96 protein-coding genes, 3 tRNA genes and 2 pseudogenes (2 of these 101 only partly in view) are annotated in these 115343 nt (G+C 60.6%); 68 read left to right on the plus strand and 33 right to left on the minus strand.

The window, feature by feature from the left end; translation table 11 throughout:
- The 16 genes from rseP to ispD all read left to right on the plus strand — a co-directional run.
- Positions 1-1327: the 3' portion of an RIP metalloprotease RseP gene (gene rseP, locus LIX93_RS15525; protein ID WP_226504951.1), read on the plus strand. 26 nt of this gene lie to the left of the window's left edge; 1327 of the gene's 1353 nt are visible here — the last part of the coding sequence; its start codon lies off the left edge, out of view; it ends in the stop codon at positions 1325-1327.
- Between the two features lie 73 nt (positions 1328-1400).
- Positions 1401-3752: an outer membrane protein assembly factor BamA gene (gene bamA / locus LIX93_RS15530; RefSeq protein ID WP_226504952.1), complete on the plus strand. Its 2352-nt coding sequence runs from the start codon at positions 1401-1403 to the stop codon at positions 3750-3752.
- A gap of 45 nt (positions 3753-3797) precedes the next feature.
- Complete coding sequence (locus tag LIX93_RS15535) at positions 3798-4313, plus strand: OmpH family outer membrane protein (RefSeq protein ID WP_226504953.1); 516 nt, start codon at positions 3798-3800, stop codon at positions 4311-4313.
- The gene (lpxD, locus tag LIX93_RS15540; protein ID WP_226505318.1) at positions 4310-5371 is read left to right on the plus strand and encodes a UDP-3-O-(3-hydroxymyristoyl)glucosamine N-acyltransferase; all 1062 of its coding nucleotides are present in this window, start codon (positions 4310-4312) and stop codon (positions 5369-5371) included. Before LIX93_RS15535 ends, lpxD begins: the two co-directional genes overlap by 4 nt.
- Positions 5372-5483: 112 nt before the next feature.
- On the plus strand, positions 5484-5924 hold the full coding sequence (gene fabZ, locus LIX93_RS15545) for a 3-hydroxyacyl-ACP dehydratase FabZ (RefSeq protein ID WP_226504954.1): 441 nt from the start codon (positions 5484-5486) through the stop codon (positions 5922-5924).
- Positions 5921-6697 carry an acyl-ACP--UDP-N-acetylglucosamine O-acyltransferase gene (gene lpxA / locus LIX93_RS15550; RefSeq protein WP_226504955.1) on the plus strand — a complete coding sequence of 259 codons (777 nt, stop codon included), beginning with the start codon at positions 5921-5923 and terminating at the stop codon, positions 6695-6697. Before fabZ ends, lpxA begins: the two co-directional genes overlap by 4 nt.
- The gene (gene lpxB, locus LIX93_RS15555; RefSeq protein WP_226504956.1) at positions 6697-7860 is read left to right on the plus strand and encodes a lipid-A-disaccharide synthase; all 1164 of its coding nucleotides are present in this window, start codon (positions 6697-6699) and stop codon (positions 7858-7860) included. Before lpxA ends, lpxB begins: the two co-directional genes overlap by 1 nt.
- Positions 7861-7876: 16 nt before the next feature.
- Positions 7877-8500, plus strand: a complete 624-nt coding sequence (rnhB, locus tag LIX93_RS15560) for a ribonuclease HII (protein WP_226505319.1) — start codon at positions 7877-7879, stop codon at positions 8498-8500.
- 180 nt (positions 8501-8680) lie between these two features.
- The gene (gene dnaE / locus LIX93_RS15565; RefSeq protein ID WP_226504957.1) at positions 8681-12202 is read left to right on the plus strand and encodes a DNA polymerase III subunit alpha; all 3522 of its coding nucleotides are present in this window, start codon (positions 8681-8683) and stop codon (positions 12200-12202) included.
- Positions 12203-12359: 157 nt separating this feature from the next.
- On the plus strand, positions 12360-13307 hold the full coding sequence (locus tag LIX93_RS15570) for an acetyl-CoA carboxylase carboxyltransferase subunit alpha (protein WP_226504958.1): 948 nt from the start codon (positions 12360-12362) through the stop codon (positions 13305-13307).
- Positions 13308-13422: 115 nt separating this feature from the next.
- The gene (gene tilS, locus LIX93_RS15575; protein WP_226504959.1) at positions 13423-14730 is read left to right on the plus strand and encodes a tRNA lysidine(34) synthetase TilS; all 1308 of its coding nucleotides are present in this window, start codon (positions 13423-13425) and stop codon (positions 14728-14730) included.
- A 173-nt stretch (positions 14731-14903) separates the two neighbouring features.
- Positions 14904-16535, plus strand: coding sequence for a CTP synthase (locus LIX93_RS15580; RefSeq protein WP_226504960.1), 1632 nt, complete (start codon positions 14904-14906; stop codon positions 16533-16535).
- A gap of 3 nt (positions 16536-16538) precedes the next feature.
- On the plus strand, positions 16539-17384 hold the full coding sequence (gene kdsA / locus LIX93_RS15585; RefSeq protein WP_226504961.1) for a 3-deoxy-8-phosphooctulonate synthase: 846 nt from the start codon (positions 16539-16541) through the stop codon (positions 17382-17384).
- Between the two features lie 236 nt (positions 17385-17620).
- Positions 17621-18910 (plus strand): phosphopyruvate hydratase, encoded by a 1290-nt coding sequence (gene eno / locus LIX93_RS15590; protein ID WP_226504962.1) that lies wholly within the window; start codon positions 17621-17623, stop codon positions 18908-18910.
- A gap of 222 nt (positions 18911-19132) precedes the next feature.
- Entirely contained in the window at positions 19133-19411 is a 279-nt protein-coding gene (gene ftsB / locus LIX93_RS15595; RefSeq protein ID WP_226504963.1) for a cell division protein FtsB, read from the plus strand.
- Positions 19408-20118, plus strand: a complete 711-nt coding sequence (gene ispD, locus LIX93_RS15600) for a 2-C-methyl-D-erythritol 4-phosphate cytidylyltransferase (RefSeq protein ID WP_226504964.1) — start codon at positions 19408-19410, stop codon at positions 20116-20118. Before ftsB ends, ispD begins: the two co-directional genes overlap by 4 nt.
- Positions 20119-20220: 102 nt before the next feature.
- Here ispD and LIX93_RS15605 read toward each other — a convergent pair whose 3' ends face one another.
- On the minus strand, positions 20221-21117 hold the full coding sequence (locus LIX93_RS15605; protein WP_226504965.1) for a LysR substrate-binding domain-containing protein: 897 nt from the start codon (positions 21115-21117) through the stop codon (positions 20221-20223).
- A gap of 119 nt (positions 21118-21236) precedes the next feature.
- Here LIX93_RS15605 and LIX93_RS15610 point away from each other — a divergent pair, with 119 nt between their 5' ends.
- The 8 genes from LIX93_RS15610 (at position 21237) to rpoS (ending at position 28544) form a co-directional block, all read left to right on the plus strand.
- Positions 21237-22349, plus strand: coding sequence for an S-(hydroxymethyl)glutathione dehydrogenase/class III alcohol dehydrogenase (locus LIX93_RS15610; RefSeq protein ID WP_226504966.1), 1113 nt, complete (start codon positions 21237-21239; stop codon positions 22347-22349).
- A 12-nt stretch (positions 22350-22361) separates the two neighbouring features.
- On the plus strand, positions 22362-23204 hold the full coding sequence (gene fghA, locus LIX93_RS15615; RefSeq protein WP_226504967.1) for an S-formylglutathione hydrolase: 843 nt from the start codon (positions 22362-22364) through the stop codon (positions 23202-23204).
- A gap of 165 nt (positions 23205-23369) precedes the next feature.
- Positions 23370-23843 carry a 2-C-methyl-D-erythritol 2,4-cyclodiphosphate synthase gene (ispF, locus tag LIX93_RS15620; RefSeq protein WP_226504968.1) on the plus strand — a complete coding sequence of 158 codons (474 nt, stop codon included), beginning with the start codon at positions 23370-23372 and terminating at the stop codon, positions 23841-23843.
- Entirely contained in the window at positions 23840-24898 is a 1059-nt protein-coding gene (truD, locus tag LIX93_RS15625) for a tRNA pseudouridine(13) synthase TruD (RefSeq protein ID WP_226504969.1), read from the plus strand. The genes ispF and truD overlap by 4 nt, the downstream gene beginning before the upstream one ends.
- Entirely contained in the window at positions 24886-25635 is a 750-nt protein-coding gene (surE, locus tag LIX93_RS15630; protein ID WP_226504970.1) for a 5'/3'-nucleotidase SurE, read from the plus strand. Before truD ends, surE begins: the two co-directional genes overlap by 13 nt.
- A gap of 38 nt (positions 25636-25673) precedes the next feature.
- Positions 25674-26309: a protein-L-isoaspartate(D-aspartate) O-methyltransferase gene (locus LIX93_RS15635; RefSeq protein ID WP_226505320.1), complete on the plus strand. Its 636-nt coding sequence runs from the start codon at positions 25674-25676 to the stop codon at positions 26307-26309.
- Between the two features lie 205 nt (positions 26310-26514).
- Positions 26515-27429, plus strand: coding sequence for a peptidoglycan DD-metalloendopeptidase family protein (locus LIX93_RS15640; RefSeq protein WP_226504971.1), 915 nt, complete (start codon positions 26515-26517; stop codon positions 27427-27429).
- Between the two features lie 110 nt (positions 27430-27539).
- Positions 27540-28544, plus strand: a complete 1005-nt coding sequence (gene rpoS, locus LIX93_RS15645; protein WP_226504972.1) for an RNA polymerase sigma factor RpoS — start codon at positions 27540-27542, stop codon at positions 28542-28544.
- 1027 nt (positions 28545-29571) lie between these two features.
- On the opposite strand, the gene fdxA is transcribed toward rpoS, so the two are convergent.
- Both fdxA and mutS read right to left on the minus strand, forming a co-directional pair.
- Positions 29572-29895 (minus strand): ferredoxin FdxA, encoded by a 324-nt coding sequence (fdxA, locus tag LIX93_RS15650; protein WP_226504973.1) that lies wholly within the window; start codon positions 29893-29895, stop codon positions 29572-29574.
- Between the two features lie 143 nt (positions 29896-30038).
- Positions 30039-32606, minus strand: a complete 2568-nt coding sequence (gene mutS / locus LIX93_RS15655) for a DNA mismatch repair protein MutS (protein WP_226504974.1) — start codon at positions 32604-32606, stop codon at positions 30039-30041.
- 597 nt (positions 32607-33203) lie between these two features.
- On the opposite strand from mutS, the gene LIX93_RS15660 reads away from it, so the two are divergent.
- The 3 genes from LIX93_RS15660 (at position 33204) to recX (ending at position 35343) form a co-directional block, all read left to right on the plus strand.
- Positions 33204-33713, plus strand: a complete 510-nt coding sequence (locus LIX93_RS15660; protein WP_226505321.1) for a CinA family protein — start codon at positions 33204-33206, stop codon at positions 33711-33713.
- 86 nt (positions 33714-33799) lie between these two features.
- Positions 33800-34864: a recombinase RecA gene (gene recA, locus LIX93_RS15665; protein WP_226504975.1), complete on the plus strand. Its 1065-nt coding sequence runs from the start codon at positions 33800-33802 to the stop codon at positions 34862-34864.
- 8 nt (positions 34865-34872) lie between these two features.
- A complete protein-coding gene (gene recX / locus LIX93_RS15670) occupies positions 34873-35343 on the plus strand; it encodes a recombination regulator RecX (RefSeq protein ID WP_226504976.1) in 471 nt (156 codons plus the stop codon).
- 4 nt (positions 35344-35347) lie between these two features.
- On the opposite strand, the gene LIX93_RS15675 is transcribed toward recX, so the two are convergent.
- Positions 35348-36469 carry a TIGR00730 family Rossman fold protein gene (locus LIX93_RS15675; protein WP_226504977.1) on the minus strand — a complete coding sequence of 374 codons (1122 nt, stop codon included), beginning with the start codon at positions 36467-36469 and terminating at the stop codon, positions 35348-35350.
- Between the two features lie 255 nt (positions 36470-36724).
- Between LIX93_RS15675 and LIX93_RS15680 the strand changes: the two genes are divergently transcribed.
- Positions 36725-36934, plus strand: a complete 210-nt coding sequence (locus tag LIX93_RS15680; RefSeq protein ID WP_226504978.1) for a hypothetical protein — start codon at positions 36725-36727, stop codon at positions 36932-36934.
- 4 nt (positions 36935-36938) lie between these two features.
- On the opposite strand, the gene LIX93_RS15685 is transcribed toward LIX93_RS15680, so the two are convergent.
- Positions 36939-37376 carry a PA3611 family quorum-sensing-regulated virulence factor gene (locus LIX93_RS15685; RefSeq protein ID WP_226504979.1) on the minus strand — a complete coding sequence of 146 codons (438 nt, stop codon included), beginning with the start codon at positions 37374-37376 and terminating at the stop codon, positions 36939-36941.
- Between the two features lie 207 nt (positions 37377-37583).
- On the opposite strand from LIX93_RS15685, the gene LIX93_RS15690 reads away from it, so the two are divergent.
- From LIX93_RS15690 to LIX93_RS15700, 3 genes are all read left to right on the plus strand, one after another.
- Entirely contained in the window at positions 37584-38300 is a 717-nt protein-coding gene (locus LIX93_RS15690) for a tRNA-uridine aminocarboxypropyltransferase (RefSeq protein WP_226504980.1), read from the plus strand.
- A gap of 109 nt (positions 38301-38409) precedes the next feature.
- Positions 38410-39060, plus strand: coding sequence for a response regulator transcription factor ErdR (erdR, locus tag LIX93_RS15695; RefSeq protein ID WP_226504981.1), 651 nt, complete (start codon positions 38410-38412; stop codon positions 39058-39060).
- Positions 39061-39103: 43 nt separating this feature from the next.
- Entirely contained in the window at positions 39104-39466 is a 363-nt protein-coding gene (locus tag LIX93_RS15700; RefSeq protein WP_226504982.1) for a diacylglycerol kinase, read from the plus strand.
- Between the two features lie 4 nt (positions 39467-39470).
- Here the strand turns inward: LIX93_RS15700 and LIX93_RS15705 are convergent, their stop codons facing one another.
- On the minus strand, positions 39471-40397 hold the full coding sequence (locus LIX93_RS15705) for a LysR family transcriptional regulator (RefSeq protein ID WP_226504983.1): 927 nt from the start codon (positions 40395-40397) through the stop codon (positions 39471-39473).
- Positions 40398-40517: 120 nt separating this feature from the next.
- Between LIX93_RS15705 and fpr the strand changes: the two genes are divergently transcribed.
- Positions 40518-41297: a ferredoxin-NADP reductase gene (gene fpr / locus LIX93_RS15710; RefSeq protein WP_226504984.1), complete on the plus strand. Its 780-nt coding sequence runs from the start codon at positions 40518-40520 to the stop codon at positions 41295-41297.
- Between the two features lie 99 nt (positions 41298-41396).
- Here the strand turns inward: fpr and tsaA are convergent, their stop codons facing one another.
- From tsaA to rimO, 6 genes are all read right to left on the minus strand, one after another.
- Positions 41397-42083: a tRNA (N6-threonylcarbamoyladenosine(37)-N6)-methyltransferase TrmO gene (tsaA, locus tag LIX93_RS15715; protein ID WP_226504985.1), complete on the minus strand. Its 687-nt coding sequence runs from the start codon at positions 42081-42083 to the stop codon at positions 41397-41399.
- Positions 42084-42118: 35 nt separating this feature from the next.
- Positions 42119-42313: a hypothetical protein gene (locus tag LIX93_RS15720; protein ID WP_226504986.1), complete on the minus strand. Its 195-nt coding sequence runs from the start codon at positions 42311-42313 to the stop codon at positions 42119-42121.
- A 137-nt stretch (positions 42314-42450) separates the two neighbouring features.
- Positions 42451-42912 carry a DUF1456 family protein gene (locus LIX93_RS15725; RefSeq protein WP_226504987.1) on the minus strand — a complete coding sequence of 154 codons (462 nt, stop codon included), beginning with the start codon at positions 42910-42912 and terminating at the stop codon, positions 42451-42453.
- Positions 42913-42966: 54 nt separating this feature from the next.
- Positions 42967-43677, minus strand: coding sequence for an rRNA pseudouridine synthase (locus tag LIX93_RS15730; protein WP_226504988.1), 711 nt, complete (start codon positions 43675-43677; stop codon positions 42967-42969).
- 72 nt (positions 43678-43749) lie between these two features.
- A complete protein-coding gene (locus LIX93_RS15735) occupies positions 43750-44220 on the minus strand; it encodes a GNAT family N-acetyltransferase (protein ID WP_226504989.1) in 471 nt (156 codons plus the stop codon).
- A gap of 179 nt (positions 44221-44399) precedes the next feature.
- Positions 44400-45737 (minus strand): 30S ribosomal protein S12 methylthiotransferase RimO, encoded by a 1338-nt coding sequence (rimO, locus tag LIX93_RS15740; protein WP_226504990.1) that lies wholly within the window; start codon positions 45735-45737, stop codon positions 44400-44402.
- Positions 45738-46017: 280 nt separating this feature from the next.
- Here rimO and LIX93_RS15745 point away from each other — a divergent pair, with 280 nt between their 5' ends.
- On the plus strand, positions 46018-47916 hold the full coding sequence (locus LIX93_RS15745) for a potassium transporter Kup (RefSeq protein WP_226504991.1): 1899 nt from the start codon (positions 46018-46020) through the stop codon (positions 47914-47916).
- 673 nt (positions 47917-48589) lie between these two features.
- On the opposite strand, the gene LIX93_RS15750 is transcribed toward LIX93_RS15745, so the two are convergent.
- The 4 genes from LIX93_RS15750 to LIX93_RS15765 all read right to left on the minus strand — a co-directional run bounded on the left by LIX93_RS15750 (position 48590) and on the right by LIX93_RS15765 (position 53109).
- Positions 48590-49939, minus strand: a complete 1350-nt coding sequence (locus LIX93_RS15750; RefSeq protein WP_226504992.1) for an AcvB/VirJ family lysyl-phosphatidylglycerol hydrolase — start codon at positions 49937-49939, stop codon at positions 48590-48592.
- A complete protein-coding gene (mprF, locus tag LIX93_RS15755) occupies positions 49939-52581 on the minus strand; it encodes a bifunctional lysylphosphatidylglycerol flippase/synthetase MprF (protein WP_226504993.1) in 2643 nt (880 codons plus the stop codon). Before mprF ends, LIX93_RS15750 begins: the two co-directional genes overlap by 1 nt.
- Positions 52582-52832: 251 nt before the next feature.
- Positions 52833-52909: transfer RNA gene (locus tag LIX93_RS15760), tRNA-Met, on the minus strand.
- Positions 52910-53032: 123 nt separating this feature from the next.
- Positions 53033-53109 (minus strand) — tRNA-Met (locus tag LIX93_RS15765).
- 276 nt (positions 53110-53385) lie between these two features.
- Between LIX93_RS15765 and dinB the strand changes: the two genes are divergently transcribed.
- Entirely contained in the window at positions 53386-54447 is a 1062-nt protein-coding gene (gene dinB, locus LIX93_RS15770; RefSeq protein ID WP_226504994.1) for a DNA polymerase IV, read from the plus strand.
- Between the two features lie 3 nt (positions 54448-54450).
- On the opposite strand, the gene LIX93_RS15775 is transcribed toward dinB, so the two are convergent.
- From LIX93_RS15775 to LIX93_RS15790, 4 genes are all read right to left on the minus strand, one after another.
- Entirely contained in the window at positions 54451-55422 is a 972-nt protein-coding gene (locus LIX93_RS15775; protein WP_226504995.1) for a hypothetical protein, read from the minus strand.
- Between the two features lie 13 nt (positions 55423-55435).
- A complete protein-coding gene (locus tag LIX93_RS15780) occupies positions 55436-57151 on the minus strand; it encodes a proline--tRNA ligase (protein ID WP_226504996.1) in 1716 nt (571 codons plus the stop codon).
- A gap of 159 nt (positions 57152-57310) precedes the next feature.
- On the minus strand, positions 57311-58645 hold the full coding sequence (locus LIX93_RS15785; RefSeq protein WP_226504997.1) for an OprD family porin: 1335 nt from the start codon (positions 58643-58645) through the stop codon (positions 57311-57313).
- 213 nt (positions 58646-58858) lie between these two features.
- Positions 58859-60193: an OprD family porin gene (locus LIX93_RS15790; RefSeq protein WP_226504998.1), complete on the minus strand. Its 1335-nt coding sequence runs from the start codon at positions 60191-60193 to the stop codon at positions 58859-58861.
- Between the two features lie 909 nt (positions 60194-61102).
- Here LIX93_RS15790 and LIX93_RS15795 point away from each other — a divergent pair.
- Together LIX93_RS15795 and LIX93_RS15800 are read left to right on the plus strand one after the other, a co-directional pair.
- Complete coding sequence (locus LIX93_RS15795; protein WP_226504999.1) at positions 61103-61534, plus strand: HIT domain-containing protein; 432 nt, start codon at positions 61103-61105, stop codon at positions 61532-61534.
- Positions 61531-61737 carry a SlyX family protein gene (locus LIX93_RS15800; RefSeq protein WP_226505000.1) on the plus strand — a complete coding sequence of 69 codons (207 nt, stop codon included), beginning with the start codon at positions 61531-61533 and terminating at the stop codon, positions 61735-61737. Before LIX93_RS15795 ends, LIX93_RS15800 begins: the two co-directional genes overlap by 4 nt.
- A gap of 68 nt (positions 61738-61805) precedes the next feature.
- On the opposite strand, the gene LIX93_RS29665 is transcribed toward LIX93_RS15800, so the two are convergent.
- Positions 61806-62408, minus strand: a complete 603-nt coding sequence (locus tag LIX93_RS29665) for a cold-shock protein (RefSeq protein ID WP_275948752.1) — start codon at positions 62406-62408, stop codon at positions 61806-61808.
- Positions 62409-62805: 397 nt separating this feature from the next.
- On the opposite strand from LIX93_RS29665, the gene LIX93_RS15810 reads away from it, so the two are divergent.
- The 20 genes from LIX93_RS15810 to LIX93_RS15905 all read left to right on the plus strand — a co-directional run bounded on the left by LIX93_RS15810 (position 62806) and on the right by LIX93_RS15905 (position 78582).
- Positions 62806-63276 (plus strand): Dps family protein, encoded by a 471-nt coding sequence (locus tag LIX93_RS15810; protein ID WP_226505001.1) that lies wholly within the window; start codon positions 62806-62808, stop codon positions 63274-63276.
- Between the two features lie 272 nt (positions 63277-63548).
- The gene (locus tag LIX93_RS15815; RefSeq protein WP_226505002.1) at positions 63549-63905 is read left to right on the plus strand and encodes a ribbon-helix-helix domain-containing protein; all 357 of its coding nucleotides are present in this window, start codon (positions 63549-63551) and stop codon (positions 63903-63905) included.
- Positions 63906-64046: 141 nt separating this feature from the next.
- Positions 64047-64268 (plus strand): zinc ribbon domain-containing protein, encoded by a 222-nt coding sequence (locus LIX93_RS15820; protein ID WP_226505003.1) that lies wholly within the window; start codon positions 64047-64049, stop codon positions 64266-64268.
- Positions 64269-64413: 145 nt separating this feature from the next.
- Entirely contained in the window at positions 64414-66189 is a 1776-nt protein-coding gene (gene aspS / locus LIX93_RS15825; RefSeq protein WP_226505004.1) for an aspartate--tRNA ligase, read from the plus strand.
- A gap of 170 nt (positions 66190-66359) precedes the next feature.
- On the plus strand, positions 66360-67106 hold the full coding sequence (locus tag LIX93_RS15830; protein WP_226505005.1) for a YebC/PmpR family DNA-binding transcriptional regulator: 747 nt from the start codon (positions 66360-66362) through the stop codon (positions 67104-67106).
- Positions 67107-67243: 137 nt separating this feature from the next.
- Positions 67244-67768, plus strand: coding sequence for a crossover junction endodeoxyribonuclease RuvC (gene ruvC, locus LIX93_RS15835; protein WP_226505006.1), 525 nt, complete (start codon positions 67244-67246; stop codon positions 67766-67768).
- Positions 67769-67897: 129 nt separating this feature from the next.
- Positions 67898-68509: a Holliday junction branch migration protein RuvA gene (gene ruvA / locus LIX93_RS15840; RefSeq protein WP_226505007.1), complete on the plus strand. Its 612-nt coding sequence runs from the start codon at positions 67898-67900 to the stop codon at positions 68507-68509.
- A complete protein-coding gene (gene ruvB, locus LIX93_RS15845; protein ID WP_226505008.1) occupies positions 68510-69571 on the plus strand; it encodes a Holliday junction branch migration DNA helicase RuvB in 1062 nt (353 codons plus the stop codon).
- 138 nt (positions 69572-69709) lie between these two features.
- Positions 69710-70165 (plus strand): tol-pal system-associated acyl-CoA thioesterase, encoded by a 456-nt coding sequence (gene ybgC / locus LIX93_RS15850; protein ID WP_311971365.1) that lies wholly within the window; start codon positions 69710-69712, stop codon positions 70163-70165.
- A 2-nt stretch (positions 70166-70167) separates the two neighbouring features.
- Positions 70168-70863, plus strand: a complete 696-nt coding sequence (gene tolQ / locus LIX93_RS15855) for a protein TolQ (protein ID WP_226505009.1) — start codon at positions 70168-70170, stop codon at positions 70861-70863.
- A 14-nt stretch (positions 70864-70877) separates the two neighbouring features.
- Positions 70878-71333: a protein TolR gene (tolR, locus tag LIX93_RS15860; protein ID WP_226505010.1), complete on the plus strand. Its 456-nt coding sequence runs from the start codon at positions 70878-70880 to the stop codon at positions 71331-71333.
- Complete coding sequence (tolA, locus tag LIX93_RS15865; RefSeq protein WP_226505011.1) at positions 71333-72409, plus strand: cell envelope integrity protein TolA; 1077 nt, start codon at positions 71333-71335, stop codon at positions 72407-72409. The genes tolR and tolA overlap by 1 nt, the downstream gene beginning before the upstream one ends.
- Positions 72410-72456: 47 nt before the next feature.
- A complete protein-coding gene (tolB, locus tag LIX93_RS15870) occupies positions 72457-73707 on the plus strand; it encodes a Tol-Pal system beta propeller repeat protein TolB (protein ID WP_226505012.1) in 1251 nt (416 codons plus the stop codon).
- Between the two features lie 59 nt (positions 73708-73766).
- The gene (gene pal, locus LIX93_RS15875) at positions 73767-74267 is read left to right on the plus strand and encodes a peptidoglycan-associated lipoprotein Pal (RefSeq protein WP_226505013.1); all 501 of its coding nucleotides are present in this window, start codon (positions 73767-73769) and stop codon (positions 74265-74267) included.
- Positions 74268-74273: 6 nt separating this feature from the next.
- Complete coding sequence (ybgF, locus tag LIX93_RS15880) at positions 74274-75098, plus strand: tol-pal system protein YbgF (RefSeq protein WP_226505014.1); 825 nt, start codon at positions 74274-74276, stop codon at positions 75096-75098.
- Between the two features lie 174 nt (positions 75099-75272).
- Positions 75273-75920 (plus strand): 7-carboxy-7-deazaguanine synthase QueE, encoded by a 648-nt coding sequence (gene queE / locus LIX93_RS15885; RefSeq protein WP_226505015.1) that lies wholly within the window; start codon positions 75273-75275, stop codon positions 75918-75920.
- A gap of 1 nt (position 75921) precedes the next feature.
- The gene (gene queC, locus LIX93_RS15890; RefSeq protein ID WP_226505016.1) at positions 75922-76608 is read left to right on the plus strand and encodes a 7-cyano-7-deazaguanine synthase QueC; all 687 of its coding nucleotides are present in this window, start codon (positions 75922-75924) and stop codon (positions 76606-76608) included.
- Between the two features lie 60 nt (positions 76609-76668).
- Positions 76669-76744, plus strand: a tRNA-Lys gene (locus LIX93_RS15895).
- Positions 76745-76929: 185 nt separating this feature from the next.
- Positions 76930-77742: a lipopolysaccharide kinase InaA family protein gene (locus LIX93_RS15900; protein ID WP_226505017.1), complete on the plus strand. Its 813-nt coding sequence runs from the start codon at positions 76930-76932 to the stop codon at positions 77740-77742.
- Between the two features lie 186 nt (positions 77743-77928).
- Complete coding sequence (locus tag LIX93_RS15905; RefSeq protein WP_226505322.1) at positions 77929-78582, plus strand: phosphotransferase; 654 nt, start codon at positions 77929-77931, stop codon at positions 78580-78582.
- On the opposite strand, the gene araH is transcribed toward LIX93_RS15905, so the two are convergent.
- From araH to LIX93_RS15925, 4 genes are read right to left on the minus strand one after another with little or no spacing between them, the layout of a single operon-like run.
- Positions 78579-79550, minus strand: coding sequence for an L-arabinose ABC transporter permease AraH (gene araH, locus LIX93_RS15910; protein WP_226505018.1), 972 nt, complete (start codon positions 79548-79550; stop codon positions 78579-78581). The two genes, LIX93_RS15905 and araH, sit on opposite strands and share 4 nt — an antisense overlap.
- 18 nt (positions 79551-79568) lie before the next feature.
- Entirely contained in the window at positions 79569-81101 is a 1533-nt protein-coding gene (gene araG, locus LIX93_RS15915; RefSeq protein ID WP_275948753.1) for an L-arabinose ABC transporter ATP-binding protein AraG, read from the minus strand.
- A 15-nt stretch (positions 81102-81116) separates the two neighbouring features.
- Positions 81117-82121: a substrate-binding domain-containing protein gene (locus LIX93_RS15920; RefSeq protein WP_226505019.1), complete on the minus strand. Its 1005-nt coding sequence runs from the start codon at positions 82119-82121 to the stop codon at positions 81117-81119.
- 59 nt (positions 82122-82180) lie between these two features.
- Positions 82181-82999: an SDR family oxidoreductase gene (locus LIX93_RS15925; protein ID WP_226505020.1), complete on the minus strand. Its 819-nt coding sequence runs from the start codon at positions 82997-82999 to the stop codon at positions 82181-82183.
- A 414-nt stretch (positions 83000-83413) separates the two neighbouring features.
- On the opposite strand from LIX93_RS15925, the gene LIX93_RS15930 reads away from it, so the two are divergent.
- Positions 83414-84724, plus strand: coding sequence for an MFS transporter (locus LIX93_RS15930; protein WP_226505324.1), 1311 nt, complete (start codon positions 83414-83416; stop codon positions 84722-84724).
- Positions 84725-84909: 185 nt separating this feature from the next.
- Entirely contained in the window at positions 84910-85968 is a 1059-nt protein-coding gene (gene nadA / locus LIX93_RS15935; RefSeq protein ID WP_226505021.1) for a quinolinate synthase NadA, read from the plus strand.
- Position 85969: 1 nt separating this feature from the next.
- Here nadA and LIX93_RS15940 read toward each other — a convergent pair whose 3' ends face one another.
- From LIX93_RS15940 to LIX93_RS15950, 3 genes and pseudogenes are all read right to left on the minus strand, one after another.
- A complete protein-coding gene (locus tag LIX93_RS15940) occupies positions 85970-87115 on the minus strand; it encodes an OpgC domain-containing protein (protein WP_226505022.1) in 1146 nt (381 codons plus the stop codon).
- Between the two features lie 256 nt (positions 87116-87371).
- Positions 87372-88259, minus strand: a pseudogene (locus tag LIX93_RS15945) (FMN-binding glutamate synthase family protein); the annotation flags it as partial.
- Positions 88260-88358: 99 nt separating this feature from the next.
- Positions 88359-89578, minus strand: a protein-coding gene (locus LIX93_RS15950) for an IS3 family transposase (protein ID WP_226505023.1) whose coding sequence is annotated in 2 segments (ribosomal slippage) — positions 88359-89233 and positions 89233-89578 — 1221 coding nt in all. Because the reading frame shifts where the segments join, the coding sequence is not laid out codon by codon here.
- Between the two features lie 759 nt (positions 89579-90337).
- On the opposite strand from LIX93_RS15950, the gene LIX93_RS15955 reads away from it, so the two are divergent.
- The 6 genes from LIX93_RS15955 (at position 90338) to LIX93_RS15980 (ending at position 97281) form a co-directional block, all read left to right on the plus strand.
- Positions 90338-91834: a glutamine synthetase family protein gene (locus LIX93_RS15955; RefSeq protein ID WP_226505024.1), complete on the plus strand. Its 1497-nt coding sequence runs from the start codon at positions 90338-90340 to the stop codon at positions 91832-91834.
- Positions 91835-91870: 36 nt separating this feature from the next.
- Positions 91871-93175, plus strand: coding sequence for an aromatic ring-hydroxylating dioxygenase subunit alpha (locus LIX93_RS15960; RefSeq protein ID WP_226505025.1), 1305 nt, complete (start codon positions 91871-91873; stop codon positions 93173-93175).
- On the plus strand, positions 93172-93786 hold the full coding sequence (locus LIX93_RS15965) for an aromatic-ring-hydroxylating dioxygenase subunit beta (protein ID WP_226505026.1): 615 nt from the start codon (positions 93172-93174) through the stop codon (positions 93784-93786). The genes LIX93_RS15960 and LIX93_RS15965 overlap by 4 nt, the downstream gene beginning before the upstream one ends.
- A gap of 28 nt (positions 93787-93814) precedes the next feature.
- Positions 93815-94843: a PDR/VanB family oxidoreductase gene (locus LIX93_RS29730; RefSeq protein WP_226505027.1), complete on the plus strand. Its 1029-nt coding sequence runs from the start codon at positions 93815-93817 to the stop codon at positions 94841-94843.
- A gap of 104 nt (positions 94844-94947) precedes the next feature.
- Positions 94948-95889, plus strand: a complete 942-nt coding sequence (locus LIX93_RS15975) for an alpha/beta hydrolase (RefSeq protein ID WP_226505028.1) — start codon at positions 94948-94950, stop codon at positions 95887-95889.
- An 87-nt stretch (positions 95890-95976) separates the two neighbouring features.
- The gene (locus LIX93_RS15980; protein WP_226505029.1) at positions 95977-97281 is read left to right on the plus strand and encodes an OprD family outer membrane porin; all 1305 of its coding nucleotides are present in this window, start codon (positions 95977-95979) and stop codon (positions 97279-97281) included.
- A gap of 28 nt (positions 97282-97309) precedes the next feature.
- On the opposite strand, the gene LIX93_RS15985 is transcribed toward LIX93_RS15980, so the two are convergent.
- A complete protein-coding gene (locus LIX93_RS15985; RefSeq protein ID WP_226505030.1) occupies positions 97310-98245 on the minus strand; it encodes a MurR/RpiR family transcriptional regulator in 936 nt (311 codons plus the stop codon).
- Positions 98246-98937: 692 nt separating this feature from the next.
- On the opposite strand from LIX93_RS15985, the gene LIX93_RS15990 reads away from it, so the two are divergent.
- A complete protein-coding gene (locus LIX93_RS15990) occupies positions 98938-100215 on the plus strand; it encodes a DUF4427 domain-containing protein (RefSeq protein WP_226505031.1) in 1278 nt (425 codons plus the stop codon).
- 1025 nt (positions 100216-101240) lie between these two features.
- On the opposite strand, the pseudogene LIX93_RS15995 reads toward LIX93_RS15990, so the two are convergent.
- A pseudogene (locus LIX93_RS15995) lies at positions 101241-101972 on the minus strand (glutamate synthase-related protein); the annotation flags it as partial.
- A 350-nt stretch (positions 101973-102322) separates the two neighbouring features.
- Here LIX93_RS15995 and LIX93_RS16000 point away from each other — a divergent pair.
- Positions 102323-102580 carry a type B 50S ribosomal protein L31 gene (locus LIX93_RS16000; RefSeq protein ID WP_226505032.1) on the plus strand — a complete coding sequence of 86 codons (258 nt, stop codon included), beginning with the start codon at positions 102323-102325 and terminating at the stop codon, positions 102578-102580.
- A 22-nt stretch (positions 102581-102602) separates the two neighbouring features.
- Here the strand turns inward: LIX93_RS16000 and LIX93_RS16005 are convergent, their stop codons facing one another.
- Positions 102603-106895: a DEAD/DEAH box helicase gene (locus LIX93_RS16005; protein ID WP_226505033.1), complete on the minus strand. Its 4293-nt coding sequence runs from the start codon at positions 106893-106895 to the stop codon at positions 102603-102605.
- Between the two features lie 772 nt (positions 106896-107667).
- Here LIX93_RS16005 and LIX93_RS16010 point away from each other — a divergent pair.
- Positions 107668-108087, plus strand: a complete 420-nt coding sequence (locus LIX93_RS16010) for an NUDIX domain-containing protein (protein WP_226505034.1) — start codon at positions 107668-107670, stop codon at positions 108085-108087.
- An 8-nt stretch (positions 108088-108095) separates the two neighbouring features.
- Here the strand turns inward: LIX93_RS16010 and metR are convergent, their stop codons facing one another.
- Positions 108096-109013, minus strand: a complete 918-nt coding sequence (gene metR / locus LIX93_RS16015) for a transcriptional regulator MetR (protein WP_226505035.1) — start codon at positions 109011-109013, stop codon at positions 108096-108098.
- Between the two features lie 107 nt (positions 109014-109120).
- On the opposite strand from metR, the gene metE reads away from it, so the two are divergent.
- Complete coding sequence (gene metE, locus LIX93_RS16020; RefSeq protein WP_226505036.1) at positions 109121-111430, plus strand: 5-methyltetrahydropteroyltriglutamate--homocysteine S-methyltransferase; 2310 nt, start codon at positions 109121-109123, stop codon at positions 111428-111430.
- Positions 111431-111466: 36 nt separating this feature from the next.
- On the opposite strand, the gene LIX93_RS16025 is transcribed toward metE, so the two are convergent.
- Positions 111467-115343, minus strand: partial view of a DUF6543 domain-containing protein gene (locus tag LIX93_RS16025; protein ID WP_226505037.1) — the 3' portion only. It continues 1742 nt past the right edge of the window; only the last 3877 of its 5619 coding nucleotides appear in the window; its start codon lies off the right edge, out of view; it ends in the stop codon at positions 111467-111469.

The raw sequence follows: 115343 nt of genomic DNA on the forward strand, positions 1-115343 counted from the left end.
CACGCTGGTGGCGCTGGGCGTGCTGGTGACGTTTCACGAATTCGGCCATTTCTGGGTGGCCCGCCGCTGCGGCGTCAAGGTCCTGCGGTTTTCCGTAGGCTTCGGCATGCCGTTGCTGCGCTGGAGTGACAAGCAAGGCACTGAATACGTAGTGGCTGCCATTCCGCTGGGCGGCTACGTGAAGATGCTCGACGAGCGCGAGGGCGAGGTGCCCGCGCATCTGGTCGAGCAGTCGTTCAATCGCAAGAAGGTCGGTCAGCGCATCGCCATCGTTGCGGCTGGGCCGATCGCCAATTTCCTGTTGGCTCTGGTGTTCTTCTGGATTCTGGCGATGGTCGGCAGTCAGCAGGTGCGACCGGTCATCGGTAGCGTCGAGCCGGGCAGCATGGCGGCGCAGGCGGGCTTGAGCGCGGGCCAGGAAATTGTCGCAGTCGATGGCGAGGCGGTGCGCGGCTGGGCCGGGGTCAATCTCGAGCTGGTCAGGCGTCTGGGCGAGACCGGCTCGCTGCAGATCGGCGTACAGGACGAAGGCGCTTCGAATGCCGTCAGCCATACCGTCAAGCTCGACGGTTGGCTCAAAGGCTCCGATGAGCCCGATCCGATCAAGTCCCTGGGTATTCAGCCCTGGCGCCCGGTGGTCGAACCGGTGCTGGCGGAGATCGATCCAGAAGGGCCTGGCGCCGCCGCTGGTCTGAAGAGCGGGGATCGGTTGCTGACCCTTGATGGTGCAGCCATTACCGATTGGCAGTCGCTGGTGGATGCCGTTCGTCAGCGCCCGGATGCCAAGGTCGTGTTGCAGGTGCAGCGTGATGGCACCCAAATCGATGTGCCGGTGACCTTGGCGCATCGCGGTGAAGGCAAGGCCCTGGCGGGTTACCTCGGGGCGGGCGTCAAGGGCGGCGAATGGCCGCCAGGCATGCTGCGCGAGGTTCGTTACGGGCCGCTGGACGCGGTGGTCGAAGGCGCTCGACGGACCTGGACCATGAGTGTCCTGACCCTTGATTCACTGAAGAAAATGTTGTTCGGCGAGCTCTCGGTAAAAAACTTGAGTGGACCGATAACCATTGCTAAAGTGGCGGGCGCTTCAGCCCAGTCAGGCATGGGGGATTTCTTGAATTTCCTCGCCTACCTGAGCATTAGCCTGGGAGTTCTTAATTTGCTGCCCATCCCGGTACTGGATGGGGGGCATTTGCTGTTCTACCTGATCGAGTGGGTGCGTGGTCGCCCAGTCTCGGATCGGGTACAAGGTTGGGGGATCCAAATCGGTATCAGTTTGGTAGTCGGGGTGATGTTACTGGCCCTGATCAACGATTTGGGTCGACTGTAAAGCTTAGCTCAATTGCGAACCTGCCGCATAAGCGGCAGTTTGTTTATTGCCAGTTGGAATAAGAAAGGACTTCATGAAACGTCTGCTGCTAACTGCGGTTCTGTCCGTATTGATGATCGCCGAAGTTCACGCTGAGTCCTTCACCATCTCCGATATCCGTGTCAACGGCCTCCAGCGGGTATCCGCCGGTAGCGTGTTTGGCGCCTTGCCCCTGAACGTGGGCGAGACTGCGGATGATCGGCGTCTTGTGGAATCCACTCGTGCATTGTTCAAAACTGGATTCTTCCAGGACATCCAACTGGGGCGCGACGGTAACGTCCTGGTCATCAATGTCGTCGAGCGGCCATCGGTCGCGAGTATCGACATCGACGGCAACAAGGCCATCTCGACTGAAGACCTGATGAAAGGTCTCAAGCAGTCCGGCCTTGCCGAGGGTGAGATCTTCCAGCGCGCCACCCTTGAGGGTGTGCGTAACGAACTGCAGCGCCAATACGTCGCGCAGGGCCGCTATTCGGCTACGGTCGATACCGAGGTCGTGCCGGAGCCGCGTAACCGTGTGGGTCTGAAAATCAAGATCAACGAAGGTGCCGTAGCCGCCATTCAGCATATCAACGTGGTGGGCAACACGGTCTTCTCCGAAGAAGACCTGACCGACCTGTTCGAACTGAAGACTACCAACTGGCTGTCGTTCTTCAAGAACGACGACAAGTACGCTCGCGAAAAGCTGTCCGGTGACCTCGAGCGCCTGCGCTCGTACTACCTGGATCGCGGCTATATCAACATGGATATCGCCTCGACCCAGGTCTCGATCACGCCGGACAAGAAGCACGTCTACATCACGGTCAACGTCACCGAAGGCGAGAAGTACACCGTCGGCGACGTCAAGCTCAATGGCGACCTGAAAGTACCTGAAGACCAGGTCCAGGCACTGTTGCTGGTCAAGAAAGGCCAGGTGTTCTCGCGCAAGGTCATGACCAACACCTCCGAGTTGATCACGCGCCGCCTGGGTAACGATGGCTATACCTTCGCCAACGTCAACGGCGTGCCGGTGCCACATGCCGATACCAAGACCGTCGATATCACTTTTGCCGTGGATCCTGGCAAGCGTGCCTACGTCAACCGCATCAACTATCGTGGCAACACCAAGTCCGATGACCAGGTGCTGCGTCGCGAGATGCGGCAGATGGAAGGTGGCTGGGCTTCGACCTACCTGATCGACCAGTCGAAGACGCGCCTCGAGCGTTTGGGCTTCTTCAAGGAAGTGAAGGTCGAGACGCCGCCGGTGCCGGGCACCGACGACCAGGTCGACGTCAACTATGACGTGGAAGAACAAGCCTCCGGTTCGATCACCGCCAGCGTCGGTTTTGCCCAGAGCGCCGGTCTGATCCTGGGTGGTTCGATCAGCCAGAACAACTTCCTGGGTACGGGTAACAAAGTTTCCATCGGCCTGACTCGCAGTGAATACCAGAGCCGTTACAACTTCAGCTACGTCAATCCGTACTTCACTCCGGATGGCGTGAGCCTGGGTTACAACGTGTTCTACCGCACCACCAACTACAAAGACCTCGATGTCGATATCGCCAGCTACTCGGTCGACAGCCTGGGCGGCGGTGTGAGCTTCGGTTACCCGATCAGTGAAACCTCGCGGTTGAACTTCGGCCTGACGGCTCAGCAGGACAAGATCAAGACCGGTACCTATACCGTTGACCAGATCTTCGACTTCATCGACAAGGAAGGCGACAGCTTCCTGAACTACAAGGCTTCGGTTGGCTGGTCGTCCTCGACCCTGAACAAAGGCACCTTGCCGACTCGTGGTGCGTCGCAAAGCCTGACCGGTGAAGTGACCATTCCGGGTAGCGACCTGTCGTTCTACAAGATCGACTACCGTGGCCAGTTGTTCGCGCCGATCACCGATAACTACACCGCACGCTTCCACAGCGAACTGGGGTATGGCGGTGGTTATGGTTCGACCAGCGGTCTGCCGTTCTACGAGAACTACTATGCCGGTGGTTTCAACTCGGTTCGTGGTTTCAAGGACAGCACTCTTGGCCCTCGTAGTACGCCTAGTAATGGGACTCGCCCCGGCACTACGGCGGATCCGGACCAAGACCCGCTCGCCTTCGGGGGTAACGTCCAGATCACCGGCGGCGCCGAGATTCTGTTCCCGCTGCCATTCGTCAAGGACCAGCGCTCGCTGCGTACCTCGGTGTTCGTCGATGCCGGTAACGTGTTCAACACCAACTGCGATGCCAACTCCAAGGATTGCTCGGGTGTGGACTTCTCCAACATCGCCGTTTCGACCGGTGTGGGCGTGACCTGGGTCACCGCGCTGGGGCCGTTGAGCTTCGCGCTGGCGATGCCGGTCAAGAAACCGACCAATGCCGAAACCCAGATTTTCCAATTCTCCCTGGGCCAGACCTTCTAAGGTCTGCTCCACGGGGCAACAACCCGAATTCTGCAGGAGTTCATTGTGCGTAAGTTGACTCAACTAGTAGTACTGGCCGCCACTCTGGCTGCTTCTCTGGGGGCCACTCCGGCATTTGCCGACATGAAGATCGCCGTTCTGAACTATCAGATGGCGCTGCTGGAATCGGACGCTGCCAAGAAATACGCCGTGGATGCCGAGAAAAAATTCGGCCCGCAACTGACCAAGCTCAAGGCTCTGGAAAGCAGCGCCAAAGGCATCCAGGACAAACTGGTGAGCGGTGGCGACAAGATGGCCCAGGCTGATCGCGACAAGCTGGAGCTGGACTTCAAGCAAAAGGCCCGGGACTTCCAGTTCCAGTCCAAGGAGCTCAACGAAGCCAAGGCTGCCGCTGACCGCGACATGCTGCAACAACTCAAGCCCAAGCTGGATGGCGCCGTGGAAGCGGTCATCAAGCAAGGTGCCTTCGACCTGGTTCTCGAGCGTGGCGCTGTGATCGATGTCAAACCGCAATACGACATCACTCGCCAGGTGATCGAGCGCATGAATCAGTCGCGCTGATCATGACCGCCAACGTCACGCTCGGCGAGTTGGCCGAGATCCTGGGTGCCACGTTACGTGGTACCGCGGATAGAAAAATCACTGGGCTGGCCACTCTTCAGGAGGCCGGCCCAGCTCAGTTGAGCTTCCTGGCAAATCCCCAGTACCGCAAGTACCTGGCCGATACCCAGGCGGGCGCCGTACTGCTCAAGGCGGCGGATGCTGAAGCCTATGCCGGAGATGCCCTGCTGGTGCCGGATCCTTATCTGGCCTACGCGCGTATCTCGCATCTGTTCGATCCCAAGCCCAAGGCAGTGCCCGGTGTGCATCCGACGGCCGTAGTGTCCGACGATGCGATCGTCGACGCCACCGCCAGCGTTGGGCCTGGTGCCGTTATCGAAAGCGGCGCGATCATCGGCGCTGGCGTGACCATTGGTGCCCAATGCTTCATCGGTGCGCGCAGTGTGATTGGCGCTGGCGGTTGGCTGGCGCCGCGGGTGACCTTGTACCACGATGTACGCATCGGTCAACGCGTGGTGATCCAGTCGGGTGCAGTGCTCGGTGGCGAGGGCTTCGGCTTTGCCAACGAGAAAGGCGTGTGGCAGAAGATCGCCCAGATTGGTGGCGTTATCGTCGGCGATGATTGCGAGATCGGCGTCAATACCGCCATCGATCGCGGTGCGCTGGGGCCTACCGTGCTCGGCAATGGCGTCAAGCTCGACAACCAGATCATGATTGCCCACAACGTCCAGATCGGTGACCACACCGCGATGGCCGCCTGTGTCGGGATTTCCGGCAGCGCCAAGATCGGCAAGCACTGCATGCTGGCCGGTGGTGTGGGACTGGTAGGCCATATCGAAATCTGCGACAACGTTTTCGTGACTGGCATGACCATGGTGACTCGCTCGATCACCGAGCCTGGGTCCTATTCGTCAGGTACGGCCATGCAACCCGCCGCCGAATGGCGCAAGAGTGCTGCGCGTATTCGCCAGCTCGATGACATGTATCGCCGCCTGCAGCAGGTAGAAAAGCAGGTCCAGGCCGTGACCCAGGCCGACAAAGGATCATCAGAAGGCTGATACCATTTCCATATCAAGTGTGCACTGCCGTTAGAATGCCTCCTTGATTTGCAAGAGGAGTGCTGCGCACGCGCCGCGCGCTCCCTATCTTTTATACAGGCTTCCCCCCGAAATGATGGACATCAACGAGATTCGCGAATACCTGCCGCACCGCTATCCTTTCCTGTTGGTGGATCGCGTGGTAGAGCTTGATACCGAGGCGCAGCGTATTCGTGCCTACAAGAATGTCAGCATCAACGAGCCATTCTTCAACGGTCACTTCCCCGCGCACCCGATCATGCCAGGCGTGCTGATCATCGAGGCGATGGCGCAGGCGGCTGGCATCCTGGGTTTCAAGATGCTCGACGTCAAACCTGCGGACGGCACCTTGTATTACTTCGTCGGCTCCGACAAGCTGCGCTTTCGCCAACCGGTGCTGCCGGGTGACCAGTTGATCCTGGAAGCCAAGTTCCTCAGCTGCAAGCGTCAGATCTGGAAGTTCGAATGCTCGGCTTCCGTGGATGGCAAGCCGGTGTGCTCCGCTGAAATCATCTGCGCGGAACGTAAACTATGAGTTTGATTGACCCTCGTGCCATCATCGACCCATCTGCCAGATTGGCGGACGGTGTCGAGGTCGGTCCATGGTCGATCGTCGGTGCAGGTGTGGAAATCGGCGAGGGGACCATCATCGGCCCTCACGTGATACTCAAGGGGCCGACCCGCATCGGCAAGCATAACCGCATCTACCAGTTTTCCTCGGTAGGCGAAGACACCCCGGATCTCAAGTACAAGGGTGAAGAAACGCGCCTGGTCATCGGCGACCACAACGTGATTCGCGAAGGTGTGACCATCCACCGGGGCACCGTGCAGGATCGTCACGAAACCACGCTGGGCGACCATAACCTCGTCATGGCCTATGCCCATATCGGCCACGACAGCGTGATCGGCAACCACTGCATTCTGGTCAATAACACCGCGCTGGCCGGCCACGTGCACGTCGATGACTGGGCGATCCTCTCCGGATTCACTCTGGTGCATCAGTTCTGCCATATCGGCGCGCACAGTTTTTCCGGCATGGGCACCGCCATCGGCAAGGATGTTCCGGCATTCGTCACGGTGTTCGGCAACCCGGCCGAGGCGCGCAGCATGAATTTCGAAGGCATGCGCCGTCGCGGTTTCAGCAACGAAGCGATCCAGGCGCTGCGCCGCGCGTACAAGGTGGTCTATCGCCAGGGCCTGACCGTCGACAAGGCGATCGCCGAACTGGCCGAGCCTGCCGCCGAGCACCCTGAAGTCGCCTTGTTCCTGAAGTCCATCGAAGGCTCTTCGCGGGGCATTACCCGCTGATGTCACTCCCACAGGTATTGACCGTAGCGTTGGTGGCCGGAGAGGCCAGCGGCGATATTCTCGGTGCTGGTCTGATGCGCGCGCTCACGGCGCGCCATCCCGGCATTCGCTTCATTGGCGTGGGTGGTCCGCTGATGGAAGCCGAGGGTATGCAATCGTCTTTCCCCATGGAGCGCCTGTCGGTCATGGGCCTGGTCGAAGTCCTGGGGCGTTTGCGCGAACTGCTGCGCCGCCGCAAAGAGCTGATCGCTGCCCTGATCGAGCAGCGCCCGGATGTGTTCATCGGCATTGATGCGCCTGATTTTACCCTCAACATCGAACTCAAACTCCGTCAGGCCGGGATCAAGACCGTTCACTATGTGAGCCCGTCGGTCTGGGCCTGGCGGCAAAAACGCGTGCTCAAGATTCGTGAAGGTTGCGACTTGATGCTGACGTTGCTGCCCTTCGAGGCAAGATTCTACGAAGAGCAGGGCGTGCCAGTGAAGTTCGTCGGCCATCCGCTGGCCGACACCGTGCCGCTGGAAGTCGACCGCCAGGCTGCGCGTGCGCAACTGGGGTTGGCTGCGGATGTGCCGGTGGTGGCGTTGATGCCCGGCAGCCGTGGTGGTGAGGTGGGGCGTCTGGGCGAGTTGTTCCTCGATGCCGCCCAACGTCTGCTGAGCCAGCGGCCTGATCTGCGTTTTGTGATTCCGTGCGCGAGCCCGCCACGGCGCGCGCAGCTCGAGGCGATGCTGGACGGGCGACAGTTGCCGGTGACACTGCTCGATGGTCAGTCCCATACCGCTCTGGCCGCCTGCGACGCGGTACTGATCGCTTCCGGCACCGCGACCCTGGAGGCCTTGCTGTACAAGCGACCGATGGTGGTGGCCTACCGGCTGTCGACGGTGACGTTCTGGATCCTCAAACGCATGGTCAAGAGCCCTTACGTGTCGCTGCCCAACCTGCTGGCCCAGCGCCTGTTGGTGCCGGAGTTGTTGCAGGACGCCGCCACCGCCGAGGCGCTGGCCGATACCTTGCTGCCGTTGATCGATGGCGGCACCGAACAGACCCAAGGCTTCGATGCCATCCACCGCACCTTGCGCCTGGATGCCTCGAACCAGGCCGCCGAGGCGGTGCTGGCCTTGCTCGACCCGGCGCGAGCGTCGTTACCAAGGAGTGTCTGAAAGCATGAGCAGGCAATTGCAGATAGGCCTGGATTACGACCTGGTCGAAGAGCTGGTCGCCGGGGTCGATGAAGTCGGTCGCGGTCCCTTGTGTGGCGCGGTGGTCACGGCAGCGGTGATTCTCGATCCGCGCCGGCCGATCCTGGGCCTTAACGATTCCAAGAAACTCACTGAAGCGCGTCGCGAGCTGCTCTACGAAGAAATCTGCGAAAAGGCCGTGGCCTGGTGTATTGCGCGGGCCGAAGTCGACGAGATCGACCGTCTGAACATCCTCCATGCCACCATGCTGGCGATGCAGCGCGCCGTCGAGGGGCTGAGCGTGACGCCGCGGCTGGCGCTGATCGATGGCAATCGTTGCCCGCAGTTGAACGTGCCTTCGGCGCCGGTGATCAAGGGCGATTCCAAGGTGCCAGCGATTGCTGCGGCGTCGATCCTGGCGAAAGTCAGCCGTGATCGTGAAATGAGCGCTTTCGAGCTGATCTACCCCGGGTACGGCATCGGTGGGCACAAGGGCTATCCGACGCCCGTGCACCTTGAAGCGCTGGCGCGGCTGGGCCCGACGCCGATTCATCGGCGCTCCTTCGCCCCGGTGCGCGCGGCCTTGGAAGCACGCCCTTATCTGGATACAGATCTGGCGTAACATACGCTCTGCTGATGTTTGTGCCGGACCCCGGTACAATCTCCCCTCCAAACATCTCTACCCTGTGGGAGCGGGCTCTGCCCGCCAAGCTCTACGGCCGGCCTGGCAGCTCATGGCTGAGGTCATTCGCGGGCACGGCCGGTTCCCACAGGGGCTGATTCGGCTTCATATAGGATCAACATGTCGGTTTCCTTCGTACATCTACGCCTGCACACCGAATACTCGCTGGTCGATGGCCTGGTGCGGATCAAGCCGCTGGTCAAAGCCCTGGCCGGGATGAACATGCCCGCCGTGGCGGTCACCGACCAGAACAACATGTGCTCGCTGGTCAAGTTCTACAAAAACGCCATGGGCGCCGGCATCAAGCCGATCTGCGGTGCCGACCTGTGGATGGCCGGACGTGACGCCGATGCGGCCTTGAGCCGCATCAGCCTGTTGGCGATGAACGCCAAGGGCTACCGCAATATCACCGAACTGATTTCCCGCGGTTTCATCGACGGCCAGCGCAATGGTCAGGTGATCATCGAGCGCGAGTGGGTCGCCGAAGCCAGCGAAGGGGTGATCGCCCTGTCCGCGGCCCGCGAAGGTGAAATCGGCCTGGCCCTGCTAGGCGGTAACCCTGGCGATGCCGAGCACCTGCTGCGCGAGTGGATGGCGGTGTTCCCGGATCGCTTCTATGTCGAGGTCCAGCGCACCAACCGCACCAACGACGAAGAATACCTGCACGCCGCCGTCGCCCTGGCCGATCGCCTGGGCGCGCCGCTGGTAGCCACCAACGACGTGCGCTTCATCAAGCAGGAAGACTACGAAGCCCACGAAACGCGCGTTTGCATCGGCGAAGGCCGGGCGCTGGACGACCCGCGCCGCTCGAAGAATTACAGCGATCAGCAGTACCTCAAGAGCCCGGCAGAAATGGCCGAGTTGTTCAGCGACTTGCCCGAGGCGCTCGAGAATACCGTCGAGATCGCCAAACGCTGCAACATCGACGTCAAGCTGGGCAAGCACTTCCTGCCGGATTATCCAATCCCCGATGGCATGACCATCGACGAGTATTTCCGCAAGGTCTCGTTCGACGGCCTGGAAGAGCGCCTGGCGGTTCTGCTGCCCAAGGACACCACCGAGGATTACGACGCCAAGCGCCAGGTCTATGTCGATCGCTTGAATTTCGAACTGGACATCATCATTCAGATGGGCTTCCCCGGTTACTTCCTGATCGTCATGGACTTCATCCAGTGGGCCAAGAGCAACGGCGTGCCGGTCGGGCCTGGGCGTGGGTCGGGTGCTGGCTCGCTGGTCGCCTATGTGCAGAAGATCACCGACCTCGACCCGCTGGAATACGACCTGCTGTTCGAACGGTTCCTCAACCCGGAACGGGTCTCCATGCCCGACTTCGACGTCGACTTCTGCATGGACGGTCGTGACCGAGTCATCGAGTATGTGGCCGATAAATACGGGCGCAACGCGGTCAGTCAGATCATCACCTTCGGCTCCATGGCGGCCAAGGCGGTGGTGCGTGACGTGGCGCGGGTGCAGGGCAAGTCCTACGGCCTGGCCGATCGCCTGTCGAAGATGATCCCGTTCGAAGTGGGCATGACTCTGGAGAAGGCCTACGAGCAGGAAGAAATCCTGCGTGACTTCCTCAAGACCGACGAAGAGGCCGGCGAAATCTGGTCCATGGCCCTCAAGCTCGAGGGTATCGTGCGTAACGTCGGCAAACACGCCGGCGGCGTGGTCATCGCCCCCACCAAGCTCACCGACTTCTCGCCGATCTACTGCGACGAAGAAGGCAGCGGCCTGGTAACCCAGTTCGACAAAGACGACGTCGAGGCGGCCGGCCTGGTGAAGTTCGACTTCCTTGGCCTGCGCACGCTTACCATCATCGACTGGGCGCTCAAAACCATCAACCGCGAACGGGCCAAGGTCGACGAGCCGCCGCTGGACATCGCCTTCATTCCGCTTGATGACAAGCCGACCTACACGCTGCTCCAGAAGGCCGAAACCACTGCGGTGTTCCAGCTCGAGTCGCGGGGCATGAAGGAGCTGATCAAGAAGCTCAAGCCCGACTGCCTCGAAGACCTTATCGCACTGGTTGCGCTGTTCCGCCCGGGCCCGCTGCAATCGGGCATGGTGGACGACTTCATCAACCGCAAGCACGGCCGTGCCGAGCTGGCGTACCCGCACTCCGATTACCAGTACGAGGGTCTTAAGCCCGTGCTGGCGCCGACCTACGGCATCATCCTGTATCAGGAACAGGTGATGCAGATCGCCCAGGTCATGGCCGGTTACACCCTCGGTGGCGCTGACATGCTGCGCCGCGCCATGGGTAAAAAGAAACCCGAGGAAATGGCCAAGCAGCGCGGTGGCTTCATCGAGGGCTGTGCGAACAACAATATCGATCCGGATCTGGCAGGTAACATCTTCGACCTGGTAGAAAAATTCGCCGGTTACGGTTTCAACAAGTCTCACTCCGCAGCCTATGGCCTGGTCTCCTATCAGACCGCCTGGCTGAAAACCCACTACCCGGCGCCTTTCATGGCAGCGGTGTTGTCGGCGGACATGCACAACACCGACAAGGTCGTGACCTTGATCGAAGAAGTGCGCACCATGAAGCTGCGCCTCGACGCACCGGACGTGAACACCTCGGAGTTCAAGTTCACGGTGAACGACGACGGCCGCATCGTCTATGGTCTGGGCGCCATCAAGGGCGTGGGGGAGGGGCCGGTGGAGGCCATCGTCGAATCCCGTCAGAGCGGGCCGTTCAAGGACCTGTTCGACTTCTGTGAGCGGGTCGACCTCAAGCGCATCAACAAGCGTACCCTCGATGGCCTGATTCGCAGCGGTGCGCTGGATCGTCTGGGGCCGTTCTTTCATGACGAGCCCAAGGCCTACCAGGCCACTATCGATCAGAACCGCGCGGTGTTGCTGGCCTCGTTGGAAGAAGCCATCAAGGCGGCCGAACAGACGGCGCGCACGCTGGACAGTGGCCATATCGACCTGTTCGGTGGCTTGTTCGTCGAGGCGGATGCCGATGTCTATGCCCCCCATCGCAAGGCGCGCCCGCTAACGCTCAAGGAACGCCTGAAGGGGGAGAAGGACACCCTGGGGTTGTACCTCACCGGTCACCCGATCGACGAATACGAAGGCGAGATCCGCCGTTTCGCTCGCCAGCGCATCATCGACCTCAAGCCTTCTCGCGAAAGCCAGACGGTGGCGGGCATGGTCATCGCGCTGCGGGTGATGAAGAACAAGAAGGGCGACAAGATGGGCTTCATCACCCTCGACGATCGCTCGGCGCGGATCGAGGCGTCGCTGTTCGCCGATGCCTATATCACCGCGCAGAATCTGCTGCAGACCGACGCAGTGGTGGTGGTCGAAGGCGAGGTCAGCAACGATGACTTCTCCGGCGGCCTGCGCTTGCGGGTCAAGCGCGTGATGACCATGGAAGATGCCCGCACGCAGCTGGCCGAGAGTCTGCGGTTGAAGGTCAACGTCGAGGCACTCAAGGGCGATCGGATGAGCTGGCTGGGCGAGTTGCTCAGGCGCCATCGCGGCGCCTGCCCGGTGACCATGGACTACACCGGCCAGGATGCCAAGGCCATGCTGCAGTTCGGCGAAGCCTGGCGAATCGACCCGGCCGACAGCTTGATTCAAGCACTGCGTGACCAGTTCGGGCGTGAGAACGTCTTTTTGCAATACCGTTGATTCAGAGCCCGCCGGTGGCGTTTCGAAACGCGCGCCGCCAGCGAGGCATGGCTCGACCTGATTTTTAAACTCGACCTGAATGCGCCAATTCCGTAAGGTATGGCGCCAAACGGATCAACCGGCCGGCCGCCTGGCCGTCGACCCAAGACGGAAGACTATGAACCCGAATTTTCTTGATTTCGAACAGCCGATTGCCGACCTGCAGGCCAAGATCGAAGAATTGCGCCTGGTCGGTAACGATAACTCTCTGAATATCGGCGATGAGATCTCGCGTCTGCAGGACAAGAGCAGCACGTTGACCGAGAGCATTTTCGGCAATCTGACCAGCTGGCAGATTGCCCGCCTGGCGCGTCATCCACGCCGCCCGTACACCCTGGACTACATCCAGCACATCTTCACCGAGTTCGACGAACTGCACGGCGATCGGCACTTTTCCGATGACGCCGCTATCGTCGGTGGCATCGCCCGCCTGGACGAGCAGCCGGTGATGATCATTGGTCATCAAAAAGGCCGTGAAGTACGCGAGAAGGTGCGTCGCAACTTCGGCATGCCGCGCCCTGAAGGCTACCGCAAGGCCTGCCGTCTGATGGAAATGGCCGAGCGCTTCAAGATGCCGATCCTGACGTTCATCGACACCCCCGGCGCTTATCCGGGCATCGACGCCGAAGAACGCAACCAGAGCGAAGCGATCGCCTGGAACCTGCGCGTCATGGCACGATTGAAAACCCCGATCATCGCTACCGTTATCGGTGAAGGCGGTTCGGGCGGTGCGTTGGCCATTGGTGTCTGCGATCAGCTGAACATGCTGCAGTACTCCACCTACGCGGTGATTTCGCCGGAAGGCTGTGCCTCGATCCTGTGGAAGACCGCCGAAAAGGCGCCGGACGCTGCCGAGGCCATGGGCATCACGGCCGAGCGCTTGAAGGGCCTGGGCATCGTCGACAAGGTCATCAACGAGCCGTTGGGCGGCGCTCATCGCGATCCGGCCAAGGCAGCGGCCAACATCCGCGCCGAGCTGACTGCGCAGCTGGACATGCTCAAGGGCTTTGACAACGACACGCTGTTGGCGCGCCGTTATGAGCGTCTGATGAGCTACGGTCTGTAATAAGTCTACGCTGGCGATAGCGGTCTCAAGCCTTGCACCTGTGGGAGCAAGGCTTGCCCGCGAAGACGCCGGCAGCAACATCCCATACCTTCAATCCAGTCCGCAGGGCCCGATCATGCTCGATCAGCTGCTGCAGCAACTCACTCCCTACCGCAATGCCCCCGCCTGGCACATCGCCTTCTCCGGCGGTCTCGACTCTACCGTCCTGCTGCATCAACTCGCCGAACTCGCCCGCCTGCACGCGTTGCCACCACTCAGCGCTATCCATGTCCATCACGGCCTGCAAGCTGCTGCCGATGATTGGCCCGCACACTGCGAGGCAGTCTGCGCGCAGCTTGGCATACCCTTGCAGGTGATCCGCGTTGAAGTCCAGCCCGGCGCCAGCCTCGAGCAGGCCGCGCGGGACGCTCGCTATCAGGCATTTATCGAGTGTCTGCAGGCCGGAGAGGTGCTCCTGACCGCCCAGCATCGCGACGATCAGGCCGAAACCCTGTTGTTCCGGCTATTGCGCGGCGCCGGGGTGCGCGGATTGGCCGCGATGCCGCGCAAGCGGGTGCTGGGCGCCGGGCTGCTGGTACGACCCCTGATCGATGTTCCCCGGGCGCGCCTGCATGGCTGGGCAACCGAGCGGCAGGTCCCGTGGGTCGAAGACCCTAGCAATGCCGATGACCGTCCGTCGCGCAATTTTTTGCGGTTGAAGATATTCCCCGCGCTGGTGACTCGCTGGCCCCAGGCCTCGCAGAACATGGCCAGGGCTGCGGCCCATGTGAACGAGGCCCTGCAACTGCTGGAAGAATTGGGGCACGAAGACCTCGAAGATGCGCTGATGGGCAACAGTTACCCGTGGCTCGGCGTGCCTACTTTGTCGTTGCCGCCCCTGCGCCGGCTCTCCGCCGCCCGTCAGCGCAATGCGCTGCAGACCTGGCTGGCGCCGTTGACGCGCCTGCCAGACGCCACACATTGGGCGGGATGGCATGACCTGCGCGACGCCACCCCGGCCGCCACGCCGATCTGGCGACTGGCCGATGGCGAGCTGCACGCCAGCCAGAAGCGTATCTGGTGGCTGTCCGGCTACTGGTTGCAGCCGCCGCTGCCCGTCGGCCCCTGGCTCGACCCCAGCCAGCCTTTGCTCCTGCCCGGCAATGGCGAGCTGCGCTGGACGGGCGACATTGCGCCGGGCCATCTCGAGGTTCGTTATCGCCAAGGCGGCGAGACCATGAACCTGCAAGGCCGCGGCCATCGCGACCTCAAGCGTCTGCTCAACGAAATCGGCGTCCCCGCATTCGCCCGCGCGCGCCTGCCGTTGCTGTATCTCGATGGCGAGCTTTACGCGGTGGCCAATCAAGGGCGCCTCAATCGTGAAAGCGCCATGCTGAAATGGTCACCCCCGAACAACGACGCATCACTCGCGCGCAACGTTTGAGATGAAAGGCGCTTTCCGGTAGACTACGCTCCCTTCTTGATACAACTTCTGTGGATTCCAGTAATCGCAGGGGTTGCCGATGTCCAAATGATTTTTGGCCATCGGGGGCTTCGGCCTTCCTTCGCTTTCCCCGGCGGCTCTGACCGCTTTAACGCAGACTTCTAGGGTTTTTCATGACGCGCTACATCTTCGTCACGGGCGGTGTTGTTTCTTCATTGGGGAAAGGCATTGCTTCGGCATCATTGGCGGCCATCCTGGAGGCGCGGGGGCTTAAGGTCACCATGCTCAAGCTGGATCCGTACATCAACGTCGATCCAGGGACCATGAGCCCTTTCCAGCACGGTGAAGTGTTCGTCACCCACGACGGTGCCGAGACCGACCTCGACCTGGGCCACTACGAGCGGTTCATCCGTACGACCATGACCCAGAACAACAACTTCACCACGGGCCGTGTCTACGAGCACGTTCTGCGCAAGGAGCGCCGTGGTGATTATCTGGGCGCGACCATTCAGGTCATCCCGCACATCACTGACGAAATCAAGCGCCGAGTCATCAAGGGCGCGGGTGATGCCGACGTGGCGCTGGTCGAAATCGGCGGCACCGTGGGTGACATCGAGTCGCAACCGTTCCTCGAGGCGATCCGCCAGCTGCGTTTCGAAGTCGGCGCCAAGCGCGCGATGCTGATGCACCTGACGCTGGTTCCGTACATTGCCACCGCGGGCGAAACCAAGACCAAGCCGACCCAGCATTCGGTCAAGGAACTGCGCTCCATCGGCCTGCAACCCGACGTGCTGGTGTGCCGTTCCGATCACGCGATCGACGTGTCCTCGCGCCGCAAGATCGCACAGTTCACCAACGTCGAAGAGCGTGCGGTCATCGCGCTGGAAGACGCCGACACCATCTACAAGATCCCGGGCATCCTGCATTCCCAGGGCCTGGATGATTTCGTCGTCGAGCGTTTCGGCCTGCAATGCGGCAGCGCCGACCTGTCCGAGTGGGAAAAGGTCGTCGACGCCAAGCTCAATCCAGAGCACGAAGTCACCATCGCCATGGTCGGCAAGTACATGGAACTGCTGGACGCCTACAAATCGCTGATCGAAGCGATGAGTCACGCCGGCATCGCCAACCGTACCAAGGTCAACCTGCGCTATATCGACTCCGAAGACATCGAAAACCAGGGCACCGGCCTGCTCGAAGGCGCCGATGCGATCCTGGTGCCGGGCGGTTTCGGCCTGCGTGGCGTCGAAGGCAAGATCACTGCCGTGCAGTTCGCCCGTGAAAACAAGGTGCCTTACCTGGGTATTTGCCTGGGCATGCAAGTGGCGGTCATCGAGTTCGCGCGTAACGTGCTGGGCTGGAAAGACGCCAACTCCACCGAGTTCGATCGCGCCAGCGGCCACCCGGTCGTGGGCCTGATCACCGAGTGGGAAGACGCCACCGGTGCAGTCGAAACCCGTACCGAAACCTCCGATCTGGGCGGCACCATGCGCCTCGGCGCGCAGGACTGCCAACTGGTAGCCGGTTCCAAGGTGCACGACTGCTATGCCAAGGATGTGATCGTCGAACGTCATCGTCACCGCTATGAAGTGAACAACAACCTGCTGCCGCAATTGATCGAGGGCGGCTTGATCGTCTCCGGTCGTTCTGGCGACGGCGCGCTGGTGGAAGTGGTCGAAGGTCAGGATCACCCATGGTTCGTGGCATGCCAGTTCCACCCCGAATTCACCTCGACTCCCCGTGACGGCCACCCGCTGTTCAGTGGCTTCGTCAAGGCGGCACTCACTCAACACCAGAAGAAGGCTTGAGTCATGGCACAAAAGATCATCCGCGTCGGCGCCATCGAGGTCGCCAACGACAAGCCGATGGTGCTGTTCGGTGGCATGAACGTGCTGGAGTCCCGCGACCTGGCAATGCAGATCTGCGAAGAGTACGTGCGCGTTACTGAAAAGCTGGGCATCCCTTACGTGTTCAAGGCCAGCTTCGACAAGGCCAACCGGTCTTCGGTAGCGTCCTATCGTGGTCCGGGCCTGGAAGAAGGCATGCGCATCTTCGAAGAGATCAAGCGCACCTTCAACGTACCGGTGATCACCGACGTCCACGAGCCCGCGCAAGCGGCCGTGGTCGCTGAAGTCTGCGACATCATCCAGCTGCCGGCCTTTCTGTCGCGCCAGACCGATCTGGTCGTGGCGATGGCCAAGACCAACGCCGTGATCAACATCAAGAAGGCCCAGTTCCTCGCGCCCCAGGAGATGAAACACATCCTGGCCAAGTTCGAAGAAGCGGGCAACGACCAGTTGATCCTGTGTGAGCGTGGCACCAGCTTCGGCTACAACAACCTGGTGGTCGACCCGCTGGGCTTCGGCATCATGAAGCAGTTCGAGTATCCGCTGATCTTCGACGTGACCCACGCCTTGCAAATGCCGGGCGCACGCCTGGATTCGGCCGGTGGTCGTCGTGCTCAGGTGACCGATCTGGCCAAGGCAGGTCTGAGTCAGGGCCTGGCGGGCTTGTTCCTTGAAGCCCACCCTGACCCTGACAACGCCAAATGTGACGGCCCGTGCGCCTTGCGCCTGAACAAGCTGGAGCCGTTCCTGTCTCAGCTGCAGGCTCTGGATCACCTGATCAAGAGTTTCGACCCGATCGAAACCGCGTAACGGTAATTTCGGGTAGAGTATCGCTCGATTTGTTTACTGGTCGTGCGTCCATCCCGGCGCATGGCCGGGTGGTAACGGCAGCCTGAAGTACGCCTTCGCGGGCAAGCCTTGCTCCCACAGGCGCACATCTGTGGGAGCAAGGCTTGCCCGCGAAGGGGCCGTCCGCCTTGCCGACTATTCAGAACCAGCCGCACAATCTCCCCACTGTCCTAGTCAACTTCGGAGTGCTCATAACAATGGCAAAAATCGTCGACATCAAAGGTCGTGAAGTTCTCGATTCCCGTGGCAACCCTACCGTCGAGGCCGATGTGCTGCTCGACAACGGCATCATCGGCAGCGCCTGTGCGCCGTCGGGTGCGTCGACTGGTTCGCGTGAAGCTCTGGAACTGCGCGACGGCGACAAGAGCCGTTACATGGGCAAGGGCGTACGCAAAGCGATCGCCAACATCAATGGCCCGATCCGTGATGCGCTGCTGGGCAAGGACCCGGTTGATCAGAAAGCCCTCGACCACGTGATGATCGCGCTGGACGGCACCGAGAACAAAGCGTCGCTGGGCGCCAACGCCATCCTCGCCGTGTCGCTGGCCGCTGCCAAGGCCGCCGCCCAGGACCAGGACCTGCCGCTGTACGCGCACATCGCCAACCTCAACGGTACGCCGGGCGTGTACTCCATGCCGGTGCCGATGATGAACATCATCAATGGCGGCGAGCATGCCGACAACAACGTCGATATCCAGGAGTTCATGGTTCAGCCGGTCGGCGCCAAGAGCTTCTCCGAAGCACTGCGCATGGGCACCGAGATTTTCCATCACCTCAAAGCCGTGCTCAAAGGCCGTGGCCTGAACACTGCAGTGGGCGATGAAGGTGGTTTTGCACCGAACCTGGCCTCCAATGAAGACGCCCTGGGCGCCATCGCCGAAGCCGTCGAAAAGGCCGGCTACAAACTGGGCACCGACGTGACCCTGGCCCTGGACTGCGCCGCCAGCGAGTTCTATGACAACGGTACCTACGACCTGGCCGGTGAAGGTCACAAGTTCGACGCTGAAGGCTTCGCCACCTACCTGGCCGGCTTGACCGAGCGCTATCCAATCATCTCGATCGAAGACGGCCTGGATGAGTCTGACTGGGCCGGCTGGAAAATCCTCACCGACAAGATCGGCGACAAGGTGCAACTGGTGGGTGACGATCTGTTCGTGACCAACACCAAGATCCTCAAGGAAGGCATCGACAAGAAGATCGCCAACTCGATCCTGATCAAGTTCAACCAGATCGGCACCCTGACCGAAACGCTGGAAGCCATCCAGATGGCCAAGGCAGCCGGTTACACTGCGGTCATTTCGCACCGTTCGGGCGAAACCGAAGACTCCACCATCGCTGACCTGGCTGTAGGTACTGCGGCAGGCCAGATCAAGACGGGCTCGTTGTGCCGTTCCGACCGCGTCTCCAAGTACAACCAATTGCTGCGCATCGAAGAGCAGTTGGGCGACAAGGCGGTCTACCGCGGTCGCGCAGAATTTCGCGGCTGAATAGCGGGATCTGCCAGCGCGGTCGAGCAAGATGCATGACCGTTGCTCGGGCGGGGCATTTCACAGCCGGGCAATAGATGGTAAAAAGATGCCAGCCGTCGGCGCGGATCATTCTGCGCCGTCGTTGCTGGCAGATGCTTCAGAGTGCTGAGCCCGGTGCATGCCGGGCTTCGTGCCATCAGACGATCCATGATGTGATCGTCTTTACCACTGGATACCTTGATGCGCAGTCCTTACTGGTTGTTCCTCGTTTTGCTCGCCCTGTTGGGTGGGTTGCAATACCGCCTGTGGGTCGGTAATGGCAGCCTGGCCCAAGCCACCGAGCTGCGCCAGCAGATTGCCGACCAGGAGGCTGAAAACAAGCGCCTGGAAGAACGCAATCGCGTGCTCGACGCCGAGGTGTCCGAGTTGAAGAAAGGCATGGAAACCGTTGAGGAGCGTGCCCGCCAGGAACTGGGCATGGTCAAGAACGGCGAGACTCTCTATCAGTTGGCCCAATGAATTCAGCGTTACCTGCCTTCTGGGCAGTCATCCCCGCAGCGGGGGTAGGCGCGCGCATGGCCGCCGACCGCCCAAAGCAATACCTGACCCTGGGTCAGCACACACTGCTCGAACATAGCCTCGGCTGTTTTCTCGATCACCCGGGGCTCAAGGGCCTGGTGGTCAGCCTGGCAGTGGACGATCCCTATTGGCCGAATCTGGCCTGCGCCACCGACTCGCGTATCCAGCGCGTGGCCGGCGGTGTCGAGCGTGCCGATTCGGTGCTCAACGCCTTGCTCTATCTGCACGGGCAGGGCGCCGACGATGACGACTGGGTGTTGGTGCATGATGCCGCGCGGCCCAATCTGGCGCGCAGCGACCTCGATAATCTGTTGATGCAACTCGGCGACGATCTGGTCGGCGGCTTGCTGGCGGTACCGGCGCGGGACACCCTCAAGCGCGCGGACAGTAACGGCCGGGTACGCGAGACGGTAGATCGCAGCAGCATCTGGCAGGCCTATACACCGCAGATGTTCAGGCTCGGCGCCTTACACCGGGCGCTGGCCGACAGCCTGGTAGCGGACGTGGCAATCACCGACGAGGCCTCGGCCATGGAGTGGGCCGGGCAAGCGCCACGGCTGATCGAAGGCCGTGCCGATAACCTCAAAATCACCCGTCCGGAAGACCTTGAATGGTTACGCCAGCGGTGGGCGAACAAGCCAGGTTAGCCCCGTTATCTTGCGGCGTTTTTGCCGGCCTCATCGCGCCCTGACGCGCAGTGAACCTTGCACGTGTGGGCGCAAAGCTTGCTCGCGAACAGGCCCGCAAATTCAACCCAGGTACTCCGGCCGTTTGCTCAGCATCTCCCTTAGATAATCCACCAGCTTGCGCACTTTTGGCGACAAGTGCCGCTGCTGCGGATAAAGCGCCCACACTGCCGTATTCGGCGGCTGGTGCGCCTCCAGCAACGAGATCAACGCGCCGCTGCGCAAATGCTCCAGCACGTAATAATCCGGCAGCTGACACAAACCGATGCCTGCCAGCGCAGCGTCCAGCACCGCCTGTCCGCTGTTGCAGCGCCAATTGCCCTGCACCCGTTGCGATAATTCCCGGCCATCCTGTTGCAGCGCCCATTGGTCCGAACTGCCGACCAGGCAATTGTGCCGCGCCAGCTCCGACAGACTGTGGGGCCGGCCGTACCGAGCCAGATAGGACTTTGATGCGCACAGGTACATGCGCCGTGGCGCCAGACGCGTGGCCACCAGTTGCGAGTCCTGCAGGCGACCCAGGCGGACGGCCAGGTCGATCCCTTCGTGAACCAGGTCCAAAGGTCGGTTGCTCAGCTCGATATCGATCCGCAGTTGCGGATATTGGCCCATGAACTGCGTGACCAGTGGCACGATAAAGCGCTCGCCGTAAGCCACCGCGCAGGTCATGCGCAGCAGGCCCTTGGGTTCGCTGGCCAGATCACCCACGGCGCGCAGCGCCTCTTCGCGACCGTCCTGCAACCGCTGGCAATGTTGCAGGAAGGTCTGCCCGGCCTCGGTCAGCGTCACCCTGCGCGTGCTGCGGTAGAGCAAGCGCGTTTGCAAGCGATCTTCGAGGCGTGCGATCTGTCGGCTGACGTGCGAGGCCGAGACGTCGAGCCGCTCCGCTGCCGCGGTGAATTGACTGCACTCGGCCACCGCGACGAATTCGTCTATACCTTCCCAGCGGTTCTCGTTCATCGGACTGGCATCTTGATTGTCCCTGTACAGCAATAATATTTTGTTGCGAGATGGATTATTAATCAAATGATCATGAATTACACTTCAGCGCTTCTGTTATCTCTGTTGGAGCGCTGTTGATGATCAAGTCTCGTGCCGCCGTTGCCTTTGAGGCCAAGAAGCCGCTGGAAGTCGTCGAAGTGGATGTGGCCATGCCCAAGGCGGGTGAGGTGCTGGTCCGAATCGTCGCTTCTGGCGTTTGCCACACCGATGCCTACACGCTGTCGGGCGCCGACGCCGAAGGGATTTTCCCGTCGATCCTCGGTCACGAAGGCGGCGGCGTGGTTGAAGCCATCGGTGAGGGTGTGACTTCGGTCGCGGTGGGTGATCACGTGATTCCGCTGTACACCGCTGAATGTCGCAAGTGCAAATTCTGCCTGTCGGGCAAGACCAACCTGTGCCAGGCCGTGCGTGCCACTCAGGGCAAGGGCGTGATGCCCGACGGCACCTCGCGCTTTTCCTACCAAGGCAAGCCGATTTTCCACTACATGGGCACCTCGACCTTCTCCGAGTACACCGTGTTGCCAGAAGTGTCGGTGGCCAAGATCCAGAAGGAAGCGCCACTAGAAAAAGTCTGCCTGCTCGGTTGCGGCGTGACTACCGGCATCGGCGCGGTGATCAACACCGCCAAGGTCAAGCCCGGTGACACCGTGGCGATCTTCGGGCTGGGCGGCATTGGCTTGTCGGCGGTCATCGGCGCGGTCAAGGCCAAGGCCAGCCGTATCATCGCCATCGACATCAATCCGGCCAAGTTCGAGATCGCACGTCAGCTGGGCGCCACCGACTGCATCAACCCCAAGGAATATGACCGTCCGATCCAGGAAGTCATCGTCGATCTCACCGACGGTGGCGTGGACTTCTCCTTCGAGTGCATCGGCAACGTGCAATTGATGCGCGCTGCACTGGAGAGCTGCCACAAGGGCTGGGGCGAGTCGGTGATCATCGGTGTCGCCGGTGCTGGCCAAGAGATCGCTACCCGTCCGTTTCAGCTGGTGACCGGTCGCGTCTGGCGTGGTTCGGCGTTTGGTGGCGTGCGCGGCCGCACCGAGCTGCCGAGCTATGTCGACATGGCGCAGAAGGGCGAGATTCCGCTGGATACCTTCATCACCCACACGATGGGCCTGGAAGATATCAACAAGGCGTTCGACCTGATGCACGAAGGCAAAAGCATTCGCAGCGTCATCCACTTTTAAGGGAGACATGCCATGAGCCTGGAGAACGTTTCGTGCCAGAAGAGCTTCGGCGGCTGGCACAAGCGCTACAAGCATCGCAGCGAGGTGCTGGGTTGCGACATGACCTTCGCCGTGTACCTGCCACCGCAAGCGGAGGCGGGTGGCAACTTGCCGGTACTCTATTGGCTGTCGGGACTGACCTGCACCGACGAGAACTTCATGCAAAAGGCGGGCGCGCACAAGCTCGCCGCCGAACTGGGGTTGATCATCGTCGCGCCGGACACGAGCCCGCGCGGCCCGGACGTGGCGGATGATCCGGACGGCGCCTGGGACTTCGGGCTGGGTGCCGGCTTCTACCTCAACGCCACGCAGCAGCCGTGGGCGCGGCATTACCGCATGCACGATTATGTGGTGCAGGAGTTGCCCGCCTTGGTGGAGGCGCATTTCCCGGCCAGCGAGCGGCGCAGTATCAGCGGTCACTCCATGGGCGGTCATGGCGCGCTGGTGTGCGCTTTGCGCAATCCTGGGCGCTACCGTTCGGTGTCGGCGTTTTCGCCGATCAGCAATCCGATGGATTGCCCGTGGGGGCAGAAGGCGTTTTCGCGCTACCTGGGCGAGGAGCGTTCGAAGTGGCGTGAGTGGGATGCGTCGGTGCTGTTGACCGAGGCCCGCGAGCGTCTGCCGACCTTGGTCGATCAGGGCGATCGGGATGACTTTCTCGAGAATCAGCTCAAGCCCGAAGCTCTGGTGCAAGCGGCCAAAGCGGCGGATTACCCGCTGATGTTGCGGTTGCAGCCGGGCTATGACCATAGCTATTACTTCATCGCCAGCTTCATCGACGATCACCTGCGCCACCACGCGGCGGCGCTGGCCTGAAGCTTGTGGGAGCGGGCTCTGCCTGCAAATGGGTCGACGCGATTGCGCGTTGTACGCTTCGCAGGTAGCGCCCGTGCCCACATTGGATGGCGTGCTACTAGAGGGCGCCAAGGTCGGCCAAAGCAGGTAGAATCACGCCCTGACTCAATCGGGGCGTTTTCTTTTATGCGTATTGGCCACGGCTATGATGTGCACCGTTTCGCGGATGGCGATTTCATTACTCTCGGGGGCGTGCGCATCCCGCACCGCTTCGGGCTGCTCGCGCACTCCGACGGCGACGTGCTGCTGCATGCCTTGAGCGATGCGTTGCTCGGTGCTGCAGCTTTGGGCGATATTGGCAAGCATTTTCCGGACACCGACCCGCAATTCAAGGGCGCCGACAGTCGCGTGCTGTTGCGTCACGTGGTCGCGATCGTTCAGGCCAAGGGTTGGGTGGTTGGTAACGTCGATGCCACCATCGTTGCCCAGGCCCCGAAAATGGCCCCGCACATCGAGACCATGCGCGCCCAGATCGCCGCCGATCTGAGCATCGAGCTCGATCAAGTCAACGTCAAGGCCACGACCGAAGAAAAACTCGGCTTCACCGGCCGCGAAGAGGGCATTGCCGTTCACGCCGTTGCCCTGTTGCTGCGCCCATGACCGAACTCGAACTGCTCGGGCCGCGTGCATTCGCAGCGGCGCTGGGCAGCGCTGTGCTCAAGGCCAGCGCTGAAGATTTTCAGGTCGACGAAGTCCTCGATATCCCGCTCAGTGGCGATGGCGAGCACCTGTGGCTTTGGGTCGAGAAGCGCAATCTCAATACCGAAGAGGCCGCTCGGCGGCTGGCCAAAGCGGCGGGCGTGCCCTTGCGCACGGTCAGTTATGCCGGGCTCAAGGATCGCATGGCCCTGACTCGCCAGTGGTTCAGCCTGCAACTGCCCGGCAAGGCCGATCCGGACCTGAGCAAGGCCGAAGACGATACTCTGAAGATTCTCCAGGCCACCCGTCACAAGCGCAAGTTGCAGCGCGGTGCTCACGCCGCCAACGGGTTTACCTTGCGCCTGACCAGTATGAACGCTGACCACGCCGCCCTTGATGCGCGTCTCGAACAGCTCAAGGTCCAGGGTGTGCCCAATTATTTCGGCACTCAGCGCTTTGGCCACGACGGCGGCAATGTATTCGATGCGCAGCAATGGGCGGCTCGCAAGGCCTTGCCGGAGCAGCGCAATGTGCGGTCGCGGCTGCTGTCCACGGCGCGCAGTTTTCTGTTCAATCAGATCCTCGCCGCCCGAGTCGCTGACGGTAGCTGGAACCAGGCGTTACTGGGCGATCTGCTGGCGTTCACCGACAGCCGCAGCTTTTTCCCGGCCACCGCCGCCGAGCTCGATGACCCGCGCCTGGCGATTCTCGATCTGCACCCCACCGGTGCGCTGTGGGGCGAGGGCGAGCTTGGCACGGATGGTCGGGCGCGTGAAATCGAACAAAATGTATCGGCTGCCTACGCCGATCTGGCCGATTGGCTGATCAAAGCGGGTTTGAGCCAAGAACGTCGCATCCTGCGACTGCCCATTGGGCGGTTGTCGTGGCATTATCCCGAGCCTGACATTCTGCAACTGGAATTCGTCCTTCCGGCCGGATGCTTCGCCACCGTAGTGGTGCGCGAACTCTTCGATCTGGTACCGGCAGGGCAGACGGACAGCTCATGCGTATTCTGATTTCAAACGACGACGGGGTCACCGCACCCGGTCTCGCCGCGCTTTACGGTGCCTTGGCGGATTATGCCGAGTGCTCGGTAATCGCCCCCGACCAGGACAAGAGCGGGTCCAGCAGTTCGCTGACGATCGATCGGCCGCTGCACCCGCACGTCCTCGATAACGGCTTTATCAGCCTCAACGGCACACCCACCGACTGTGTCCATCTGGGCCTCAACGGGTTACTGCCGTTCGAGCCGGAAATGGTAGTCGCGGGCATCAACCTAGGAGCCAATCTCGGGGATGACGTGTTGTATTCCGGGACGGTCGCAGCGGCCTTGGAAGGACGCTTCCTGAACCGCACCTCGATGGCGTTCTCGCTGCTGTCCCGCCAGCCTGACAACCTGGCGACGGCTGCCTGGGTCGCGCGCAAGCTGGTCGAGGCGCATACCTCGCTGGCGCTGCCGCCGCGCACGGTGCTCAACGTCAATATTCCCAATCTGCCGCTGGAGAACATCCGCGGCCTGCGCCTGACTCGCCTGGGGCACCGCTCGCGGGCCAAGCCGCCGACGCGGGTGGTCGATCCCCGAGGCAAGCCGGGCTACTGGATTGCCGCCGCCGGCGATGCGGAGGATGGCGGTCCGGGCACGGATTTCCATGCCGTGATGCAAGGCTATGTATCGGTTACGCCGCTGCAGCTCGACCGGACCTTCAACGATGCTTTCAATCATCTTGAAGGCTGGCTGGAGGGGTTAAGCTGATGCGTGAGCAGGATGATCTGATGCGCCGCGGGATCGGCATGACCTCCCAGCGTACGCGCGAACGCTTGATCCAGCGTCTGTATGAAGAGGGCGTGGCCAACACCAAAGTGCTCGACGTGATTCGTCGCACGCCACGCCATCTGTTCGTCGACGAGGCGCTGTCGCACCGCGCCTACGAGGACACCGCACTGCCCATCGGCCACAACCAGACCATCTCCCAGCCCTACATGGTGGCGCGCATGAGCGAGTTGCTGCTGGAGGACGGGCCGCTCGACAAGGTCATGGAGATCGGCACCGGTTCGGGCTACCAGACCGCCGTGCTGTCGCAGTTGGTGGAGCGGGTGTTTTCCGTGGAGCGCATCAAGGTTCTGCAGGACCGTGCCAAGGAGCGTCTGGTCGAGCTCAATCTGCGCAACGTGGTGTTTCGCTGGGGCGATGGCTGGGAAGGCTGGCCGGCGTTGGCGCCGTACAATGGCATCATCGTCACTGCCGTGGCTACTGACGTGCCCCAGGCTCTGCTCGATCAACTGGCGCCCGGTGGGCGGCTGGTGATTCCGGTGGGTTCCGGCGAGGTTCAGCAGTTGCTGCTAATCGTTCGCGAGGAGCACGGTTTTTCTCGACGAGTACTGGGTTCGGTGCGTTTCGTGCCGCTGCTCAATGGCCCGCTGGCCTGATTGAATACACCCCAGGTGGCATGGAATTCCATGCGCGCGCATGGGTCATAGAGCCGTGGTCGCGCATCCTCGATGTACTGATACACGCACGCAGGTCTTGGCCTGCTGCCTGCCTTGCGAGGGTACGCAAGGTATACTGCAAACTACACTTTCGTTCATGTGTCCGCGTGATCATGAACTATTCAGCAAACTTAGGGAGCGGCGGGTGGGTCTCACAGTCATTCAGCAGCGTATGGGTCTATCGAGCTTCAAGCTTCTGATGATTGGTCTTGCCTTAGCAGCCACCTTGTCGGGTTGCGCCAGTTCGTCCAGCAGTGGCGGTGTAAAGGTCGTCGATCGCGCCAAGGCGCCCCAGAATCCTACGGTCACTACCGGTCAATACGTGGTCAAGCGTGGCGACACGCTGTTTTCCATTGCCTTTCGCTATGGTTGGGACTTCAAGGCCCTGGCGGCGCGTAACAACATTCCTCAGCCTTATACCATTCATCCTGGGCAGGCAATCCGCTTCGATGGGCGTTCGAGTGCCGATGGCTCTGCACCAGTGGTCGTAGCGGGGTCTACGCCGGTAGTGGCTGGTTCGCCCCCAGTGGTGACCGGTTCCAACAGTCCGTCTTCTTCCTATCGTCGAACGGTCATCACGCGTCCCGTTGGCGCGCCAACGCCGGGTACAGTCACCGCTCCAGCCAACAGCGCGACAGTCGCACCGGTCACTCCGACGCAAACGCCCGTACCTGCCGGGCAACGCTCGCCGACGGGTTGGGCATGGCCTGCTAACGGTGTATTGATCGGTAAATTCGCTTCAAACAGCAGTTTGAATAAAGGCATTGATATCGCCGGAGAATTGGGACAGCCTGTTTTTGCTGCGTCTGATGGATCGGTTGTTTACGCCGGGAGTGGATTGCGGGGCTACGGCGAGTTGATCATCATCAAGCACAGCGAAACCTACGTCAGTGCCTACGGTCATAACCGCAGGCTGTTGGTTCGGGAGGGGCAGCAGGTCAAAGCCGGGCAGCAAATTGCCGAGATGGGTTCAACGGGTACCGACCGGGTCAAGCTTCATTTTGAGATTCGCAGTCAGGGCAAACCTGTAGATCCGGTGCAATTCCTGCCGCGTCGTTGATATTGTTGCCAGCCTGTTCCTTCATGTCGTAAATGGGGACAGGCTCACGCGCTGCCAAGGATAAGGGCGTCGCTGGAGCTTGAGGTCGAACTCAACAAGGGACTAAAAATATGGCTCTCAGCAAAGAAGCGCCGGAGTTTGACATTGACGATGAGGTGCTCCTGATGGAGACCGGTATCGTTCTGGATGCATCGGCCGATGACGAACCCGTCGTACCCGCTGCTCGCACCAAGGCCAAAGGCTCCACCTCCCTCAAGCAGCACAAATACATCGATTACACACGGGCATTGGATGCCACGCAGTTGTATCTCAACGAGATCGGTTTCTCACCTCTGTTGTCTCCCGAAGAAGAAGTCCACTACGCACGGCTGTCGCAAAAAGGCGATCCGGCCGGGCGTAAACGCATGATCGAGAGCAACCTGCGACTGGTGGTGAAAATCGCCCGACGCTACGTCAACCGCGGGCTGTCACTGCTGGACCTGATCGAGGAGGGCAACCTCGGCTTGATCCGCGCGGTAGAAAAATTCGATCCGGAACGCGGCTTCCGTTTCTCGACCTACGCTACCTGGTGGATTCGCCAGACTATCGAACGGGCGATCATGAATCAGACCCGCACGATTCGGCTGCCGATTCATGTGGTCAAGGAACTCAACGTCTACCTGCGTGCCGCCCGCGAGCTCACGCAAAAGCTCGACCACGAACCTTCCCCCGAAGAGATCGCCAATCTGCTGGAAAAACCCGTCGGCGAGGTCAAACGCATGCTCGGCCTCAACGAGCGCGTGTCTTCGGTGGACGTTTCGCTTGGACCGGATTCGGACAAGACCCTGCTCGACACCCTGACGGATGATCGCCCTACCGATCCCTGCGAACTGCTGCAGGACGACGATCTTTCCCAGAGCATCGATCAGTGGCTGTCGGAGCTGACCGACAAGCAGCGTGAAGTCGTAGTGCGTCGTTTCGGCTTGCGTGGCCATGAGAGCAGCACGCTGGAAGACGTCGGCCTCGAGATCGGCTTGACCCGTGAGCGAGTTCGTCAGATTCAGGTCGAGGGCCTCAAGCGCTTGCGCGAAATTCTCGAGAAGAATGGCCTGTCCAGCGAATCGCTGTTTCAGTAAACCTGGCAGTGCAGCAACAATGCCTCGCGGATGCGGGGCATTTTTTCGTCCAGCTTTTGAGGTTTTTAAGAGGTTTGCGGCAGGGCGTGTAAGCCATTGCTGACGGATGCGTAAGCGATCGTAACGGGAGCGCGTAGAGTAATGGCTCAAATCAGCGGAGGTATTTACTAACGTGTTGAAAAATATAGATTATTCGCTTTGAAATATAAGCTTAATGACTTTTTTTGAAAGATTTGCTGGCTTGTCATGGCCAGGGAGATCGCTAATATCAGCACTGTGTCTACGGACAGACACAGGCCCTCACGGATCGAGAGCCAGGACATCGCAAGACGCGATTCATCAGGACGATGACAGGGAATACAGGGAAATATGGAAAAAATGTGGGCGGGTCAAACCGCCCCTTTTTTTGCCTGCGATTTGATGATTTCTTTGATTGGTCAGGGGATTGGGGTGGTTCTGCTTTCGAGCCGGCCTTGGCGTCGCCGCCCCCGCCATTGGCCCCTCGCTGACGCGAGGGGTTCCCGCGTTCCGGTACGCTTGCGCAGAGCACGCCCCGATGGGCCGTCCATGGCCCAGCGGGGCTTAGCCGGCATCCTTGCCGGCTAGCCCTGCGCAAGCGTACCGGAACGCGGCCTGCTGGAAGGGGGCGGCGACGCCAAGGCCGATTCGAAAGCAGAACAGTGATATTTGTGTCGTCTGTTCAGCTTTAAGGGCGCTCCCCATTTCCGAATGGTCCTTTGCTGCGGGCCTGTGCGGCCGCCCCTCCAGCAGGCCGCGTGCGGGTGACGCAAGAGAGGGAGATCCCGGCAGGATGCCGGGTCAGGCGCGTTGGACCATGGATGGTCCATTGCGCCGTGCCCGCTCTTGCGGCACCTGCGCGCGGGTACCCTGAGCCTAGGCGAAGGGCCAATGGGCAGGGCGAGCCGCACAGGCCCGGAGCAAAGGACCACTCTCCAATCCACCAAAAGCCAACCTGCAGACGAAAAAAAGCCCCGCAATCCGGGGCCTCCGAGCGTCGCGCTAAACCTCAGCGTTCGAGTTCGGCGATCTTGCCCTTTTTGCCATCCCACTCTGCAGCGTCCGGCATTGATTCTTTCTTCTCGGTGATATTCGGCCAGATGTCTGCCAGTTCTCCGTTCAGGGCGATGAACTCCTGCATCTCGGCAGGCACTTCATCCTCCGAGAAAATCGCCACGGCCGGGCACTCAGGTTCGCACAGAGCACAGTCGATGCACTCGTCCGGGTGAATGACCAGGAAGTTCGGCCCTTCGTAAAAGCAGTCCACCGGACACACTTCTACGCAGTCGGTGTACTTGCACTTGATGCAGTTGTCGGTGACGACGAAGGTCATTTCAGGTTCTCTCCTCAGGCGGCTACAGCCAAACCCCCTGTATTCGGGGCCGCTGGGTCTGGGATAGGCAGCCTGCGAACCAGGCTAATAGTTCGTGGCATTCCCAAACCGCGCGGGATTCTATCAGCTTGTGACTGTCAGCGTTAGATCCGGTTCTTCAGTGTATAAAGCAATTCCATCGCTTGCCGTGGTGTGAGGCTGTCGATATCGGTGCGGGCGAGGTCGTCCAGGACCGGGTGCGGCAGGCTGGCGAACAGGTCGCTCTGGTGCGGCGCTGCGGGTTTACCGGGCTTGGCGAGTACGGGTTCATGGGGCAGGCTGTTGGTTTCGAGCCGACCAAGATGCTCCTTGGCGCGACGAATGACCGCTTCCGGCACACCGGCCAGCTGCGCCACCGCCAGGCCGTAACTCTGGCTGGCGGGGCCGGGCAGCACGTGGTGCAAAAAGACGATGCGCTCGTTGTGCTCGGTGGCATTGAGATGCACGTTGGCCACCAGCGGCTCGCTCTCAGGCAACACCGTGAGCTCGAAATAGTGAGTGGCGAACAGCGTATAGGCCCGCAGCTGCGCCAGGCGTTCGGCGGCGGCCCAGGCCAGCGACAGGCCGTCGAAGGTACTGGTGCCGCGGCCGACTTCATCCATCAGCACCAGACTGCGATCGCTGGCGTTGTGCAGGATGTTGGCGGTCTCGCTCATTTCCACCATGAAGGTCGAACGTCCGCCGGCGAGGTCGTCGCTCGAGCCGATACGGGTGAAGATGCGGTCCACCAGCGACAGTTCACAGCTGGCGGCTGGCACGAAGCTGCCGATGTGGGCCAACAACACGATCAGCGCGGTCTGGCGCATGTATGTCGATTTACCGCCCATGTTCGGGCCGGTAATCACCAGCATGCGCGTATCGTCGTCGAGGCGCAGGTCGTTGGCCACGAACGGCGTGGTCAGTACTTGCTCGACCACTGGATGACGACCCTGGCTGATACGCATGCAAGGCTCGTCGACGAAGCTGGGGCAGTTGAGGTCCAGGTTCAGGGAGCGCTCGGCGAGGTTGCTGAGCACGTCGAGTTCAGCCAGCGCGGCGGCGGTGTCCTGCAGCGGCGCCAGGTGGCCGATGAGCCGTTCCAGCAGCTCCTCGTAAAGCATTTTTTCGCGAGCCAGGGCGCGGCTCTTGGCCGACAGTGCCTTGTCTTCGAAGGCCTTGAGCTCGGGCGTGATGAAGCGCTCGGCGCCTTTGAGGGTCTGGCGGCGAATGTAATCCGCTGGTGCCGATTCGGCCTGTTTGCTCGGCAGCTCGATAAAGTAGCCGTGCACGCGGTTGTAGCCGACTTTGAGGTGCGACAGGCCGGTGCGGGCTTTTTCCCGCGCTTCGAGATCGATCAGGAACTGACCGGCGTTTTCGCTCAGCGACAGCAGCTCGTCGAGCTCGCTGTCGTAGCCGGCCTTGAGCACGCCGCCGTCGCGGATGATGGCGGGCGGGTTGTCGATGATGGCCTTGGCCAGCAGCTCGGAGAGTTCCGGGTAGGTGCCGGCGATGGTCGCCAGACGCGCCAGGTGCGGGGTCTCGAGATCAGCCATGGCGACCTGCAGGTCCGGCAGCGCGGCCAGTGCATCGCGCAGGCGAGCCAGGTCGCGAGGACGGGCGTTACGCAGGCCGATGCGAGCGAGGATACGCTCGATATCGCCGATGTCCTTGAGGCGTGGTTGCAGGCCCTCGAAGCGATAGCCGTCGAGCAGGCAGCGGATCGATGCCTGACGCGCCTGGAGAATCTTCAGATCGCGCAGCGGGCGATTCAGCCAGCGGGTCAACAAGCGGCTGCCCATGGCAGTTTGGCAGCGATCGATCACCGATTGCAGGGTGTTTTCGCGGCCGCCAGCCAGGTTGACGTCCAGCTCCAGATTGCGCCGGGTGGCGGCGTCCAGCACCACGGTGTCGTCCAGGCGTTCGTGCTTGAGGCTGCGCAGGTGCGGCAGGGCGGTGCGCTGGGTTTCCTTGGCGTAACCCAGCAGGCAGCCGGCGGCGCCGATGGCCAGGGTCAGCTTCTCGCAGCCGAAGCCCTTGAGGTCCTGGGTCGCGAACTGCTGGCACAGGCTCTTGTGGGCGCTGTCGCGTTCGAAATCCCACGGTGCGCGGCGACGTGCGCCACGGCGTTTTTCAGCCGGCAAGCCTTGGGGCCAGTCATCGGGTATCAGCAGCTCGACCGGATTGATGCGCTCAAGCTCGGCCAGCAGGTTTTCCCAGCCCTTGAATTCCTGCACCGTGAAGTTGCCGCTGGTGATGTCCAGTACCGCCAGGCCGAACAGACGCTCGTCGCCCAGCACCGCGGCGATCAGGTTGTCGCGGCGCTCGTCCAGCAGTGCTTCGTCGCTCACCGTACCCGGGGTAATGATGCGCACCACCTGCCGATCCACCGGTCCCTTGCTGGTCGCCGGATCGCCCACCTGCTCGCAGATGACTACCGACTCGCCGAGCTTGACCAGCTTGCCCAGATAGCCCTCGGCGGCATGGTAAGGAATCCCGCACATCGGAATCGATTGCCCGGCCGACTGCCCGCGCGCGGTGAGGGTAATGTCGAGCAGCTTGGCGGCCTTCTTCGCGTCTTCGTAGAAAATCTCGTAGAAGTCGCCCATGCGATAGAACATCAGCTGGTCCGGGTGCTGGTTTTTCAGCTTCCAGTACTGCTGCATCATGGGTGTGTGTGCGGATAGGTCACTCATTGCGGGAATCGGGCTCTCGGCGTGGGTGGGTCAAGGGTTGGCGGGGAATGGTACAGGGATTGGGTGGAGATGCCGAGGGGGAGGGGAATCGAGGCAGCGGATGATCGGTAGTGGCACATAAGAAATATCTGATTTTTCTCATTGGGGATTATTTCCCTGGTAGATGCTGGGTGGCGCAATTTTGATAATGGCGACGTAGACGGTTTGTATTCGTATCAATCGGGTTAATTGAATGCTGCGTTCATGGCTGCGTATGCGCTGCTTTCGAAGGCTTTTTGTTTAAAAACAATTGTACTTTCGATCGTGAAGTTGACTGACATATCCATTGGAAGCACTGCGGCTGATCCCGGCGTTATAGACGCTAGCGGTGGAGGTGACGGGGGTGGAGTTGCAAATCCAGTCGAAAACGCAAGCGCCTCCGCGAGCGGTACCGCCATTGCAAATGGGGATGGCGGCGGTGGGCCTGGAGGTGACCTTGCGGGCGCGCCTGGCACGACCCCGGTTGGGGCCGGTACGGCTGGCGACAAGCGATTCTGATCTTTCTTTTCCCTTGTGATCGGGTTGGGGTACCGTAGCGATTCTCTCAATCGCTACGGTATCTGGCCCATGGACCCTATCACCCAGCTAGCCGCCACCCTCGGTGAATCCTTGCGCGTCCTTGCCGCCCAAACCACCACCGCTGAATCTTGCACCGGTGGCGGCATCGCCGAAGCCATCACGCGCATCCCCGGCTCCTCGGCCTGGTTCGAAGCCGGTTACGTCACCTATTCCAATACCCAGAAAACCGCACAACTCGGTGTCAGCGCCGAACTGTTCGGCCGCGTGGGCGCCGTCAGCCGCGAGGTGGTCGAGGCGATGGTACGAGGCGCCTGTGATCGCAGCGGTGCGCGTTTCGGCGTAGCGGTCAGTGGCGTCGCCGGGCCGGACGGCGGCTCGGCGGACAAGCCGGTAGGCACCGTCTGGCTCGCCTGGGCGGATGGCGAGCAGCTGTTTGCCGAGCGCCGACAATTCCCTGGTGACCGCGATGAGGTCCGCCGACAGACGGTAAAGGCCGCGCTGACTGGGCTGACACAGCTTGCATCAGGAGAAAGTCCCCTGGAGGGGTAGGCGCGCGATCAATCGTGTGGAATAATACTGGCTACTTATACAGTTATTCCGGCCCTTCAGGCCTAATTGATTACGAGAGGACTTCAATGGACGACAACAAGAAGAAAGCCTTGGCTGCGGCCTTGGGTCAAATCGAACGTCAGTTCGGTAAAGGTGCGGTCATGCGCATGGGCGATCACGAGCGCCAGGCCATTCCTGCCATCTCTACCGGTTCGCTGGGCCTGGACATCGCGCTGGGTATTGGCGGCCTGCCAAAGGGCCGTATTGTCGAAATCTACGGCCCGGAGTCTTCGGGTAAAACCACGCTGACCCTGTCGGTCATCGCCCAGGCGCAAAAGGCAGGTGCTACGTGCGCCTTCGTCGACGCCGAGCACGCGCTTGATCCTGAATACGCCGGCAAGCTGGGCGTCAACGTCGACGACCTGTTGGTCTCGCAGCCTGACACCGGTGAGCAGGCGCTGGAAATCACCGACATGCTGGTGCGCTCCAACGCCGTTGACGTCATCATCGTCGACTCCGTGGCGGCCCTGGTACCCAAGGCTGAAATCGAAGGTGAGATGGGCGACATGCACGTGGGCCTTCAGGCCCGTCTGATGTCCCAGGCTCTGCGCAAAATCACCGGTAACATCAAGAACGCCAACTGCCTGGTGATCTTCATCAACCAGATCCGGATGAAAATCGGCGTCATGTTCGGTAGCCCGGAAACCACCACTGGTGGTAACGCGCTCAAGTTCTACGCTTCGGTCCGTCTGGACATCCGCCGGACCGGCGCGGTGAAGGAAGGCGATGAAGTGGTCGGCAGCGAAACCCGCGTCAAGGTCGTCAAGAACAAGGTCGCACCGCCATTCCGTCAGGCTGAATTCCAGATCCTGTACGGCAAGGGTATCTACCTGAACGGCGAAATCGTCGATCTGGGTGTGCTGCATGGTTTCCTGGAAAAATCCGGTGCCTGGTACAGCTACCAAGGCAGCAAGATCGGTCAGGGCAAGGCCAACTCGGCCAAGTTCCTGCAGGAGAACCCGGACATCAAGGCCGTCCTCGAGAAGCAGATCCGTGAAAAACTGCTGACCGGTGGTGTCGATGCCAAGAAAGCCGAGGCAGCCGCGCCTGCTCCTGCTGACGAGATGGTCGACGCTGACGCGGACTTCTGATCCCGTCCATGTCCACTGTCGTTCTGGATACCCCCGTCGCCGTGCGACGGACCGCAATGGACCTGCTCGCACGTCGCGAGCACGGTCGTGTCGAGCTGACGCGCAAGTTGCGTCAGCGCGGCGCTCCCCCCGAATTGATCGACCAGGCACTCGACCGTCTGACGGAAGAGGGTTTGCTGTCAGAAGCCCGTTATCTCGAAAGCTTTATTCGCTACCGTGCCCACTCAGGCTACGGTCCGCTGCGTATTCGGGAAGAGTTGAGTCAGCGAGGTCTGCAGCGCGCGGACATCGAGCAGGCACTGCGTGAGGCTGAATTTGACTGGTCGGCGCAACTGGCCAATACCTGGCAGCGCAAGTTCTCCGGGCAGTTGCCCCAGGACATGAAAGAGCGCGCGCAGCAGACCCGTTTCCTGGTGTATCGCGGCTATCCGCTGGAGTTGGTCGGCCGCCTGCTCAGCGGCCGCAGTTTCGACGACTGATACCCTAGCTGTGCTCGTGCAGCTTCGGTGTAGCGATGCTGGGCGTCGATACAGGCGCCTCGGCCCAGTTTTCCTTCTGATTGATAAAATCGACCAGCTCGCGCAACCGCCCTTGGTCACGACCATTGAAGTTGAAACCCAGCCGGGACAGGTGGCTGAATTCCGGTTCGTTGTGCTGTTCGCCGTCGTAGGCCTGCTGCACGAACGTATCGCTGAGGCACAGCGGGGCAAAATCCTTGCGGATGATGTCCAGCGCGGCATCGCTCAACGCGTGGCGGAGACGAATCACGAACAGCTTCTGCAGCCAGCGGGTCGAATGGAAGTTGCTGTAGAACTGGTCGATCTCCTGCACCGCTGCTTCTGCGCTGTGGACCAGCCGCAGCAGTTTCAGGTCGCTGGGCAGAATGTAGCGGTTGGCTTGCAGCTGCTGCTGAATGAAGTCCAGCGCGCCTTGCCAGAAACCACCGTCCGGTGTGTCCAGCAGCACCACAGGCACCAATGGACTTTTGCCGGTCTGGATCAGCGTCAGCACTTCCATGGCTTCATCGAGGGTACCGAAACCGCCTGGGCACAAGACCAGGGCGTCGGCTTCCTTGAGGAAGAACAGCTTGCGAATAAAGAAGAAATGAAACGGCAGCAGCTGTTCCGTGCCATCGATGGTGGCGTTGGCATGCTGCTCGAAGGGCAGGGTGATATTGAACCCCAGGCTGTGCTCGCGGCCTGCGCCTTTGTGTGCCGCAGCCATGATGCCGCCACCTCCACCGGTGATGACCATCATCCCGGCATCAGCCAGTGCAGCGCCGAGTTCCGTTGCCTGAGCGTAGAGCGGATGTTCCTGTGGCGTGCGCGCCGAGCCGAATACCGTGACCTTGCGGCGGCCCTTGTACTGTTCGAGCACGCGGAAGGCGTGGGTGAGTTCGCGCAGGGCCTGGAGGGTGATCTTGGCGTTCCAGCGATTGCTGTCGTCCTCGGCCATGCGCAGTACAGTCAGCATCATGTCACGATACAGCGAAAGATTGGGGCTATCAGGGGCGATCTGACGCAGCTGAGCGTCGATGCGAGTGGTGAGGTCTCGGCCATTGCTGTTGAAATGGGCGGATAAAAAGTCGTCCGGTTGGTACGGCATTCAACATCTCCTTCTGCACTTTGGCCCCATCGCGCAGCAGGCGGACAAGGGTGACAACACGGCGTGCCATGGGGTGACGATGGATTGATGATGGGCCCAACGGGTGATGGCTGGCAACGCCTTTTGCTCGGCTAGTGGCCATGGGCTACCGTTGGTCAGTTGATCCCAAACCTCGCCGATGTCTGATTTACTCAAGAGACGGGTGGCGAAATGGAAGCCCCGCATATGAATACGCGAGCAGGCACGGAGGCAAGGATGCAGCGCACGCATCATTTGTATCTTGAGATCGATGTCGGCCTCTACCGGCTACTAGAGCAGGCTGCGCAGGCGAGTGATCTCAGTGTCGAAGAGGAATGCCGGCGTCGGCTCGAGGGAGGCGAGCGGCGCTCGCGCTATCTGCAAGCGGTGATCGCCGATTTGCGTGCTGACGAGGCGCAACGCCTCGCCAGCGAACGGCCGCGATAGCGGTTTACTTCTTCTTGGTGGCGGGTGCTTTATCGGTCTTGATGTCGCAGTCGGCAGCCGTATAACGCTGGGTGCCGATGAACTTGTTGGTCTTGTATTCGGTAAAGTCGTAACGCATCACCGCGCCACGGGTCAGCAGATCGCGGAAGCCCTGGTTCTGGCAGACGCTGACGCCCAGTTGGTAGCGCACGGTATTCTTGTCGGCGCGCATTTTTTCAGCTTGTTCGGGACGCACGCTCAAATGGTCGATCAGTTCCTTGCCTTCAACGGTGAAGCCTTGGTCGAGAATGTCTTCGTTGATGGCGCGGGGGGTGCCCTCGCTGCTCTGCTTGGCCACTTGTTGAAGCATCTGGGTGAGTTCCGTGTCTTTCAAGGAGGCGGCTTGTGCGGCGAAAGGTAGGGCCAGCAACAGGGTCAAGGACGGAACGATAAAGCGCAACATGAAACACTCCTGATCGGGGGGGCCAGATAAAGGGACTGGGGGTTTGGACCCATGTCCTTTCCTTGCGTTCACATGTGCTTCCTTTGCGTTCACATGAACCGGGGCGCGCAATTATAGGCTGGCGGCGCGGTCGCCACCATCGCAAATGCCGCTAAAGCGCCGGACGCTCTGATAAACTGAGGCTATTCTTCGCCGCTGTGATCCGCAATGACCCACGCCGTTTCCCGCCTGCGCGCCCAGCGTCTGGCTCGCTGCACCAAACCTTTCGTTGCCCGAGGCTCCCGAGCGCCCCGTTGCCCTGGGTGTCGGGTCATTGCCAGCTATTGCCTGTGCCCATGGCGCCCGCAGGTGGCCGCGCAATCGTCGGTGTGCCTGTTGATGCACGATGTCGAGCCGCTCAAACCGAGTAATACCGGCTGGCTGATCGCTGATGTATTGAGCGATACCCAGGCCTTCAGCTGGTCGCGGGTGGAGATCGATCCGGCGCTGCTGGCGCTGCTCGATGATCCACAGTGGCAGCCTTATATCGTCTTTCCTGGCGAGTTCGTCGAGCCACAGCGCGTGACTCAGCAGGTCGAACCGATGCCGGGCAAGCGGCCTTTGTTCGTTCTGCTGGACGCCACCTGGAACGAAGCCCGCAAGATGTTTCGTAAAAGCCCCTATCTCGACCGCTTTCCGGTGTTGAGCCTGACCTCGGACCAACTGTCGCGCTACAAATTGCGTCGCTCCAAGCGTGACGATCACTTCTGCACCGCGGAAGTGGCGGCGTTATGCTTGGAACTGGCCGGTGATCAGCGTGCAGCCAGCGCGCTGGACGCTTGGCTGGACGCGTTCAGTGCTCATTATCTAGGGGCCAAGTACCAGCTCCCGGTGGACGTCGACGATCAATTGCACCAGCGTTTGCAGGCCTTCAACCCGGCATGATGGCCTGGCTGAACGCACCGACTTGACCACCCCGGCCCGGCTCGGCATGCTTGGCGCCGATTCAGGTGCGAAGATGCCCAGCGCCCGACCCCACAGGATCCACTGACCCATGGCCCACTACGACATCCTGATTGCAGACGATCACCCGCTGTTTCGCAGTGCCTTGCATCAGGCGATAACTCTCGGCCTTGGGCCGGACGCACGGTTGGTGGAAGTGGCCAGTATCGCCGAGCTCGAAGCCCGGCTGACGGAAAAGTCCGATTGGGATCTGGTCCTGCTCGACCTTAATATGCCGGGCGCCTACGGTTTCTCGGGCCTGGTGCTGCTGCGCGGGCAGTATCCGCAGATTCCGGTGGTGATGGTCTCGGCTCAGGAAGAAGCGGCGGTGATGGTCAAGTCCCGCGAGTTCGGTGCCAGTGGCTTCATTCCCAAGTCCGGCAGCCTGGAGGCCATTCAGGAGGCGGTGCGTACGGTTTTGGACGGCGATGTCAGCTGGCCGCCACAAGCGTTCGAAGCCGTCAGCGTTTCGGCCGAGGCCAAGGCCGCCAGTGCCGGCCTGGCCGCCCTGACGCCGCAGCAATTTCGCGTGCTGACCATGGTCTGCGAAGGCCTGCTCAACAAACAGATCGCCTTCGAGCTGAGCGTATCCGAAGCGACGATCAAGGCGCATGTCACGGCTATTTTCCGCAAGCTGAACGTGCGCACCCGCACCCAGGCGGCCCTGCTGTTGCAACAACTCGAATCCATCGGCAGCCATTGAGTACTGATGGCCATTTTCTGACACTCCAGGCACTCCTTTATTCATGTCCCCCTTCAAAGGCCAAAAAGGCCTCAAGCGTATCTTCAATGCCGGTGGTTATTCACTCGCAGGCCTGCAAGCGGCGTTCACCGGCGAAGCGGCGTTTCGTCAGTTGGTACTCGCCAATGTGGTGCTGATTCCTGTCGCCTTTTTGCTCAACGTCAGCCGGGTTGAACGTGCGTTGTTGATCGCCGTCTGCCTGCTGGCATTGATCGTCGAGTTGATCAACTCGGCGATCGAGGCGGCCATCGACCGGATTTCCCTCGATCTGCATCCGTTGTCGAAAAACGCCAAGGACATGGGCAGCGCCGCGCAGTTGGTGGCCATGACCATGATCGGTGTCGTCTGGGCACTGATTCTGCTTTAAAGCTTCAGGCAATGTCCGGCAATACGATTTCGTCACTACGCCTCACGCCACGAGTGAACGAGCGGCACAGGTCGAGGAATTCGCGCATTGCCGAGGTTTGATACTTCTGCTTGTGCCAGATGAAGAAGAACTGCCGCGCCAGGTCCAGCTCCGGCGTCTGTACCGCCACCAGGCTGCCGCGCCGAAAGGCATCGCGCAGGGCCAGCCGCGAGATGCAGCCGATGCCCAGGCCCGATTCCACGGCGCGCTTGATCGCTTCGGTGTGTTCAAGCTCCAGGCGCACATTGAGGCTTGAGCGATGGTGGCGCATTGCCTGATCAAACGTCAGACGAGTGCCGGAACCCTGTTCGCGAAGTATCCAAGCTTCTCGCGTTAAGGCTTCCATGCTGGCTGGGCCGCTGCCGGCCAAGGGATGCTTGGGTGAGCAGAACACCACCAGTTCGTCTTCGACCCAGGGTTGCACCTCGATATCGGGATGGCTACAGTCGCCCTCGATCAGCCCCAGGTCGATTTCGTAGTGCGCGACCTGCTGGACGATGTTGGCAGTATTCTGCACGTGCAGCTTCACTTGGCTTTCAGGGTGTACCTGCATGAAATGCCCGATCAGCAAGGTTGCCAGGTAATTGCCGATGGTCAGGGTTGCACCCACCGCCAGCGAGCCGAAGCCGGATTTGCCATTGAGCAGGTCTTCGATCTCCTTGGCCTGATCGAGCAAGGCGACGGCCTGGGGCAGCAGTTGATGGCCGAGGGCGTTGAGGCTCAGACGCTTGCCGGCCCGGTCGAACAGTTGGCAGCTGGTTTGGCGCTCCAGCTCGGTGATCGAAGTGCTGGCGGCCGATTGCGACAGCGCCAATTGCACAGCCGCGCGCGAGACGCTTTCCTGCTGGGCGACGGCAACGAATACCTGGAGTTGTCTGAGAGTAAATCGCATATCGATATAACCGATAACCTATATCTTGATAATTCAGTTAACAGATATTGTTGCTGGCTTTAAACTATTGCGCAATCGCGCTCTATGGTCAGCGCACCGTTCTTTCAGGAGCCATCGTCAATGAGCAACATGAACCACGAACGCGTTCTCAGTGTGCACCACTGGAACGACACCCTGTTCAGCTTCAAGTGCACGCGTGATCCAGGCCTGCGCTTCGAGAACGGGCAGTTCGTGATGATCGGCCTGCAGCAGCCCAACGGCCGTCCGTTGATGCGTGCCTATTCCATCGCCAGCCCGAACTGGGAAGAGCATCTGGAGTTCTTCAGCATCAAGGTGCCCGATGGCCCGCTGACCTCGCAGCTGCAGCATCTCAAGGAAGGCGACGAGATCATCATCAGCAAGAAACCCACCGGTACTCTGGTGCTTGACGACCTCAAGCCTGGCAAGCACTTGTACCTGTTGAGCACCGGCACTGGCCTGGCGCCGTTCATGAGCGTCATCCAGGATCCGGAAACCTACGAGCGTTTCGAAAAGGTCATCCTCTGCCACGGCGTGCGTTACGTGAACGAAGTCGCTTACCGCGAGTTCATCACCGAGCATCTGCCGGCCAACGAGTTTTTCGGCGAAGCGCTGCGCGACAAGCTGATCTACTACCCCACCGTGACGCGCGAGCCGTTCGAGAACGAAGGCCGCCTTACCGACTTGATGCGCAGCGGCAAGCTGTTCAGCGATATCGGTCTGCCACCGATCAATCCTCAGGACGACCGCGCGATGCTGTGCGGCAGCCCGAGCATGCTCGACGAGACCAGCGAAGTGCTCAACAGCTTCGGCCTCACCGTTTCGCCGCGTATGCGCGAGCCAGGTGATTACCTGATCGAGCGCGCCTTCGTCGAGAAATAATCGGCGCCGATCAAAAAGCCGCTCCACCCACACGGGTCGAGCGGCTTTTTCATGCGCGCACGTTCAAGCTGTGAGACTGGCAGAACCCAGTCCCACAGATCACACCACTTCCAGGACCCGAATCAGCCCAGGCTCGGGATAGTGCCAGCGCACGTCCACATCCCACAGCCGCACGCCGTATTGGCGCTCCGGTGTCGGCACCTGATACGCCGGGCGTGGGTCCTGTGCCAGGCACTGCTCGATCAGCTCCATCAGTGGCTCGCCGAGGCGCTGACCGTGCTCACGGGCACTGTGTAGTGCCTCATCGTGCCATTGCACGGCGATCAGTTCGGGCGCTGCACTGGCCATGTGATTGTGTGCCCCATCGATAATATCGGCATAGGGCACGTACGGTTTGATATCCAGCACCGGCGTGCCATCCAGCAGATCAATGCCGGACACCCACAGCCTGCCTGCCTCGACCTTGTCCAGGCGCACCACCGACTGGCCTATCCCGTTAGGGCGGTGGGTGGCGCGTGTCGCAAAGACCCCCATCGAGGTATTTCCGCCCAGGCGCGGCGGCCGCACTTTGAGGCGGGGTGTGTCTTCCAGGGCCTGATGGAACAGGAACACCAGCCACACATGGCTGACCTGTTCCAGGCCTTGCACCGCGTCACCGTTATTGAACGGCGCCACCAGCTCCACCACGCCGCGGGCCGCCGGAGCGAGTTGGGGTTGCCGGGGGATGGCGAATTTTTCCTTGAAGCAGGAGCGGACGAAACCGACCGGGGAAACGCTATGGCTCATGGGGCACCAGGTAGCGGAAAATCATGGGAGCGCGATCAGAATGACTTGCAGCCGGCGACCTTGAAAGGGCCCGCGATGCGTATCCAGCCAACGCCTGGGTAGGTTTGCGAGCAGACGTAGACGCCTTCCTGGGTCTTGCTCTGCCATCGGTACCAGTACGCAGGTTTCGCTTCGCACAGGCCGGGAAGACTTGCGAGCAGCAGGGCGGCAACAACGACACGTGGCGTCACGGCAAACTCCTTGAGGCTCGAATCCTGAAGTGGCTGGGATAGCGCTTTCGCGGGCAAGCCCTGCTCACAGGTGTACGGCGATAGCGCTGTTTACACCCTGAGAGTAAAGCTTGCTCGCGAAGAGGACTAGCCCGGCTTCAGCCGCGAACGCGCAGGGTCAAGCCCTTGAGGAAATTGCGCAGCAGTTGGTCGCCGCACGGGCGATAGTTATTGTGGCCAGCCTTGCGGAACAGAGCGCTGAGCTCTGGCTTGGACACCGGAAACTCCACCGACTTGAGGATGGCGTGCATGTCGTCTTCCTTGAGCTCGAAGGCCACGCGCAGCTTTTTCAGCACGGTGTTGTTGGTCACCGGCAGTTCGATCGGCTGGGCTGGACGGCTGTCATCCTTGCCCCGCTTGAAGATCACCAGGCCATCGAGAAAATGCGCCAGCACCGTGTCGGGGCAATGGACGAAGCCTTCTTCCTCTTCCTTGGTCAGGTAGGCGGCGACTTCTTCCCTGGTCGCTTCGCCACCACCGAGTTTGATCAGCTCGACGACTTTGGCGTCGCCGATGTCGATCATGTAGCGCACGCTGCGCAGTACATCGTTTTGAATCATGAAATCGAATCCTGGATAAACGACGTCGCCAACTCGGCGACGCCTGAAAACGGCTTAGAACTTCTCGGTGGTCGCCATGTAGCGCCATTCGCCGACGGGCAGTTTGCCCATGGATACGCCGCCGATACGGATGCGACGGATCGACACCACGTTCAGCCCGACGCTGTTGCACAGTTGCACCAAGACACCCGGCAGCGGGTTTTTCAGTACGATGCGCAGGCGGGTTTCGTTCTGCCAGCTGACTTTCACCGGTGGCAGCGCTTTGCCCTTGTAGGTGACGCCATGCTGCAGGCGGTTGAGGCCGTGCTCGCTCATGTCGCCGCTGATTTCGACGACGAACTCCTGCTCCAGCTTGGCGATGTCATCGCTGAGCTTGCGAGCGATACGCCAGTCCTGAGTAAACACCTGCAGGCCGGCGCAGTACTCGGGTAACTCGGCAGCGCAGCTAAGGCGCACGAAGTGCCCGCGCAACGGCCGTTTACCGTAGCGATGGGCCTCGGACAAATTCTCCGGAGCGAGCAATCGCTGCAACTGTTCGCGGCTCTGTTCGGCGGGCTGGTGCGCCAGCAAGGTGATCGGGTCGGGGGCCACGGCCTTTGCTTGTGCATCGAGCTCGACGCGCTGAGCCTCGACCTTGAATTGCGGTTCGTCGACGATTTCGCCGTCCACCCGGACCCAGCCGCCCTCGATGAACAGCTCTGCCTCACGGCGCGAGCACCCGACCAGTTCGATCAGGCGTTTGGAAAGGCGAGTGGGTTCAGACATGACAGCGACCGTGGCAAGATAAGGCCGCCATTGTACCCGCGTGGCGCGCGATATTCGCCGTTTAATCTTCGCTCAGGCACTGCGTACGCTCTGCCGCGCGGCCAGGCGCAAGTGCAGCAACGGGTAGGGATGCCCCAGACCGTCCTGCTCGCAGCGGCCGATCACTTCGAAACCCTGTTTGAAATAGAAGCCCACGGCCTGGGCATTCTGCTCGTTGACGTCGATCAGATCAGCATTCAGGTGTTCGATGGCATAAGTGAGCAGTTGCTTGCCCACACCCTGGCCGCGATGGCGAGGGGCGACGAAGAGCATTTCCACCTTGCCGGCGGCCACGCCGGCGAACCCCATGATGCGCTGCTGCGGATCGCGTATGCAGATCAGCATGACGGCGTCCAGGTAGTGTTCAAGCACCAGGGTCCGCAGCTCGCGGATGTAGTCGTCGGGCAAAAACTTGTGCGTGGCCCGCACCGATGACTCCCACACTTTGGTCAGCTCGGGGTAGTCGCTTTGGTGGGGCGTGACGATGGTGGGTTCGTTAGGCATTGCGGCAGTCTCCATGACGGGGCAGTCCATGGGTAACTATAGTGGGCAGGAAGGATTTTTGTCATCGCCACTACCGTCTTCGCGAGCAAGCTTTGCGCTCACTGGGTGAACTCCGGTAGGGGGAACAACCCGGTGGGAGCAAAGCTTGCTCGCGAAGAGGCCAGTATGATTGGCGATGATTACAGTGGAGTAGCCCACAGATCATATTCATCGGCATCGGTCACCCGGCACCAGATCTTGTCGCCAGGCTTGATGCTGCCATCGCTTTCGATGAACACGTTGCCGTCGATTTCCGGGGCGTCGAAGAAGCAGCGGCCGACAGCGCCTTGCTCGTCGACTTCATCGATCAGCACTTCGATTTCCTTGCCGATCTTCATCTGCAGGCGTGCCGCGCTGATGGCTTGCTGGTGCGCCATGAAGCGGTCCCAGCGATCCTGCTTGACGTCGTCCGGCACCACGGCCGCGTCCAGCAGGTTGGCCGGCGCGCCTTCGACCGGCGAGTACTGGAAGCAGCCGACGCGGTCGAGCTGTGCTTCGGTGAGCCAGTCGAGCAGGTACTGGAAGTCTTCTTCGGTCTCGCCCGGGAAGCCGACGATGAAGGTCGAACGGATGACCAGATCCGGGCACTGCTCGCGCCAGTTCTTGATGCGCGCCAGGGTCTTGTCTTCGAAGGCCGGGCGTTTCATCAGCTTGAGCACTTTGGGGCTGGCGTGCTGAAACGGGATGTCCAGATACGGCAGGATCTTGCCGGCGGCCATCAGCGGAATCACGTCATCGACGTTGGGGTACGGATAGACGTAGTGCAGGCGCACCCACACGCCCAGGCTGCTGAGTGCCTGGCACAGCTCGAGCATGCGGGTCTTGACCGGCTGGCCATTCCAGAAGTCGGTCTTGTACTTGACGTCGACGCCGTAGGCGCTGGTGTCCTGGGAGATCACCAGCAGCTCCTTGACGCCTGCTTTGACCAGGCGCTCGGCCTCGCTCAGCACGTCGCCCACCGGGCGGCTCACCAGTTTGCCGCGCATCGACGGGATGATGCAGAAGCTGCAGCTGTGGTTGCAGCCTTCGGAAATCTTCAGGTAGGCGTAATGACGCGGGGTCAGCTTGATACCTTGCGGGGGCACCAAATCGATCAGCGGGTTGTGATCCTGGCGCGGCGGAACGACGTCGTGCACGGCATTGACGACCTGCTCGTACTGCTGAGGGCCGGTCACCGACAATACGCTGGGGTGCACATTGCGAATGGCGCTTTCTTCCACGCCCATGCAGCCGGTGACGATCACACGGCCGTTTTCGGCCAGGGCTTCGCCGATCACTTCCAACGATTCAGCCTTGGCGCTGTCAATGAAACCGCAAGTGTTGACCACTACCACATCGGCGTCCTGATAGGTCGCCACCACTTCGTAGCCTTCCATGCGCAGTTGAGTCAGGATGCGCTCGGAATCTACCAGGGCCTTGGGGCAACCCAGAGAAACGAAACCGACCTTGGGGGCGGCTGACGAAGGGACGGTGGACATGGCTAACCTCGGTATTGAATCTTGATATCTGAACGGCCACACGCAAGCGGCCAGGCGGGCGCTGTAGACGCCTCTTGATCAAAAAGTGCGCAATTCTATCCATGGCCAAGGCGCTTGACCAGCTTTATAGAGGGAAATGCGACGAGTGCTGCGCTATGCTTCGCGGCGTTGCGCTCGGTCACGCGGTGATGGGCAGCAAAGAATCGGGACCCGATGCGCACAAAAGTGCGCCGATCCTCAAAGTTTTCGCGGGCCCAGGTACAGGTTTCAGGAGTGGTTGATGGTTCAGGCAAACAGTCAGGCGGGCACCGGGCATTCTCGCCCCGGTGCGGTGGGTATGTTGGTGGCGGCCGTGGGCGTGGTCTATGGCGACATTGGTACCAGCCCGTTGTACACCCTGCGTGAGGTGTTTTCCGGAGGTTACGGGGTTCCCGTCAACCATGATGGCGTGTTGGGCATCCTGTCGCTGATCTTCTGGTCGCTCATCTGGGTGGTCTCGATCAAATACATGCTGTTCGTGTTGCGCGCCGACAACCAGGGCGAGGGCGGGATCATGGCGCTGACGGCGCTGGCCTCCCGTGCCGCCGCCAACCACCGGCGCCTGCGGGCATTGCTGGTGGTGTGCGGGCTGGTGGGCGCGGCGCTGTTCTATGGCGACAGCATGATTACCCCGGCCGTGTCGGTGCTCTCGGCGATCGAGGGCCTGGAACTGGCCTTCGATGGCATCGAGCATTGGGTCGTGCCCTTGTCGCTGGTGGTGCTGGTGGCGCTGTTCCTGATCCAGAGCCGTGGTACGGCGCGTATCGGCAAGCTGTTCGGCCCGGTCATGGTGCTGTGGTTTCTGGTGCTGGGCGCGCTGGGCCTGTATGGCATCGTGCAGAACCCCGAGGTGATCAAGGCGCTCAACCCGATGTGGGCGGTGCGCTTCTTCGTGGTCCACCCTGGCATGGGCGTGGCGATTCTTGGCGCCGTGGTACTGGCATTGACCGGTGCCGAGGCGCTGTACGCCGACATGGGCCACTTCGGCCGCCAGCCGATCGCCCGTGCCTGGTTTATCCTGGTGCTGCCGGCGCTGGTGCTTAACTACTTCGGCCAGGGCGGTTTGCTGCTGTCCGATCCGGAGACGGCACGCAACCCCTTCTACCTGCTGGCACCCAGCTGGGCATTGATTCCCTTGGTGGCGCTGTCGACCCTGGCCACAGTCATCGCCTCCCAGGCGGTGATTTCCGGTGCCTTCTCGCTTACGCGCCAGGCCATCCAGCTCGGCTATATCCCGCGCATGTACATTCAGCACACCTCGAGCGCAGAAGAGGGGCAGATCTACATTGGTGCGGTCAATTGGTCGCTGATGGTCGGTGTGATCCTGCTGGTGGTGGGCTTCGAGTCCTCCGGTGCGCTGGCCTCGGCGTACGGCGTTGCGGTCACCGGGACCATGCTGATGACCACGATTCTGGTCTCGGCGGTCATGTTGCTGCTGTGGAAATGGCCACCGTTGCTGGCGGTGCCGGTGTTGATCGGCTTTTTGCTGGTGGATGGCCTGTTTTTCGCCGCCAACGTGCCGAAGATCGTCCAAGGCGGCGCTTTCCCGGTACTGGCCGGCACCGTGCTGTTCATCCTCATGACCACTTGGAAGCGCGGCAAACAGCTGCTGGTCGAGCGCCTCGACGAGGGCGCGCTGCCGCTACCGATCTTTATCGGCAGTATCCGCGTGCAACCGCCGCACCGAGTGCAGGGCACCGCGGTGTTCCTGACTGCACGCTCCGACGCGGTGCCCCACGCGCTGCTGCATAATTTGCTGCATAACCAGGTGTTGCACGAGCAAGTGGTACTCCTGACGGTACTCAACGAAGACACGCCGCGGGTCAGTGCCGAGCGCCGGGTCGAGGTGGAAAGCTACGGCGAAGGCTTTTTCCGGGTGATCCTGCATTTCGGCTTCATGGACGAGACCGATGTGCCTGGCGCGCTGGCCCTGTGTCATCTGGATGAGCTGGATTTCAGCCCGATGCGCACTACCTACTTCCTGAGTCGCGAGACGGTGATCGCTTCGAAGATCGTTGGCATGGCTAGGTGGCGCGAGGCGTTGTTTGCGTTCATGTTGAAGAACGCCAATGGTAATTTGCGCTTCTTCAATCTGCCGCTTAATCGGGTGATCGAGTTGGGTACCCAAGTAGAGATGTGATGGTTGCTGGTGCGGGTTTGAGGGCATCTTGCAGGTCGGTTTTTGGTTGATCGGTCGTTGGCGGGGCACTTTGGATCGGGGTGGTTCTGCTTTCGAGCCGGCCTTGGGGTCGCGGCCCCCGCCATTGGCCCTTCGCTTTGGCTCAGGGTTCCCGCACTTCGACGCACTGGCGAGGGGCACGCCCCGATGGGCCTTCCGTGGCCCAACGGGGCTTAGCCGGCATCCATGCCGGCTATCCCCTCGCCAGCACGTCGAAGCGCGGCCTGCTGGAAGGGGGCCGCGACCCCAAGGCCGACTCGAAAGCAGAACAGTGATACTTGCGGCGTTATCGAGCTTTTAAAAGCGTTAGCGGTGGCGCCTCAACTTCCGACTGGCTCTGCTTGCGCTTCAGCCTGGGCGGTGCCCCTCCAGCAGGCCGCGTGGAGGCTTCTGAATCGGTGGCTTCCCGGCATGGATGCCGGGGAAGCCGCGTTGAGCCATGGAGAGCGATTCGCGGCGTGCCACCGATTCAGAAGCCGGAACGCGGGAACCCCGAGCGTCAGCGAGGGGCCAATGTGGGGCGCCGCCCAGGCTGGAGCGCAAGCAGAGCCGCACCCCAATCCCCAGCCCCCTCACCACCAACAAAAAAGCCCGAATCCATAAAGAACTCGGGCTATTCATCACCACCGAAAAATCACTTCTGAGCAGTGTCTTCCTTACCCTGGAACTTGTCGATCGCATCCGTCAGGCGCTTAGCCAGTGCCGGGTAGTTCTCGTCGAAGTGGTGACCGCCAGGCAGCTCCAGCTTGGTGCCCGGAGCGGTGGCCTCGGTGCAGCCGGTCTCGTCTGCCTCTTCCTTGCCGTACACACAGAGCACCTTGGCAGCGGGCAGCTTGGCCATTTCCGGTCCGGTGGGGGCCTCTTTGCCAGCTGCGCCGAGCCAGCCTTCGACTGCGATCTCGAAGCTGCCGGTACGGGCGAAGGCCAGCAGGATCACGCCATCGATGTGGCTCTGGTCTTCGGGCAGCAGGCGATTGTAGACCGCTGGCAACACGTCGGCGCCAAATGAGTAGCCGGCCAGGATGAAGCGTTTGGTGCCCCATTTCTGCCGATAGAAGTGCATCAGCTGAGCGAGGTCGTAGGCGGTTTCCTCCGGGCTCTTGTGCTGCCAGTAGTAGCGCAGCGTGTCGATACCCACCACCGGGTAGCCGAGCTTGGCCATTTCGCCTGCTACGTCGCGGTCCAGATCGCGCCAGCCACCGTCACCGGAGAGGAACAGCGTCACGGTGTCGGAGGATTGCCCCGCAGGCACCTCCACCACTGGAATCTTCAACTGACCAGCGGATTGCCCGACCAGGACGTCAGTCAGCGAATTCTTCATCACCTGTGGCAGGTTTACATCGTAGTCACTGATGCTGGTCTGAGCGTTGGGCTGGTCGCGCACGAAGGCAGCGGCGACGTCGTCCGGGTTGTCATTCCAGGCCACGGTCCATTTGCCGTGGGGTGCGGACTTGATCAGTGGCGTCTTGCATTTGGGCTCGAAGGGCGGCGGCGGCACGGCTGGCTTCGGCGCGTCCGGGTCCGGTTCCTCGGCATGCTCGATGGTGAAGTCCACCGAGATGGCCTGGGCCTTGTCGTTGTTCTGGCTGGCCAGCCATTGCCACGCCAGGGTCGCACCAGGGCCGATGCCGCTGACCACGTCAGGTGCGCCATCGAGCTTCTTCAGGCCGGCTTGCAATGCCTGGGCCTGCAGAGTGCAATCGTCTTTGGGCAGGACGATCTGGAGGATCTGCGCCGAGCCGGACTGGCTCAGGTCCAGCAACTGGTTGTCATTGAGCATCTGCTCGGCCGGAACCGCCAGTGCCACTCGCGACTTGATGCGCGTGCCCGGGGTCACCAATGCCGCCTTGCTGCCGTCGCTCAGGGCGATTTGCTCCACATGGGCCGCCGGGGCAGGGCGGTTCCAGAGCCAGTAACCGCCCGCCAGCGCGAGGATCAATACCACCAGCGTGACGAGAACTGCTCGCCCGTAACGTCGAATCATCAGCGTTTCACCAATCCAGTCAAGCCGCCCGCGATCAGGGCGGCAGTATCAGCCAATGCCACCATCGGATCGAGTCCTGCGGGCACGGCCATATAACGAGGTTCCCAGTCAGGCTGGAACTTGTCTTTGAAGCGACGCAGCCCCTGGAAGTTATACAGTTGCTCGCCGCGTTGAAACACCATCGAACCCAGACGCTGGGTCAGCGGGGCGCCACGCCGCGTCTGCAAGCCGGACAAAGGCACCATCCCCAGGCTGAAACGCGCATAGTCCTTGGCTTTGTAGTGCTGGATCAAGCCGACCATCATGAACTCCATGGTCAGCTTCGGCGCCTCAGGATGCGCGCGCATCAGGTCCAGGCTGGCCAGGTCGTGGCGATCGGTTTCGAGCAGGTTGGCGAAGGCCACCGGCTTGCCTTCGAAATGGACGATGACAATACGGAAATGCTTGAGGTAGTCGGCGCTGAACCGGCCTAGGGAGAAGCCTTTTTCGCGCACATTCTTACCTGATAACCAGGCGTCTGAGATGATTTTTAGTTCATCCAGCGGAGCGGTGCCAGGTTCGTAGACTTCCAGCGACAGGCCGTCGCGGGTGCCGCGATTCCAGGTGTAGCGCAGGTCCTTCATCTCCTTGCCCTTGGCTTCGAGGTCGAAGGTGTGCAAGTTGACGCGGGCTTCTTCGCCGAGCTTGATGGCAGTCAGGCCGATATCCATATAGAAGGGCAGGTTCTCGGCGCGCACCTGGTAGAACACCGGGCGGGCGTGGTGCAGGTCGCACAGGTCACGGAACTGCCAGATCATCTCTGCCCGTGGCTGAGTCGGGCCGATCGGATCATAGAGCGCCACCAGGCTGCGACCGCGCCGGGCGTACATGATGAACGCCTTGTCGTTAGGGTGGAACAGCAGTGCCTTGTCGCCGGTCAGGGCCAGGCCACCGTCCGGCTGACTGGAATGCGCGAGGATACGGGCGGCGCGCTCGAGTTCTTCCGGGGTCGGCAAATGGATGGTCGGCCGCGCCGTGCGCAACAGCCAGGTCAGGGCGACGATGATCAACAGCACCGCGCTGCCCAGAGCCGAGCGCAAACCACGGGGCGCATCGGCATCCAGGGTGAACTGCCACCACAACTGGTTGTTGTAGGGCACGTCCTGATAAGCGAAGAACAGCAGCCAGATCGAAGACGCCACCACGCAGGCACTCGACACCAGCCACACGCCCGAGAACGGCACCTCCAGCAAGCGGCTAGGGCGATAGAAGGAGCGGCGGAACACGGCCAGCAAGGCGGCGGTGAGGGTCAGCATGGTCGCTTCCTCCCAATCGAAACCCTTGAGCAGCGACAACAGCGCGCCGACCAGCAGCAGAATGGTGGTCAGCATCCACGCGGCGGACAGGCGCCGACGCAGGCCCTGAGCCAGCAGCAGGCAGAGCACGCCGATCAGGCTGGCGCCGAAGTGCGAGGCGTCGATAAGCCGATGGGGGAGGAGAAAGCCCATATGCTCCAGACGGGTGTCGATTTCAGGGGTTGCGCCAGAAAACAGCAGCACTACGCCAGACAGGAACACCAGCAGTGCGAGCACTGGCGCCGCCAGCCCGGAGGCCACGCGAATGGCTTGTTGGGCAAAGAAGAAGCGCCGACCTTCGTTGATCAGCAGCATCACGCAGGCGACCAGCAACGGCAGTACCACATAGATGATGCGGTACAGCAACAGGGCCGCTGCCAGGGGCGCCGCGCCTATCTGATCGGCGAACGCGGCCAGCAAGATGGCTTCGAACACCCCGACGCCGCCGGGCACGTGGCTCAGCACCCCAGCTGCCAGGGCCAGCAGGTACACCAGCAGGAAGGCGCCGAACGGCGGTGTTTCGGGCAACAGCAAATACAGCACGGTCGCGGCGGCTGCCACGTCGAGGGCAGTGATCACCAATTGCAGCAGGGTCAGGCGCAGGGTCGGCAAGCGCAAGGTACGGCGCCCGACGCGGACCAGCAGATTGTTGGCGATGGGTTGTTCCGGCAGGCGCCGACGGTAGATGCCGATAGCCAAGGCGGCGAACAACAGCAGGACGGCGCAGGCGACGCTCCCAAGCAGGCCTTCCGAAAGCCCGAGGGCAGTTGCCGCAGCGGGCAAATCGCTCAGCGTCGCAAGAGCCGCCAGTGGCGGCAGCGCACAACCCAGGGAAAGGCTGGCGAACAGAGTCATGCGCGCGACTTCGGTAGCGCCCATGCCTTTGCGTGAATAAAGGCGGTAGCGCACTGAGCCACCGGACAGCAGCGACAAGCCGATGGCGTTACCGATGGCGAAGGCGGTGAAGCCGCCCAATGCCAGCGTCGCCGGTTTGAGATCGGCGCCGGCGTATCGGCTCGCGGACCATTCGTAGCCCAGCAACACGATAAAGCCGACCACCGTCGCGGCCAACGCGCCTGCCAGCGAAGAGCGCGGCGTGCTCAACACCGAGTCGTGCAGGGCGTATATATCCATCTCGAACAACAAATGCCAACACGCTATCAACGCAATACCGAACAACAACAGCGTCACCGTCAACCCGATCGGCTGCCGATAGCGGCTCAGCAGTTCCAGCCAGCGCAGGCGTCGAGGATCTACGGGGTGGACGGGAGCACTGCTGGTGTCAACTTCCTGTGAGTCGGGGCGCATCAAAAACCTCGTGGACGCTGGACGACGGGATTCAGCCAATCCAGTCTTTTTTACCTGTCCATCTGAAAAAAAAGTGTAATTCCAATGTTAACCCGTACGACCATTTAGCGGCGAACCCGTGCGAAGCTTTAGAGGAAGTTTCACGATTGGGCCAGCGCTGGTGACATTGACGATAGTCTAAGGGATTGAAATGTCAGTTTTTTTAGCGCGCACAAAAAAGGCCACTCTCTCAAGTGGCCTTCTTCGACGTTTGGTTGCGGGAGCCGGATTTGAACCGACGACCTTCGGGTTATGAGCCCGACGAGCTACCAGACTGCTCCATCCCGCGTCTGTGGATGCGCATTCTATAGATTCTCGACTGCGTGTCAAGGATCTATTTGATAAAACTGAAAAAAGACAAAAGAGGCAGATACAAAAAAGGCCACTTTTTCAAGTGGCCTTCTTTGATGTTTGGTTGCGGGAGCCGGATTTGAACCGACGACCTTCGGGTTATGAGCCCGACGAGCTACCAGACTGCTCCATCCCGCGTCTGTGGAGTTGATTCTACAGGGACGCGCTGCCTTGTCAAACGATGATTTTCAGAAAATTCTTTTCGTTCAATCGCTTAGCGAGCTAAGAAGGGCCTCCAGAGCAGCAGGGGCGGGGGTTTGAGACCTATCGAAGGACTATTTTCGATTGATAAAATAAATTGGGTGGCCGCTCACCAAGGAATTTTCCCACAACAGATGCGGCATTCAGCTGTCGATGCGATACTGTACAAAATACCAGTTCACACGGTTTTCCAGGGCAGAGCTCCACTCGACCATGACCCAACGCAAAATCATCCACGTCGATTGCGACTGTTTTTATGCCGCCATCGAAATGCGCGATGACCCGCAATTGGCGGGCAAGCCGTTGGCTGTCGGCGGCTCGGCCGAGCGCCGAGGGGTAATCGCTACGTGCAATTACGAGGCGCGTGCCTACGGTGTGCGCTCAGCGATGTCATCGCGACATGCCCTCAAGCTCTGCCCGGACCTGCTGATCGTCAAGCCGCGCATGGATGCCTATAAAGAAGCCTCCCGCGAGATTCACACCATATTTCGCGAATACACCGACCTCATCGAACCCTTGTCGCTGGATGAAGCCTATCTGGACGTGTCCGATTGCGCCCATTTTGCCGGCAGCGCCACGCGTATCGCCCAGGATATTCGCCGCAAGGTTTCCAAGCGTCTGCATATCACCGTGTCGGCCGGGGTGGCGCCGAACAAGTTTCTCGCCAAGATTGCCAGCGATTGGCGCAAGCCCGATGGACTGTTCGTGATTACCCCGGGGGAGGTCGAGGATTTTGTCGCCGACCTGTCGGTCAGCAAGTTGCACGGGGTCGGTAAGGTCACCGCTGACAAGCTGCAACGCCAAGGCATCGAGCGCTGCCTGGATCTGCGGCAGTGGAGCAAGCTCAAACTGGTGCGCGAGTTCGGCAGTTTCGGCGAACGCCTTTATAGTCTGGCGTGGGGCATCGATGAGCGCCCGGTGCAGAACGACAGCCGGCGTCAGTCAGTGAGTGTGGAAAACACCTACGACAAGGACTTGCCAGATTTGGCCAGTTGCCTGGACAAGCTGCCGGAGCTGATGGCGACGCTCGAAGGGCGGATGGCGCGGATCGACAGCAGCTATCGCCCCGGCAAGCCTTTCGTCAAGGTCAAGTTCCACGATTTCACCCAGACCACCCTGGAGCAGGCGGGCGCAGGCCGCGACCTCGACAGCTATCAGCAGTTGCTGACTCAGGCATTCGCGCGCGGCGGCAAGCCGGTGCGTCTGCTGGGCATCGGTGTGCGCCTGCTCGACCTGCGCGGCGCCCATGAACAGCTGGAGCTGTTCAGTTCCTGAGCGTCAGTGATTCGGTACCGTCACATGGCGGCCAGCGCGGGCCAAGGCCCGAAGAAAATCGTGCTGCAGTTCCGGGTCGTTGCGCGTCAGCTCGATCAGGCTCTGCTCCAGATCAGCCGCCTCGGCCTCGAAACCCAGCTCCGACAGGCGCTTGACGCGATGCACCCACTGGCCAACTTCGTCGTCCTCCAGATCATCGAAAATCAGCCCACGCGCTTCCACCAGTTTGCTTCGCAAATCATTGCTCAGGTCCAGGGACGCCTCGCCATGGGTATGGTCGTCGTCGTCCTTGGCGCTGAATTGCAGGCGTGCGACGTTGCGCAGGCTGTTGTCGGCGAACGGGCTGTCGAGCAGATTGACCCGCACCACTCCCTCGCGGTCGGTAGTGAGCGAGTACAGGTGGCTACCTGCAGTCACGTCTACCGGGCGGTTGCTCCACGGCAGGCTGATGACCTCCCGGTGTTTGTCCTTCTGTACTTCCTTGACGCTGGCCAGGTTCTGTTCGGCGCGACCGCTGGAGGGCATGTTCATCGCCGGATTGAGGCCGGCCAGACCATCGGTGATCCAGTCGTGGGTCACGCTGTCGGGCAGGCGGCCCAAAGCGAAGATATTGACCACGTTGGCGCCCACACCACCCACCACGGCGACGGCCCCCAGCGGGATCTCGTAGACCTTGCGCCAAGGTTGATAGGGGGTATAGCGGTCATAGTTGCGGGTGACTTCGAACTCGGTGACTTCGAAAGTCCGGTGTTCGTTGACGCGCACACGGCGCTGCGGCTCGTCGAGAGTCGTTGGTTCGCCGACGTCGATCTGCACGCTGTGCTCGAGCAATTTGCGCTCTACACGTTCCTCGTGTTCGTTGCGCGGCGACATGTGGTTGGCGCAGCCAGCGAGGAACAAAGCGCCGCACAAGGCGGCGCCTTTAAGCGCTAGCGGCAGTACAGGGCTGGCCGCCAGGGGCTTTGGTTTGTCCATGATCGGTCTGCCGTCAGCGGCCCACGCGAGCCTGGATGAACTCGAGCACGTCGGCAACGGCCAGCGCCTGAGGCTCGCTGTCGGTACGGCCCTTGTATTCCAGATTGCCTTCGGCCAGGCCGCGGTCGCTGACCACGATGCGGTGCGGGATACCGATCAACTCCATGTCGGCGAACTTGATGCCGGGGCTGGTCTTCTTGTCGCGGTCATCCAGCAGCACGTCGAAACCGGCGGCGGTCAGCTCGGCATAAAGCTTGTCGGTGGCCTCGCGGACCTGTTCGGTTTCGTAGCGCAGCGGTACCAGGGCGATCTGGAACGGTGCCAGGGCGTCGCTCCAGATGATGCCGCCGGCGTCGTTGTTCTGCTCGATGGCGGCTGCCACCACGCGCGAAACGCCGATACCGTAGCACCCCATGGCCAGTGTCACAGGCTTGCCGTTTTCGCCCAGCACCTGGCACTTGAGCGCTTCGCTGTACTTGGTGCCGAGCTGGAAGATATGCCCGACTTCGATACCGCGCTTGATGCTCAGGGTGCCTTTGCCGTCCGGGCTCGGGTCGCCGTCGACGACATTGCGCAGGTCGGCCACTTCCGGCAGCGGCAGGTCACGCTCCCAGTTGACGCCGAAGTAGTGCTTGTCGTCGATGTTGGCGCCGATACCGAAGTCGCTCATGAACTGCACCGAGCGATCGATGATGCACGGCAGGGGCAGGTTCAGCGGGCCCAGGGAGCCCGCGCCTGCGCCGATGGCATTACGCAGCTCGGCGTCGGTGGCCATGACCAGCGGGCTGGCGACCAGCGGATGGTTGCCTGCCTTGATTTCGTTGAGCTCGTGGTCGCCACGGATCACCAGGGCGATCAGCTTGCCTTCTTCGGCGGCACGCACGATCAGCGTCTTGACGGTTTTCTCGATGGCCAGGTTGTAGCCTTCGACCAAGGCGGCGATGGTTTTCGCATCGGGGGTGTCGACCAGGCGCAGTTCTTCGCTCGGGGCAGGGCGTACGGTTTCCCGTGGCACGGCCTCGGCTTTTTCGATGTTGGCGGCGTAGTCGGAGCCATCGCTGAAGGCAATGTCATCTTCGCCGGACTCGGCCAGCACGTGAAACTCATGGGAGCCAGCGCCACCGATCGAGCCGTTGTCGGCTTCTACCGGGCGGAATTTCAAGCCCAAGCGGGTGAACACGTTGCAATAGGCCTGGTGCATGCGGTCATAGGTGACCTGCAGCGACGGCTGATCGGCGTGGAAGGAGTAGGCGTCCTTCATGATGAACTCGCGGGCGCGCATCACACCGAAGCGTGGGCGAATCTCGTCGCGGAATTTGGTCTGGATCTGGTACAGGTTGATCGGCAACTGTTTATAGCTGCTCAATTCATTGCGGGCGATGTCGGTGATCACCTCTTCGTGGGTCGGGCCGGCGCAGAATTCGCGACCGTGGCGATCCTTGAGGCGCAGCAGCTCGGGGCCGTATTGCTCCCAGCGGCCCGATTCCTGCCACAGCTCGGCGGGCTGGATGCCAGGCATCAACACTTCGAGGGCGCCAGCGGCGTCCATTTCCTCGCGCACGATGCGCTCGACCTTGCGCATCACGCGCAGCCCCATCGGCAGCCAGGTGTAGAGGCCCGACGCGAGTTTGCGAATCATCCCGGCGCGCAGCATCAGCTGGTGGCTGATAACCACTGCATCGGAAGGGTTTTCTTTGAGGGTGGCGAGCAAATATTGACTGGTGCGCATGGTAGGCCGTTGTCTGTTGCTGAATTTTATGTAAGGCGGGCATTGTACGGTGCTGGTCTGGAGACGTACAGGGCAGGGCGTTTGTCGCGCCGGCTGAATGGAGAAAGCCCGGCGCGGGCCGGGCTTTCTCGGGTGTTACAAGCGTTTCGGACACCTCGGTTACAGGATCGAGATAGGGTAGTCCACCATCAGGCGGAATTCGTCGACGCTGCCGTCGGCCTGGCCGCCACTCGAACGGTGCCATGCCTGACGCATGCGAAACGACATGTTCTTGACCGGCCCGGTCTGTACGACGTACTTGGCCTCCAGATCCCATTCGTGGTGGCTAGCGTCATCAGAGGTACTGGAAAAACCATAGCTGGTATAGGCGCTGTCGGAGGCCACTGCATTGATATGATCGCCGTACACGTAACGGGTCATGAAGCTGAGGCCGGGAACCCCATAGGTCGCCAGGTCCAGGCCGTATTGGGCTTTCCACGAGCGCTCGCCCGGGCCGTTGAAGTCAGAGTATTGGACGGAGTTGGCGAGGAAGATCGAGTCGCCGAAGGCCATGCCATCGCCGTTGTCCTTGCGACCGCCAACACCGATGTAGTCGAACGGCGTGTCACCGTTGACCTTCTGGAAGCCGAGGGTCACGGTGTGTGCGGTCAGGAAGGTGTAGGCGGCGCCCAGGGAGAAGGTGTTGTTGTCGATATCGCCCAGTTTGGCCGAGCCGTCATCCTTGGTCTTGTAGTAGTTGAAATCGAACGTCACCGATTGGTCGGAGGGCAACGTCAACACGTAGTTGGCGTTGGCGTAGTACTGTTTCCAGAGATCGTCGAGTTTCGATGCATAGAGGCCAAACGTGAAGGCGTCGGTGGCGGCGTAGTGGCCGCCGATATAGTCGATCGAGTCGGCCGAGATGCTGGTGTAGGCCGACCCCAGGTTGCCGCCACGGGCAGTGCTGGTGCCGCTGGTGGTGGAGGTGAAATGACCGCCTTCCAGGTCCAGGCCTTTGATTTCGCTGCTTTGAATCTGGATGCCGGTTGCGGTTTGCGGAACGATGCGGCTACCGCCGACGGCGAATACCGGGCTGGTGGTGGGCTGCATGTCGCCAATGGTCAACTGAGTCTTGGAGACGCGCACTTTGGCGTCAACCCCGGCTTTACCATATTGGCCGTCGCCAGCCGGCAGGTTGCCCGAACCGGTGTGACCGTCGCCGCCGTCCAGCTTGTAGGTGGCGTAGCCGAATGCATCGACGCCAAAACCTACGGTGCCTTGGGTGAAGCCCGAGCTGAACACGCCTTGGAAGCTCTGCGTCCAGTCGCGGGGGTCATTGCCGCCGCCAAGGGTGTTGCGGTTGAAGTAGTAGTTGCGCAGCAGCAGGTTCAAGGTGCTGTCTTCAACGAAGCCCTTGGCGTCTGCCTGATCGCTTACAAAAGCAGCGGCCGAGGCCAATTGGCTGGTCGCTGCTGTGACGGCGAACGCGATTGCGCTCCACTTTGGTACTTTCATCGGTGATTGCTCCTTTGAGTGAGTCTGGATCTGCCGTCCTTCTGTAGGTAGCGGCTAGTATTGCGTTGCCGGATAGCGACTCGGCATTCCGACTTGGTTCGAGAGGTGGTGCGAGGCGGGAGATGCAAGGGGCGGGCCGTTTGTCGCGGCGCGTGCATGAAAAAGCCCGGCGCGATGGCCGGGCTTCTAGAGACTACTGGGTCAGCGCATTCTTTACAGAATGGTGATTGGGTAGTCGACGATCAGACGGAAGTTGTTGCCGTCGCCGTCGACCTGACCGCCGCTGGCGTTATGCCAAGCCAGGCGAGTACGGAACGACAGGTTTTTAGCAGGGCCTTCCTGGACCACGTACTTGGCTTCTACGTTAGTCTCGTTGTGGGTAGCACCACTGCTGTTGAAGCCGCTGGTGCCGTCGGAGTTGTAGACACTGCCGAGGGTGGCTGCATGGATATTATCGCCGTAGACATAACGGGCCATGAAGGACAGGCCAGGAACGCCGTAGGTGGCCATTGCCAGGTCATATTGCAGTTTGAACGAGCGTTCGCCAGGGCTGTTAAAGTCGGAAACCTGAATGGAGTTGGCCAGGAAGATTGAGTCGCCGCCGCCGCCGCCTTTGTTATCACCTACGCCGATATAGTCAAAAGGCGTGCTGCCGTTGACCTTTTGGAAGCCCAGGGTGACGGTATGGGCGGTCAAGAACGAATACGCTGCCGCCAGGGAGAACGTATTGTTGTTGATGTCGCCGGCCTTGGCCTGGCCCGAATCCTGAGTGTTGTAGTAGTTGAAGTCGAAGGTCATCGACTGGTCGCCAGTGATTGGCAGAACGTAGTTCACGTTGCCGTAGTACTGGTTCCAGATGTCATGGAACTGCGACATGTAGGCGCCAACGGTCAGTTGATCGTTGACGGCGTAACGACCACCGCCGAAGTTGACTGCGTCGGTTTGTACGCCAGCGTAGGTGGCATAGAGGCCGCCGTCACGGTTGGTCGAAGCCGAAGAGGTCGACGAGGTATAGTGACCCAGTTCAACGTCCAGACCTTTGAGTTCACTGCTCTGCAAGCTCACACCGCTCGCGGTTTGCGGCATGATGCGCGAGCCACCGACAGCGAATACCGGGCTGGTGCTTGGCGACATGTCGCCGATTTTCAGTTCGGTTTTGGAGATGCGGAACTTCACTGCGCCGCCGGCTTTGCCGCCAGTGTCGTGATCGCCGTCAGCATCGGCAGAAATGTTGCCCGTGCCGCCGCCTTTGGAATTGATCGCGTAAGCGCCATAGGCGAAGGCGTCAAAGCCGACACCGATGGTGCCAGTGGTGTAGCCCGAGCTGAAGTTACCCAGTGCCGCAGTGGTCCAATCTTTGTTGTCGCGGTTGTGGTAACCCTTGTTGTCCTGGTTCCAATAGATGCTGCGCAGCAGAACGGTCGCGGTGCTATCTTCGATAAAGCCCTTCGCAGTGGCCTGGTCGGACACGAACGGTGCGGCGAAGACCAGTTGGGTGCTTGCGGCGGTAACTGCGAGAGCGATTGCGCTCCACTTCATGACTTTCATCGATGATTGCTCCTTTGGTTTTAGTCAGGGAACTGCCGTCTTTATATAGGTAACGACTAGTTCTTTTTTTCGTGTCGGAAGGCGACTCGCCATTCCGGCCCAATTCAATAATCTTTATGAAGCAGGATGTGTTGGACTTTTTATCTTAATGTCGCAATTACAATCCTCAATGTCGCAAAAGACGCTTTTCGTGTCGCCCATTACAATAAAAGCGGCGCCTTCAGCCTGTCCGTTTGCCTGGAACCTTCAAACGGTCCTTAAACCCTTTGATGTTCTCGTCTAATAAGTCTTAGCAACAAGCGTGCACAAACGTACCAGCCGCCAACAAAATTTTCACTTTTTTTAATTTTCCGCTCGGAACCCCCGTAAAATGGGGCTGTCAACGGCTTTCGAATTTTCCACAACCGTGCATTTCATCTCAGCATACCTTTAGCAAGCTTACGGTTTTGTTACCGGGCGGCCGCTGAAAATAGTCGCGGATTGTCAACATGGCGCACTGCCATCGCTCAGGTTGTTCTTTAATGGTGCGAAAAGTAGCACTGGGCGGGCTGATGTTACTCGAGGTCTGGCTTTTCGCAACTAGTATGGTTATTCCATTTTATGCTTGAGCTAGAGCGGTGCGTGCCTCTTGAAAATTCACTTCTAATGCTATCGCTGGCCGTTATAAGCGTTTTCGGGTCAGCAGTTTTCCAATCGTGTTCGGTAACGGTGCGAAAATTGGTAACTGCGGGCGATAACGGGGCATTGCCGGGCGGCGAGACAGAAGTGGTTCATGTGCGGGTGCACGTGGGGCCAAAATGGAGCATCGGCAAGAACGGTGATCCCCGAGCCAATCGAGCGTATCCTGCGCGCAGCGGCTCGATTTCGATCATCGGGCCAGGCAATTCCTGCTGCCTTGGAGATCCTGCAGTGTTTTCTCTCGATGCCCGTCTGCAACAAGACACCCTCTTGCTGGGTGATTTTCCGCTGTGCCGTTTGTTGCTCAGCAACGATGCCAACTACCCGTGGTTCATTCTCGTGCCGCGCCAGGCTGATATCAGCGAAGTGTTCGAGTTGAGTGCCGAACAGCAACAACAGCTGTGGCAGGAGACCTCCACGCTGGCGGCGGCGCTGCACCAGAGTTACTCCGCCGACAAGATGAATATTGGCGCGTTGGGCAATGTCGTCGCGCAATTGCACATGCATGTGATTGTGCGCTTCAAGACCGATACCGCCTGGCCGAGTCCAGTATGGGGCAAAGTAGCGGCCGTGCCTTACAGTGCGGCTCAGGTAGAGGAGATCAGGTCCCGAGTGCAGGCTTTGCAACTGGCCGGCTTGACCCTGGCAGGTGATGCCTCATGAGCCTGGAAAGCCGGGTAAACGATCTGGAAAGCCGCCTGGCGTTTCAGGATGACACCATCCAGTCACTCAGCGATGAGCTGATCAAGCAGCAGCGTGACATTGAGCGGCTACAGGCGCGGATGGCGGCCTTGATCAAGCGTCAGGAAGAATCGGCCGGGCAGTTCGAGCCAGGCCAGCAGGAAGCGCCTCCGCCGCACTACTGATTCGCTGACGACAGGCGAAAAAAAACCGCGAACCCGTACAGGCTCCGCGGTTTTTTTACAGCTGCGGATCAGCGGCGAGGCGAGGCCGCGATCACGTCTTCGGCTTGCAGGCCCTTGTCGCGGTTCATCACCGAGAACTCCACGCGCTGGCCTTCGACCAGTACGCGGTGACCTTCACCGCGGATAGCGCGAAAGTGCACGAAGATGTCATCACCCGAGTCCCGGGAGATGAACCCGAAGCCCTTGGAGGTGTTGAACCACTTCACCGTGCCGGTATCGCGGTTGGTCATGTCGTAGTTGACTGCCGGGGCAGGCGTGCGAGCACGGTAGAAGCTTGCGCCCAGATGCAGGGCAACAGCTGCCACGGCGCACAACAAGCTGAGCAGGATAGCCGGCTGACCCGCCAGCATCGGCAACGGTGCAAGCAGGGTGATGGTCTGCAGGACCACGGCGAGGATCAGCAGCGCGCTGGCAACGATTTGCAGTTGCTGGCGGGTGCCTCTGTGCCATTGCGGCACAACGGGGGCGATCAGAAGATTGAGCAGGCCGAAAAAGGCCAGGTAGATAGCATCAGGTTGGGAAAGGTAGGGAAGCGCTTCGGCGCGCAGGCTGGGAATGAAGGACAGCAGCAAAGCGGCGGCCCCGGTCAGTAGGTGAACGATTTTCAACATGTCGATTGACTCACTCAGGCGGATCACGAGGAAGAGCTGATGTCGCACCCAACGCCCATGAATAGAAGAAGCGACAGCAAGGGGAGAGATCAGCCAAGGCACCCGAGCGCTGAAAACAAGAGCCCTGAAAACGAGGGCCCGGAAGCGACTCAGGTGCACCGACCTATTTAACAGCAAAGGTGAGGTCTTCTCAAATCAAGCGGTTACGTAATCCGGCTATTTGTCGGATAGGTGGTTTCAATATATGTGCGAGGCATCCTCGGACCCTGGCTTGAAGGGGCGAGGACGGGACAAAAGGATGCGCAAATCAGCCCCGGGGATGCGCGCCAGCGCGGCTGTTGCTAGAGTGGCGCGCACACCAGATCAGGTGAAAGCCATTCATTGAAAGGGGATTTTCATGGCCATTGATATCGGTATCAGCGAACAAGACCGCAAATCCATCGTTGACGGTTTGTCGCGGCTGTTGTCTGACACCTACGTGCTGTACCTCAAGACCCACAATTTTCACTGGAACGTGACCGGGCCGATGTTCCGCACCCTGCACCTGATGTTCGAGGAGCAGTACACAGAGCTGGCGCTGGCGGTCGACTCCATCGCCGAGCGCATCCGCGCCTTGGGTTTCCCTGCCCCTGGCACTTATTCGACTTACGCGCGGCTGTCGTCGATCAAGGAAGACGAAGGCGTGCCGAGCGCCGAGGAAATGATCCGCAAACTGGTCGAAGGCCAGGAAGCGGTGACGCGAACCGCTCGCAGCCTGTTCCCGTTGCTCGACAAGGTCAGCGATGAGCCGACCGCCGACCTGCTGACCCAGCGCATGCAAGTGCACGAAAAGGCCGGCTGGATGCTGCGTTCGCTGCTCGAAGGCTGATCTCGAAGCCTGCGCTTCCCGCTGTGCCAGCGCGCTCTGCCCGCGAAAGCGAACTGTCGGTCGCTGATGTAGAGACTGATACATGGGTTCGCTGGCAGAGCTCGCTCCCACAGGGGTGGGGCTGCAAATTCCTACGTCCATAGCGACTCTTCCTACATCCTTAGATGCCTTCGCCGATAGCGAGCGCTGTGCCTGATCGGGCTTGATGAAGCCCGGGAGCAGGCGCTGCGCATCGCGGCGCCTGTCGGGAGAAAGCTCAAGGAAGTGCTTTTATGGACAAGGAATCAACTTCAGCGAGAAAGCGTGGTATCGCCTGCGGGCGACCGGCAGTCGATCCTTTCGTCGACAGTTTCAATATGACCCTGGCGCAACCGCAATCCAAATCCGTGCGGCTCAACGGCTTTGCGACCTGCCTGCGCCTCGAGTCGGTGTACTGGAACGTGCTGGCCACCATTGCGCGGGCCAATGCGTGCTCCATCAATGCGTTGCTCTCTTATATCGACCGCGAAGTGCATCTGCGCTACGGCGGGGTGAAGAACTTCAGCGGCCTGGTGCGAGTGGTCTGCGTGGTGCATCTGCAGAACGGCTTTCGGGAAGGTTCGCTGGAGGCGGCGATCGCCCGGGCATGATGGAATCGATGGCGGTTGCGGTGCATGGCTGCACCCGCCATCATTATCCGGATATAATCCCGCGCTTTGCCGCGCGGCGCCCGCACTGCGCTCCGCGCCGTGCCCTATGCGCGCCGCGGTTTTTGCTTGAGAGACGTCCCAATGCCCATGTATGACTATCAATGCGCTTCCTGTGGTCACCAGATGGAAGTCATTCAGAAAATCAGCGCCGCGCCGCTGACCGATTGCCCGGCCTGCGCCGCGCCCGAGCTCAAGAAGATGCTGTCCATGCCCGGTTTCCGCCTCAGCGGTTCCGGCTGGTACGAGACAGACTTCAAGACCGGCGCGAAAAAGAACCTGGCCGGCGGCGACAAGGCCGAATAGCCCGCTCCCGGGCCCGGATCACCTGCAGCCGTCGGGCTGCACGGGTTGCCTGGGCCCGCCGGGTCTTGCACTATTGCGTCTACATCTGCCTGCGCCTTGCTAAGCTCTGGCTGAAATTCGAATTACTGGAAGTGAAACCACCATCATGATGCGCAGCCATTATTGCGGCCAACTGAACGAGAGCCTGGAAGGTCAGGAAATTACCCTATGCGGCTGGGTCCACCGTCGTCGCGACCATGGCGGGGTCATCTTCCTCGATATTCGTGACCGTGAAGGCCTGGCTCAGGTGGTCTTCGACCCCGATCGTGCCGACACTTTCGCCGTCGCCGACCGTGTGCGCAGCGAATACGTGGTCAAGGTGACCGGCAAGGTGCGCCTGCGTCCGCAAGGCGCGGTCAACCCGAACATGGCTTCGGGCGCCATCGAAGTGCTGGGTTACTCCCTCGAAGTGCTGAACGAGTCGGAAACCCCGCCGTTCCCGCTCAATGAATATTCCGACGTCGGCGAAGAAACTCGCCTGCGTTATCGCTTCCTGGACCTGCGTCGCCCGGAAATGGCCGAAAAGCTGCGTCTGCGCTCGCGCATGACCACCAGCATCCGCCGCTTCCTCGATGAAAATGGCTTCCTCGACGTCGAGACGCCGATCCTCACCCGCGCCACGCCTGAGGGCGCCCGTGACTATCTGGTCCCGAGCCGCACCCACCCCGGCAGCTTCTTTGCCCTGCCGCAATCGCCTCAGCTGTTCAAGCAACTGCTGATGGTCGCTGGCTTCGACCGCTACTACCAGATCGCCAAGTGCTTCCGCGACGAAGACCTGCGCGCCGACCGTCAGCCGGAATTCACCCAGATCGACATCGAGACCAGCTTCCTCGATGAAAAAGAGATCATGGGCCTGACCGAAAAAATGATCCGCAACCTGTTCAAGGAAGTGCTGGATCTGGAATTCGGCGAATTCCCGCACATGACTTTCGAAGAAGCCATGCGTCGCTACGGTTCGGACAAGCCCGACCTGCGCAACCCGCTGGAACTGGTCGACGTCAACGACCAGCTCACCGAGGTGGAATTCAAGGTCTTCAGCGGCCCGGCCAACGACCCGAAATGCCGTGTGGCCGCCTTGCGCGTCCCGGGCGGGGCGAGCATGCCGCGCAAGCAGATCGACGACTACACCAAGTTCGTCGGCATCTACGGCGCCCGTGGCCTGGCGTACATCAAGGTCAACGAGCGCGCCAAGGGCGTCGATGGCTTGCAGTCGCCGATCGTCAAGAACATCCCTGAAGCCAACCTCAACGTGATCCTCGATCGCGTCGGTGCGGTCGATGGCGACATCGTCTTCTTCGGCGCCGACAAGGCCAAGATCGTCAGCGAGGCCCTCGGCGCGCTGCGGATCAAGCTGGGTCACGACCTCAAGCTGCTGACCTGCGAGTGGGCACCGATGTGGGTCGTCGACTTCCCGATGTTCGAAGAGAACGAAGACGGCAGCTTCAGCGCCTTGCACCACCCGTTCACCGCACCCAAGTGCAGCCCGGCCGAGCTCGAAGCCAACCCGGCAGGCGCGCTGTCCCGTGCCTACGACATGGTGCTCAACGGCACCGAGCTCGGCGGTGGTTCGATCCGTATTCACCGCAAGGAAATGCAACAGGCGGTGTTCCGTCTGCTCGGTATCTCGCCGGAAGAACAGGAAGAGAAGTTCGGCTTCCTGCTCGACGCGCTCAAGTACGGTGCGCCGCCCCATGGTGGCCTGGCCTTCGGCCTTGACCGTCTGGTGATGCTGATGACCGGTGCGCAGTCGATTCGCGAAGTCATCGCCTTCCCGAAAACCCAGAGCGCTGCCGACGTCATGACCCAGGCCCCTGGTCTGGTGGACGCCAAGCAACTGCGCGAGCTGCATATCCGTCTGCGCGAGCAGACCAAGGCAGAATAAGGACGGCGATCGTCCCACCCGGTAGCGAGGGGGCTTGCCCCCGATAGCAGTACATCAGCCACCCCAAGGCGACTGATATGCCGCCATCGGGGCCAAGCCCCCTCGCTACATCTACCGTCGTGTGGTGCCCGGCACCGCGAATGTCACAAGCAGAATTCGGAGTTTGCGTTATGGCAGGTCATTCCAAGTGGGCGAACATCAAGCACCGCAAAGAGCGTCAGGATGCCAAGAGAGGCAAGATCTTCACCAAGTGGATCCGTGAGCTGACGGTTGCCGCGCGTGCTGGCGGTGGCGATCCGGGCTCCAACCCGCGCTTGCGGCTGGCACTCGACAAGGCTCTGGGCGCCAACATGAGTCGCGACATCATCGACCGTGCGGTTGCTCGGGGCACGGGTGCGGCGGGCAGCGATGACGTCGAAGAGCTCAGTTACGAAGGCTACGGCCCAGGCGGCGTAGCGGTGATGGTCGAGTGCATGACCGACAACCGCAACCGCACTGCGGCGGCCGTGCGTCATGCCTTCAGCAAATGCGGCGGCAACCTGGGCACCGACGGTTCGGTGGCCTACCTGTTCGATCGCAAGGGGCAGCTGTCCTTCGCCGCCGGTGTCGATGAAGATGCGCTGATGGAAGCGGCCATGGAGGCCGATGCCGATGACGTGGTCAGCAACCCCGACGGGTCCGTCGATGTGTTCACCTCGTTCGCCAGCTTCTATGCCGTGGGCCACGCGCTGGAAGCCGCAGGTTTCAAAGCGAGCGACGCGGAAATCGTCATGCTGCCGACCACCAGCGCCGAGCTGGATGTCGAGGGCGCGGAAAAGATCATCAAGCTGATCGATATGCTTGAAGACCTGGATGACGTGCAGAACGTCTATTCCAATGCCGATATCAGCGAAGCGGTCATGGAACAGCTGGGCTGAGGCCTTTGGGCAGGTATTGAAAGCCGCCAGCGAGTATCATGCGAGCCGTCAAGGTTCGGCGCCGATCAAGCGCCGCACCGCGGCGGCTTTTGTCTTCTCAAGGGTCTAACCGACCGTTCCATCATGCTGCGAGCTTTATGACATTAATTCTTGGCATCGACCCCGGTTCGCGCATCACCGGCTATGGGGTCGTGCGCGACATCGGCCGTGGCTGCGAATACATCGCCTCGGGCTGTATCCGTACCGGCAGTGGCGAGCTGCATCAACGCTTGCAGATCGTCTACCGCAGCGTGCGCGAGGTGATCCAGCTGCATGGCCCGGTGACCATGGGCATCGAAAAGGTCTTCATGGCGCGCAATGCCGATTCCGCGCTCAAGCTCGGTCAGGCCCGCGGTGCGGCGATTGTCGCGGCGGCCGAAGAAGGGCTGGAGATCGCCGAGTATTCGGCCACCCAGGTCAAGCAGGCGATCACCGGCAGTGGCGGGGCGAACAAAGAAGCCGTGCAGATGATGGTCATGCACTTGCTCAAACTCACGCAAAAACCGCAGATCGATGCCTCCGACGCCCTGGCGATCGCCTTGTGCCACGCGCATACCCGCTCCAGCCTGATCCCTCACGGCTTGAGCGGCGCACGCAGCCGCGGCGGACGTCTACGGCTCTGATAGCATCATCGATTAACAAATTTTCAATTGCAGGCGCTCGTATCCCTGCAATGATGATCGCCTTGTGGCAGCCGGCTCTAGCCGTTGCGCTTGGTATTTGAAAGCATCCTCCAACAGGATTGAACAAACGTGATTGGACGCTTGCGCGGCACCCTCGCTGAAAAACAGCCGCCGCACCTGATTATCGATGTCAACGGTCTCGGCTATGAGCTCGAAGTGCCCATGACTACGCTTTACCGTCTGCCGCCCGTCGGCCAGCCGGTGACCCTGCATACCCATCTGGTGGTGCGCGAGGATGCTCAGTTACTCTACGGTTTTTTCGAGCGCCGCGAACGCGAACTGTTTCGCGAGTTGATCCGCCTGAACGGCGTCGGGCCCAAGCTGGCATTGGCCTTGATGTCCGGCCTGGATGTCGATGAGCTGGTACGCTGCGTCCAGGCGCAGGATACCTCGGCGCTGGTGAAAATCCCCGGCGTCGGCAAAAAGACCGCCGAGCGCTTGCTGGTGGAACTCAAGGACCGCTTCAAGGCCTGGGAAACCGTGCCGAGCATGTTCCAGCTGGTGTCCGATGGGCCCCAAGGCAGCAGTGTGCCGGTGGCTACGGCTGAGCACGACGCGGTCAGCGCGCTGATCTCGCTGGGTTACAAGCCGCAGGAAGCGAGCAAGGCCGTGTCGGCCATCAAAGAGAAGGGCCTGAGCAGTGAAGATCTGATCAGGCGTGCGCTGAAGGGAATGATCTAAGTGATTGAAGCCGACCGACTGATCACCGCCGCTCCCAGCGGCCGTGATCGCGAAGAGCAGCAGGACCGCGCGATTCGTCCGCTGAGCCTGGCCGACTATATCGGCCAGCCGACCGTGCGCGAGCAGATGGAGCTGTTCATCCAGGCAGCCCGCGGGCGCAACGAATCCCTCGACCATACCCTGATCTTCGGTCCGCCCGGATTGGGCAAGACTACCCTGGCCAACATCATCGCCCAGGAAATGGGCGTCTCGATCAAGAGCACCTCAGGGCCCGTGCTGGAACGTCCAGGCGACCTGGCGGCGATGTTGACCAATCTCGAGCCCCACGATGTGCTGTTCATCGATGAAATCCATCGTCTGTCGCCGATTGTCGAAGAAGTACTGTACCCGGCCATGGAGGACTTCCAGCTCGACATCATGATTGGCGAAGGCCCCGCAGCGCGCTCCATCAAGCTCGATCTGCCACCTTTCACCCTGGTCGGTGCCACCACTCGCGCCGGCATGCTCACCAATCCGCTGCGCGATCGATTCGGGATCGTTCAGCGCCTGGAGTTCTACAGCACGGCCGATCTGGCGACCATCGTCATTCGCTCGGCGAAGATTCTGGGCTTGCCCATCGAGGACGAAGGCGCCTTCGAGATCGCCCGGCGTGCGCGCGGCACGCCGCGGATCGCCAACCGCCTGCTGCGGCGCGTGCGCGATTTCGCCGAGGTGCGTGCGCAGGGCCATATCACCAAGCCGATCGCCGATCTGGCGCTGAACCTGCTGGACGTCGACGAGCGCGGTTTCGATCACCAGGACCGGCGCCTGCTGTTGACCATGATCGAGAAATTCGACGGTGGTCCGGTGGGTGTCGACAGCTTGGCGGCAGCGATCAGCGAGGAGCGCCACACCATCGAAGACGTGCTGGAGCCATATCTCATTCAGCAGGGCTATATCATGCGCACACCGCGAGGTCGGGTGGTGACTCGCCATGCCTATCTGCACTTTGGCCTGAATATTCCTGGCCGCTTGGGCGACCTGAATGCGAGCGCCGTCGGCGATCCACTCGATGAGGCATGAAACCTTGAATCCGACAGATTTATTCGGCTTTTCGGTGGTCCGAAGGGCAGGCGCTTGAAATGTCCCTGCATCAATCGCTAATTCTATGAAAAACAGTTGCCTGGCCGGATTGGCAACCTGAGGAGTAAGCACTAGAGTATGCGCGCGCAAAACGGGGTTCCGTCGTTCGCACACCGCTGTCGCGTTTATTACGAGGACACGGATGCGGGCGGCATCGTTTACTACGTCAATTACCTCAAGTTCATGGAGCGGGCTCGCACCGAACGGCTGCGGGAACTGGGCTTTTCCCAGCACTCGATGGCTGGCGACAACCTGTTGTTCGTGGTGCATTCCTGCGAGGCGCGCTATCACTCGCCAGCGCGCCTGGACGACGAACTGACCATCAGCGCCGAAGTAATCGAATTGAACCGTGTCAGCCTGCGATTCCATCAGCAGGTCAGGCGGGCAACGGATGCGACACTGCTCTGTGAAGGGCAGGTAATGGTGGCCTGCGTGCGCGCCGACAATTTCAGACCCCGGGCCATTCCAGAAGCCTTGCGGGCGGCCTTGGCCGACGCAGGCGGCCCGGGTAATCACATTACAGCAGGAGATTAAGCGTGGAAGCTACCGCCGTCGACCATACCTCCATGTGGAGTTTGGTCAGCAATGCCAGCATCGTGGTGCAGTTGGTCATGTTGATTCTCGTGGGGGCCTCGGTCACTTCATGGATCATGATCTTTCAGCGCAGCAACATGCTGCGCGCGGGCAAGCGTGCCCTGGATCTGTTCGAGGAGCGTTTTTGGTCGGGTATCGATCTGTCCAAGCTGTACCGCCAGGCGGGCAGCAATCCGGATCCTGATTCGGGCGTCGAGCAGGTGTTTCGCGCCGGCTTCAAGGAGTTCTCGCGCCTGCGTCAGCAAGCTGGTGTCGATCCTGATGCGGTCATGGAAGGCGTTGGCCGGGCCATGCGCGTGGCCATCTCGCGCGAAGAAGAAAAGCTCGAAACGAGCCTGCCTTTCCTCGCCACCGTCGGTTCGGTCAGCCCGTATATCGGTCTGTTCGGTACCGTATGGGGCATCATGAACTCTTTCCGGGGCCTGGCTGCCGTACAGCAAGCCACTCTGGCCACCGTTGCCCCGGGGATTTCCGAAGCGCTGGTGGCCACCGCCATCGGTCTGTTCGCCGCCATCCCGGCGGTGATCGCCTACAACCGCTTCGCCGCGCGCAGCGAAACCCTCATCAATCGCTACTACACCTTCGCCGAAGAATTCCAGGCCATCCTGCACCGTAAAGTGCACACCAGCGAAGAGTGAGCAGGTAAATCCCAATGATTCGAGGTCGCCGCCCCAAACGCAAGCCGGTCGCCGAGATGAACGTGGTGCCTTACATCGACGTGATGTTGGTACTGCTGGTCATCTTCATGGTCACCGCACCGATGCTCAACCAGGGCGTGAAAGTCGACCTGCCCAAGGTTTCCAGCGAAGCCTTGCCGCAGGACAACAACACTCAGGTCCTGACCATTTCCATCAAGGCTGACAAGACCTACTACTGGAACCTTGGCAGTGAAGTCGACACCGACAAAGTGCAGGACAAGGCCATGACCTTGCCGCAGATGACCCAGGCGGTCACTGCGATCATCGCGCAAGGCAATCAGAACGGTAAGCGCACCCAGGTGTTCATCCGTGGTGACAAGTCCGTCGACTATGGCTCCGTCATGGGCGCCATGGGCGGGTTGCAGAAGGCCGGTGTCGGTAACGTTGGCCTGATTACCGAGGCGCCGTAATGGAGCAGCGAGAGCCCACTGCCTCGGAAAACTATTTCTGGCCCAGTGTCTGGGCCATAGGTCTTCACGTCCTGATTTTCGGGATGCTGTTCGTCAGCTTCGCCATGACCCCTGACCTGCCACCGTCGAAACCGATCGTGCAGGCGACCCTCTATCAACTCAAGTCCAAAAGCCAGGCTGTCACCCAGACCAATCAGAAGATTGCCGGGGAGGCGAAGAAGTCGGCCGCGCGCCAGACTGAAACCGAGCAGATGGAACAGAAAAAGGTCGAGCAGGAAGAGATAAAGGCAGCGGAACAAAAGAAAGCCGACGCTGCTCAAAAAGCCGAAGCCGCCAAGGAAGCTGACGAAGCCAAAAAAGCTGACGCTGCTGCCAAGGCCGATGAAGCGAAAAAAGCCGACGACGCGAAGAAGGCAGCCGACGCCAAGGCCGCCGACGCCAAGAAAGCCGAGCAGGCCGACATCGCCAAGAAAAAGGCCGAAGAAGAGGCCAAGAAAGAGGCGGCGGAAGAGGCCAAGAAAGAGGCTGCCGAGGACGCGAAGAAGCAGGCTGCCGACGCCGCCAAGAAGAAAGCGGCGGACGACGCCAAGGCTGCTGCTGACGACGCGAAGAAAAAGGCTGCCGATGCCGCCAAGGCGAAAGCTGCCGCCGACGCTCAGAAGAAGAAGGCTCAGGATGCGGCGCGCAAGGCTGCGGAGGACAAGAAGGCGCAAGCGCTGGCCGACCTGCTTTCCGATACCCCGCAGCGCCAGCAGGCTTTGGCCGACGAGAAAGGCGATCAGACCGCCGGTGACTTCGACGACCTGATCCGCTCGCGAGCGGCAGAAGGTTGGGCGCGGCCGCCATCGGCGCGCAAGGGTATGAGTGTGGTACTGCAGATCAAAATGCTGCCGGACGGCACGATTACCAGTGTCAGCGTGCTGAAAAGCAGCGGTGACGGTCCGTTTGATGCTTCAACAGTGGCTGCGGTGAAAAACATCGGTCGCTTAACTGAAATGCAGGGCATGTCTGCCGCTGATTTCAATGCTTATCGTTCATTCAAGATGACATTCACACCTGAGGATCTAGCCTTGTGATTAACCTTCTTCGAGGACTGCTTGTCGTTCTCTGTTGTGCGGCCGGTATGGCGTCAGCCGATGAAAAGAACATCCTGGTCACCAGCGGCAGTGACCGTGCAACGCCGATCGCGGTCGTACCCTTCGGTTGGCAGGGCGGCTCCGTGCTGCCAGAGGACATGGCCGAGATCATCGGCAATGACCTGCGCAACTCGGGTTACTACTCGCCGATTCCAAAGCAGAACATGATCAGCCAGCCGACCCAGGCCAGCGAAGTCGTGTTTCGTGACTGGAAAGCGCTGAGCGCCCAATACGTGATGGTCGGCAGCATCGTGCCAGCGGGCGGTCGCCTGCAGGTGTCCTACGCCTTGTTCAACGTCGCCACCGAGCAGCCTGTGCTGACCGGCAGCGTGTCGGGCAGCACCGATCAATTGCGCGACATGTCGCACTACATCGCCGACCAATCGTTTGAAAAACTCACCGGCATCAAAGGTGCGTTCTCCACGCGCATCCTTTATGTGACGGCCGAGCGTTTCTCCGAGAACAACACCCGCTATACCCTGCAGCGCTCCGACTATGACGGTGCTCGTGCAGTCACCCTGCTGCAATCGCGCGAGCCGATCCTGTCGCCGCGTTATGCACCGGACAGCAAGCGTATTGCCTATGTGTCGTTCGAGCAGCGTCGCCCACGCATCTTCCTCCAGCATATCGATACCGGTCGCCGCGAACAGTTGACCAACTTCGATGGCCTCAACGGTGCCCCGGCGTTCTCGCCCGATGGCAACCGCCTGGCGCTGGTGCTGTCCAAGGACGGCAATCCGGAGATCTACGTGATGGACCTCAACACCCGTGCGCTGACTCGTGTCACCAACAGCCCGGGCATCGACACCGAACCGTTCTGGGGTAAAGATGGCAACACCATCTATTTCACCTCCGACCGTGGCGGCAAGCCGCAGATCTACAAACAGTCGGTCGGTGGTGGTAATGCCGAGCGAGTGACTTTCATCGGTAACTACAACGCCAACCCTAAACTTTCGGCGGATGAAAAGACTCTGGTCATGATCCACCGTCAGGATGGCTTCACCAATTTCAAGGTGGCAGCACAAGATATGGCTCGTGGGAGCGTAAAAGTGCTCACAGATTCAAGTCTTGATGAGTCGCCTACTGTTGCGCCCAACGGCACCATGGTAATCTACGCCACCCGCCAGCAGGGCCGGGGAGTCTTGATGCTCGTGTCCCTTAACGGACGCGTAAGGCTCCCGCTTCCTACCGCTCAAGGCGAAGTCAGAGAACCGTCCTGGTCCCCTTACCTGAACTGACGCGGCGATGTAACAAAAAAGCTGTACTTAACACACTGGGGTTCATTAGGAGTTTCACGATGGAAATGCTGAAGTTTGGTAAGTTCGCTGCGCTGGCCCTGGCCATGGCAGTAGCTGTAGGTTGCTCGTCCAAAGGTGGTGACAACGCTGGCCAAAGCGCCGCTGTTGATCCTAACGCTGGTTACGGTGCAAACACCGGCGCCGTTGACGGCAGCCTGAGCGAAGAAGCTGCTCTGCGCGCGATCACCACTTTCTACTTCGAATACGACAGCTCGGATCTGAAACCAGAAGCCCTGCGCGCTCTGGACGTTCACGCTAAAGACCTGAAAGCTAGCGGCGCCAAAGTCGTTCTGGAAGGTAACACCGACGAACGTGGTACTCGCGAGTACAACCTGGCACTGGGCGAGCGTCGCGCCAAAGCTGTTCAGCGTTACCTGGTACTGCAAGGCGTTTCGCCAGCTCAGCTGGAAGTCGTTTCGTACGGCGAAGAGCGTCCAGTTGCTACCGGCAACGACGAGCAGTCCTGGGCTCAAAACCGTCGCGTCGAACTGCGTAAGTAATTCGATATGCGAACGTGCCGCCGTGCTGTAACGATCCTGGCGCTGTCCTTGCCTCTTATGGCGGGTGCAGCAGTTCCTGTAGTCGATGGGAATGGCGCCTCCAATGGGGGCAGCAATTACCCGCCGACGGGTTATGGTACGAGCGGCGCCTCCGCCGGGGGAGGGGCTAGCGCCCCTGTCTCGGCGCAGGGTGAGCTGTTCATGCAATTGCAGCAAATGCAGGAAGACATTGCCCGCTTGCGCGGTCAGGTCGAAGTCCAGCAAAACGATATTCAGCAGCTGAAACAAGAAGGGCTGCAGCGTTATCAGGACCTCGACAGTCGTATACAGGCTGGCGCCAACAATGCTCAACAGCAGGCTCCCGCACAGAATTCTCCAGCCGGTGGCGATATCAACGCCGCAGGCACTCCGGCCGCTCCCGCCGATCAAGGCGCGGCGAGCAGTGAGCCAGGCGATCCGGCGAAGGAAAAGCTCTATTACGATGCTGCCTTCGATCTGATCAAGGCCAAGGACTTCGACAAGGCCAGCCAGGCCTTCTCCGCGTTCTTGCGCAAATACCCTAACAGCCAGTATGCCGGTAACGCTCAGTACTGGTTGGGTGAGGTCAACCTCGCCAAGGGCGATCTGCAGGGTGCTGGCCAGGCCTTTGCCAAGGTCAGTCAGCTCTATCCCAAGCATGCCAAGGTGCCGGATTCGCTGTACAAGCTCGCTGACGTAGAGCGTCGGCTGGGCCACACCGATCGGGTCAAGCCGATTCTGCAGCAGGTAGTGACCCAATATCCGGGCACTTCTGCCGCGCAACTGGCGCAGCGCGACCTGCAACATATGTAAGCGCTGTCGGGCTGCGGCCTGACCCATTGAATAAACCCGCGCTAGCCGCGGGTTTTTTCGTTAGAATTTGCACCCTTTTATTAGTACACGCCTTTTGGGATCACGCGCTCGCGGGTTCTTCAAGGTGCCTAACGGAGGCGGACAGCCTGTTCAGCTGTTACGCCCGTGGCGGATATGCAAGACACACTACGAATTACCGAAGTCTTTTACTCGTTGCAGGGTGAAACACGAACCGCTGGCCTGCCCACCGTTTTCGTGCGTCTGACCGGCTGCCCATTGCGCTGCCAGTATTGCGACAGCTCCTACGCCTTCAGCGGCGGCACGGTACGCAGCCTTGAGTCCATCCTCGAGCAGGTTGCCAGTTACCGCCCGCGCTACGTGTGCGTCACCGGTGGCGAGCCGCTGGCCCAGCCCAGCGCTATCCCTTTGCTCAAGCAACTGTGTGATGCGGGTTACGAGGTGTCATTGGAAACCAGCGGGGCCCTGGATATCTCCAAGGTCGATCCGCGGGTCAGCCGCGTGCTGGACCTCAAGACGCCGGGCTCGAAAGAGTCTCATCGCAATTTGTATGACAATATCGGTTTACTGACTCGCAACGATCAGGTCAAGTTCGTCCTCTGCTCGCGTGAAGATTACGACTGGTCGGTCTCCAAGATGATCCAGTACGGGTTGGCTGATCGGGCGGGTGAAGTGCTGTTGTCGCCCAGCCACCACGAGCTGCGACCTACCGATCTGGCCGACTGGATCGTGGCCGACAACCTGCCCGTCAGGTTGCAGATGCAATTGCACAAATATCTTTGGAATGACGAGCCGGGGCGCTGATATGACCACTCCACCTGCTGTAAAAAAAGCCGTGATCCTGCTGTCCGGTGGCCTTGACTCCGCTACGGTGGTCGCCATGGCCCAGGCCGAAGGTTATGAGTGCTACACCATGAGCTTCGACTACGGTCAGCGCCATCGTGCCGAACTGTACGCGGCAGCCCGGGTGGCCAGGGAACGGGGTGTGGCCGCGCACAAGGTCATCGGCCTGGACCTCGATGGCATGGGCGGCTCGGCACTCACCGACAGCAGCATCGATGTTCCTGAAACCCTTGGCGAAGGCATCCCGGTGACCTATGTGCCGGCGCGCAACACCGTGTTTCTGTCGCTGGCGCTGGGCTGGGCCGAAGTGCTCGGGGCTCGGGATATTTTCATCGGCGTCAATGCCGTTGACTATTCCGGCTATCCGGATTGTCGCCCGGAGTTCGTCGAGGCGTTCGAGCGCCTGGCCAACCTGGCGACCAAGGCCGGTGTAGAGGGGCAGGGCTTCACTATCCAGGCGCCATTGCAGAACATGAGCAAGGCTGACATCGTCAAGGCTGGCATCGCCCTTGGCGTCGATTACAGCCAGACCGTTTCCTGCTATCAGGCCAACGATCAAGGCCAGGCCTGCGGAAAGTGCGACAGTTGCCGCCTGCGTGCCGAAGGTTTCGCCAACGCCGGTGTCGTCGATCCGACCCCTTATTTTTGATTTATTTTCGGTAAGGGGTTGAATTAGCTGTAAAAAGAAGTATTATGCGCCCCACGAAACGGGTCGTTAGCTCAGTTGGTAGAGCAGTTGGCTTTTAACCAATTGGTCGTAGGTTCGAATCCCACACGACCCACCATTTCGAATCAAGAGAAAAGCCGGAAAGCACTCAGTGTTCTCCGGCTTTTTTTTGCGCGCGATTTTCCTTTCGTCAGCGCCAGCTTGCCATGGTGGTTATAACCCTTTTAAGAATTGTCTGAAAAAACCATGGTTGGTTTACAATTGCGTGGGAAAATTTTGACAATTTGTAAATCGGAGCTTCGCGTGAAGTTTATTATTCCACCGCAATGGCAGGCGTTCCTGCAGTTCAACGGCTTGAACGACTACGAAAAAATCTGGGATTTGAGCGGTGATTGGGTCGAACCGCCGAATTACCGCCGTGGCGGTTGGAGTGGTGTGTGCCGCATGAATTTCGCGACGCCGGAAGGCACGTCGACCAACGTCTATCTCAAACGACAGGAAAATCACGGCCACCGGACGCTGATGCACCCGATCCGGGGCGAAGGCACCTTCGTGCGCGAGTTCAGGAACATCCGCCATTTGCGCAAGCACCAGGTGCCCACGCTCAATCCGGTATGCTTCGCTCAGTGCTTTCGTGACGGCAACCTGCAGGCGCTGCTCATGACCGAGTCGCTGGAAGGCTATCGCTCGATGGAAGATATCCTGTACGAAGGCGAGGCGCTGGCGATGCCCGTTCCACAGCGTCGACGCCTCTTGGCGGCAGTTGCCCGCAGTGTTCGCAAGATGCACGCTGCCGGCATTCAGCACCGTTGCTTGTACCCCAAGCATCTGATGGTCAAGACGCAGGGCGCCGATTTCGAGGTAGCGCTCATTGACCTGGAGAAGTCTCGTCGGGTGTTCGTACCCTTCCTGCCGGGCCTGCGTGATCTGGGTACGCTCAATCGCCACAGTGGGGCCCTGAGTCGTAGCGACCGGATGTTCTTCCTGCGCGAGTACTTGCAGGGCTCGCCGATGCGACCTTACCTGCGCTGGTTGGCGGGCAAGATCGATCGCCATTCCCTGCGCAAGGAAGTCACCGGCCAGAAGGTCAAAGGCGGCAAGCTGGCGACGCCATAACGGCCGCCGCTCGTCAGAGCGGTTTGGCGCGAGCACTGCGCGCTTGGATAACCGGCCAGCAAATGCTGGCCGTTGACGAATTTCTGTGATGCTTGTGACAATCTTTTCACAATCTATCTGAAAGTTAAAAATTGTAATAAAATGTGCATCGTCAAGCCACGAAAGGCGCCTACGATGGACCACCGGATGCAGACCCTCGATCTACCCCGCTATAAGACGCTACGCGAAGGTGCCGAGGTTCTTGAAGCCGATCGTTCGGGTGACAAAGTGTTGCGTCTGGGCGATGGCACGGTGTTAAAGCTGTTTCGCCGCAAACGTCTGCTGACCTCCGCTGCGCTGTATCCCTATGCCGTGCGCTTTGCCGACAACTGCGCGTTGCTGGCTGAACGCGACATCCCTTGCCCGCACGTGTTGTCGGTCTACCGGATCAAGCAGCTCGCCAGCCATGCGGCGCACTACGACCCGCTGCCGGGTATCACCCTGCGCGAAGCGCTGACCAAGTCCGAGAATCGCGAGGCGTTGCGTGCACAACTGGGGCACTTCCTGGCGACCCTGCACGACAAGGGCATTTACTTCCGTTCCGCGCACCTGGGCAACATCATCCTCACCCCTGACAACCAGCTCGGCCTGATCGACTGCGCCGATCTGCGCGCCTACAAGCGGCCATTGCGGCGTAACCTGCGGGTGCGCAACTTCAAGCACGTCTTGCGCCTGGAGAAGGATCGCGAGTTGTTGCTTGAAGGCGGCGGCCGGGGCTTTCTGGATGCTTATCTGCAGGATCAGCAGGCAAGCACCGCCGTGAAACTCGCCTCGGCCATCGCCATCCCGGCCTGCATCTAGCGACCTTGCTTCAACCGGTCGATGACCACCGCCAGCAACAAGATCGAACCGCGGATTACATACTGATAGAAAGTATCGATGTTCTTCAGGTTCATGGCGTTCTCGATGATCGCCAGAATCAGCACCCCGGCAATCACGTGGCGGATCATGCCGATACCGCCGCTCAGCGAGACGCCCCCCAGCACGCACGCGGAGATGACCGTCAGCTCGAAGCCCTGGCCGATCATCGGCTGGCCTGAGGTCATCCGCGACGCGAGGATCACCCCGGCCAGCGCGCCAATCAGCCCGTGCACCGCGAAGATGATGATCTTGGTGCGATCGACATTGACCCCGGCCAGCAGCGCTGCTTCCTGATTGCCGCCGATGGCCATGGTATTGCGGCCGTAGGTGGTGCAGTTCAGCAGCCAACCAAAAAACATGAAGCACACCAGGGTGATGACGATCGGCACCGGCACGCCGAACAACTGACCGTTGCCGAACACGAAGAATTTATCGACCGAGATGCCCACCGCCTTGCCGTCGGCAAAGATATACGCCAGGCCGCGGACGATCTGCATGGTCGCCAGCGTGGTGATCAGCGCGTTGACCCGCAGTTTGGCGATCACGATGCCATTGATCAGGCCGACGATCAGACCCATCAGCAGCGCTGCGCCAACCCCGAGGAAGACGCTGTTGGTGCTGCGCATGACCACCGCCGCGACCACCCCGGCGCAGGCGATCACCGAGCCCACCGAAAGGTCGAAATGCCCGGACGCCAGGCAGTAGAGCATGGTGCAGGCGGCGATGCCGGTGGTCGAGATGGCCAGCCCCAGCCCGCGCATGTTCAGCGGCGAGAGGAAGTTGTCGATCAGCAGTGTGCAAAGCACGAAGATGCCGATGGCCGCGAGCAGCATCACCCAATCATCGAGGAAGCGCCGCAGGTTGAGGCTCTTGTGGGGTTTGGGCAGCGCAGAGTGTTGCGTAGTCATAGACACCTCTCAGGGGGTTCAGTGGCGCTGGCGGGGCAAGGCCATGTGCAGGAGACTGGTTTCGTTGGCATCCGCGCGAGCCACCTCGCCGCGTACCTCGCCTTCGCAGAGCACCAGCACGCGGTCGGAGATGCCCATGACTTCCATCAGGTCGCTGGACACCACGATCACGGCAATACCGCTGGCCGCCAGGTTGTGGATGATCTGGTAGATCTCGGCCTTGGCGCCGATGTCGATGCCACGGGTGGGCTCGTCCAGCAGCAGGACTTTCATCGGCATCGATAACCAGCGACCGAGGATGGCTTTTTGCTGATTGCCACCGGACAGGAACATCATCTTTTGCCCGGCCGAAGGCGTCTTCACCTTCAATGCACGAATGTGTTTGTCCGCATTCGAACGCTCCCACTCACCGCGCAGCAGCCAACCCAAGGAGGCATGGGCGGGGCGGGCACTGATATTGATGTTTTCGGCGACGCTGGCCAGCGGCAGGATGCCTTCCTTCTTGCGGTCCTCGGGGCAGAGCAGAATGCCCGCGCCGATCGCATCCCGAGGTGAGCGCAACGTCAGCGCCTTGCCTGCCAACTCGACGCTGCCGGCGGTCTTGCGCGTCAGGCCACTGAGCAGGCGCAGCAGCTCGGTACGGCCGGCGCCCACCAGGCCGAACAGGCCGAGTACCTCGCCCTGGTGCACCTGCAGATCCACCGGCGCCGACAGGCCCGGGCCCAGCAGCCCGGCGACCTTGAGCATCACCTCGCCCGTGACCCGGGGCCGGTAATCATAGATGTCCTGGATATCGCGGCCGACCATGCAGGTGACCAGTTGATCGTGGCTGAGCTCGCTCATCTGCTCGAAGGTGCGCACATAACGGCCATCCTTGAACACCGTGACGGCGTTGCAGATACGGAACACCTCTTCCATGCGGTGCGACACGTAGAGCACCACTTTGCCCTCGTCACGCAAGCGGGTGATGATTGCCATCAAGCGGTCGATTTCCCGCGCCGACAGGCTGCTGGTCGGTTCGTCGAAAGCAATCACATGCGCGCCGCGGGACAGCGCCTTGGCGATTTCGATCAGCTGCCGTTGCCCCAGCGACAGACGCCCGACCTTGTCCTGCGGGTCGATCTCGTCGGCCAGGCCCTTGAGCAAGGCCAGCGCCCGATGGCGTAGCTCGGTGCCATTGACCAGGCCGAAACGCGCGGGCAGATGGCCGAGAAAGAGGTTCTCGGCCACGGTCATTTCTGGCACCAGATGCAGCTCCTGGTGAATCACCGCCACGCCATTGGCAATGCTCTCGGCGGTGGACTTGAAGTTCACCTGCCGGTCGCCGATCTGCAAGTGGCCACTGCTGGGCGCATAGGCACCGCCGAGGATTTTCAGCAGGGTCGATTTGCCCGCACCGTTCTCGCCCATCAGCGCGTGCACGGTGCCGGGGTGGGCGGTAAAGCTGATATCGGCCAGGGCCTGCACACCCGGGAAGGCCTTGCCAATGCCCTTGAAGCTCAGGCTGGCCATCGGCTCAGGCTGGGAGGGCGTACTGAGTTGTGCTTGCATGGACACCTCTGCGCATCAATTCCACAGGCCGATTTTTTCCAGCTCCTGCTGGAAGTTCTTGCGGGTGATCAGCGTGACCTCATCCATGGCGGTGTACTTGGGCGGTTCCTTGCCGGTGCTGATCCAGTCGAACATCATGCTTGCGGTGTTATAGCCCTCGATGTGCGGGCTGGGCAGCATCGAGCCGAAGAAGCCACTGTCGGGTTTTTTCAGCTCGCCGATGGCGTCGGTGCCGTTGATGCCGATGCCGATAACGTTGGCCGCCGCGAAGCCGGCGCTTTCAGTGGCTCGCACGCCGCCGAGCACGGTGTTGTCGTTCATGCCGCCGATGATCAGGTTCTTCGCCGCGCTGGGCAGCTTGACCAGCGCGGAGCTGGTGGCGTCCATGCTGCCGGGCACATCAAGGGTCTTGAGCGCCGCATAGATGATGTGATCCTTGGGCAAGCCGGCATCTTGCAGCGATTTGACCGAGCCGTCGGTGCGCTTCTTGCCGGTGTCGAGCTCGTTGTAGGTGTTGACCACCGCGTAGGTGTCTTTCCAGTCCCAGCCGCGCTGTTTGGCTTCGGTGACCATGGCGCTGCCTTGCTTCTGGCCAACCTCGAAGGCAGCCATGCCCAGGTATGGGACGTCCTCCATGAACTTACCGTTGGCGTCGACGAAGCGGTCATCGACGGCGATCACCTTGAGATCGTTCATCTTGGCCTTGGCCACGATGGCCGGGCCCAGGGAGACATCCGGCGGGCAGATGACGAAGCCCTTGGCGCCGTTGGCGGCGAGGCTATCGATGGCCGAGAGGGTTTTTTCGCCGTCTGGCACGGCGATCTTGATCAGGGTGAAGCCTTTGTCCTTGGCGGCTTTTTCGGCGAAGGCCCATTCGGTCTGGAACCAGGGCTCTTCAGCCTGTTTGACCAGAAAACCGATCTTGATCGGGTCGGCGGCACTGGCCAGCGAGAACAGACTGCCACCCAGGCTGAGGGCGGTGACAGCGAGGGCGGTACGGCAAAAGCTACGACGATTCATGGGCAACTCCTTATTTTTATTGGGGCACAGCCGTATCGGATTTGGTGTGGGTGCAGGGCTCAGTCGTGGTAAAGCACCGAGCGGCCACCGTCGATGGTGATGCACGAAGCGTTGATGAAGGGGGCTTCGTCGCTGGCCAGGAACACCGCGGTCATGGCCACTTCGAGCGGTTGGCCGATGCGCCGCGGTGGATGCAGGTCCAGCGCGCGCTGGCGTTCGGCGTGCGGGTCGGGGAAGCCGTTCCAATAGTCGACGTTGAGCTGGGTTTCGATGTACCCCGGCGCGATGGCGTTGACGCGCACGCCCTTTGGTGCGTACTCGATGCCCAAGGCGCGGGTCAGGCCCAGCAAGCCGTGCTTGGCCACCGGATAGGGAAAACAGCCAGGGATGATGTGGCTGGAATGGGTCGAGGCAATGTTGATGATGCTGCCGACGCCTTGCTCGATCATCTGCGGCAGCACCGCTTTGCAGCCATACCAGGCGCCGTCGAGGTCGATGGCGAAGCAGCGGCGCCAGTCTTCTTCGGTCATCAGCAGCGGGTCGCGGAACACATTGACGCCGGCGCAGTTGATCAGCACGTCGATACGCCCATGCAGCTCCAGCGCACGGCGGGCCATGGCCTGCAGATCCTGGGCCTGGGAGACATCGGCGCGCAACGCCTGGACGTCGGCACCGCGTTCGCGGAAACGCGCAGCGACGGCTTCGACTTTTTCTGCCTGGATATCGCTGATCACCAGTTTGGCCTGCTGGGCGGCGAAGCAGGCGACGATCGCTTCGCCGATGCCCTGAGCGGCGCCAGTCAACAGCACCACCTTGTTTTTCAGGCGCTCACCACGGGGTGGCTCTGGGACGGCGGGCAGGGAAAGAGGTTCAGCCATGGATCCGGACTCCTGTTAGACAAAGACACGACGAACGCCGGCCGCTTGTAGAGGGCCGGTGCGAGCGAGGGAGGGGGTTCATGCAGGCGCAGTCGCGCTGATCGTGACGACCAGAGAGTAGGACCGCGCGGAGAAAGACGTGGGAATAGAATTGCATTGCATCACCGATATTATTTTTTTTGTGTGCGTTGAGCTGCTGGCAATCAATATAGCCCAGTTGCGAAAAATCCCAAACTATGATTTTACATCCCTAAATATGGGATTTACTCACCGGTGTAGTTTTTAATCTGCAAATTCATCGCAATAGTCCATCATGCGGTCACCGCAGGAATCGATCACCCCTATAGAGGACTTATGGCGGACTCCCTTGCAAGCTCTTCCTCGACCAAGCTGACCACCCAGGAATTTCGCGGGATGCTGGCGATCCTGATGTCCATTGCGCTGGCGACCTTGGACACTGCCATCGCCAACACTGCGTTGCCGGCGATCGCCGCCGACCTGAATGCGTCGCCAGCGGCGTCGGTGTGGATCATCAATGCCTATCAACTGGCGGCCGTGGCAACCATCCTGCCGTTTGCCGCGCTGGGCTCGATCATCGGTCAGCGCAAGGTCTATCTGGCCGGGTTGATGCTGTTCGTCGTGTCATCGTTGATGTGCACCTTCGCCTGGTCGCTGCCGACCCTCACCGGCGCCCGGGTGCTGCAGGGCCTGGGTGCCAGTGCGATCATGAGCGTCAATGCCGGGCTGATCGGTTCGATCTTCCCTCGTGAGCGTCTGGGCCGTGGGCTGGGCTTGAACGCGCTGGTGGTCGGCACGTCATTCGCCGCCGGGCCGACCATCGCCTCGCTGATCCTGTCGGTGGCCAACTGGCCTTGGTTGTTCGCGATCAACCTGCCGATTGGCGTGTTCGCTTTGGTGTTTGCCTGGAATGCCCTGCCGCTCGGCCAGACCAAGGCGCAGAAATTCGACTATTTGACGGCAAGCCTCAATGTGATCGCCTTCGGGGCCTTGATATTCTCTTTGGGCCAGGCCGCGCAGATGGGCTCGCGTTTCAGCGTGTTGCTGGCCTTCGCAATATTCCTGGCCGCCGGGACCCTGATGATCTATCGCGAGAGGGCGCATCCGGCGCCGATGTTTCCCCTGGATCTGCTCAAGCGGCCGATGTTCGCGTTGTCGACGCTCACGGCATTCTGCTCATTCGCTACCCAGGGGCTGGCGTTCGTGTCGCTGCCGTTTTTCTTCGAGACGACTCTGGGCCGCAATCCAGTCGAGACGGGCTTTCTGATGACGCCCTGGTCAGTGGTGGTTGCGCTTTTCGCACCGATCGCCGGCCGTTTGTCCGATCGTTATCCGCCCGGTCTGCTCGGCGGCATCGGGCTGGCGATCCTCAGCGCGGGCATGGTATCGCTGGCGCTGTTGCCGACGGATCCGAGTGCTGGCGATATCATTGCGCGGATGATCATTTGCGGAGCGGGATTCGGCTTTTTCCAGGCGCCCAATCAGAAGGCGCTGATGACCAGCGCACCCCGCGAGCGGGCCAGCGGCGCCAGTGGTACCGTGGCCACTGCCCGCTTGATCGGCCAGGCGACGGGCGCGGCGCTGGTGGCCCTGAGCTTCGGCATCGCCGGTAGCGGTGGGCCATTGCTGGCCTTGAGCATCGGTGCCGGATTCGCCGCCGTGGGCGCGATCTCCAGTGGCTTGCGCCTGGTGACCTCGGCGGACTAGCCTGGCCTGCCGTAGAGCCGCCAAGGTGGCTCGTCTGGCAAAAAGATCTTTAGCATTGGCGTAAACCTATGTAGCCTTCGCCAGCTCCCGAAACACCGTGGTTTCTGGGGTTCCGCGCCCGGCTCTCGTGTCAGACCGGGCGACATGTTCGACTTTCGCGCTCGCGCGCCTGCAGGTCTAGCCATATGACGCAGATATCCGAACGCCTTCTGGTCCAGGCACACTTAGATGCCAAGCAGCCCAAGCCGCTGACACCCGAAGAAGAAGCCCACTACCGCTCAGCCATCGCGGCCGAGCTCAAGGCCCGCAACGCGGTGCTAGTGGCTCATTACTATTGCGATCCGGTGATTCAGTCGCTGGCCGAAGAAACCGGTGGTTGCGTGGCCGACTCCCTCGAAATGGCGCGCTTCGGTGCCCAGCACCCGGCGCAGACCATCCTCGTGGCCGGTGTACGTTTCATGGGTGAGACGGCGAAAATCCTTACGCCGGAAAAGCGCATCCTCATGCCGACTCTCGAGGCCACTTGCTCGTTGGATCTAGGCTGCCCGGTCGACGAGTTTTCCGCATTTTGCGACCAGCACCCCGAGCGCACCGTTGTGGTGTATGCCAATACGTCCGCCGCGGTCAAGGCGCGAGCCGATTGGGTGGTGACTTCCAGTTGCGCGCTGGAAATCGTCGAAAGCCTGATGGACAACGGCGAGACCATCATCTGGGGCCCGGACAAGCACCTGGGGCGTTACATCCAGAAGCAGACCGGCGCCGACATGTTGCTGTGGGACGGTGCCTGCATCGTCCACGAAGAATTCAAGTCGCGCCAGTTGGAAGACATGAAGGCCTTGTACCCCGAGGCTGCGATTCTGGTGCATCCGGAATCGCCGGAGGCGGTGATCGAGCTGGCCGATGCGGTTGGTTCCACGAGCCAGTTGATCGCGGCGGCGCAGACCTTGCCCAACACTCACTTCATCGTCGCCACCGACCGCGGCATCTTCTACAAGATGCAGCAGTTGTGTCCGGACAAGATCTTTCTCGAAGCGCCCACGGCGGGCAACGGCGCGGCATGCCGCAGCTGCGCTCATTGCCCATGGATGGCGATGAATACCCTTGAGCGCACCCTGCAGTGTCTGCAAGAGGGCACCAACGAGATCTTCGTCGACCCCGCTGTGGTGCCCCACGCCGTACGGCCCCTCAAGCGCATGCTGGATTTCACACAGGCCGCGCGCATGAAGCTGTCCGGCAACGCCTGAATCAGGTGACCGGCACCGGTTGCGGTGCCGGGACTACCGGCTGTTTGCCCAGCCCCTTGTTGAACTCCAGCCATACCGCCAGCAGCAGCATCAGCCCGGCGCTGCCGATGGCGGTGGCGAGTTGCATGGGCAGGCGGTCGCCACCCAAGGCGTTGGCCATGTCCGACATGGGCGCGAGCAATACGCTGAAACAGAACACTTCCAACGAATAGCGGCCCATCAGGCATAGCTGCTGACTGCTCCAGTGCATGACCCAGTTGCCCTTGGGCAACAGTTTTGCGGCGCAGTAGGCCAGCGCCAGGAAGTGCAGAAGCCGCACGGGAGCCAGGTTGGTCTTGCTGATGGGGTAGAGCATGTCTGCCAGAGGCTTGGGCACCAGCAACTCATGCAGCGGCGCCCATTTCCACCCCAGTGCGATCACTGCCGCCACTACCACATAAATCGCACAGACCACGAATAACGGCTGGCGCAGCAGTGGCCGTGCATCGGCTACGGCTGGCTTCTGCGCGTGCAGCGCCGCGACGCCACCGAGCACGAACATGATCTGCCAGGCCAGCGGGTTGAAGTACCACACGCCGCCACCCTCGTAGGCCGAGAGATTCCAGCCAAACACCGTGGCGGGTACGTAGAGCATTACCGACAGACCCACCGCCAGGTTCGGCCACTTGACCAGGATCGGCAGCGCCAGTGGCAGGCAGCCGAGCAGGACGATATACAGCGGCAGCGGATCCATCAGGTTGGGCTTGAAGCGCAGCAACAGCTCATCGACCATGGCCTGTTGCGGGTTGCTGACGAAATGCAGCAGGCCCATTTCCTGGACCATGTCACGGGTCTCGACGTGTTCGTTGGCGAAGAACACGATGCCCATTAACAGCACCAGTAGAAAGATGTGCACCACGTACAGCGTCCACGCCCGTCGCAGGATGCGCACGCTGGCGACCAGGTAACCGTCGCGCAGGGCTATCTTGCCGTAAGCGAGGACAGCCGCGTAGCCTGCCAGGAATACGAAGATTTCGGCCGCATCGCTGAAGCCGAAGTTGCGCAGGGTCAGGTTGCCCAGCGGGTTTTGCGGAATGTGGTCCCAGAGAATGAAGATCAAGGCCAATCCACGAAAAAAGTCGACCCGGTGGTCTCGTCCGTTAGTCATGGCAGTTGCGCTCTAGCGTGGGGTGTCTAAGTAACTGATAGGGGATCGGGTCAGTGGTTCCGCCTGCCGGCGGGATATCGATCAGCGGCGCAGGGTGCCGATTTTTGCGAGGAAATGCAAAAGGAGGATATTACCGAATGTCACAGAGGGGCAGCGAGGTTTAACCCCGTGTGGGAGCAGCCTCTGGACGCGAAGCCGGTGTACGGCATGGAAGCTTCGCGAGCAGAGCTTGCATCTCACAGGGGCCCGCCGTTGGTCAGGCCGCCACTTCTTCATTCGGCTCGAAACTGTCCGCCCGCGCCATCGCCCACATTCTGGGGTAGAACTCGCCACTCAACTCGCCCGTCAGCAACTCGCCGGGCTTGAGGAACACGTGCAGCTGGGAAAACAGCTTGATCTCGGTCGCCGACAAGCGCCGCACCAGGTGCTTGGCCTTGAGCTGGGAGAGGTGTTCCAAGCCCGCCGCGGCAAGCATCTCGGCCAGGGCCTTGAGGGTGTGGTGATGGAAATTCTTGACCCGTTCGGCCTTGTCCTCGACCACCAGCGCGCGCTGTCGCAGTGGATCCTGGGTGGCCACGCCGGTAGGGCATTTGTTGGTGTGGCAGCTTTGCGACTGGATGCAACCGATGGCGAACATGAAGCCGCGCGCCGAGTTGCACCAGTCGGCGCCGATCGCCAGCACGCTGGCAATGTCGAAGGCGCTTACTATCTTGCCGCTCGCGCCCAGGCGAATCTTGTCGCGCAGGTTCAGGCCTACCAAGGTGTTGTGCACGAACAACAGGCCTTCGCGCATCGGCATGCCCAGGTGATCGGTGAACTCCACAGGCGCCGCACCGGTGCCGCCTTCGGCGCCGTCGACGACGATGAAATCCGGCAGAATGCCCGTCTCGAGCATGGCCTTGGCGATGCCCATGAACTCCCACGGATGGCCCAGGCACAGCTTGAAGCCCACGGGTTTGCCCCCCGACAGTTCACGCAGCTGGGCGATGAAGTGCGTCAGCTCGAGCGGCGTATTGAAGGCGCTATGACGCGAGGGCGAGATGCAGTCTTCGCCCATCATGATGCCGCGCGTGTCGGCGATTTCCTGAGTGACCTTGTGCTTGGGCAAGATGCCGCCGTGCCTGGGTTTGGCGCCTTGGCTCATAAACTTATGTACTATAGGTTTGTTGATCTAGGAGCTATCTGATGGGCCGAAAGCGTACCAAGTGGACTTGCCCCTACAAAACCGGACACCAACTCCCCGTTAAATTGATGCTGCTGCCAAGCGCCTAAACTCCCTCGGCGATCGATATTTCAAAGCGCTGTGCGGATGCTGCTCGTTGTAATGCTCGAAGGCAATCGTCAGATTGCGAAGCGCCGTTTCTCGATCCGGCTTGGGCATGTGCGCCACGTAATCTCGCTTGATCTTCTTCACGAAGCTCTCTGCCATGCCGTTGCTTTGCGGGCTGCGTACTGGTGTGGTCACCGGCTGCAAGCCGATCTGACGGGCAAACAGACGCGTCTGTTCGGCGATATAGGCCGAACCGTTATCGCTCAACCATTGCACAGGCGTGCTCGGTAGTTGATCGCCAAATCGCTTCTCCACGCTTTCCAACATCAAGTCTCGGATGTCGTCACCGCTGTAGCCCGTCGGGCTGGCGACCCAGCTGATGGCTTCGCGGTCACAGCAGTCCAGGGCAAAAGTCACGCTCAACTTTGCACCGTCGTCGCAGCGAAACTCGAAGCCGTCCGAGCACCAGCGTGTATCGCTGGTAGTAACGGCAATTCGGCCTTCATGCCGGCGCTGCACGCCAGGCTGCTTGATGCGTCGTTCCAGTAACAGATTGTGATCGCGCATGACGCGGTAGACCCGTTTTACATTGATCGGGGCCAGTAACCGGACTTCACGCTCGCGGCGCAGCAACCCCCAAACCCGACGGTAGCCATAACTTGGCAACTCGCTGACTTGCTGCTTAATCTCGGCGACCAACTCCGTATCGTTCACGAGCCGACGTTGCCGTACTTTGGGCGATACCAATTGCTTGATCCGAGCCGTTAATTGCGAGCGCGACACACCGAGACATTCGCTGACCAGTTTCACTGGTCGTCCCCCGGCAACAAGGGTGAGTGCGCAATCCATTTTCGCGACCGGGCGATCTCCACGGCCTCTTTGAGGACTTCGGCTTCCATGGTCTTCTTGCCCAGCATCCTCTGCAATTCGCGGATCTGCTTGAGCGCATCGCTCAGTTCCGACGCCGGTACCACTGCTTCGCCGGCACTGACCGCCGACAGGCTTCCGTCCTGGTACAGCTTGCGCCACAGGAACAACTGGTTGGCGTTGATACCGTTGCGCCGGGCCACCACGGATACACTTTGTCCGGGTTCGAGGCTCTCGCGAACCATGGCCAGCTTCTGGTCGGTGCTCCAACGGCGTCGGCGTTCCTGGCCGAGCAGCTCTCCACCCTTATCGTTGCTGTTAGTCATATACATACCCGTTTGCCTATCCCTTATCTTAAGGGGGGAACGGTGTCCTGTCTTTCATGGGGCTCGTTCATGAGCGAACGTCTCAACTCGGACGCTAGCTAGGCAGGTCAAGTGTAATTCAGCGATCAGTGCGAACGCAATCAACCCGTCGCCAGCCGTTTAATTCGATGGTCAGATCGTAGGTAATCTTCCCCTGCGGATGCTGAACGGCATTGCGCCCTGCGTCCCCCGTCGTAAAGGCCCGCCTGGTGGATCACCTGTCAGTGCAGCGCAATCTGCCTGACCATTGAGATTGGCTTCCTGCTTTCATGATCGAGAAGACGATGTCGCGGTGGCCGCGAGGAAGCTTTTTGAGCACATTTTTTGCTGCGGCCATGGATGGCCTGCCTAGGCTCGCTGATCGCGAGGATTACGACGATCCTTCAGAAGTCCTCATGTATGAATGCTGGCGTCAGATTTGATCCTCTATTCACCTGACCAGGCTTGGATCCGTAGCTGCCGCCACGCTCGAATCCTTAGGTTGGTTACGGCGAACTCTGCTTAGAGGAGGGCATGAAAATAGACCTGTAACGTAAATTACCTATTGACCCTCAAAAGGTAATTTTCGTAACATCAGCTCGTCGCCATCTACCGAGCGACCCGATGAGCAGAGCCCGTCATGGGCCATGATTTTGCTAGACGCTTTGGGTACCGTGCTTCGCATCTCACCCCTATCTACTGCCCCTCCAAACAGCATCTTTACGAGCTAGAGGGTCACCTATGTCCAATTCAAACTTGGCTGGTTTCATTTCCCGACACGGGCTGTGGAACGCTGAGCAACAAGCCGCTGCAGATAAGATTCTCAAGGATTTCCCTGGCTCGGGCCTGCGAACCGTTCGCGCCAGCGTGGCCGATCCGCAGGGTAAATTGCGCAGCAAGACGCTTCTGCCGAACATCTTCAAGTCGGCTATGAAAAATGGCCTGGATTTCACGTCCGCCCAATTCAATTTCGATTCCGCCGAAGCAATTGCCTACAACCCGTTCACCGAAGACGGTGGCGTTGGCAATTCAATGATGGCCGGCTTTCCCGATCTGATCCTGGTACCCGATCCGCTGACCTTTCGGGAATTACCTTGGGCCAAAGGCACCGGTTGGATACTGGGCGATATGTATTTCAACGACGGCACGCCAGTGCCTTTCGATGCCCGACACCTGCTGAAGAAAGCTGAGGCCGACTTGCGCGCTGAAGGTTATGACTATGTCGCCGGGCTAGAGGTCGAGTTCTATGTGACCCGAATCGTCGAGCAAAAGCTCGCACCTGAAGACCTTGGCAACCTGGGTATTCCACCTGAGCCGCCTGTGGTCGAAGCGATTGCTCGGGGCTATGCCTATCAGTCGGAAGAACAGCAGGACATGATTCATGAACTGTTGGAGACCCTGTCGCAGCACTGCATGGCGCTGGGCCTGCCGCTGCGCACTATGGAAGACGAGATGGGCCCAGGGCAGCTTGAATTTACCTTTGATGTGCAATCTGGACTGGAAGCGGCCGATTCGATGGTGCTGTTTCGCTCCATGGTCAAGCAAGTCTGTGCGCGAATGGGGCTGCATGCGACCTTCATGGCGCGTCCAGGGTTGGCCAATTTCTGCGCGAGCGGCTGGCACCTGCATCAGAGCATGAACGATGCCCAAGGCAACAACGCGTTCGCCAATATGAGTGGCACAAGCAGTCTGCTGTCGGAGCCAGCAATGAATTTTGTGGGCGGGTTGTTAACTCACGCAGTGGCGGCCTCAGTCTTTACTACGCCCACAATCAATGGCTACAAGCGCCGCAAGCCGAACTCGTTGGCACCCGATCGTGCCACTTGGGGTCACGACAACCGTGCCGCGATGATTCGCGTGCAAGGGGGGCCAGGCGACCGCACTTCCCACGTTGAAAATCGTGTCGGTGAACCTGCCGCCAACCCTTATCTGTACATCGGCTGCCAGATTGCTGCAGGTGTTGATGGGTTACGCCGCCGTCTGTCCCCAGGGCCGTTGGAAACCAGTCCCTATGAGGCGGTCAACCGCCCCTTGCTGCCCAAAAACCTGATGGAAGCGGTCAACACCCTAGATGGCAGCGCATTTTTCCGCGAGACATTCGGTAACACGTACGTCGACTGGCTGCTGGGCATCAAGCGTTGCGAAATCCGCCGGTTCCTCGCTGCGCATCCGAATTGGGCCGAAGAACCTGACCAAGTGACCGACTGGGAACACCGCGAATATTTCACGCGTTACTGATCCCTCAACAATATCGCAGCCCTGAGTAAACTGATGATGTCCGATTTGATTTATCACCGCCTAGACGAACTAGTTCAGGAACGACGCGTCCACCGCACGCTGTATGTCGACCCCACGATCTTTGCCACCGAAATGGCCAAGGTCTTTGGCGGTACCTGGACTTATCTTGCCCACGAAAGCGAGATCCCCGAGCCCAATGATTACGTGCGCAAGAAGCTAGGTCTGCGGCCGATCATTGTTACCCGCGATCGTGAGGGCAATGTCCATGCGATGCTCAATCGTTGCTCTCACCGGGGCGCTACGGTATGCCGCCACGAAAAAGGTAACGCCCGGCGCTTCACCTGCCCGTATCACAACTGGAGCTTTGAAAACACCGGCGCTCTAGTCGGGGTTCCGATGCCAGACGCCTACGGGCCAGACTTCGACAAGTCTGAGCTTGGCCTCGGTAAATTGCGAGTTCAGAGCTATCGAGGTTTCATATTCGGTACGTTCAACCAGGATTTGCCAGATCTGGTGACACACCTTGGCCATGCGGCGGTGAGACTGGATGAATGGCTAGATCGCTGGCCGGGCGCCGAGTTGCGTCTACAGCATGGCGGCCACAAGCTGACTTGTAAGGGTAACTGGAAACTGATCTACGACAACTCAGCTGACGGCTACCACCCAGGCTTCTCCCATGCCTCGCTCTTGCGCATGCGCAAAGATCGATACGGCGCAGGTGTGGACATGCAGTGGGTGCTTGGCAACGTCGATGACGGGCAGCAGACCGTGGCAGATTTGGGCAACGGCCATACATTCCTAGACCAACGCGCCGAGATCACCGAGTACTGGTCACAAGCCGCACCTATGCCCGGGGAGCATGCTTTCGAGCAGCAACTACGGTCTCGCCTTGGTGATGAGAAGGCCGTACGCGCTTTAGACATGGTCGTAGGTTCGGGAATGAACCTGAATATCTTTCCGAATCTGTTAATCATCGGCAACCAGATCCAGGTGATCGAACCTATCAGCGAGTCTGAGTGCGGGATGACTTGGTATGCCACCTCTCTCCACGCTGACGATTTGCCCGCCGAGGTCAACTCGCTGCGCATGCGCCTGCAGGAAGATTTCCCATCATTCGGCGAGCCCGATGACCTGGCCAATTTCGAGGAGTGCCAGATTGGCCTCGATATCCCAGAAATGGAATGGATTGTCACCAGCCGCCATCTTGACTCCGGTAGGGAGCGACTCGATGCGCAAGGCAACCTTACAGGCCCTGTCAGTGACGAGCTGCCGATTCGTGCGTTCTGGCGCGAATGGAAAAAGCTCATGCAACGCGAAAGCAAAGGGGAGGTGCGTCCATGAACTACTGCCTCGATGACATCCTCAAGGACTGCCTGGATTCAACCTATATCGATAACGCTTATTACTCCCGCCTTCGCCAAGATATGGACGAATGGGAAGGTCAGGGCAAACTGCTCGATGAGCGGGAACGGCAGCAATTCGAAGCGTTGATTGTGCAGGAGAACTGGCTGCTTGACCGTCGTCAGTTTGAGCAGTGGTACCAGCTTTATAGCCGTGAATGCCTCTATTGGGTACCCGCTGCCAATCATCTGCCGGACAGTGCGCGCAGCGATGCGCAAACTAATGTCACGATCGCTTTCGATGACCGGCGTCGTATGGGGGATCGAATCGTCTGGCTGCGTACGGGCGTTGCCTATTCGCAATTGCCTGTGTCGGCGACCAGTCATGTCAGTACGAATTTCGTTCGTATACCAACCGAAGTAGCGGGCGAGACCAAGATCCGCTCACAGTTCATCGTCCATGAGCGCCGCCCAGGCCATGACACACAGGTGTTCTCAGGATGGATGGGGCATGTGTTTATCGAGCAAGACGGTGTGTTGAAGATTGATCGCAAGCTGGTCTGTCTGGTTGATGCCGAGCGCGCTCATCACAACCTGACTTTTCTGCTTTAAGCCACTTCGACGGGGGGATAGACGTATCGTGGTTTCGACAACCCAAACCGAGCCAAAACACCTTCAGTTGCTGGTGCGAAATGTCACCAGCCTGGCCGATGGCGTATTGGGCCTAACGCTGGTGAGCGCCGATGGCCTTGCCTTACCAGGCTGGAGTGCGGGGGCGCACATCAGCTTGACCTTGGCCAGCGGGGCGGTTCGCGCCTACTCGTTGTGTGGCGATCCTGCTGAACGTTGCGAGTACCAGATTGCCGTACAGCGTGAGGATCTAGGGCGAGGTGGCTCCTTGGAAATCCACGAGCGACAACTCGCCGGTAAGCATCTCAAGGTCAGCCCGCCGGTCAATGTGTTCGAAATGGTCGATGCTGATCATTACGTCTTCATTGCCGGAGGCATTGGCATTACGCCCTTGCTGCCGATGCTGCGCAAGGTTGTGGCCGGATCGGCGTCTTGGGAACTGCACTACCTGGGCAAGCGGCGCCAACGCATGGCGTTTCTCGATGAGCTGCAGTGTTTGGGCGTAGGTGTGCGGGGGCTCGTGAATGTGGTGGCTCGCGATCAGAGCCCGCGTTGGGATCTAAAGGCGGCGCTGCTGAATATCCCAGCGGATGCCGCCGTTTATTGCTGCGGCCCGAACGAACTCCTTAATCAGCTTGAGAGCGCCCATGCGAATTCTACAGTTCCTTTCTCGCTGCACATGGAGCGGTTTGGTCGGATCGAAATGCTGCCTGTTCAGGAACGGGCCGAAGCTCCTCCACCGGATGAGGATCTGCAGCCCTGCGACCCGCAGGGCGAGTTTGAGATCGAGTTGGCGCGCGACGGGCTGATCATCAAGGTTGCGGCAGGTGAGTCGGTGCTCGAAGCGGTGAGAGGAGTGCGAACGGGTCTTTCTTTCTCTTGCTCGGATGGCTACTGCGGTACCTGCGAGACCCGAGTGCTCTCAGGGATTCCTGACCACCGTGATAGCGTACTTACCTATGCCGAAAAGCACGCCAACAAGTCGATGATGATTTGTGTGAGTCGTGCTTGCACCCGTCGGCTGCGCCTAGATCTATAGCCTTAACATAAAAATAGCTGCTGACCTACTTTACTGCTGCCGCTTATCTCGACGGGATGTCCCTGTTCGAGTCGCCTTTTGGATTTGAAGTAGTGGGGATGTAAATGCGTAAACCAATCATGTTAGCGCTGGCAGTTTCGGCTGTCTTTAACTCAGTGGCTTTTGCAGCCACTTCGCCGTCAGCCCTGGAGGCCTGCCTTGCAACGCAGGCCCCAACTGATCCGCAGGACGAAGTGCAACTGTTTCGTCAATTGCAGATCAAGGGCCCGCAGATGATGTCGGGCGTACAGCGGATTTATTATGGCAAGAACTTGGATCAGTATGGCGACCTACGGCTGCCTGCGGGCAAAGGGCCGTTCCCGGTAGTGATCATAGTTCACGGTGGATTGTGGATGTCGTCGGTCAATTCCGACTACATGGCACCCATCGCTCAAATGCTCACCGAAGCGGGTTATGCCACTTGGAACATCGAGTACAGTCGAATCGGCAGTGGCGGGGAATGGCCAGGCTCCTTCAATTCAGTGGGCGCGGCGGCGGACTACGTAAAAGTCCTAGCTGAGAAATATCCGCTCAAAATCGATGAGGTTCTGGCTGTAGGGCACTCATCGGGCGGCCACTATGCACTGTGGCTGGCAGGCCGTCATAAGATCAAGCCCGGGGCAATGCTTTACAGCGAGCATCCGCTGCCCCTCAAGGGCGTCATATCTCTGGATGGTACGCCCGATATCGAAGCGTTTGCAGGGTTGCCGCGAGGCAAAGTGATCATCCCCAAATTACTCGGCAACGGTACCAATACGGAAATGTCCGAACGTTACAGCCAAGCTTCACCGGCGCAGTTATTGCCACTGGGGGTGCAGCAGTTTTTCATCACCGAACAAAGTGATCGTTGGCCATCGATGAGCGCTTACATTACCAAAGGCCAGGGTATGGGTGACAAAATTGGCTACCAGATGCTGTGCCCAGCCAATCATTTCACCACGACCGACTCCGGGAATTCGCAAGTTCGCCAACTGATTTTGGATACAGCTAAGTCGATGGTGAAATAAACGCGAGTGCAGTCGCAAGTCAGTCCTTAAAACGGTGAAGCAACTTCACCGTTCCAAACTATTCAGATCCAATCGCTGGGGTGTTTCATGCGCGCATTTCCCATCACCTATTTGCAGGCGGCAGGCGGCTGCCTGTCTCTACTAACCGGAACTACGGCATACGCCGATTTCTTCAAAGACAGCCATGCTAGTTTGATGGCCAACAATTACTACATGAACAGTGATTTTCAGGACGAGACCACGTCGGCGGCTCACCAGCAGTCCAAGCGTGTCGAGTGGGCTCAGGGATTTACGCTTAATATCAAATCAGGGTTCACCCAGGGGCCAGTTGGCTTTGGCCTTGATGTCATGGGCATGCTTGGGTTAAAGATCGCCGCCAATGACGATGAGACCGGCAACGGCATCCTCTCCGTGAACCAGGCAGCAGAGGGGGGGCGTGCAGGCTACGTCAAGAAGGCCAACGACGATTATTCCAAGGTCGGGTTCACCGCAAAGGCCCGCTACGCGGCTACGGACGTGCGAGTGGGCACATTGATTCCCAACCTTCCAGTCGTGCAGGCGAACCTGACCCGGCTATTCCCTCAGACGTTTCTGGGTGGGGAAGTGGTTTCGCGGGACATCGAAAATTTGACCGTTACCGTCGGTCAGATCAATCAGGTAAAACAGCGTGACTCCACCGATTTCCAGAAAATGACGGTGGACAACCGCAACGGCCGATTTGCCGTGACCGGAGACAGCGATCGTTTTTATTACGGCGGCGCCGACTATGCATTCTCGCCCAGTTGGGTGGGCACGTACTACTACAGTGAGCTGCAGGACTTCTATCGCCAGCAGTACATGGGTTTGAAGTACTCGACTAAAATAGGAGGCGGCAAGTTCGGAGCTGAAGCGCGTTACTTCAACACTGAAGATTCCGGTGCCCGCTATGCCGGGAAAGTCGACAATAATGCCTATACCGGTATTATCAATTACGCCGTTGGTACGCACAAGTTCTCGGCTGGCTACACGGTGTTTACAGGTGATACAGCCATAGCGGTGATCAACGGGGCCGGGACATATCTACCCGGTGAAGTCATGATCAACAACTTTGCCGAGAATGGCGAGCATGTCGCGTCTTTGCGCTACGACTATGACTTTTCTGCACTGGGGCTGCCAGGCCTAACGCTCATGACACGTTATCTCAAAGGTACTCAAGCGGAGTTGGGAACAATGCCTGCTGCAGGTAAACGCCACGAATACGAGCGTGATACCGATGTTGCCTACGCCTTTGCCAAAGGCAGTGCATTAGAAAACTTTGCTGTGTTGCTGCGCAATGGCACTGCTCGCTCGAATTTCCAGCGAGATATCGATCAAACCCGATTGATTGTCAGCTACACGATGCCTCTGTATTGATGTTGTGGGAATGCCATGGATGGCGAACCTAGCGCCTGTGGTACTGCTGTTCTTCTTCCAACTGCAGGCGTTCAAATTCGGAGAGGCGCAGCTTCGCAGGTTCGCCGATATGGGCTGCTACGCGTGAAATGAGCAGTTCAACCAGAGAGAAACCATGCGCCATGGAGTCGAATGGCCCTAATCCCTGGACACTGGTAGTCAGCAATATATCGGCGTGTTGCGCCAGCGGTGAGAGGTACTGATCGGTCACCAGGATCAACTGGGCACCGCGCGCTACGGCTTGCCTTCCCCAGTCAACGCTTGATTGCTGATAGCGCCGGTAGTCAAACACCACTGCGGTCGAGTGCTCATCGATGTCCAGCAACGCCGCCAACTGTGGCCCGGACTCGGGCTGCACGCTGGTGACGTTCGGGCGGAGCATCTTGAGGTAGACCACCAATTGAGTCGCCAACACCGAACTGAAGCGCCCGCCCATGACCACTAGGTTGCGTTGACTGTCCGAAAGGGCGCGGATAGAGGCGTCAAGCTCCGTGCTATCGAGATTATTGACGGTTGAATGGATACCTTCAATGTACAGGCGCTTCACTTCGCCCAGACTCAGCGCGCCCGCGTTGGCACCGTCGTTAGGGTATACATCTACGGGTGAAAAAATCTTTGCCTGGACTTCTCCTCGCAAAGACTCCTGGAATGCAGCGTAGCCATTGAAACCCAGCTTGGTAATCAGTCGTAGAACGGTAGGGGAGCTGACGCTGGCGCTACCAGCTAGCTGAGAAAGCGGGCCAAGCCCAGCCGTTGGGTAGTTTTCAAAGAGAGCGGTGACGACTGCCAGTTCGGCTGGTGCGAGACGATTGCGCGTGGCCCGTATGCGTTCTGCAACTGTGCTTTGCGGATTGTTCAAGATGTCTGGCATTGTGGTTTGCTTGCTTACAGTAGAGACGGAATCATACCAGCGGATAAGATCCAAGTCTCACGCGTCTAGGGTGTGTTTGGCCAGTGATTGAGTAGAAATCATATCCTAAGCAACACGACTCGGAAGAGTATTGTCCTGCAGGTAATTGCTCACTGTCGATGACGAGATAGATGAGGTCGCGCTGGCTGCGAGGAAGCTTTTTGACCACATTCTTCGCGGCTGCCCTGATGCCTGCATCCGTGCCGTGGATTTTTGCGGCCAAAAGCAGGACGAAAGTGGCGTGCGGGAGGTTCGTGGCGGGGCTCAGGGGGAAGTCGCCCCAGTGTGCATTCGAAATGGATACGAGCGTCGTGTGACGCCGAGGCCCAATGTTATGCCTTACCAGCGTCGCTGGCCAGCAGGGCGGCTGTGGGTCTGAATTGCTTTGAGCTGCATGCGGCCTAGGATGTGCCTGCTGAGTAAGCGGGTCAAATTGGAAATGTCCGCCACCCCTTAGTATCGAGTTATAAATATATTGGTGGTTTCGTGGAGCGTTTTTTTTGGATGTTGGTAGTTAAATGAATGGGCTGCGAATTCGAATCTCGTCAATATATTAGTTATTCGGTACTTCGTCGTGGTGTCGGTATGGGCTTGCATACTTGGCTGCAAGTGTCTATGTTTCAACGACGTTAGTTTGTTATGTATAAGCCCTGCAAAAAATTTGGAAGGAGGGGAGGCTGTGTCTTTGAATAACGGAGATGCCTGGTATGTCTGAGAAGCTTGATTTGCGCCCGACCCCTCGCATTGCCCACTATTTTCGAGATGTCGATCTGACGAGCACGTCGCGCCCGGAACTGATACCTGCTGATTTCCCCATAAACTGTGACAGTGGCGATGATCAGTGGTCTGCCACCTTTTTGCTCAGGATAGCCGTGCGTCTGCATCACCTCTGGGCCACCTATGGCAAACGCAACGGCGAGAGGACGATCATGGGCGCGCAACCGGCGGTGTGCTTCTCTCCCTTCGTCCTGGCTGACCTCATCGCTGTTCGCGACGGCATTCCCCCTGAAAACGAAGCTGCCACCTGGTATGCGCTGACTTTCCCAACGGAGGTGGCGCAGAAGGGCGGCATCCTTCTATTGATTGAAGGTGCAGATGAGCATTCGGGTCTGGCGGACGGCGCAAAACTCAGGTTGCCTGATTTGTTCAGCGACTTTGGGTCAATCAACGCTGGTGACTCAAACTGCGCTGTAATTGATCGCGCTGAATCTTCCAGCGGCAGCTCAGAATGGCGGTGGTATTACTCCGGAGACTATGGCCGCTGCGTGGAGGAAATCGGAATCGATGGTTTGGAGGATATTGGAATGGAGGGGATGCAAAAGCATCCGATCCCTGGACTTAACCTGCTCCAGAAGGAGTTGTCGGGGATTGGTGTCGTGGTACCCGATATGCAGGTAGGTCGTGCGCTTCAGTACGACATCCTTTCTTTGATCGACCGGGGGCTGGTTTCGGATAAGCATTTTGATCACATCCTGGTGTGCGACCAGTTGCCGGCCAGCATAGATGGGCTTGACGAGCAGGAGCGCGCAGCCGCGTTCTCCCGGGCATGCCTGGATTTCAGATCGTGCATGGCAGTGTCGGCGCTAGCTGCCGATGTTTCAGAGCTCGACTTTTCATCCCGCTTGATGATGCTGGAAGCCTCGACTTCTAGAAAACCTGTGGTGGAGCAGGGCGGATGCTGGCTCTGGTTCGAGGACAACACCCACCCTTTCGTCAGAGCCCTGATCAAGGCAGGCCGGGTCAAGCCGAACCAAAAGGGGCGTTACCTTGCATCCTTGGTTGAGCTGGATTATGGGCGTGACCTCTGTGAACGGCAGGAAATGGTCACAGAGTTTTCGGAGCAGCTGCGGGAGCGGTTTGGCGTCCGAAGCAGTTATTTCAGTGTGCTGAACTCGCAATCCCCGGATGACATTCCCTCCTTCTGCGGCAGATGGTGGGGCGGTGGGTATTTCGTTACCGATGTGCTTGCGGAAGAGGATGAGTGACTGTTGGATCAAGCCTACTTGAGCGGTCTCTGCACCGTGAGGCGTCCCGCAATTGCAGGCCCTATACACTTGAAACCATATTCTTTGACAGGCCTCAGGCCTTGTAACCGATCTTCCAGTTCAGGCTGCTCGACGGTACGTACGCTTGATAGCCCAATAGGGAACCGCTGGCTGGACGTTGCAGCCATCATTTGCAGCGCGCGATGCCTTGAGAGCAGCCATGAAAACGTCTCTATTGCCCGAAATGATCGCTACCCATTGGGTTAAGCAGCTGTCAATGCGGGTGTTTCGCACCTACGGTCGTTGGAGTAGGTCAGATGAAAGACGGAGCGCTTAGAAGGTTCTGCCTGGTTATTCGCTTCAACTGATTTATGGACAAGACAGCTCGTCATCAGTGGCCGGTTTCGTCTTCAAAAGCTTCCTTGTAATTCCACAGTTCGCACTCTAGAGGGTTGGTACGCCATTGGGCATCAGCTCGTTCAGAATCTGAGTGGAAAGGTTCCCGCTTTGAACGAGGGCATAGACAGATTTCTTAATGTCGATGATGTTCATCACATAGTCCATTACGTGGAAGAGGCGTCCTGCGGGCCTCTAGGTCGAGGCTTCTAATGCCGGTTTCAGCATTGATTCTTAATTAGTATTGCAAGTTTTCTTTAGCGGCATAGGGCATGATTCCGTATAGGGTTGGCCGATGAGGTGGTGGAGCTGGGTTGATCTGATGCTGGCTTGGAGCTGGGTGGATGTTGGATTTTTGGGTTGATGCTGAATTGGGTGAGTCGCTGAGCGGATTTTTTATGCGAGGTGAGCAGGTAGGATTAGGGAAAAAAGGTAGCGATTGGAAAGGAGGGGGACGCAGGTGCGAAGCTTAGAGAACATCAACAGTTGGCGGGCGAGGCAGGAAGAGGTGTTGACCCAGATTTGAACATTTAGGTGTGTCGGAAAAGCCTTGCATTCCGGGGATTCGGTGGGAAAAATAAATTCGATAGCAGTAGGTCAGCATATTGACAATATAAGTTTAGCGATGTCTTGATTTCGATCATCCGCACTTGCGGATCGAGGGCCTGCTGGGCGAAGCGTTCGGGGTCGAAGCGGCCCTCGCGGGTGCGACAGCCGAAATACCCACTGCCCAGCTCCCAGGTCAGGTCACCGCCGTGTTCGCGGTGGTAAGGGCTGATGCTGCCTTCGCCGGTGTCGTGGGCGAAGTTGCCCAGTTTGGCGCCTTTGTTGAGAGCCCGAATGGCGTTGGCGCTCAATGAACCGAAACTCATGGCCGAGACATTGAAGATCGAGGCGCTATAGGGCTGAGTGCACTGCGGGCCGCCCACGCTCACCCGAAAACTGGCTGGGTCGCTCAAGGGGGCCGGGCGCATGGAGTGGCTGATGAACTCGAAGCCCGGCTGGTACACATCGATCAGGGTGCCGAAAGGTTTGTCTGCGGTTTCGTTCTTGGCGCGGGAATAGACCAGCGAGCGCTGTGCGCGGGAGAAGGGCAGGGCGTCGCTGTCGGACTCCAGCAGGTACTGGCGAATTTCCGGGCGGATGGTCTCGACCAGGTAACGGATATTGCCCAGGATCGGATAGTTGCGGCGCACGGCGTGGCGGGTCTGAAGCAGGTCGAACAGGCCGATCAGGCTCAATACGGTGGTGAGCAAGGTGAAAGGCCAGAGCCACTCATGCTGTTCGAACGGGAGGGTGACGAGGCTGAACAGAACGCATGCGGCAAAAAAAGCGTAACGACTTAACAACGAAAGGCTCATACGGTTTCCTTGGAGGGTTCTTCTTTGAGTTGTGGTTCCGATCCCGCTTCCTGTACCGAGGGGGTTGCCCCCGATCAGGGTAAGTCAGCAATAAAGAAGGCGCTGACTCGTTTTTGGAGGCAAGCCTCCTCGCTACAGGTCATTCTGTTCTCCTCACAGGGGCGCAAACAAGCGCGTGCGGCGCAACAGTCCATCTCGCAATGCTCAAGAATAGCGAGGTGAGAATAGCTGATGATGAATGACGACTCTTTGATATAGCGCCTGGGCACAGCGCTATGAAAAATCGATCTCACAAAACATGAGTGTTATGTTATGATGTAACAAGTTGTTCCACTGCCTGGAGATTGAACATGAAACCCGGAATCCACCCCGAATACCGTCAAGTGCTGTTCCATGACACCGCCGCAGACGTGTTCTTTTTGATCGGCTCGACTGCCGACACCGATCGCACCCACGCCCATACCGACGGCGTTACTTACCCTTACCTGGCCTTGGACGTATCGAGCGCCTCCCACCCGGTGTATACCGGCCAACAGCGCAAGACCCAGGCCGAAGGCCGCATCGCCGGCTTCAACAAGCGCTTCGCCGGTTTTGGCAGCAAGGCTTGAGCAGTGATAACCGCCGGTGCGACTAGCGAAGAATCAGGGCCTCGCGCAACGCGGGGTCCTGCGCTATCCAGTACTGCGGTTTGCCCGCGATCATCGCTGCCGCCGGGATGCCATCACGGTAGACCAGGCGGTTGCCGCTGATCGCGGGCACCTTGCTGCCCGGCAACAAGGTGCCGACCAGATTCAGTGGGTCCACTGCGCTGACGGTCACCATCCCACCGTCCATAGGCCGTTTGCGCACTTCGCGCAGCAACGGTATGGCTTCGGGCAGGGCGAATTGCTCACCTGCCAGGCCACTGACGAAACGCCCGCCGCGGATCTCGCCCCGGGCTTCCAGGCGGTGCAGGGTGCGCAGCAGTTCACGCCAACTCGGCAGCCAAGCGGCCTCACGCTCCAGCAAGCGCCAGAACACCACGCCATAGCGCCGCAGCAGGGTCATGGCGACATGTTCCAGAACCTCATCGCGCGCCTGGCCTGCGCTGGGTTTGCGCAGCGAGGCCCAACGTCCGGCATCATCCATGCCGCCGACAAACGCCCCGCGGCCGCGGCGGCTGCTGTGCGCCTGGCGTTTGCTCGTTGGCGTGATCAACGCGCGCAAGCCGGCGAAACTGTCGGCATTCACCTGGCCGGCGGCGACCAGCTCCTGCAGGGCGTTTTCCAGTTCGCTGCGCAGCAGATGGGCCTCGCTGCTCAGTTCATCGAAAAACAGCGCGCCTTGGTCGGCGAGCACGTCGAGGACTTTTTGCGCGCGCAGGGATATTTCCGGTGCTGACGGCTTTTCGGCAGCGAGCCCTCTCGCTACAGGGGCGCTGTCGAGGCTGCGCCAGAGGCCGACCTGAGCGCGCGGCAGCAGGACGATGGGCGTGCTGCGCAAAGTATTGCCGGCTCCGGCGCGTCCGCCGAGGCGGGTCCATACGGTCTTGCCGGAGCGGCAGGCATCGTCCAGCCAGGTCAGCGCGTAACCCTTCACCCGGCTGGGCAACAGCTCGCTCTCCCAGGCGCCAGCGGGGGCGCTGAAGCCTTCGAATTGCTGCAGCACCGCGCTCAAGGCCGCCGGGCCCTGCAGGCGTGTGGCGCTGGACAGGTGCTGCCAATCGAACAGGAAACGCATGAAATCCTGCAGCGCCACGGGCTCTATTTCCTGACGCAGGCGCTTGACCGTGTAGCGATGAATGCGCGCCAGCAAGTGCCGTTCGCACCACTGGGTATCACGTACACCGGGCCGGAAATGCCCACGCAATACGTAGCCTTCACCCTCCAGCACCGCCAAGGCCTGTTCGACCTCGTTCGGCATCAGGGCCAGTGGCCGGCAGATATCCCCCAGCAACATGGGCCCGCAGCCGCTAAGGCGCGCGCGAAGCAATTCGACCCGTGCGCCATCGCTCTCCCAGGGTTGATCGAAACCTGCCAGTGCCGGTAACGCCGGGGTCATCGACGGATAGACCGCCTGTACACAGCTCAGGCGCTCGCGAGCGAACCACAGCCGCCGCTCGCCGGCCTGCAACCACATCGCCCGGCCCTGGCCGGCCAGTTGCTCGAGCCAGGCTTGCCAGAAGGGCTGCACATCGACCTCGGCTTGCTCGATCACCGCCAACTGCATCAGTGCCTCGTGCATCTCATCGGCGCGGGTGGGGTCAGGCCATGCCTGAAGGCAGACATCCTCGATCGCCTGGGCGTCCAGCGCGCCGAGATCATCGGCCGCTTCCGGGTCGCTCCAGCGCCGACTGAGCACGGCCTGGGTGCGGCGCTCCTCCAGCGGCGCGTCATCGAGGAAGGCGTAGGGCCGGGCATTGAGAATCGCCGCAGCCAGGGGCGATGGCGCCGGCAAATCACGGCTGAGCAAGCGCACCTGGCCTTGCTCCATGCGCCGCAGCAAGGCCAGCCAGGCGTCGCTGTCCATGGCCTCGTGCAGACAGTCGTCGAGGGTCTGCTTGACCAGCGGATGGTCCGGCACGTCGCGCTCGCCGACGATGTTTTCCAGGCAGGCGATCTGATCCGGGAACACTGTGGCGATCAGGTCCTCGCTTTTCATTCGCTGGATCTGCGGCGCCACTTTGCGGCCCCCGGCATAGCGCGGCAGCGCCAGGGCGGTGCCGGCGTTCCAGCGCCAACGCACGCCGAACAGCGGCGCATCGAGCACCGCCTGAATAAGGATCTGCTCCGCTGTGGCGCTGTGCAGATAGTGCCAGATATCGTCCAGCTCGAAGCTGTGGGTGGTCGACAGCGACAGCACGATGGCGTCTTCACTGGCCGCCGCCTGCAGCTCGAAATTGAAGGTGCGGCAGAAACGCTTGCGCAAGGCCAGGCCCCAGGCGCGGTTGACGCGACTGCCGAACGGCGTGTGGATGATCAGCTGAGTACCGCCGGACTCGTCGAAAAAACGCTCCATGATCAGTGTCTGTTGGGACGGCAGCGCGCCCAGTGCCAAACGCGTGCGGGCCAGGTAGTCGACCAGTTGCTCGGCGCTGGCCGGGTTCAGGCCCAGTGTCTGGCACAGCCAGTCGACAACTGGCGCCAGTTTGCCCGCGCTGGCGTGCAGGCGTTCGTCGATAGCCCCTTGCAGGCGCGCCACCGACAGCGACAATTCGGCGCTGCGCCCAGGTGCTTCTCCCAGCCAGAAGGGGATATTGGGCGGCATGCCTTGGGCATCTTCGACCCGCACACGGCCGGTCTCGATGCGCAGGATGCGATAGGAGGTGTTGCCGAGCTGGAAGATATCGCCGGCGATGCTTTCGACCGCGAAGTCTTCGTTGACGCTGCCGATATTCAGCGCCTGGGGCTCGAGGATCACGCTGTAGTCGGCGTTGTCGGGAATAGTGCCGCCGCTGGTGACGGCGGTCAGTTTGCTGCCGCGTCGCCCGCGCAGCAGGCCGCTGACGGCATCGCGGTGCAGATAGGCGCTGCGCACGCCTTGGCGACCGCTGTAGCCCTCGGCAAGCATCGCCAGCAGTGCTTGATAGTCAGCTTCCTTGACGTCGCGAAAGGGCGTGGCGTTACGGAACAGTTGCAGCAGCGGCTGCTCGGGCCACTCCTGGCAGCTGACTTCAGCGATGATCTGCTGGGCCAGCACGTCCAGTGGCGCTTCGGGTATGTGCAGTACGTCCAGTTCGCCGCGATGAATGCAGTCCAGCAGCGCTGCGCATTCGATCAGGTCGTCGCGGGAGGTGGCGAACAGTCGGCCCTTGGGCGTGCCCCCGACGTAGTGCCCGGAGCGACCGACCCGTTGCAAAAAGGCCGAGATCGAGCGTGGCGAAGCGATCTGGCACACCAGGTCGACTTCGCCGATGTCGATCCCCAGCTCCAGCGACGCGGTGGCCACCAGCACGCGCAAGTCGCCGCGCTTGAGGCGTTGTTCGGCATCCAGGCGTTGTTCCTTGGCCAGGCTGCCGTGGTGGGCAGCCACCACGTCACGGCCCAGGCGATCACTGAGGTGGCGGGTCAAGCGTTCGGCCAGACGCCGCGTATTGACGAACACCAGGGTGGTGCGATGCTCGTTCACCAGCTCGGCCAGGCGGTTGTAGACCAGTTCCCAGACGTCGTTGGCCATGACCGCGCCAAGCTCGACTGGCGGCACTTCGATGCCCAGGTCCCGGGGCCGGGCGTGGCCGATATCGACGATGGCGCACGCGCGTTGGCTGCCTGCAAGGAAGCGCGATACCGCCTCGATCGGCTTTTGCGTGGCCGACAGGCCAATCCGCCGCAGCGGTCGTTGGCAGAGCGCTTGCAGCCGCTCCAGGCTCAGCGCCAGATGGCTGCCGCGTTTGCTGGCGGCGATGGCGTGGATTTCATCGACGATCACCGTATGGGTGCTGGCGAGCATCTGCCGACCGCTGTCCGAGCCGAGCAGCACGTACAGTGACTCGGGCGTGGTAACGACGATATGCGGGGCGCGCTTGCGCATGGCGGCGCGGTCTTTTTGCGGGGTGTCGCCGGTACGTACGGCAGTGCTGATCGGCACCGGCGGCAGGCCCATGCGCTGCAGTTGTTCGCTGATGCCTTGCAACGGGGCCTGCAGATTGATCTGGATATCGTTGGATAACGCCTTGAGCGGCGAGATATACACCACGAACGTTTGCGCGGGCAGCTTGCCGTCGTGAGCCAGGCCGTCACGGATCAACTCGTCGAGCACGGCGAGGAAGGCGGTGAGGGTCTTGCCGGAACCGGTCGGGGCAGCGATCAGCGTCGACTGGCCGCTCTGGATCAACGGCCAGGCCTGCGCTTGGGCGGGCGTCAGTGCCGGGAACCGCTGGTTGAACCAGGCCTGGATCGCAGGATGGAAGCCCGGGAGCGGGGCGGTGTTGAGGGGGGCGTTCATGTGATGATTAATGGGGGGTGAGTTGGGTGGCTGCAAGGTTGTTCGTCGGATTGCTCGGGCGTGGAGGCGGTTGCTGTGCTTTGAGATTGGGGTGGTTCCGCTTTCGAGCCGGCCTTGGGGTCGCGGCCCCCGCCATTGGCCCCTCGCTGACGCTCGGGGTTCCCGCGCTTCGACGCACTGGCGAGGGGCACGCCCCGATGGGCCTTCCGTGGCCCAACGGGGCTTAGCCGGCATCCATGCCGGCTATCCCCTCGCCAGTGCGTCGAAGCGCGGCCTGCTGGAAGGGGGCCGCGACCCCAAGGCCGGCTCGAAAGCAGAACAGTGATATTTGTGTTGTTGCTTTAAAAAGCTCTATTTGCGTGGGGCACTCAAATCTCGGCTGGTCCTTTGCTGCGGGCCTGTGCGGATCGCCCCTCCAGCAGGCCGCGTGCAGGCGCCTGAAGAGAGGGAGATCCCGGCAGGATGCCGGGTCAGGCGCGTTGGGCCATGGATGGCCCATTGCGCCGTGCCCTCTCTTCAGGTGTCTGCACGCGGGTACCCTGAGCCTAGGCGAAGGGCCAATGGACAGGGCGAGCCGCACAGGCCCGCAGCAAAGGGCCCGTACACAACCCTCAAAACCACCGCCAATAGTCTTCTGCCGTTGCCGTTGCCGTTGCCGTAGGGGCACCACCACTGGCCTGGCCACCGCCGTTCAGCAAATATCTGGCAACGGCCTTGGCGGTCGGGGCCCCTCATGCGATCCTGCGCCGCCTGTATTCAGGACGAAACCGCCATGTCGAAGATCATTCATATCGCCGCCGCTTTGCTGCTCGACGCCCAAGGACAAACCCTGCTGGTGCGCAAGCGTGGCACCACGGCCTTCATGCAGCCCGGCGGCAAGATCGAGGCTCACGAACAGCCTGTCGAAGCCTTGGCCCGTGAGCTGTTCGAAGAATTGGGGCTGAGTATCGACACTCAACAGGCCGAGTATCTTGGTCAGTTCAGTGCCCCGGCCGCCAACGAGCCGGGATTCGAAGTGTGCTGCCAGCTGTTTCGGGTGCACAGCGTCGCGGCCGTGCAGCCCGCCGCCGAAATCGAAGAGGCGCGCTGGGTCGATATCGACCAGGTCGAGCCTCTCGAACTGGCGCCGCTGACCCGCGACCTGATCCTGCCGTTGCAGCGCGAATTCGCCCAGGCCCAGCGCAGCGCCTGAGCAGGCAATCACCGCGCCGCGCTGACCCCATCCAGGGTCGAGAACGAGGTGTCCTTGGCGGTCAGCAAAAAGTCGCGCATGTACGGCGCATCGAGCATGTCGGTGCGCACCGCCGCATACAATGTCGCGAACAGGCCCTTGTCGCCTAGGCGCTTGGCCTTCACATAGCCGCGCGAGCTGTATTCGTGCAGTGCCCAATGTGGCATGCCGCACACGCCGCGACCGCTGGCCACCAGCTGCATCATCATCACCGTCAGCTCGGCCGTGCGCACTTGCCCGGGTTCGACGTCGGCAGGCTCCAGGAACCGCGTGAAGATATCCAGGCGATCCCGTTCCACGGGATAAGTGATCAGCGTCTCGCTGGCCAGGTCCTCGGGCACGATAAACGGCTTGGTGGCCAACGGGTGCTGGTTGGCCACCGCCAGCATGGCCTCGTACGTGAACAGCGGCACGTAGGTGATACCGGCCAGTTCCACCGGGTCGGAAGTCACCACCAGGTCCAGGTCGCCGCGGGCCAGGGCTGGGAGCGGCGCGAAGGCGAAACCCGAGGCCAGATCGAGCTCGACCTCGGGCCAGGCGTCGCGAAATTGATCGATGGTCGGCATCAGCCACTGGAAGCAACTGTGGCACTCGATCGCCATGTGCAGGCGTCCGGCGGTGCCGCCCGCGAGCCGCGCGATATCCCGTTCAGCGCCGCGTAGCAAGGGCAACGCAGCATCGGCCAGTTGCAGCAGGCGCAGGCCGGCGCTGGTAAAACGGATGGGCTTGGTCTTGCGCATGAACAGCGGCATGCCCAGGCGCTCCTCCAGCTCCTTGAACTGATGAGACAACGCCGACTGTGTCAGATGCAGGCGCTCGGCGGCTTCAACCAGGCTGTCGGACTCGCGCAGGGCGTGCAGGGTCTTGAGGTGACGAATTTCCAGCACCGTCGTGCTCCATGAATGATACTTGTGATGAAAGCGAATTTATTGAGTTTGTCTCATGTTGCCTTCCCTGTCGACAATGGCGCCATCTTTTACAGGGAGCACACCTCATGGCATTGGCCCACAACCTCGGATTTCCGCGCATCGGCGCCGACCGCGAACTCAAGAAAGCCCAAGAGTCCTATTGGAAGGGCGACCTCGATCAGGCCAGCCTGCACGCCGTCGGCCGTGAACTGCGTGCCCGCCACTGGCAAGTGCAAAAGGATGCAGGCATCGAGTTGCTGCCTGTAGGGGATTTCGCCTGGTACGACCAGGTTCTCGGTCACTCGCTGGCCCTGGGTGTCATCCCCGAACGTTTCGCCACGCTCAAGGGTGCCGACGGCCGGCCGACCCTCGATACGCTGTTCGCCATGGCCCGTGGTGCCAGCACCTGCTGCGCAGGTGAAGCGGGCAAGGGCCAATACGCTCAGGAACTCACCAAGTGGTTCGACACCAACTATCACTACCTGGTCCCGGAATTCAGCGCGCAGCAGCGCTTTGTGCTCAGTTGGGATCAACTCTTCGAGGAGGTCGACGAAGCGCTGGCGCTGGGCCACAAGGTCAAACCGGTGCTGATCGGCCCGCTGACCTACTTGTGGCTGGGCAAGGCCAAGGGCGCTGAATTCGACAAACTCGACCTGCTCGAGCGCCTGCTGCCGGTATACGGCGAGATCCTCAGCCGGCTGGCTCGCCAAGGCGTGGAATGGGTGCAGATCGACGAGCCGATTCTCGGCCTCGACCTGCCGCAGGAATGGAAAAACGCCTTCGAGCGCGCCTATCACATCCTCCAGTACTCGCCGCTCAAAAAGCTCATCGCCACTTATTTCAGCGGTCTCGAAGACAACCTGGGGCTCGCCGCCGGGCTGCCGGTGGACGGCCTGCACGTCGATCTGGTGCGGGCCGCCGAGCAACTGCCGGCGGTGCTTGATCGCCTGCCCAGCTATAAAGTGCTGTCGCTGGGTGTGGTCAATGGCCGTAACGTCTGGCGCTGCGACCTGGACCAGGCCCTGGGGCTGTTGCAGCAGGCTGCCCAGCGTTTCGGCAACAATCTGTGGGTGGCGGGCTCCTGCTCGTTGCTGCACAGCCCGGTCGATCTGGGGCGTGAAGACAAGCTCGACGCCGAGCTCAAGGGCTGGCTCGCCTTTGCCGTGCAAAAGTGTGGCGAAATCGCCGTGCTGGCTCAGGCCCTGGACTCGCCACACGCGCCGCACGTGCAGCAAGCCCTGAACGCCAGCCGCGCTGTGCAGCGCAGCCGTGCGCAATCGGCCCGTATTCACAAGCCTGAAGTACAGTCACGGTTGCAGGCGGTGACCGCGGCCGATAGCCAGCGCCAGTCGCCCTTCGCCCAGCGTATCGAGGCGCAGCGTGCGCGCCTGCACTTGCCGGCCTTCCCGACCACCACCATCGGCTCGTTCCCGCAGACCTCGGCCATCCGCCTGGCGCGCCAGGCGTTCAAGCAAGGCAAGCTGTCGGCCAATGACTACACCGACGCGATGCACAGCGAGATCCGCCACGCGGTGCAGGTCCAGGAGCGCCTGGGCCTGGATGTGCTGGTGCATGGCGAGGCCGAGCGCAACGACATGGTCGAATATTTCGCCGAGCAACTGGACGGCTATCTGTTCACCCGTTTCGGCTGGGTCCAGAGCTATGGCTCGCGTTGCGTCAAGCCGGCGATCATCTACGGTGACCTGAGCCGCCCGCAGCCCATGACCGTGGCCTGGATCGAATACGCCCAGCGCCAGACCGACAAGGTCATGAAGGGCATGCTGACCGGCCCCGTGACGCTGCTGATGTGGTCGTTCCCGCGCGAAGATGTGTCCCGCCAGGTGCAGGCGCAACAGCTGGCGCTGGCGATTCGTGACGAGGTGGTGGACCTGGAGCGGGCCGGCATCAAAATCGTGCAGATCGACGAGGCGGCCTTTCGTGAAGGCTTGCCGCTGCGGCGTGCGCAATGGCAGGCCTATCTGGATTGGGCGGTAGAGGCGTTCCGGTTATGCGCCAGCGGCGTGCGTGACGATACGCAGATCCACACGCACATGTGCTACAGCGAATTCAACGACGTGATCCAGGCGATCGCGGCTATGGACGCCGATGTGATCACTATCGAGACTTCGCGTTCGGACATGGAACTGCTGGAGGCGTTCGAAGCGTTCGACTATCCGAACGATATCGGCCCCGGTGTCTACGATATTCACTCGCCGCGGGTGCCGGACACGGCCGAAATGGTCAACCTGCTGAGCAAGGCGGCTACACGTATCCCCGCCGAGCGGCTGTGGGTCAACCCGGACTGCGGGCTCAAGACGCGTGCCTGGCCCGAGACCGAAGCCGCGTTGCTGAACATGGTGGCGGCGGCGCGGCAATTGCGCAGCCAGCTGGCGTGAGGGAGTGGCCCTGGTGCTGCCACCAGGGCCGTGGTGTCACAGATCGGCGAAGTGGCGCGTGGCCAATGGACGGCCGATGTTACCTCGCCAGATCGGCTCGGCATCGATGCCCTCGGCTACCTGCGCAGCTTGCCACTTGAGGCCCTTGTAGCGCTGCTCGGGAAGCTTCAGGTGGGCCTTGGTGAACTGCTCGAAGCTGGCATTCTTGCTACCGAAGTGGAAGTGCGCGAACCACAGACTTCGCGCCGGAACGGTGCGCACATCGCGTACTTCGTACTCCTGAATGAAGTCCGCACGATTGTCGGCGTCGCGCGGCAGCTCTCGGCGCGGATCGATCCGTACGATCTGCACTTGATCGTGGCTGAGCAGATAGTCCAGGTAACCTTCGGTCGGTGTCTTGCTGGCGAAGCATTGCGCGATGCGCAGCGCCGTGCCCTTGGCATACAGCTCGGTGGCTCGGTCGCGCAGTGTCGCCACCAGTGGATCGTCAGCATTCAGGCGCTCCAGATTCGTGGCGCGTTGCTCCAGGTCCCGGGCCTTGATGCTCATCATGTCCTCAAGGTCCTGAGGCGACGCATTGCGGCGCGCGTGACCCTCGATGTTGTCGATGAACCGCGCCAGCCCATCCAGCCGGCGCTGGGCCTCTGCCTGCAGGTCCGGCAGATTTTGCCGAGCAGGCGCAGGGGCCTGTCGCTCCAGTCGCGCCCGCCCGGGGGACTCTATGATCAGCACTTCGGTTTCGCCATTGGCGCCGGTGATGGTTATGCGCTGGCGCGGGCTGTCGGGGTGCTCGACGATACCTGAAACCCAGCCGACGTCCTGAACTTCGTACAAGCGCCGGACCACCGGCACGCGCGGGTTGCCTGGACGCAAGGATTCGCCTCGCCCCGGCAGCTTGCGAATGCCGTCATGAGCGAGGGTTGTCAGCTCCTGCAGGGCGTTGAGCAAGGGCTCGACGTGCACAGTGTCGAACAGCGCCGGGTAAGTCGCGAGCCAGACATTCAATGCGGTTCGATACTGGCGGTAGGTCTGGATACACTGCTCCAGCACCTGGCGGCGTCTCTCGACGTTCGGCGCAGGCGTTACGTCCGGCAGGCTCAGTTGTGTATCGAGCGCCCGCTCCACACCGTTGCGATGGGGCTTCATTTCATTGATCAAGGCAAACCAGTCGGCCGACGCGGGCATGTCATAGCGGTTGATCGCTTCCAGGTATTGCTGTGCCTTGTGCACGTTCATGATGCACGGATTGTGCTTCACCCTGACGGCAGTGGCGTCGTTGATCACCCCGCTGCGGTGGCGCGCGACGGTCACCCGGGCCTCCCATTCGTTCATTTGCGCCATGCGCGCTTCCATGGCCACGGCGTCCTGCGCCAGGCCGATGCGGACCTGCTTGCGTCGCGCCCACAAGGCCATGTGGGCGCGCACATGGGCGACGCCAAAGGGCAGGGTCGCGGACTCGGCGCGGATCTCGTCAAGCTGGTCGTAGCGACGGTTGATCGAATGCTTGAGGGCATACACGTCTTGCTCGGTACGCTGCACGATGGTGGCTGCCAGCGAGCTCAGATCTTCGCGGGCTTTACGCGCGTTGGTACCGGTCAGGGTGGGCTCGACTTCAAGCAGTTTGCCGTGAGTCTGCTTGGCGGTATCGAGCAGCTTGAGTGATTGCGCGTTGAATTGCGCGCGCATTGCGCCGCGGTCCGCGGGGCTGGCACGCTCCATTCGCTCTCTGAGGGCGATCAAAGCGCGGGTCTGGCTCTGCACCTGATCTTTGCTGCTCTCCACCGCGTCGAGCAATACGCGACGGCGATGCTCCAGTCGGTTAGTCAGCCAGTCCGGCAGGTAGCCGCGAATCGGGGCAGGCCAAAGCGGTTCCAGGCCATCGGCCAGATGTCCCAGCACACCACCCCCGCCGGCAAGGCCGCCATTGACCAATTTGCCATACACCGCGCCGTGGGTATTCCACTGGCCGCTTTCATCCAGAGTGATGGGTTGCTGGTAGGTTTTGCTGGAGCTGCCTTTGAGACGCCAGGTGCGTGGGCTGTCGTGCAGGGTGACTGCGTAGACGTGCCCTTGGCTGATGACGAAATCGCCCTGCGGGTGTCGGTAGACAGCGCGATAGATGCCGCTGTTGGCGGGTTCGAGCCCCGATAGATTGATCGAGCCGTTGTACTCATAGCCTTCGAAGCGCCGCGCCGGTTGCGCTGCGCTGCTGGACAGGTAGCGTCGGTGCAGCAGGCTTGGCTGGCGAGCCAGGCCTTGCAGTTGGCGTTGGCGCGTGACACCCCGAACATTGGCTATGCCGGCCCCGGGAAGCAGATCCATCGCGGCATCGATAAGCGACAGCATGACCGATTCGAACTGTTCGAGCCCCTCGTACAGGTCTTTGCGCAGCAGCGCCTTGATGCTTTGATCAAGCGCCTTGAAACCGTCGTAAAGACCCACCGCCGTGCCCACGAACGGCACCATGCCCAACGCCATCTTGATGTAGTGAAAGACGTTTTCGCTGGCCAGTGCGAACTGCTGCAGATACAACGCGTCGTTGCTGCGAGACGTACGCCGGTGCGTTTCGATCATCTGGCCCATGTGCGCGTCGAGCAAATGGTTGGCCAGCGAAGTAGTGTGTGGCCACGGCAACCCGGCATCGATCATCTGCCAGTAATTGCGCTCGTGGGCCTGGCGCAGGCGGCTCAAGTGCGCGGCCCGGTCGCCGCGCAGCGCACGATCGGCCAGATACTCGGCGATCTGCGCGTCGAGGGTGAGCTGGAACAGCCCCTCGCGTGCCTCGTCCAGACTGGCGTAGTGGCGCAAATAGACGCCCGTGGGATCGTCCGGCAAGTAGATCAGTGTCTGCCCGCTGTTTTGCTCCTCGATAAAGGTGACGCCCGAAAGGGTTGCGGTGAGTTCGCCAGTGTCCACGCCCCCGGCGCTGAAGAGCGCGGCCCGCAGCACGATACGTTTGCCGTCGACCTGCCAGGCCCGTGGCGAATCGGCATCGATGGCGATGTCCAGAATCGCCTTGGCGCGAGTGTCGAGCAAGCCCCGTTGGCTGGCGTAGACGCTTTGCATTTGCAGCGCCAGTTGAATCGGCTTGCGTAGACATTCACGGCGGTACTGATGTTTGAAGTCTGGCTCGCCGGCCGTGCCCATGAAGGTGGCGCGGATAAGCGCCGTATAGGCTGCGGACAAATCCAGGGCCGTGACCAGGGTCTGCAGGTAGTGGTAGGTAAACCCTGCCAGCAGCAGCCCGCGTCCACCTTCATTACCACCGCTCACGTGCAGCTCGACGAAGGTATAGCGGTCGCGCAGGTCATCGTCGATATTGGCCAGGGCCAGTTGTTCCAGGGTGAAGGTGGTACGTTTGTCGCTGGGACGCAGCACGGTCTTGCTCGGTACCCCAGGCGCGCCTGAACCCTGAATCGGATCGCGTACTCGATGGACCGAGTCCGGCAGGTCGAGGCTGAGGGTGTAATCACCCGTTACGCCGAAGTCGGCGCGCAGGCGTTGCTGGATACGGGCGCGGGTAAAGTCTTCACGCAGCGGTATATCCCCTTCGAGTAACGATTGAGCGCGCTGCACCGCTGGCACATAGTGCTGGATGAGCGTCTTTAGCCGGTGGCGGTAGGCCTGTGGCAAGGTAGCGAGCCAGCCCGGCAGTTGCGCGTGCAGCGCGCTGCTGCGATTGAGCTCCAGCAGTTGCGCATAGGCTGTCTCGCGGGCTTGATGGTGCGGCACCCGCAATGCGTGTACGGTTTTTTCCACCAGGCCGTGCAACGCTTGCGCTTGCTCGGCCGCTCGAGTGGCGCTGGGGTACTGCTTTAACAACCGTGCGGCTCGGAGCTCGCAGCGGTGCATTTGATTCTGCAGCCCGTAGGCCAGGGCGTCGCCGCTCAGAGGGGTCAGGGTGAGGGTATGC

This window comes from Pseudomonas sp. MWU16-30317 (genome assembly GCF_020515695.1).
GTDB lineage: Bacteria > Pseudomonadota > Gammaproteobacteria > Pseudomonadales > Pseudomonadaceae > Aquipseudomonas.

What these genes read in the sequence shown, in the direction of transcription:
- bamA (WP_226504952.1), top strand. Translation starts at nt 1,401, where the DNA reads ATGAAACGTCTGCTGCTAACTGCGGTTCTGTCCGTATTGATGATCGCC.
- fabZ (WP_226504954.1), top strand. Translation starts at nt 5,484, where the DNA reads ATGATGGACATCAACGAGATTCGCGAATACCTGCCGCACCGCTATCCT.
- lpxA (WP_226504955.1), top strand. Translation starts at nt 5,921, where the DNA reads ATGAGTTTGATTGACCCTCGTGCCATCATCGACCCATCTGCCAGATTG.
- lpxB (WP_226504956.1), top strand. Translation starts at nt 6,697, where the DNA reads ATGTCACTCCCACAGGTATTGACCGTAGCGTTGGTGGCCGGAGAGGCC.
- dnaE (WP_226504957.1), top strand. Translation starts at nt 8,681, where the DNA reads ATGTCGGTTTCCTTCGTACATCTACGCCTGCACACCGAATACTCGCTG.
- LIX93_RS15570 (WP_226504958.1), top strand. Translation starts at nt 12,360, where the DNA reads ATGAACCCGAATTTTCTTGATTTCGAACAGCCGATTGCCGACCTGCAG.
- tilS (WP_226504959.1), top strand. Translation starts at nt 13,423, where the DNA reads ATGCTCGATCAGCTGCTGCAGCAACTCACTCCCTACCGCAATGCCCCC.
- LIX93_RS15580 (WP_226504960.1), top strand. Translation starts at nt 14,904, where the DNA reads ATGACGCGCTACATCTTCGTCACGGGCGGTGTTGTTTCTTCATTGGGG.
- kdsA (WP_226504961.1), top strand. Translation starts at nt 16,539, where the DNA reads ATGGCACAAAAGATCATCCGCGTCGGCGCCATCGAGGTCGCCAACGAC.
- eno (WP_226504962.1), top strand. Translation starts at nt 17,621, where the DNA reads ATGGCAAAAATCGTCGACATCAAAGGTCGTGAAGTTCTCGATTCCCGT.
- ftsB (WP_226504963.1), top strand. Translation starts at nt 19,133, where the DNA reads ATGCGCAGTCCTTACTGGTTGTTCCTCGTTTTGCTCGCCCTGTTGGGT.
- ispD (WP_226504964.1), top strand. Translation starts at nt 19,408, where the DNA reads ATGAATTCAGCGTTACCTGCCTTCTGGGCAGTCATCCCCGCAGCGGGG.
- LIX93_RS15605 (WP_226504965.1), bottom strand. Translation starts at nt 21,117, where the DNA reads ATGAACGAGAACCGCTGGGAAGGTATAGACGAATTCGTCGCGGTGGCC.
- LIX93_RS15610 (WP_226504966.1), top strand. Translation starts at nt 21,237, where the DNA reads ATGATCAAGTCTCGTGCCGCCGTTGCCTTTGAGGCCAAGAAGCCGCTG.
- fghA (WP_226504967.1), top strand. Translation starts at nt 22,362, where the DNA reads ATGAGCCTGGAGAACGTTTCGTGCCAGAAGAGCTTCGGCGGCTGGCAC.
- ispF (WP_226504968.1), top strand. Translation starts at nt 23,370, where the DNA reads ATGCGTATTGGCCACGGCTATGATGTGCACCGTTTCGCGGATGGCGAT.
- truD (WP_226504969.1), top strand. Translation starts at nt 23,840, where the DNA reads ATGACCGAACTCGAACTGCTCGGGCCGCGTGCATTCGCAGCGGCGCTG.
- surE (WP_226504970.1), top strand. Translation starts at nt 24,886, where the DNA reads ATGCGTATTCTGATTTCAAACGACGACGGGGTCACCGCACCCGGTCTC.
- LIX93_RS15635 (WP_226505320.1), top strand. Translation starts at nt 25,674, where the DNA reads ATGACCTCCCAGCGTACGCGCGAACGCTTGATCCAGCGTCTGTATGAA.
- rpoS (WP_226504972.1), top strand. Translation starts at nt 27,540, where the DNA reads ATGGCTCTCAGCAAAGAAGCGCCGGAGTTTGACATTGACGATGAGGTG.
- fdxA (WP_226504973.1), bottom strand. Translation starts at nt 29,895, where the DNA reads ATGACCTTCGTCGTCACCGACAACTGCATCAAGTGCAAGTACACCGAC.
- mutS (WP_226504974.1), bottom strand. Translation starts at nt 32,606, where the DNA reads ATGAGTGACCTATCCGCACACACACCCATGATGCAGCAGTACTGGAAG.
- recA (WP_226504975.1), top strand. Translation starts at nt 33,800, where the DNA reads ATGGACGACAACAAGAAGAAAGCCTTGGCTGCGGCCTTGGGTCAAATC.
- recX (WP_226504976.1), top strand. Translation starts at nt 34,873, where the DNA reads ATGTCCACTGTCGTTCTGGATACCCCCGTCGCCGTGCGACGGACCGCA.
- LIX93_RS15675 (WP_226504977.1), bottom strand. Translation starts at nt 36,469, where the DNA reads ATGCCGTACCAACCGGACGACTTTTTATCCGCCCATTTCAACAGCAAT.
- LIX93_RS15680 (WP_226504978.1), top strand. Translation starts at nt 36,725, where the DNA reads ATGCAGCGCACGCATCATTTGTATCTTGAGATCGATGTCGGCCTCTAC.
- LIX93_RS15685 (WP_226504979.1), bottom strand. Translation starts at nt 37,376, where the DNA reads ATGTTGCGCTTTATCGTTCCGTCCTTGACCCTGTTGCTGGCCCTACCT.
- LIX93_RS15690 (WP_226504980.1), top strand. Translation starts at nt 37,584, where the DNA reads ATGACCCACGCCGTTTCCCGCCTGCGCGCCCAGCGTCTGGCTCGCTGC.
- erdR (WP_226504981.1), top strand. Translation starts at nt 38,410, where the DNA reads ATGGCCCACTACGACATCCTGATTGCAGACGATCACCCGCTGTTTCGC.
- LIX93_RS15700 (WP_226504982.1), top strand. Translation starts at nt 39,104, where the DNA reads ATGTCCCCCTTCAAAGGCCAAAAAGGCCTCAAGCGTATCTTCAATGCC.
- LIX93_RS15705 (WP_226504983.1), bottom strand. Translation starts at nt 40,397, where the DNA reads ATGCGATTTACTCTCAGACAACTCCAGGTATTCGTTGCCGTCGCCCAG.
- fpr (WP_226504984.1), top strand. Translation starts at nt 40,518, where the DNA reads ATGAGCAACATGAACCACGAACGCGTTCTCAGTGTGCACCACTGGAAC.
- tsaA (WP_226504985.1), bottom strand. Translation starts at nt 42,083, where the DNA reads ATGAGCCATAGCGTTTCCCCGGTCGGTTTCGTCCGCTCCTGCTTCAAG.
- LIX93_RS15725 (WP_226504987.1), bottom strand. Translation starts at nt 42,912, where the DNA reads ATGATTCAAAACGATGTACTGCGCAGCGTGCGCTACATGATCGACATC.
- LIX93_RS15730 (WP_226504988.1), bottom strand. Translation starts at nt 43,677, where the DNA reads ATGTCTGAACCCACTCGCCTTTCCAAACGCCTGATCGAACTGGTCGGG.
- LIX93_RS15735 (WP_226504989.1), bottom strand. Translation starts at nt 44,220, where the DNA reads ATGCCTAACGAACCCACCATCGTCACGCCCCACCAAAGCGACTACCCC.
- rimO (WP_226504990.1), bottom strand. Translation starts at nt 45,737, where the DNA reads ATGTCCACCGTCCCTTCGTCAGCCGCCCCCAAGGTCGGTTTCGTTTCT.
- LIX93_RS15745 (WP_226504991.1), top strand. Translation starts at nt 46,018, where the DNA reads ATGGTTCAGGCAAACAGTCAGGCGGGCACCGGGCATTCTCGCCCCGGT.
- LIX93_RS15750 (WP_226504992.1), bottom strand. Translation starts at nt 49,939, where the DNA reads ATGATTCGACGTTACGGGCGAGCAGTTCTCGTCACGCTGGTGGTATTG.
- mprF (WP_226504993.1), bottom strand. Translation starts at nt 52,581, where the DNA reads ATGCGCCCCGACTCACAGGAAGTTGACACCAGCAGTGCTCCCGTCCAC.
- dinB (WP_226504994.1), top strand. Translation starts at nt 53,386, where the DNA reads ATGACCCAACGCAAAATCATCCACGTCGATTGCGACTGTTTTTATGCC.
- LIX93_RS15775 (WP_226504995.1), bottom strand. Translation starts at nt 55,422, where the DNA reads ATGGACAAACCAAAGCCCCTGGCGGCCAGCCCTGTACTGCCGCTAGCG.
- LIX93_RS15780 (WP_226504996.1), bottom strand. Translation starts at nt 57,151, where the DNA reads ATGCGCACCAGTCAATATTTGCTCGCCACCCTCAAAGAAAACCCTTCC.
- LIX93_RS15785 (WP_226504997.1), bottom strand. Translation starts at nt 58,645, where the DNA reads ATGAAAGTACCAAAGTGGAGCGCAATCGCGTTCGCCGTCACAGCAGCG.
- LIX93_RS15790 (WP_226504998.1), bottom strand. Translation starts at nt 60,193, where the DNA reads ATGAAAGTCATGAAGTGGAGCGCAATCGCTCTCGCAGTTACCGCCGCA.
- LIX93_RS15800 (WP_226505000.1), top strand. Translation starts at nt 61,531, where the DNA reads ATGAGCCTGGAAAGCCGGGTAAACGATCTGGAAAGCCGCCTGGCGTTT.
- LIX93_RS29665 (WP_275948752.1), bottom strand. Translation starts at nt 62,408, where the DNA reads ATGTTGAAAATCGTTCACCTACTGACCGGGGCCGCCGCTTTGCTGCTG.
- LIX93_RS15810 (WP_226505001.1), top strand. Translation starts at nt 62,806, where the DNA reads ATGGCCATTGATATCGGTATCAGCGAACAAGACCGCAAATCCATCGTT.
- LIX93_RS15815 (WP_226505002.1), top strand. Translation starts at nt 63,549, where the DNA reads ATGGACAAGGAATCAACTTCAGCGAGAAAGCGTGGTATCGCCTGCGGG.
- LIX93_RS15820 (WP_226505003.1), top strand. Translation starts at nt 64,047, where the DNA reads ATGCCCATGTATGACTATCAATGCGCTTCCTGTGGTCACCAGATGGAA.
- aspS (WP_226505004.1), top strand. Translation starts at nt 64,414, where the DNA reads ATGATGCGCAGCCATTATTGCGGCCAACTGAACGAGAGCCTGGAAGGT.
- LIX93_RS15830 (WP_226505005.1), top strand. Translation starts at nt 66,360, where the DNA reads ATGGCAGGTCATTCCAAGTGGGCGAACATCAAGCACCGCAAAGAGCGT.
- ruvC (WP_226505006.1), top strand. Translation starts at nt 67,244, where the DNA reads ATGACATTAATTCTTGGCATCGACCCCGGTTCGCGCATCACCGGCTAT.
- ybgC (WP_311971365.1), top strand. Translation starts at nt 69,710, where the DNA reads ATGCGCGCGCAAAACGGGGTTCCGTCGTTCGCACACCGCTGTCGCGTT.
- tolR (WP_226505010.1), top strand. Translation starts at nt 70,878, where the DNA reads ATGATTCGAGGTCGCCGCCCCAAACGCAAGCCGGTCGCCGAGATGAAC.
- tolA (WP_226505011.1), top strand. Translation starts at nt 71,333, where the DNA reads ATGGAGCAGCGAGAGCCCACTGCCTCGGAAAACTATTTCTGGCCCAGT.
- tolB (WP_226505012.1), top strand. Translation starts at nt 72,457, where the DNA reads ATGGCGTCAGCCGATGAAAAGAACATCCTGGTCACCAGCGGCAGTGAC.
- pal (WP_226505013.1), top strand. Translation starts at nt 73,767, where the DNA reads ATGGAAATGCTGAAGTTTGGTAAGTTCGCTGCGCTGGCCCTGGCCATG.
- ybgF (WP_226505014.1), top strand. Translation starts at nt 74,274, where the DNA reads ATGCGAACGTGCCGCCGTGCTGTAACGATCCTGGCGCTGTCCTTGCCT.
- queE (WP_226505015.1), top strand. Translation starts at nt 75,273, where the DNA reads ATGCAAGACACACTACGAATTACCGAAGTCTTTTACTCGTTGCAGGGT.
- queC (WP_226505016.1), top strand. Translation starts at nt 75,922, where the DNA reads ATGACCACTCCACCTGCTGTAAAAAAAGCCGTGATCCTGCTGTCCGGT.
- LIX93_RS15905 (WP_226505322.1), top strand. Translation starts at nt 77,929, where the DNA reads ATGCAGACCCTCGATCTACCCCGCTATAAGACGCTACGCGAAGGTGCC.
- araH (WP_226505018.1), bottom strand. Translation starts at nt 79,550, where the DNA reads ATGACTACGCAACACTCTGCGCTGCCCAAACCCCACAAGAGCCTCAAC.
- araG (WP_275948753.1), bottom strand. Translation starts at nt 81,101, where the DNA reads ATGCAAGCACAACTCAGTACGCCCTCCCAGCCTGAGCCGATGGCCAGC.
- LIX93_RS15920 (WP_226505019.1), bottom strand. Translation starts at nt 82,121, where the DNA reads ATGAATCGTCGTAGCTTTTGCCGTACCGCCCTCGCTGTCACCGCCCTC.
- LIX93_RS15925 (WP_226505020.1), bottom strand. Translation starts at nt 82,999, where the DNA reads ATGGCTGAACCTCTTTCCCTGCCCGCCGTCCCAGAGCCACCCCGTGGT.
- LIX93_RS15930 (WP_226505324.1), top strand. Translation starts at nt 83,414, where the DNA reads ATGCTGGCGATCCTGATGTCCATTGCGCTGGCGACCTTGGACACTGCC.
- nadA (WP_226505021.1), top strand. Translation starts at nt 84,910, where the DNA reads ATGACGCAGATATCCGAACGCCTTCTGGTCCAGGCACACTTAGATGCC.
- LIX93_RS15940 (WP_226505022.1), bottom strand. Translation starts at nt 87,115, where the DNA reads ATGACTAACGGACGAGACCACCGGGTCGACTTTTTTCGTGGATTGGCC.
- LIX93_RS15955 (WP_226505024.1), top strand. Translation starts at nt 90,338, where the DNA reads ATGTCCAATTCAAACTTGGCTGGTTTCATTTCCCGACACGGGCTGTGG.
- LIX93_RS15960 (WP_226505025.1), top strand. Translation starts at nt 91,871, where the DNA reads ATGTCCGATTTGATTTATCACCGCCTAGACGAACTAGTTCAGGAACGA.
- LIX93_RS15965 (WP_226505026.1), top strand. Translation starts at nt 93,172, where the DNA reads ATGAACTACTGCCTCGATGACATCCTCAAGGACTGCCTGGATTCAACC.
- LIX93_RS15975 (WP_226505028.1), top strand. Translation starts at nt 94,948, where the DNA reads ATGCGTAAACCAATCATGTTAGCGCTGGCAGTTTCGGCTGTCTTTAAC.
- LIX93_RS15980 (WP_226505029.1), top strand. Translation starts at nt 95,977, where the DNA reads ATGCGCGCATTTCCCATCACCTATTTGCAGGCGGCAGGCGGCTGCCTG.
- LIX93_RS15990 (WP_226505031.1), top strand. Translation starts at nt 98,938, where the DNA reads ATGTCTGAGAAGCTTGATTTGCGCCCGACCCCTCGCATTGCCCACTAT.
- LIX93_RS16000 (WP_226505032.1), top strand. Translation starts at nt 102,323, where the DNA reads ATGAAACCCGGAATCCACCCCGAATACCGTCAAGTGCTGTTCCATGAC.
- LIX93_RS16005 (WP_226505033.1), bottom strand. Translation starts at nt 106,895, where the DNA reads ATGAACGCCCCCCTCAACACCGCCCCGCTCCCGGGCTTCCATCCTGCG.
- LIX93_RS16010 (WP_226505034.1), top strand. Translation starts at nt 107,668, where the DNA reads ATGTCGAAGATCATTCATATCGCCGCCGCTTTGCTGCTCGACGCCCAA.
- metE (WP_226505036.1), top strand. Translation starts at nt 109,121, where the DNA reads ATGGCATTGGCCCACAACCTCGGATTTCCGCGCATCGGCGCCGACCGC.